108 protein-coding genes, 4 tRNA genes, 1 other RNA gene and 2 pseudogenes (1 of these 115 only partly in view) are annotated in these 111,885 nt (G+C 66.7%); 49 read left to right on the top strand and 66 right to left on the bottom strand.

Translation table 11 applies throughout. The annotated features are described in order from the left end of the window. The 6 genes from fabV to queA form a co-directional block, all read right to left on the bottom strand. A protein-coding gene (gene fabV, locus G370_RS0114625) for an enoyl-ACP reductase FabV (RefSeq protein ID WP_019661262.1) crosses the window boundary here: on the bottom strand, positions 1-86 show its beginning. 1,174 nt of this gene lie to the left of the window's left edge; only the first 86 of its 1,260 coding nucleotides appear in the window; the start codon lies at positions 84-86; its stop codon lies off the left edge, out of view. A 761-nt stretch (positions 87-847) separates the two neighbouring features. Beyond that, the gene (secF, locus tag G370_RS0114620) at positions 848-1,828 is read right to left on the bottom strand and encodes a protein translocase subunit SecF (protein ID WP_019661261.1); all 981 of its coding nucleotides are present in this window, start codon (positions 1,826-1,828) and stop codon (positions 848-850) included. 15 nt (positions 1,829-1,843) lie between these two features. Continuing rightward, positions 1,844-3,700, bottom strand: a complete 1,857-nt coding sequence (secD, locus tag G370_RS0114615; RefSeq protein WP_019661260.1) for a protein translocase subunit SecD — start codon at positions 3,698-3,700, stop codon at positions 1,844-1,846. Between the two features lie 61 nt (positions 3,701-3,761). Continuing rightward, the gene (gene yajC, locus G370_RS0114610) at positions 3,762-4,106 is read right to left on the bottom strand and encodes a preprotein translocase subunit YajC (protein ID WP_005409257.1); all 345 of its coding nucleotides are present in this window, start codon (positions 4,104-4,106) and stop codon (positions 3,762-3,764) included. A 134-nt stretch (positions 4,107-4,240) separates the two neighbouring features. After that, entirely contained in the window at positions 4,241-5,371 is a 1,131-nt protein-coding gene (tgt, locus tag G370_RS0114605; protein WP_019661259.1) for a tRNA guanosine(34) transglycosylase Tgt, read from the bottom strand. A 237-nt stretch (positions 5,372-5,608) separates the two neighbouring features. Beyond that, positions 5,609-6,685 (bottom strand): tRNA preQ1(34) S-adenosylmethionine ribosyltransferase-isomerase QueA, encoded by a 1,077-nt coding sequence (gene queA / locus G370_RS0114600; RefSeq protein WP_019661258.1) that lies wholly within the window; start codon positions 6,683-6,685, stop codon positions 5,609-5,611. 211 nt (positions 6,686-6,896) lie between these two features. On the opposite strand from queA, the gene G370_RS0114595 reads away from it, so the two are divergent. Both G370_RS0114595 and G370_RS0114590 read left to right on the top strand, forming a co-directional pair. After that, complete coding sequence (locus G370_RS0114595) at positions 6,897-8,393, top strand: aminotransferase class III-fold pyridoxal phosphate-dependent enzyme (RefSeq protein WP_019661257.1); 1,497 nt, start codon at positions 6,897-6,899, stop codon at positions 8,391-8,393. A 183-nt stretch (positions 8,394-8,576) separates the two neighbouring features. Continuing rightward, positions 8,577-9,170, top strand: a complete 594-nt coding sequence (locus tag G370_RS0114590) for an LOG family protein (RefSeq protein WP_019661256.1) — start codon at positions 8,577-8,579, stop codon at positions 9,168-9,170. 20 nt (positions 9,171-9,190) lie between these two features. Here the strand turns inward: G370_RS0114590 and G370_RS0114585 are convergent, their stop codons facing one another. Continuing rightward, complete coding sequence (locus G370_RS0114585; protein WP_019661255.1) at positions 9,191-12,034, bottom strand: bifunctional diguanylate cyclase/phosphodiesterase; 2,844 nt, start codon at positions 12,032-12,034, stop codon at positions 9,191-9,193. 247 nt (positions 12,035-12,281) lie between these two features. Between G370_RS0114585 and G370_RS0114580 the strand changes: the two genes are divergently transcribed. From G370_RS0114580 to G370_RS0114560, 5 genes are all read left to right on the top strand, one after another. Next, the gene (locus G370_RS0114580) at positions 12,282-12,800 is read left to right on the top strand and encodes an RNA polymerase sigma factor (RefSeq protein ID WP_229301621.1); all 519 of its coding nucleotides are present in this window, start codon (positions 12,282-12,284) and stop codon (positions 12,798-12,800) included. Next, positions 12,797-13,801, top strand: coding sequence for a hypothetical protein (locus G370_RS0114575; RefSeq protein WP_019661254.1), 1,005 nt, complete (start codon positions 12,797-12,799; stop codon positions 13,799-13,801). The genes G370_RS0114580 and G370_RS0114575 overlap by 4 nt, the downstream gene beginning before the upstream one ends. A 40-nt stretch (positions 13,802-13,841) precedes the next feature. Next, positions 13,842-14,435, top strand: coding sequence for an IMPACT family protein (locus G370_RS0114570; protein ID WP_019661253.1), 594 nt, complete (start codon positions 13,842-13,844; stop codon positions 14,433-14,435). Beyond that, the gene (locus G370_RS0114565) at positions 14,428-16,200 is read left to right on the top strand and encodes an ABC transporter transmembrane domain-containing protein (RefSeq protein WP_019661252.1); all 1,773 of its coding nucleotides are present in this window, start codon (positions 14,428-14,430) and stop codon (positions 16,198-16,200) included. The genes G370_RS0114570 and G370_RS0114565 overlap by 8 nt, the downstream gene beginning before the upstream one ends. Positions 16,201-16,270: 70 nt before the next feature. Next, a complete protein-coding gene (locus G370_RS0114560) occupies positions 16,271-16,465 on the top strand; it encodes a hypothetical protein (protein WP_019661251.1) in 195 nt (64 codons plus the stop codon). Positions 16,466-16,704: 239 nt separating this feature from the next. On the opposite strand, the gene G370_RS0114555 is transcribed toward G370_RS0114560, so the two are convergent. From G370_RS0114555 to G370_RS0114545, 3 genes are all read right to left on the bottom strand, one after another. Then, complete coding sequence (locus tag G370_RS0114555) at positions 16,705-17,829, bottom strand: prephenate dehydrogenase (RefSeq protein ID WP_019661250.1); 1,125 nt, start codon at positions 17,827-17,829, stop codon at positions 16,705-16,707. Continuing rightward, complete coding sequence (gene pdxY, locus G370_RS0114550; protein WP_019661249.1) at positions 17,826-18,734, bottom strand: pyridoxal kinase; 909 nt, start codon at positions 18,732-18,734, stop codon at positions 17,826-17,828. The genes G370_RS0114555 and pdxY overlap by 4 nt, the downstream gene beginning before the upstream one ends. A gap of 688 nt (positions 18,735-19,422) precedes the next feature. Next, complete coding sequence (locus G370_RS0114545; protein ID WP_019661248.1) at positions 19,423-20,622, bottom strand: MFS transporter; 1,200 nt, start codon at positions 20,620-20,622, stop codon at positions 19,423-19,425. Between the two features lie 72 nt (positions 20,623-20,694). On the opposite strand from G370_RS0114545, the gene G370_RS0114540 reads away from it, so the two are divergent. Further along, positions 20,695-21,492 carry an AraC family transcriptional regulator gene (locus tag G370_RS0114540; protein ID WP_019661247.1) on the top strand — a complete coding sequence of 266 codons (798 nt, stop codon included), beginning with the start codon at positions 20,695-20,697 and terminating at the stop codon, positions 21,490-21,492. 59 nt (positions 21,493-21,551) lie between these two features. Here G370_RS0114540 and dnaJ read toward each other — a convergent pair whose 3' ends face one another. From dnaJ to hrcA, 4 genes are all read right to left on the bottom strand, one after another. Then, positions 21,552-22,673: a molecular chaperone DnaJ gene (gene dnaJ / locus G370_RS0114535; protein ID WP_019661246.1), complete on the bottom strand. Its 1,122-nt coding sequence runs from the start codon at positions 22,671-22,673 to the stop codon at positions 21,552-21,554. Positions 22,674-22,827: 154 nt separating this feature from the next. Then, the gene (gene dnaK, locus G370_RS0114530) at positions 22,828-24,750 is read right to left on the bottom strand and encodes a molecular chaperone DnaK (RefSeq protein WP_019661245.1); all 1,923 of its coding nucleotides are present in this window, start codon (positions 24,748-24,750) and stop codon (positions 22,828-22,830) included. Between the two features lie 181 nt (positions 24,751-24,931). Then, positions 24,932-25,447 carry a nucleotide exchange factor GrpE gene (gene grpE, locus G370_RS0114525; protein WP_019661244.1) on the bottom strand — a complete coding sequence of 172 codons (516 nt, stop codon included), beginning with the start codon at positions 25,445-25,447 and terminating at the stop codon, positions 24,932-24,934. Between the two features lie 63 nt (positions 25,448-25,510). Continuing rightward, on the bottom strand, positions 25,511-26,575 hold the full coding sequence (gene hrcA / locus G370_RS0114520) for a heat-inducible transcriptional repressor HrcA (RefSeq protein ID WP_019661243.1): 1,065 nt from the start codon (positions 26,573-26,575) through the stop codon (positions 25,511-25,513). A 115-nt stretch (positions 26,576-26,690) separates the two neighbouring features. Between hrcA and recN the strand changes: the two genes are divergently transcribed. Beyond that, positions 26,691-28,352 (top strand): DNA repair protein RecN, encoded by a 1,662-nt coding sequence (gene recN / locus G370_RS0114515; RefSeq protein ID WP_019661242.1) that lies wholly within the window; start codon positions 26,691-26,693, stop codon positions 28,350-28,352. Positions 28,353-28,462: 110 nt separating this feature from the next. Here recN and G370_RS0114510 read toward each other — a convergent pair whose 3' ends face one another. After that, positions 28,463-29,380: a LysR family transcriptional regulator gene (locus G370_RS0114510; protein WP_019661241.1), complete on the bottom strand. Its 918-nt coding sequence runs from the start codon at positions 29,378-29,380 to the stop codon at positions 28,463-28,465. Positions 29,381-29,478: 98 nt separating this feature from the next. Between G370_RS0114510 and G370_RS01000000120860 the strand changes: the two are divergent. After that, positions 29,479-30,721 (top strand): annotated as a pseudogene (locus G370_RS01000000120860) (SGNH/GDSL hydrolase family protein). 58 nt (positions 30,722-30,779) lie between these two features. Here G370_RS01000000120860 and fur read toward each other — a convergent pair. Further along, the gene (fur, locus tag G370_RS0114500; RefSeq protein ID WP_014646807.1) at positions 30,780-31,196 is read right to left on the bottom strand and encodes a ferric iron uptake transcriptional regulator; all 417 of its coding nucleotides are present in this window, start codon (positions 31,194-31,196) and stop codon (positions 30,780-30,782) included. Between the two features lie 103 nt (positions 31,197-31,299). On the opposite strand from fur, the gene G370_RS0114495 reads away from it, so the two are divergent. Next, positions 31,300-31,692 (top strand): outer membrane protein assembly factor BamE, encoded by a 393-nt coding sequence (locus G370_RS0114495; RefSeq protein WP_005409234.1) that lies wholly within the window; start codon positions 31,300-31,302, stop codon positions 31,690-31,692. Positions 31,693-31,728: 36 nt separating this feature from the next. Here the strand turns inward: G370_RS0114495 and G370_RS0114490 are convergent, their stop codons facing one another. Together G370_RS0114490 and G370_RS0114485 are read right to left on the bottom strand one after the other, a co-directional pair. Continuing rightward, positions 31,729-31,986: an RnfH family protein gene (locus tag G370_RS0114490; RefSeq protein ID WP_019661240.1), complete on the bottom strand. Its 258-nt coding sequence runs from the start codon at positions 31,984-31,986 to the stop codon at positions 31,729-31,731. 3 nt (positions 31,987-31,989) lie between these two features. Further along, on the bottom strand, positions 31,990-32,415 hold the full coding sequence (locus tag G370_RS0114485; RefSeq protein ID WP_019661239.1) for a type II toxin-antitoxin system RatA family toxin: 426 nt from the start codon (positions 32,413-32,415) through the stop codon (positions 31,990-31,992). A 57-nt stretch (positions 32,416-32,472) separates the two neighbouring features. Between G370_RS0114485 and smpB the strand changes: the two genes are divergently transcribed. Beyond that, positions 32,473-32,976 (top strand): SsrA-binding protein SmpB, encoded by a 504-nt coding sequence (gene smpB, locus G370_RS0114480; protein ID WP_019661238.1) that lies wholly within the window; start codon positions 32,473-32,475, stop codon positions 32,974-32,976. A gap of 157 nt (positions 32,977-33,133) precedes the next feature. Here smpB and G370_RS0114475 read toward each other — a convergent pair whose 3' ends face one another. Next, on the bottom strand, positions 33,134-33,706 hold the full coding sequence (locus G370_RS0114475; protein WP_019661237.1) for a hypothetical protein: 573 nt from the start codon (positions 33,704-33,706) through the stop codon (positions 33,134-33,136). Positions 33,707-33,925: 219 nt separating this feature from the next. On the opposite strand from G370_RS0114475, the gene ssrA reads away from it, so the two are divergent. After that, positions 33,926-34,279: a transfer-messenger RNA gene (ssrA, locus tag G370_RS1000000121400) on the top strand. Positions 34,280-34,432: 153 nt separating this feature from the next. After that, positions 34,433-34,915, top strand: a complete 483-nt coding sequence (locus G370_RS0114470) for a hypothetical protein (RefSeq protein WP_026347159.1) — start codon at positions 34,433-34,435, stop codon at positions 34,913-34,915. Between the two features lie 14 nt (positions 34,916-34,929). On the opposite strand, the gene G370_RS0114465 is transcribed toward G370_RS0114470, so the two are convergent. After that, complete coding sequence (locus G370_RS0114465; protein WP_026347158.1) at positions 34,930-35,391, bottom strand: methyltransferase family protein; 462 nt, start codon at positions 35,389-35,391, stop codon at positions 34,930-34,932. A gap of 145 nt (positions 35,392-35,536) precedes the next feature. On the opposite strand from G370_RS0114465, the gene G370_RS0114460 reads away from it, so the two are divergent. The 6 genes from G370_RS0114460 to G370_RS0114435 all read left to right on the top strand — a co-directional run bounded on the left by G370_RS0114460 (position 35,537) and on the right by G370_RS0114435 (position 40,820). Then, positions 35,537-37,549: an esterase/lipase family protein gene (locus G370_RS0114460; protein WP_019661234.1), complete on the top strand. Its 2,013-nt coding sequence runs from the start codon at positions 35,537-35,539 to the stop codon at positions 37,547-37,549. An 84-nt stretch (positions 37,550-37,633) separates the two neighbouring features. Continuing rightward, positions 37,634-38,506, top strand: coding sequence for a glyoxalase III HchA (gene hchA, locus G370_RS0114455; RefSeq protein ID WP_026347157.1), 873 nt, complete (start codon positions 37,634-37,636; stop codon positions 38,504-38,506). Positions 38,507-38,511: 5 nt separating this feature from the next. Continuing rightward, a complete protein-coding gene (locus tag G370_RS0114450) occupies positions 38,512-39,216 on the top strand; it encodes a PA1136 family autoinducer-binding transcriptional regulator (protein WP_019661232.1) in 705 nt (234 codons plus the stop codon). Positions 39,217-39,303: 87 nt separating this feature from the next. After that, positions 39,304-39,540 carry a hypothetical protein gene (locus G370_RS0114445; protein WP_032955425.1) on the top strand — a complete coding sequence of 79 codons (237 nt, stop codon included), beginning with the start codon at positions 39,304-39,306 and terminating at the stop codon, positions 39,538-39,540. Between the two features lie 59 nt (positions 39,541-39,599). Next, positions 39,600-39,827, top strand: a complete 228-nt coding sequence (locus G370_RS0114440; protein WP_227200225.1) for a hypothetical protein — start codon at positions 39,600-39,602, stop codon at positions 39,825-39,827. A 138-nt stretch (positions 39,828-39,965) separates the two neighbouring features. After that, complete coding sequence (locus G370_RS0114435) at positions 39,966-40,820, top strand: endonuclease/exonuclease/phosphatase family protein (protein WP_019661229.1); 855 nt, start codon at positions 39,966-39,968, stop codon at positions 40,818-40,820. A 19-nt stretch (positions 40,821-40,839) separates the two neighbouring features. Here the strand turns inward: G370_RS0114435 and G370_RS0114430 are convergent, their stop codons facing one another. Beyond that, on the bottom strand, positions 40,840-41,103 hold the full coding sequence (locus G370_RS0114430; RefSeq protein ID WP_019661228.1) for a hypothetical protein: 264 nt from the start codon (positions 41,101-41,103) through the stop codon (positions 40,840-40,842). Between the two features lie 140 nt (positions 41,104-41,243). Here G370_RS0114430 and G370_RS0114425 point away from each other — a divergent pair, with 140 nt between their 5' ends. After that, positions 41,244-41,621 carry a VOC family protein gene (locus tag G370_RS0114425; RefSeq protein ID WP_019661227.1) on the top strand — a complete coding sequence of 126 codons (378 nt, stop codon included), beginning with the start codon at positions 41,244-41,246 and terminating at the stop codon, positions 41,619-41,621. A 41-nt stretch (positions 41,622-41,662) separates the two neighbouring features. Here G370_RS0114425 and G370_RS0114420 read toward each other — a convergent pair whose 3' ends face one another. From G370_RS0114420 to G370_RS0114395, 6 genes are all read right to left on the bottom strand, one after another. Beyond that, a complete protein-coding gene (locus tag G370_RS0114420) occupies positions 41,663-43,084 on the bottom strand; it encodes an efflux transporter outer membrane subunit (RefSeq protein ID WP_019661226.1) in 1,422 nt (473 codons plus the stop codon). Further along, complete coding sequence (locus G370_RS0114415) at positions 43,078-43,815, bottom strand: SDR family oxidoreductase (protein ID WP_019661225.1); 738 nt, start codon at positions 43,813-43,815, stop codon at positions 43,078-43,080. Before G370_RS0114415 ends, G370_RS0114420 begins: the two co-directional genes overlap by 7 nt. Before the next feature lie 64 nt (positions 43,816-43,879). After that, entirely contained in the window at positions 43,880-47,050 is a 3,171-nt protein-coding gene (locus tag G370_RS0114410; protein WP_019661224.1) for an efflux RND transporter permease subunit, read from the bottom strand. 127 nt (positions 47,051-47,177) lie between these two features. Next, positions 47,178-48,404, bottom strand: coding sequence for an efflux RND transporter periplasmic adaptor subunit (locus tag G370_RS0114405; protein WP_019661223.1), 1,227 nt, complete (start codon positions 48,402-48,404; stop codon positions 47,178-47,180). 91 nt (positions 48,405-48,495) lie between these two features. Continuing rightward, positions 48,496-49,266, bottom strand: a complete 771-nt coding sequence (locus G370_RS0114400; protein WP_019661222.1) for an SDR family NAD(P)-dependent oxidoreductase — start codon at positions 49,264-49,266, stop codon at positions 48,496-48,498. Further along, the gene (locus G370_RS0114395; protein WP_019661221.1) at positions 49,263-49,490 is read right to left on the bottom strand and encodes a hypothetical protein; all 228 of its coding nucleotides are present in this window, start codon (positions 49,488-49,490) and stop codon (positions 49,263-49,265) included. The genes G370_RS0114400 and G370_RS0114395 overlap by 4 nt, the downstream gene beginning before the upstream one ends. A gap of 146 nt (positions 49,491-49,636) precedes the next feature. Here G370_RS0114395 and G370_RS0114390 point away from each other — a divergent pair, with 146 nt between their 5' ends. Beyond that, the gene (locus G370_RS0114390) at positions 49,637-50,668 is read left to right on the top strand and encodes a LysR family transcriptional regulator (RefSeq protein ID WP_005409107.1); all 1,032 of its coding nucleotides are present in this window, start codon (positions 49,637-49,639) and stop codon (positions 50,666-50,668) included. 221 nt (positions 50,669-50,889) lie between these two features. Here the strand turns inward: G370_RS0114390 and G370_RS0114385 are convergent, their stop codons facing one another. Both G370_RS0114385 and G370_RS0114380 read right to left on the bottom strand, forming a co-directional pair. After that, positions 50,890-51,585: a YiaD family glycine zipper/OmpA-like lipoprotein gene (locus tag G370_RS0114385; protein WP_005416156.1), complete on the bottom strand. Its 696-nt coding sequence runs from the start codon at positions 51,583-51,585 to the stop codon at positions 50,890-50,892. Between the two features lie 140 nt (positions 51,586-51,725). Next, positions 51,726-53,141 (bottom strand): cryptochrome/photolyase family protein, encoded by a 1,416-nt coding sequence (locus G370_RS0114380; protein ID WP_019661220.1) that lies wholly within the window; start codon positions 53,139-53,141, stop codon positions 51,726-51,728. Positions 53,142-53,250: 109 nt separating this feature from the next. On the opposite strand from G370_RS0114380, the gene G370_RS0114375 reads away from it, so the two are divergent. Next, a complete protein-coding gene (locus G370_RS0114375) occupies positions 53,251-53,835 on the top strand; it encodes a hypothetical protein (RefSeq protein ID WP_019661219.1) in 585 nt (194 codons plus the stop codon). A 19-nt stretch (positions 53,836-53,854) separates the two neighbouring features. Here G370_RS0114375 and G370_RS0114370 read toward each other — a convergent pair whose 3' ends face one another. From G370_RS0114370 to G370_RS0114355, 4 genes are read right to left on the bottom strand one after another with little or no spacing between them, the layout of a single operon-like run. Then, on the bottom strand, positions 53,855-54,469 hold the full coding sequence (locus G370_RS0114370; RefSeq protein ID WP_026347155.1) for an inorganic diphosphatase: 615 nt from the start codon (positions 54,467-54,469) through the stop codon (positions 53,855-53,857). A gap of 10 nt (positions 54,470-54,479) precedes the next feature. After that, positions 54,480-55,829 (bottom strand): purple acid phosphatase family protein, encoded by a 1,350-nt coding sequence (locus tag G370_RS0114365; RefSeq protein WP_245541229.1) that lies wholly within the window; start codon positions 55,827-55,829, stop codon positions 54,480-54,482. A 14-nt stretch (positions 55,830-55,843) separates the two neighbouring features. Beyond that, complete coding sequence (locus tag G370_RS0114360) at positions 55,844-56,962, bottom strand: NHL repeat-containing protein (RefSeq protein WP_019661216.1); 1,119 nt, start codon at positions 56,960-56,962, stop codon at positions 55,844-55,846. Continuing rightward, the gene (locus tag G370_RS0114355; RefSeq protein WP_425423336.1) at positions 56,959-59,472 is read right to left on the bottom strand and encodes a TonB-dependent receptor; all 2,514 of its coding nucleotides are present in this window, start codon (positions 59,470-59,472) and stop codon (positions 56,959-56,961) included. The genes G370_RS0114360 and G370_RS0114355 overlap by 4 nt, the downstream gene beginning before the upstream one ends. 218 nt (positions 59,473-59,690) lie before the next feature. Here G370_RS0114355 and upp point away from each other — a divergent pair, with 218 nt between their 5' ends. Together upp and G370_RS0114345 are read left to right on the top strand one after the other, a co-directional pair. Beyond that, positions 59,691-60,323 carry a uracil phosphoribosyltransferase gene (upp, locus tag G370_RS0114350; RefSeq protein ID WP_005409099.1) on the top strand — a complete coding sequence of 211 codons (633 nt, stop codon included), beginning with the start codon at positions 59,691-59,693 and terminating at the stop codon, positions 60,321-60,323. Between the two features lie 186 nt (positions 60,324-60,509). Then, positions 60,510-60,803, top strand: a complete 294-nt coding sequence (locus G370_RS0114345; protein WP_019661214.1) for a PsiF family protein — start codon at positions 60,510-60,512, stop codon at positions 60,801-60,803. Positions 60,804-60,843: 40 nt separating this feature from the next. Here G370_RS0114345 and G370_RS0114340 read toward each other — a convergent pair whose 3' ends face one another. The 6 genes from G370_RS0114340 to rsmD form a co-directional block, all read right to left on the bottom strand. Continuing rightward, the gene (locus G370_RS0114340) at positions 60,844-61,731 is read right to left on the bottom strand and encodes an MBL fold metallo-hydrolase (protein ID WP_019661213.1); all 888 of its coding nucleotides are present in this window, start codon (positions 61,729-61,731) and stop codon (positions 60,844-60,846) included. Positions 61,732-61,850: 119 nt separating this feature from the next. Then, a complete protein-coding gene (ggt, locus tag G370_RS0114335; protein ID WP_019661212.1) occupies positions 61,851-63,581 on the bottom strand; it encodes a gamma-glutamyltransferase in 1,731 nt (576 codons plus the stop codon). Then, entirely contained in the window at positions 63,578-63,859 is a 282-nt protein-coding gene (locus G370_RS0114330) for a YfhL family 4Fe-4S dicluster ferredoxin (protein ID WP_010484376.1), read from the bottom strand. The genes ggt and G370_RS0114330 overlap by 4 nt, the downstream gene beginning before the upstream one ends. A 132-nt stretch (positions 63,860-63,991) precedes the next feature. Next, the gene (locus tag G370_RS0114325; RefSeq protein WP_010484374.1) at positions 63,992-64,483 is read right to left on the bottom strand and encodes a hypothetical protein; all 492 of its coding nucleotides are present in this window, start codon (positions 64,481-64,483) and stop codon (positions 63,992-63,994) included. Between the two features lie 60 nt (positions 64,484-64,543). Next, entirely contained in the window at positions 64,544-65,053 is a 510-nt protein-coding gene (gene coaD, locus G370_RS0114320) for a pantetheine-phosphate adenylyltransferase (RefSeq protein ID WP_005416145.1), read from the bottom strand. A 26-nt stretch (positions 65,054-65,079) separates the two neighbouring features. After that, on the bottom strand, positions 65,080-65,658 hold the full coding sequence (gene rsmD / locus G370_RS0114315; protein ID WP_019661211.1) for a 16S rRNA (guanine(966)-N(2))-methyltransferase RsmD: 579 nt from the start codon (positions 65,656-65,658) through the stop codon (positions 65,080-65,082). A gap of 692 nt (positions 65,659-66,350) precedes the next feature. Between rsmD and htpG the strand changes: the two genes are divergently transcribed. Continuing rightward, on the top strand, positions 66,351-68,243 hold the full coding sequence (htpG, locus tag G370_RS0114310) for a molecular chaperone HtpG (protein ID WP_019661210.1): 1,893 nt from the start codon (positions 66,351-66,353) through the stop codon (positions 68,241-68,243). A 180-nt stretch (positions 68,244-68,423) separates the two neighbouring features. Here the strand turns inward: htpG and G370_RS0114305 are convergent, their stop codons facing one another. Continuing rightward, positions 68,424-68,723 (bottom strand): hypothetical protein, encoded by a 300-nt coding sequence (locus G370_RS0114305; protein ID WP_019661209.1) that lies wholly within the window; start codon positions 68,721-68,723, stop codon positions 68,424-68,426. Positions 68,724-68,852: 129 nt separating this feature from the next. Here G370_RS0114305 and ftsY point away from each other — a divergent pair, with 129 nt between their 5' ends. The 3 genes from ftsY (at position 68,853) to G370_RS0114290 (ending at position 71,627) form a co-directional block, all read left to right on the top strand. Beyond that, on the top strand, positions 68,853-70,133 hold the full coding sequence (gene ftsY / locus G370_RS0114300) for a signal recognition particle-docking protein FtsY (protein ID WP_019661208.1): 1,281 nt from the start codon (positions 68,853-68,855) through the stop codon (positions 70,131-70,133). 94 nt (positions 70,134-70,227) lie between these two features. Next, entirely contained in the window at positions 70,228-71,352 is a 1,125-nt protein-coding gene (gene mutY, locus G370_RS0114295) for an A/G-specific adenine glycosylase (RefSeq protein ID WP_019661207.1), read from the top strand. Between the two features lie 5 nt (positions 71,353-71,357). Further along, positions 71,358-71,627 (top strand): oxidative damage protection protein, encoded by a 270-nt coding sequence (locus tag G370_RS0114290; protein ID WP_019661206.1) that lies wholly within the window; start codon positions 71,358-71,360, stop codon positions 71,625-71,627. Positions 71,628-71,694: 67 nt separating this feature from the next. Here G370_RS0114290 and G370_RS0114285 read toward each other — a convergent pair whose 3' ends face one another. From G370_RS0114285 to G370_RS1000000121395, 10 genes are all read right to left on the bottom strand, one after another. Further along, positions 71,695-72,144: a DUF6491 family protein gene (locus G370_RS0114285; RefSeq protein WP_019661205.1), complete on the bottom strand. Its 450-nt coding sequence runs from the start codon at positions 72,142-72,144 to the stop codon at positions 71,695-71,697. Between the two features lie 188 nt (positions 72,145-72,332). Beyond that, positions 72,333-73,046, bottom strand: a complete 714-nt coding sequence (gene lolD / locus G370_RS0114280; protein ID WP_019661204.1) for a lipoprotein-releasing ABC transporter ATP-binding protein LolD — start codon at positions 73,044-73,046, stop codon at positions 72,333-72,335. Then, the gene (locus tag G370_RS0114275; RefSeq protein ID WP_019661203.1) at positions 73,039-74,280 is read right to left on the bottom strand and encodes a lipoprotein-releasing ABC transporter permease subunit; all 1,242 of its coding nucleotides are present in this window, start codon (positions 74,278-74,280) and stop codon (positions 73,039-73,041) included. The genes lolD and G370_RS0114275 overlap by 8 nt, the downstream gene beginning before the upstream one ends. A 23-nt stretch (positions 74,281-74,303) precedes the next feature. Next, on the bottom strand, positions 74,304-74,753 hold the full coding sequence (locus tag G370_RS0114270; protein ID WP_019661202.1) for a hypothetical protein: 450 nt from the start codon (positions 74,751-74,753) through the stop codon (positions 74,304-74,306). Next, positions 74,704-74,952 (bottom strand): FAD assembly factor SdhE, encoded by a 249-nt coding sequence (locus tag G370_RS0114265; protein ID WP_019661201.1) that lies wholly within the window; start codon positions 74,950-74,952, stop codon positions 74,704-74,706. The genes G370_RS0114270 and G370_RS0114265 overlap by 50 nt, the downstream gene beginning before the upstream one ends. 98 nt (positions 74,953-75,050) lie before the next feature. Then, entirely contained in the window at positions 75,051-75,836 is a 786-nt protein-coding gene (locus tag G370_RS0114260; protein WP_019661200.1) for a succinate dehydrogenase iron-sulfur subunit, read from the bottom strand. Positions 75,837-75,902: 66 nt separating this feature from the next. Next, positions 75,903-77,693 carry a succinate dehydrogenase flavoprotein subunit gene (gene sdhA, locus G370_RS0114255; RefSeq protein WP_014036803.1) on the bottom strand — a complete coding sequence of 597 codons (1,791 nt, stop codon included), beginning with the start codon at positions 77,691-77,693 and terminating at the stop codon, positions 75,903-75,905. 31 nt (positions 77,694-77,724) lie between these two features. Beyond that, positions 77,725-78,111: a succinate dehydrogenase, hydrophobic membrane anchor protein gene (sdhD, locus tag G370_RS0114250; protein ID WP_005409077.1), complete on the bottom strand. Its 387-nt coding sequence runs from the start codon at positions 78,109-78,111 to the stop codon at positions 77,725-77,727. After that, on the bottom strand, positions 78,108-78,500 hold the full coding sequence (gene sdhC / locus G370_RS0114245) for a succinate dehydrogenase, cytochrome b556 subunit (RefSeq protein WP_005416132.1): 393 nt from the start codon (positions 78,498-78,500) through the stop codon (positions 78,108-78,110). The genes sdhD and sdhC overlap by 4 nt, the downstream gene beginning before the upstream one ends. A gap of 56 nt (positions 78,501-78,556) precedes the next feature. Continuing rightward, positions 78,557-78,727, bottom strand: coding sequence for a DUF1674 domain-containing protein (locus tag G370_RS1000000121395; protein WP_005409075.1), 171 nt, complete (start codon positions 78,725-78,727; stop codon positions 78,557-78,559). 39 nt (positions 78,728-78,766) lie between these two features. On the opposite strand from G370_RS1000000121395, the gene ygfZ reads away from it, so the two are divergent. Beyond that, positions 78,767-79,642, top strand: coding sequence for a CAF17-like 4Fe-4S cluster assembly/insertion protein YgfZ (gene ygfZ / locus G370_RS0114240; protein WP_019661199.1), 876 nt, complete (start codon positions 78,767-78,769; stop codon positions 79,640-79,642). Between the two features lie 160 nt (positions 79,643-79,802). On the opposite strand, the gene G370_RS0114235 is transcribed toward ygfZ, so the two are convergent. Next, on the bottom strand, positions 79,803-80,885 hold the full coding sequence (locus tag G370_RS0114235; protein WP_019661198.1) for an ABC transporter ATP-binding protein: 1,083 nt from the start codon (positions 80,883-80,885) through the stop codon (positions 79,803-79,805). A 352-nt stretch (positions 80,886-81,237) separates the two neighbouring features. Here G370_RS0114235 and zwf point away from each other — a divergent pair, with 352 nt between their 5' ends. From zwf to eda, 5 genes are all read left to right on the top strand, one after another. Further along, positions 81,238-82,674 (top strand): glucose-6-phosphate dehydrogenase, encoded by a 1,437-nt coding sequence (gene zwf / locus G370_RS0114230; protein ID WP_019661197.1) that lies wholly within the window; start codon positions 81,238-81,240, stop codon positions 82,672-82,674. Next, positions 82,671-83,678 (top strand): glucokinase, encoded by a 1,008-nt coding sequence (glk, locus tag G370_RS0114225; protein ID WP_019661196.1) that lies wholly within the window; start codon positions 82,671-82,673, stop codon positions 83,676-83,678. Before zwf ends, glk begins: the two co-directional genes overlap by 4 nt. Further along, complete coding sequence (gene pgl, locus G370_RS0114220; RefSeq protein WP_019661195.1) at positions 83,675-84,397, top strand: 6-phosphogluconolactonase; 723 nt, start codon at positions 83,675-83,677, stop codon at positions 84,395-84,397. The genes glk and pgl overlap by 4 nt, the downstream gene beginning before the upstream one ends. Before the next feature lie 58 nt (positions 84,398-84,455). After that, the gene (gene edd, locus G370_RS0114215; protein ID WP_019661194.1) at positions 84,456-86,372 is read left to right on the top strand and encodes a phosphogluconate dehydratase; all 1,917 of its coding nucleotides are present in this window, start codon (positions 84,456-84,458) and stop codon (positions 86,370-86,372) included. A 205-nt stretch (positions 86,373-86,577) separates the two neighbouring features. Continuing rightward, positions 86,578-87,237 carry a bifunctional 4-hydroxy-2-oxoglutarate aldolase/2-dehydro-3-deoxy-phosphogluconate aldolase gene (gene eda, locus G370_RS0114210; RefSeq protein ID WP_019661193.1) on the top strand — a complete coding sequence of 220 codons (660 nt, stop codon included), beginning with the start codon at positions 86,578-86,580 and terminating at the stop codon, positions 87,235-87,237. A 319-nt stretch (positions 87,238-87,556) separates the two neighbouring features. On the opposite strand, the gene G370_RS0114200 is transcribed toward eda, so the two are convergent. The 3 genes from G370_RS0114200 to ispG form a co-directional block, all read right to left on the bottom strand. After that, positions 87,557-88,204 (bottom strand): response regulator, encoded by a 648-nt coding sequence (locus G370_RS0114200; RefSeq protein WP_019661191.1) that lies wholly within the window; start codon positions 88,202-88,204, stop codon positions 87,557-87,559. Between the two features lie 200 nt (positions 88,205-88,404). Continuing rightward, positions 88,405-89,154, bottom strand: coding sequence for a phosphatase PAP2 family protein (locus tag G370_RS0114195; RefSeq protein WP_019661190.1), 750 nt, complete (start codon positions 89,152-89,154; stop codon positions 88,405-88,407). Beyond that, the gene (gene ispG, locus G370_RS0114190; protein WP_019661189.1) at positions 89,135-90,400 is read right to left on the bottom strand and encodes a flavodoxin-dependent (E)-4-hydroxy-3-methylbut-2-enyl-diphosphate synthase; all 1,266 of its coding nucleotides are present in this window, start codon (positions 90,398-90,400) and stop codon (positions 89,135-89,137) included. Before ispG ends, G370_RS0114195 begins: the two co-directional genes overlap by 20 nt. A gap of 114 nt (positions 90,401-90,514) precedes the next feature. Between ispG and G370_RS0114185 the strand changes: the two genes are divergently transcribed. Both G370_RS0114185 and G370_RS0114180 read left to right on the top strand, forming a co-directional pair. Continuing rightward, a complete protein-coding gene (locus tag G370_RS0114185; protein ID WP_019661188.1) occupies positions 90,515-91,741 on the top strand; it encodes an ATP-binding protein in 1,227 nt (408 codons plus the stop codon). Next, positions 91,738-92,301, top strand: a complete 564-nt coding sequence (locus G370_RS0114180) for a response regulator transcription factor (protein WP_005409063.1) — start codon at positions 91,738-91,740, stop codon at positions 92,299-92,301. Before G370_RS0114185 ends, G370_RS0114180 begins: the two co-directional genes overlap by 4 nt. A 21-nt stretch (positions 92,302-92,322) precedes the next feature. On the opposite strand, the gene G370_RS0114175 is transcribed toward G370_RS0114180, so the two are convergent. The 8 genes from G370_RS0114175 to pcnB form a co-directional block, all read right to left on the bottom strand. Then, the gene (locus G370_RS0114175; RefSeq protein WP_019661187.1) at positions 92,323-95,220 is read right to left on the bottom strand and encodes a type 2 lanthipeptide synthetase LanM family protein; all 2,898 of its coding nucleotides are present in this window, start codon (positions 95,218-95,220) and stop codon (positions 92,323-92,325) included. An 80-nt stretch (positions 95,221-95,300) separates the two neighbouring features. Further along, the gene (locus tag G370_RS0114170; RefSeq protein ID WP_010484314.1) at positions 95,301-95,507 is read right to left on the bottom strand and encodes a DUF6229 family protein; all 207 of its coding nucleotides are present in this window, start codon (positions 95,505-95,507) and stop codon (positions 95,301-95,303) included. Between the two features lie 280 nt (positions 95,508-95,787). Then, on the bottom strand, positions 95,788-97,302 hold the full coding sequence (pgi, locus tag G370_RS0114165) for a glucose-6-phosphate isomerase (RefSeq protein ID WP_019661186.1): 1,515 nt from the start codon (positions 97,300-97,302) through the stop codon (positions 95,788-95,790). Beyond that, positions 97,299-97,679: an aspartate 1-decarboxylase gene (gene panD, locus G370_RS0114160; protein ID WP_019661185.1), complete on the bottom strand. Its 381-nt coding sequence runs from the start codon at positions 97,677-97,679 to the stop codon at positions 97,299-97,301. Before panD ends, pgi begins: the two co-directional genes overlap by 4 nt. A gap of 160 nt (positions 97,680-97,839) precedes the next feature. Then, complete coding sequence (gene panC, locus G370_RS0114155; protein WP_019661184.1) at positions 97,840-98,679, bottom strand: pantoate--beta-alanine ligase; 840 nt, start codon at positions 98,677-98,679, stop codon at positions 97,840-97,842. Then, positions 98,676-99,491 carry a 3-methyl-2-oxobutanoate hydroxymethyltransferase gene (gene panB, locus G370_RS0114150; protein WP_019661183.1) on the bottom strand — a complete coding sequence of 272 codons (816 nt, stop codon included), beginning with the start codon at positions 99,489-99,491 and terminating at the stop codon, positions 98,676-98,678. The genes panC and panB overlap by 4 nt, the downstream gene beginning before the upstream one ends. 34 nt (positions 99,492-99,525) lie before the next feature. Further along, entirely contained in the window at positions 99,526-100,011 is a 486-nt protein-coding gene (gene folK, locus G370_RS0114145) for a 2-amino-4-hydroxy-6-hydroxymethyldihydropteridine diphosphokinase (RefSeq protein WP_019661182.1), read from the bottom strand. A 3-nt stretch (positions 100,012-100,014) separates the two neighbouring features. Next, the gene (gene pcnB / locus G370_RS0114140) at positions 100,015-101,394 is read right to left on the bottom strand and encodes a polynucleotide adenylyltransferase PcnB (RefSeq protein WP_026347154.1); all 1,380 of its coding nucleotides are present in this window, start codon (positions 101,392-101,394) and stop codon (positions 100,015-100,017) included. 52 nt (positions 101,395-101,446) lie between these two features. Here pcnB and G370_RS0114135 point away from each other — a divergent pair. Beyond that, a tRNA-Glu gene (locus G370_RS0114135) sits at positions 101,447-101,521 on the top strand. Positions 101,522-101,908: 387 nt separating this feature from the next. Here the strand turns inward: G370_RS0114135 and G370_RS0114130 are convergent. Then, a complete protein-coding gene (locus G370_RS0114130) occupies positions 101,909-103,333 on the bottom strand; it encodes a sugar porter family MFS transporter (protein WP_019661180.1) in 1,425 nt (474 codons plus the stop codon). Between the two features lie 193 nt (positions 103,334-103,526). On the opposite strand from G370_RS0114130, the gene fdxA reads away from it, so the two are divergent. After that, entirely contained in the window at positions 103,527-103,850 is a 324-nt protein-coding gene (gene fdxA, locus G370_RS0114125; protein WP_004153066.1) for a ferredoxin FdxA, read from the top strand. A 169-nt stretch (positions 103,851-104,019) separates the two neighbouring features. Here the strand turns inward: fdxA and G370_RS0114120 are convergent, their stop codons facing one another. Both G370_RS0114120 and dapA read right to left on the bottom strand, forming a co-directional pair. After that, positions 104,020-104,535: a hypothetical protein gene (locus G370_RS0114120; RefSeq protein ID WP_019661179.1), complete on the bottom strand. Its 516-nt coding sequence runs from the start codon at positions 104,533-104,535 to the stop codon at positions 104,020-104,022. Positions 104,536-104,567: 32 nt separating this feature from the next. Beyond that, the gene (gene dapA / locus G370_RS0114115; protein ID WP_019661178.1) at positions 104,568-105,461 is read right to left on the bottom strand and encodes a 4-hydroxy-tetrahydrodipicolinate synthase; all 894 of its coding nucleotides are present in this window, start codon (positions 105,459-105,461) and stop codon (positions 104,568-104,570) included. Positions 105,462-105,625: 164 nt separating this feature from the next. Here dapA and G370_RS0114110 point away from each other — a divergent pair, with 164 nt between their 5' ends. From G370_RS0114110 to G370_RS0114065, 10 genes are all read left to right on the top strand, one after another. Continuing rightward, positions 105,626-106,186, top strand: a complete 561-nt coding sequence (locus tag G370_RS0114110; protein WP_019661177.1) for a glycine cleavage system transcriptional repressor — start codon at positions 105,626-105,628, stop codon at positions 106,184-106,186. A gap of 79 nt (positions 106,187-106,265) precedes the next feature. Next, complete coding sequence (locus tag G370_RS0114105) at positions 106,266-106,745, top strand: peroxiredoxin (protein ID WP_019661176.1); 480 nt, start codon at positions 106,266-106,268, stop codon at positions 106,743-106,745. Between the two features lie 84 nt (positions 106,746-106,829). Further along, positions 106,830-108,230, top strand: a complete 1,401-nt coding sequence (locus tag G370_RS0114100; RefSeq protein WP_019661175.1) for a PhoH family protein — start codon at positions 106,830-106,832, stop codon at positions 108,228-108,230. Then, on the top strand, positions 108,227-108,733 hold the full coding sequence (locus G370_RS0114095) for a hypothetical protein (RefSeq protein ID WP_019661174.1): 507 nt from the start codon (positions 108,227-108,229) through the stop codon (positions 108,731-108,733). Before G370_RS0114100 ends, G370_RS0114095 begins: the two co-directional genes overlap by 4 nt. A gap of 12 nt (positions 108,734-108,745) precedes the next feature. Further along, positions 108,746-109,414 (top strand): YoaK family protein, encoded by a 669-nt coding sequence (locus G370_RS0114090; RefSeq protein ID WP_019661173.1) that lies wholly within the window; start codon positions 108,746-108,748, stop codon positions 109,412-109,414. A gap of 64 nt (positions 109,415-109,478) precedes the next feature. Then, positions 109,479-110,288, top strand: coding sequence for a bifunctional hydroxymethylpyrimidine kinase/phosphomethylpyrimidine kinase (gene thiD / locus G370_RS0114085; protein ID WP_019661172.1), 810 nt, complete (start codon positions 109,479-109,481; stop codon positions 110,286-110,288). Further along, positions 110,285-111,211 (top strand): alpha/beta hydrolase family protein, encoded by a 927-nt coding sequence (locus G370_RS1000000121390; RefSeq protein WP_026347152.1) that lies wholly within the window; start codon positions 110,285-110,287, stop codon positions 111,209-111,211. The genes thiD and G370_RS1000000121390 overlap by 4 nt, the downstream gene beginning before the upstream one ends. Continuing rightward, positions 111,202-111,278 (top strand) — tRNA-Arg (locus G370_RS0114075). The genes G370_RS1000000121390 and G370_RS0114075 overlap by 10 nt, the downstream gene beginning before the upstream one ends. 58 nt (positions 111,279-111,336) lie before the next feature. Then, positions 111,337-111,413 (top strand) — tRNA-Arg (locus G370_RS0114070). A gap of 32 nt (positions 111,414-111,445) precedes the next feature. Beyond that, positions 111,446-111,522, top strand: a tRNA-Arg gene (locus tag G370_RS0114065). A gap of 36 nt (positions 111,523-111,558) precedes the next feature. Here the strand turns inward: G370_RS0114065 and G370_RS1000000121820 are convergent. Then, positions 111,559-111,885: pseudogene (locus G370_RS1000000121820) on the bottom strand (hypothetical protein); the annotation flags it as partial.

The raw sequence follows: 111,885 nt of genomic DNA, 5'->3' as shown, positions 1-111,885 counted from the left end.
TCGATCTGCTGCTTGACCGCGGTTTCGCAGCCAGTCGGGTGGGTAGTGACGCAGATGAAGCCGCGGACACGCGGTTTGATGACCATGGATACCTCGGGTTGGCAGATGCGGCGCACGGGGCGCTCAGCAGGAATACGGGCGCGCGCCTGTGCGCGCGAACCGCAGGATCGTAGTGTGCGGGGGCCGAATGCACAACCGACGCTGCCGTAGGGTGGTGTTTGTTTTGCAGGGTTGCACCCTGCACCCGCAGAGGCAACGTCAACGGCAGAAGCTGGGTTCCTGTGGGTTGGCGGGGTGGGTCCGGTTGCGGGGGACGCCGTTAACCCGTCCATGGGGGCTTGGCCGCGGCATCCATGCCGCGGACACCCCCGCAACCGGACCCACCCCGCCTTTGACTGTCTTCCGCGATCTGTCGGAACAGCTCTTGGGGTCAGATCCGTTTTTCGAAGGAAAACGGATCTGACCCCAGAATTGTTTCGATATCTGACAAATGTGTCGACCAAGGTCGACACCTACCCACAGCCGTGGGGATCTGTCAGAGGCGGGGCGGTGTCGGAGTGCGGGGTGTCAGCCGCATGGGCCCGAGGCATGCCTCGGGCGGGTTGGGCAGGACGCCCAACCCCGGTCTTGCCGTGCGCGCAGGACTGCGCGCACGAGCAAGCGGCTGCCAAGCCTACAGGGACGTACTTGCGGCGCCCCCGCACTCCGACACCGCCCCACCAATCCACGGAATGCCCGCTGTTGCTGTTGCTGTTGCTGTTGCCTCTGCAGGTGCAGGGCTGCAAGCCCTGCCAACAAAAAACCCCGCTTGCGCGGGGTTCTCTGCGTGTTGCGTGCAGCGGGACGCTTACGGACGACGGGCCAGGGCCTCGACGTCCTTCGCCTTCGGCAGCAGGTCCTGCTTGCTGACGCGCAGGAAACCGATCGTCAGCATCGGCACCGCCACCAGGATCGAGGACAGCACCACGATCACTGCACCGATCATGTGCGTCTCGGCCAGGCCTTCCATCGAGCTGCCACCGTACAGGTACAGGGCCAGCGCGGACAGGAAGAACATCACCGCGGTGATCACCGTACGCGACAGCGTCTGGTTGATCGAGCGGTTCAGCACTTCCATCGAGTCCACGCGCAGGCTGCGGAAGTTCTCGCGGACGCGGTCGAAGACCACGATGATGTCGTTGATCGCAAAGCCCATCACCGAGAGCAGGCCGGCCAGCACGGTCAGGTCGAACTCACGGCCCAGCAAGGACACGTAAGCCACCGTCACGATCAGGTCGAACATCGCCACGATGCTGGCGGTGACCGCGAACTTCCATTCGAAGCGCACCGCGATGTAGATCAGGAAGCCGGCCAGCATGAAGATGGTGGCGTACAGGCCATTCATCGCCAGGTCCTTGCCGATCTGCGGGCCGACGAACTCGTTGCGCAGCACGGTGGCCTGGTTGTCAGCCGTGGACAGTGCCTTCACCACGGCAGCGGCAGTGGCCTTGTCCTCGGCAGCGGCATCACCGGTACCCGGCGCATGCTCGCCGTGCGGCGCCAGGCGGATGAGCAGATCGGTGTTGCCACCGACGCTCTGCACCTGGGCACCGTCGAAGCCGTTCTGCTCCAGCTTGGTACGGACCTGCTCGACGTCCACCGCCTTGTCGAAGCGGGCTTCGATCAGGGTGCCGCCGGTGAAGTCCAGTGCGTAGTTGAAGCCCTTGATGCCGATGATGGCGACCGAGGCCAGGAACACCACGATGGTGACTGCCATGGCGACATGGCGCCAGCGCATGAAGTCGATCTTGGTGTCGTTCGGGAGGATGTGCAGCGGAAACAGTTTCATGTGCGTGTCGTCCCGTCAGATGGCCACGTTCTGGAGCTTCTTGCGGCGACCGTAGATCAGCGTCGCCAGCGCACGCGACACGGTGATCGCGGTGAACATGGAGGCGAAAATACCGATGATCATGGTCAGCGCGAAGCCCTTCAGCGGACCGGTACCGAATGCAAACAGCGCCACACCGACGATCAGGCCGGTCAGGTTGGCGTCGAGGATGGTGCCCGAAGCACGCTCGTAACCGGTCACGATCGCGGTCTTGCCCGGCACGCCGGCACGCAGCTCTTCTCGGATACGCTCGTTGATCAGCACGTTGGCGTCCACCGACAGGCCGACCGACAACGCCAGGCCGGCGAAGCCCGGCAGGGTCATGGTCGCGCCGAACAGCGACATCACCGCCACCACGATCAGCAGGTTGAACAGCATCGCCGCCGACGTGATCACACCGAACATGCGGTAGTAGATGCTGAAGAACACCAGGGTGAACAGGAATGCGAACACGACCGCGCGCATGCCGTTCTTGACGTTCTCGGCGCCCAGGCTCGGGCCGACCACGCGCTCCTCGACGAAGTCCATCGGCGCAGCCAGCGAACCCGACTTCAGCAGCTTGGCCAGGTCCTCGGCTTCCTTCTTCTGCAGGCCGGTGGTCTGGAAGTTCTTGCCGAACACACCATTGATGTTGGCCACCGAGATCACTTCCTCGTTGACCTTGAAGCCACGCACTTCCTGGCCGTCGACGACGGTCACGGTCGGCACGCGCTCGGTGTAGACCACCGCCATCGGCTTGTTCACGTTGGCGCTGGTGAAGTCGAACATGCGCTGGCCGCCGACATTGTTCAGCGTCACGCTGACGGCCGGAGAGCCACTGTTCGGATCGGTCACCGCCTGCGCGCCGACCATCTGGTCACCGGTGACGATCACGCGCTTGTTCAGCAGCACCGGGCCCAGGCCGTCACGACGCTGGTACACCTTCGCCTCCGGCGGGATGCGGCCGGAATTGATGGCGTCCTGCGCATTGCCCTCGACCACCGCGCGGTACTCCAGGGTGGCGGTGGCGCCGATCATGCGCTTGGCTTCGGCGGTGTCCTGCACACCCGGCAGCTGCACGACCACGCGGTCTGCACCCTGCCGCTGGATGATCGGTTCGGCCACGCCCAACTGGTTCACACGGTTGCGCAGGGTGTTGATGTTCTGCTCGATGGCGCCATTGGCGATCTGGGTGATCTCGGTCTCCGGCACGGTGACCGTGATGCGGTTGCCACTGACGTCATAGCCCAGCGTCGGCTGCGCCTTCACCAGGGCGGCGCGCGCACGCTGCGCGGCGTCGTCGCCGGCGGACGGGCTCAGGTTGGCCACGATGCTGTTGTCGGCACGTCGTTCCACCGACTGGTACGGAATGCGGGCGTCGCGCAGCGTGCTGCGCACGTCTTCGGTGTAGGCGTCCAGACGCTTGTCGAGGGCAGCCTTCTGGTCAACCTGCAGCACGAAGTGCACGCCGCCCTGCAGGTCCAGGCCGAGCACCATCGGGCGGCCACCGAGTTTGGCCAGCCAGTCCGGCACGGTCGAGGCCAGGTTCAGGGCCACGGTGTAGTTCTCGCCGACGGTGTCACGCAGGGCGTCGCTGGCGGCGGACTGCGCCTTCAGGTCCGGCAGGCGGACGATCAGGCTTTCCCCTTCCTTCTCGGCGCCGACGGGAGTGATACCGGCCTTCTTCAGGTCGGCCAGCACACGGTCGCGCAGCGCATCATCGATCTGCCCGCCACGGTTGGCGGTGATCTGGACGGCCGGGTCCTTCTGGTAGATGTTGGGCAGCGCATACAGCGCACTGAGCGCCAGTACGATCAGGATGACGACGTACTTCCAGCGTGGAAATTCGAGCATTGCTTGGGTCCCGCGCGGCGCCATCCCCGGCGCCGCGGTTGTGCATCGGAAAGGGAGTGGCTTACTGGGCCGACTTCAGGGTACCGGCCGGCAGCACGTTGCCGACAGCGCCCTTCTGCACGCGGATGCGCACGTTGTCAGCCACTTCAATGGTGATGAAGTTGTCGCCGATGTCGGTGACGATGCCGGCGATGCCGCCGTTGGTCAGCACTTCATCGCCACGCTTGATCTTCTCCAGCATGGCCTTGTGCTCCTTCTGCCGCTTCATCTGCGGGCGGATCATCAGGAAGTACATGATGGCGATCAGGATGACCGGGAACAGCAGCGTGGTCAGGCCCATGCCCTGCGGTTGGCCGCCGGCGGCCTGGGCGTGGGCGGCGGGAATCAGGAAGGCAAGCAGGTTCATCGTTGGTCCTTTGGTTGGGCGGCGCTTCGGCCGTTTCACGGGCACGAGGTGTCGACCGCGGATCTGGGTCAGCCTTGAAGTATGCCACGGCCCCGGGCGTTCGTCCTTGGACCGTTTGGCAGGGGGCGTCCGGGTTAGAGGGGCGGGGCCACCGCCCCGCGTGCCGCGTAGAAAGACTCACGGAAGGCCAGGAAGGTTCCCGCCTCGATGGCCGCACGGATGTCGGCCATGAGCTTTTCGTAATAGAACAGGTTGTGCAGGGTGCCCAGCATCGGCGCCAGCATCTCGTTGCAGCGGTCCAGGTGGCGCAGGTAGGAACGGGTATAGCCACCGGTGCAGGCCACGCAGCCGCAGCCCGGCTCGATCGGGTCCATGTCGCGCGCGTAATGGGAATTACGGATGCGGACGGTGCCGAACGAGGTGAAATAATGGCCGTTGCGCGCATTGCGGGTCGGCATCACGCAGTCGAACATGTCCACGCCACGTGCGACACCCTCGACCAGGTCCTCCGGCCGGCCCACACCCATCAGATAGCGCGGACGGTCGCTTGGCAGCTCCGGGTCCAGGTGGTCGAGCATGGCGTTGCGCTCGTGCTCCGGCTCGCCCACGGCCAGGCCGCCGATGGCATAGCCGTCGAAGCCGATCGCCTGCAGGGCATCGGCCGAACGGCTGCGCAGATCGGTGTGCACGCCCCCTTGGACGATGCCGAACAGGGCCGCGTCGTTGCCGAGCTCGTCATGCGCGTTGCGGCTGCGCTGGGCCCAGCGCAGGCTCAGCTCCATCGAGCGGCGCGCCACATCCTCGGTGGCCGGATAAGGGGTGCACTCGTCGAAGATCATCACCACGTCCGAATCGAGCACCTTCTGGATCTTCATGCTCTCTTCCGGGCCCAGGAACACGCGGGCACCATCGGTGGGCGAGGCGAAGGTCACGCCCTGCTCGGTGATCTTGCGGCGGTGGGCCAGCGAGAACACCTGGAAACCACCCGAATCGGTCAGGATCGGGCCATCCCAGCGGCAGAAGCCGTGCAGGCCGCCGTGGTCGGCGATGATGTCCAGGCCCGGGCGCAGGTACAGGTGGAAGGTGTTGCCGAGGATGATCTCGGCGCCCAGCGCCCGCACCTGGTCCGGCAGGATGCCCTTGACCGAGCCATAGGTCCCCACCGGCATGAAGGCCGGCGTTTCCACCGTGCCACGCGGGAAGGTCAGGCGGCCACGGCGGGCACGGCCGTCGCGGGTCTGGAGCTGGAACTGCAATCGGGACATGGAGCGGTCATTCGGGCAAATAGTTGCCCATTGTCTCCCAAAACCGCCCTCCCTGCTCCGGTAGCGCCGGGCCATGCCCGGCGGAGCGGTTTGCCCGGGATGGCCGGGGCTACCGGATTCATCACGCATGGTGTGGATCTACCTGGGCAGTAGAGCCACGCCTTGCGTGGCTTTCCTGGTCTCCAGGCACCTGCAAGTGCGCACCAACGGTGCGCACCCACCACAAGCAGGCAGAGGTCAGCGCCCTACCCCCGCCTGCGGGAACAGCAGCATCGCGTCGCCGTAGCTGAAGAAGCGGTAGCGCTGCTCGATCGCGTGCCGGTAGGCCTCGAACACGCGTTCTTTGCCGGCAAACGCGGAGATCATCATCAGCAGCGTGCTTTCCGGCAGGTGGAAGTTGGTCACCATCGCGTCGACGCTGCGGATGCGGTAGCCCGGGGTGATGAAGATCTGCGTTTCACCGGCAAACGGCAGCAGCTCGCCATCGCGCATCGCGCTTTCCAGCGCGCGTACCACGGTGGTGCCGACGCCGATCACCCGGCCGCCGGCGGCGCGCGTGCGCCGCACCTGCTGCACCAGTTCGGCGCCGACGTTCAGCCACTCGCGGTGCATCACGTGGTCCTTCAGGTCATCGGCGCGCACCGGCTGGAAGGTGCCCGCCCCCACGTGCAGGGTGACATGGCCGAAGTCCACGCCCTTCTCCTTCAGCGCGGCCAGCAGCGGTTCGTCGAAATGCAGGCCGGCGGTCGGTGCCGCCACCGCGCCTACCTCGCGCGCGAACACGGTCTGGTACCGCTCGCGGTCGTCCACGCCCGGCTCGCGCTGGATGTAGGGCGGCAACGGCAGGCGGCCGGCATGCAGCAGCCACTGCTCCAGCGACTCCGGCACATGGAACTGCAGCACGTAGAACTCGCCATCGCGGCCCAGCACCTCGGCTTCGCCACCGGCATCCAGCGCGATGCGACTGCCGGCCTTCGGCGACTTGCTGGCGCCGACCTGCGCACGCGCCTGCTGACCGCCGAGCAGGCGCTCGATCAGGATCTCCACGCGGCCGCCGCTGGCCTTCTGCCCGAACAGGCGCGCCGGAATCACCCGGGTGTCGTTGAACACCAGCAGGTCGCCCGGCTGCAGCAGCGACGGCAGGTCACGCACCTGCAGGTCGGTGAAGACGGCAGGTGCCGGCGGTACCAGCAGCAGGCGGCTGGCGGAGCGTTCGGCCAGGGGAGCCTGCGCGATCAGTTCAGCCGGCAGGTCGTAGTGGAAATCGGACTTCTTCAAGGCAGTGGGCGGCAACAGGTCGACAATGGCGCGCATTGTACGTCCAGCGTCTGCGAGCCGGCGCGCTTCGCGGCGAACGTCGCGCAAAATGCTGCTATGCAGCAGGTTTCTGCGGGGTTATCGCGCAAAAAAACAAGTGCTAGCATCGAGTTGGAAGTCCGCTGCACGAGCCTGCCCCCAAGCGCGCGTGATGACGCGCGTTTTGCATTTGAAGGCCCGTGCGACCCATCGTTTCAGGAGATCTGCAATGAGCTTCATCGAACGCCTCGCCCCCCTGCGCGCCCAGCCCGGCACCCGCCTCACCTCCGGCCTGGACGACGCCACGCTGACCGCCCTGTCCGCCAACCACCCGCAGCTGATCGCCGCGGTGGACGCCGCCGCCGAGGAATTCGCGCGCGTGCAGGCCGACCTGGGGCCGCTGCTGGCGCAGGACGAACAGGCGCAGATCGACGCGATGCAGGATGGTTTCGTCAACTTCTACGCCGATGACGCGGTGACCCCGTACGTGGCACTGGCTGCGCGCGGCCCGTGGGTGGTCACCCTGAAGGGCGCCGTGCTGTACGACGCTGGCGGCTACGGCATGCTCGGCTTCGGGCACACCCCGGACGCCGTGTTGGAGGCAATGGCCCGCCCGCAGGTGATGGCCAACATCATGACCCCCAGCCTGTCGCAGCAGCGCTTCATCACCGCCCTGCGCGCCGAGATCGGCCATCGCCGTGGCGGCTGCCCATTCGCCCGTTTCATGTGCCTGAATTCCGGCTCCGAAGCGGTCGGCCTGGCCGCGCGCATCGCCGACGTCAACGCCAAGCTGCAGACCGACCCGGGTGCGCGCCACGCTGGCGCTGCGATCAAGCGCGTGGTGGTCAAGGGCAGCTTCCATGGCCGTACCGACCGCCCTGCCCTGTATTCCGATTCCAGCCGCAAGAGCTACATGCAGCACTTGGCCAGCTACCGTGGCGAGGATTCGGTGATCACCGTGGCGCCGTACGATGAGGCCGGCCTGCGCAAGGTGTTCGAGGACGCCGCACGCAACCAGTGGTTCATCGAGGCGGTGTTCCTGGAGCCGGTGATGGGCGAAGGCGACCCGGGCCGCTCGGTGCCGCCGTCGTTCTACGCCGTGGCCCGCGAACTGACCCGTGCGCATGGCAGCCTGCTGCTGCTCGACTCGATCCAGGCCGGCCTGCGCGCGCATGGCGTGCTCTCGGTGGTCGATTACCCGGGCTTCGAAGGCTTGGACCCGCCGGACATGGAAACCTATTCGAAGGCGCTGAACGCCGCGCAGTACCCGCTGTCGGTGCTGGCGGTGACCGAGCATGCCGCGCAGCTGTACCGCAAGGGCATCTACGGCAACACCATGACCAGCAACCCGCGTGCGCTGGACGTGGCCTGCGCCACCCTGGCCCAGCTGACCCCACAGGTGCGCGCCAACATTGCCGAACGTGGCGCCGAAGCCGTACGCAAGCTGGAGCAGCTGAAGAACGAGCTGGGCGGCCTGATCACCAAGGTGCAGGGTACCGGCCTGCTGTTCTCCTGCGAGCTGGCGCCGCAGTTCAAGTGCTACGGCGCCAATTCCACCGAAGAATGGCTGCGCCAGCACGGCATCAACGTGATCCACGGTGGCGAGAACTCGCTGCGCTTCACCCCGCACTTCGGCATGGACAGCGAGGAGCTGGACCTGCTGGTGGGGATGGTCGGCCGTGCCCTGCGTGAAGGCCCGCGCCGCGAACAGGCCGCTGCCGCGTAAGCCTGCTTGGCGTTTGTAGAGTCGAGCCATGCTCGACTCGGCCTTTGCCGCGATCTGAACGAAGAGCAGCCGAGCATGGCTCGGCTCTACAGAAGGGCTCATAATCCAAGGACACCCCGTCCCCGACCGCCCTGCGGTTGGCGACGGGGCGTTTTCGTTTCCGGCCAAGAGACAGGAAGATCCATGAAATCGATCTGTGTGTACTGTGGTTCCAACGCTGGCAGCAAGCCGGCCTACACCGAACGCGCCATTGCCCTGGGCGACCGCATTGCCCGCGACGGCCTGCGCCTGGTGTATGGCGGCGGCAACGTCGGCCTGATGGGAACCGTGGCCAATGCCGTGCTCGCCGCTGGCGGCGAGGTGACCGGCGTGATCCCGCGCCAGCTGGCCGACTGGGAAGTGGCCCACCGCGGCCTGACCGAACTGGAGATCGTCGGTTCGATGCATGAGCGCAAGTCGCGCATGTTCGATCTTGCTGACGGCTTCGTCGCCCTGCCCGGCGGCTTCGGCACCATGGAAGAGATCTTTGAAATGCTGACCTGGCGCCAGCTGGGCATCGGCAACAAGCCGTGCGCCTTCCTCGATGTGGAAGGTTTCTACGCCCCGCTGATCGGCATGATCGATCGCATGGTGGAAGAGCGCTTCCTGCACCCGGACCAGCGCCAGGACCTGTGGTACGGCTCGGACATCGAAGCGATGCTGGAGTGGATGCAGAACTACCAGCCGGCCCAGGCCTCGAAGTGGATCGACGAGAAGCGTCGCGCTGCCCTGCGTTGATGCAGCCGCACGCGGTGGGCTCAGGCCGCCGCGTGCGACCACGGGGCGGGCCGCCCCAACAGGTAGCCCTGGCCGTAGTCGCAACCCAGTTCGCGCAGGGTCTGCCGCTGCGCCTCGGTCTCGATTCCTTCGCCGATGGTTTCGATGCCCAGCGTGCGCGCCAGCGACAGCACGCCCTCGACCAGCGCGCGCGTGCTCTGCACTTCCGGCCCATGCAGGCCAGCGATGAAACTCTGGTCGATCTTCAACGTGCTGATCGGGAAACGGTGCAGGTAGGACAGCGCGGAGAAGCCCGTACCGAAATCGTCCAGCTGCACCTGGATGCCGCGCTCGCGCAGCCCCTGCAGGATGCGCAGGGTGTGCGGGGCATCATCCAGCAGCGCCACCTCGGTTATTTCCAGCCGCAGCCGCTGCGGATCGGCCCCGTATGCGTCCAGCAGGCCGAACAGGCGGCCGCTGAACTCTGCAGAGCGGAAATGCCGCGGTGATACGTTGACCGATACATAGCTGTGCCCGCCTTCGGCGAGGCCAATGATCACCTGTTCGTAGATCAGCCAGTCGACCTGCTCGATCAGGCCGCTTTCCTCGCCCAGCTCCAGGAACGCGCCGGGCAGCAGCAGGCCACGGCGCTCATGCTGCCAGCGCAGCAGCGCCTCGTGGCCGACCACTTCACCGTCGGACAAGCGCACGATCGGCTGGTAGAACGGTACGAAATCGCGGTTGTTGATCGCACGGCGCAGGTCGGCTTCCAGGTCCAGGCTGCGCATGGCTTCTTCGCGCATGTCCTCGTCGAAAATCGCACAGCGGTCATGGCCCTGCGCCTTGGCCCGGTACATGGCCGCATCCGCATCGCGCAGCAGCTCTTCTCCGGTGCGGTAGCGCGGATTCCACAGGGCAATGCCCAGGCTGCCGGACGGAAACAGTTCGCGCCCGGCGATCCACATCGATTCCTGCAACGCCAGCAGCAGCCGCTGGCCGAAATCCAGTGCCTGGGCCAGACCTTGCGGGCATTGCAGCAGCACCGCGAATTCATCACCGCCCAGCCGTGCCACCACGTCGTCGGCGCCGGCCATCGATACGATGCGCTTGGCCACTTCCTCCAGCATGCGGTCGCCGGCGGCATGCCCGATGCTGTCGTTGACCAGCTTGAAGCGATCCAGATCGAGGAACAGTACGGCGAACACCGGGCCACCCTCACGCCTGGCCAGCACCAGCGCATCCTGCAGTCGATCCAGCAGGTGCAGGCGATTGGGCAGGCCGGTCAGCGCATCGTGCATGGCCTGATGGGTGAGCCGCTGCTCGGCCCGCAGCCGCTCGCCGATCTGCCCGAGCAGCTTTTCGTTGACCTCGGCCAGCTCGCGGGTACGTTCTTCCACGCGCTTTTCCAGTTCGGCATGCGCCGAACGCAGCCGCTGCTGGTCGCGTTGACGGGCCAGGCCGGTACCGATGTTCTGGGCGACGAAGGTCAGCAGGCGCTGGTCGTGAACGCTGAACGTGCTGTTCTCGCTGTAGCTCTGCACCACGATCGCGCCGACCACTTCGTCGTCGCGCAGCAGCGGCACGCCCAGCCAGCAGTGCGAACGTGCACCGGATTCACGCACCTCGCCACTGGCCAGCAGCGCATCGATCTGCGCGCGCGAGGCCAGCAGCGGGCGCCGGTTGCGCACCACGTATTCGGTCAGGCCCCGGCTGAAGGGCCGTGGCGCGCGGCTGGCATTGTGCTCGTCCACCGAATACACGAAATCCAGGCCGTTGCCGGCCGGGTTGACCAGGGCGATGTAGAAATTGCGCGCGTCGAGCAGGCGCCCGACCACGCCGTGCACCTGCCCGTAGAACTGAGCCAGGCTGTCGGCCGACATCGCCATTTCGGCGATGTTGTACAGGGCGGTCTGCAGCTGTTCGGCACGACGACGCTCGGCTACCTCGTCCTGCAGGCTGTGGTTGGCCCGCTGCAGTTCCTGGGTGCGCCGCGCCACCTGCTGTTCCAACCGGACCTGCGCCTGGCGCCGATCCATCGCGGTCTGCACGTGCTGGGCGACGAAGCCCAGCAGTGCGCGCTCGGCCTCGCCGTAGCGGGCGGCCTGTTCATAGCTCTGAACCACGATGGCCCCGCAGACGCGGCCGTCGCGCAGCATCGGCACGCCCAGCCAGTCCAGGCTTTCGGGACCGCGCTGCGGGTCATGCTCCTGTTCCATCACCTGCGCCAGCAGTTTGCGCGAAGGGCCACTGAGCGGCTTGCCATGGCGCAGCAGCGCCACGGTCAGGCTGCGCGGCATCTCGCTGGCGTCATGGCTCTGCGTGGGATCGGCGACGAAGTCATCGACCTGATCGGCAAAGTACAGGAACCGGATCTGGTCGCGCACATCGTCGTATTCCACGATGTAGCAGTTCTCGGCATACATCAGCGTGCCGAGCACGCCATGCACGTGGCGCAGCATCTCGGGCATTTCCAGATCGGCACCGGCCAGATCGGCAATCTGGAACAGGGCCTGCTGCAGCCGCTCGGCCTCTTCCAGTGCCTTGATCTGGCCGGCTTGGCGGCCGCGCTGCAGCGCCAGTTCCATCGCCTGCCGGGCAACCCCCCACCATGCAGGCGAAGGCGCCGCCCCGGCTACCGACAACAGCAACCGCGCACCGTCGTATTCCCAGCCATGCTGACCCTCGCCGATTCCCGGCTCCGCGGCCACCTGGCCGGCAACTGCTGGCGACGGCCAGCCGCCCTGGCCACGACCGAGCTGCGGGTCGTCCCAGCCAACGCGAACCACGGCCGTTTCCGGCAAAAGCGCATGCAACGCGCGCACCAGCGCCGTGCTCAGCACGGCCTCGTGTGGTGACTCTTCCGCCGGTTCAGCATGCGTGGACAAATGACAATCTCTTGGCGCCGTCTGTGCGTCGCCTCCCCTGAGCCGCCGAGCATAGCGCGCCACCCGGGGGGCAATGGAAGCCCGTAAACCCCGAATCGTGCACCCGTACGTTTTTCGTGCTGTCCGTAGCCCCATCCGAGCCATGACCCTCGCCCTGCCCGCCCCCGCCACCGGCTATGCGCCATCGCCCGCAGGCCTTACCCTGTACGCCGTGGAAGCCAGCGCACTGCCAACCGATGAAGCCTTGATGCTGGCCTGGGCCGGTGGCGACCTGCGCGCCTTCGAAAGCCTGTATGCGCGCCACCGCAAGCGCCTGTTCGGCTTCCTGCTGCGGCAACTGCGCGACAACGCGCTGGCCGAGGAGATCTTCCAGGACGTCTGGCAGCGGGTGATCAGCGCCCGCGCCGGCTGGCAGCCCGAGGCCGCGTTCAGCACCTGGCTGTTCCGCATCGCCCACAACCGCCTGAATGACCATTGGCGTGCCGCCCGTCATCGCCCCGCCGCGCCGGCCGACGCCGATCTGCGCCTGGCCGCGATCGAGGATGGGCAGACCCCGGAAGGCGAGCTATCCGAATTCGAGCAACGTCGCCGCATCCAGCTGGCGATGGAACAACTGCCGCCGGAGCAGCGCGAAGTGCTGCAGCTGCGGCTGGATCAGGAACTGAGCCTGGAGGAGATCGGCCAGATCACCGGCGTAGGCCGGGAAACCGTGAAATCGCGGCTGCGCTATGCGATGGACAAGCTGCGTGCGGGATTGAACGCATGAACCGAGACGAACCACTGACGCCGGAAGAACGCGAGCTGTCCCGGCTGCTCGGCCGTCGCGCCGAACAGGCACCGCCGGCTGCACTGGACACCGCCATTCTGGCCGCGGCCCGTGCCGCCGTGGATGCTCCGCCTGCCGATGCAGTGGCCTCTCCGGAGGCGCCGCGCACGCAGCGCACACGCCCGCGTTGGCCGGCCGTGTTCGGCATCGCCGCCTCGATGGTGTTCGCCATCGGCATCGCCTGGCAGCTGCGTCCGGAACCGCCGCCGATTCCGGCCGGTGAGGCGGCCGTGGCTGCGGCACCGGCTGCGGCAGAAGACAGCGCGGCTGCCGATCAGGCCGCTGGCAACCGCGCAGCCGACAGCGCGGTGGTGGCAGCGGATCCCGCTACTGCGCCCGCAGCACCCGAGGCGGCCCCCGTTGCCGCCGCCCCGGCACCGGCCATCGCGCGGGCGTCCAAGCCCGTTCCGGCCGAACCCGATGAAGCGTCGGCCCAGGCAGCACGATCGATGGCTGCGGATGCGGCCGCCGATGTCTCCTTTGCGGCCCTCCCGCCCGCACCGGCAGCGGCGCCACCTGCGCCACCTGCGCCACCGGCACCCGCCGCCTACTCGGCACCCACACCGGCACCGGCCCTCGCGCCGGCAGCGTCCGGGGCACTGAAAGCACGCGCGGCCAGCGCACCGGCCGCCAATGCAGCCGAGGTCGAGCGGGCGCAGGCGCTGGATCGGGTGGAGATCACCTCGATGAAGCGTGAGGCTCCCAGCCGTTCCGCACCGGGCATCATGCGCCGCGGCAGCGATGCGCGCCTGAGCGCGGATGCCGTGCAGGCCGAAGTGGACGCCGACGCACGACTGCCGCGCCGGCAGTGGCTGCAGAAAATCCGTACACGACGCGACGACGGCCAGCGCGATCTGGCCCGTGCCAGCCTGGAGCGTTACATGCAGCAGTACCCGGAAGCGCGCCTGCCACGCGACCTGCGCCCACTGCTGGACGACTGAAGCGGACGGGAATACCCGGCAACCCCGTAGAATGGCGGGAATGCTCGATACTCTCGCCCAGCCGGTCAGCCACACGCTGGAAGTCAAACACAGCCGTTTCATCGCCCATGCCGCGCCGATCGAAGGCGCCGCAGCGGCCATGGCGTTCCTGCAGCAGGTCGCGGTGACCGATGCCACCCACAACTGCTGGGCCTACCGGCACGGCCAGGACTATCGTTCCAGCGACGATGGCGAGCCGGCCGGCACGGCTGGACGTCCGATCCTTGCGGCGATCGACGGGCAGGGCTTCGACCGGGTGATGGTGGTGGTGACGCGCTGGTTCGGCGGCATCAAACTCGGCGCCGGTGGCCTGGTACGCGCCTACGGTGGCGCCGCCGCCGAGTGCCTGCGCACCGCCCCGCGCCTGCCGCTGGTGGCGCTGGCCCGGTTGCAGCTGCTGGCTGGCTTTGAGGACCTCGGCACCCTGCACGCCACCCTGCCCGCCTTCAGCGCGGAAAAGCGCGATGAACAGTTCGATGCCAACGGTGTGTGCCTGCGGATCGAACTGCCTGCCGATCAGGTCGACGCATTGAAAATCCGCCTGCGCGACGCCACCCGTGACCGTATCCGCATAGAAGACGACCAGGATGACTGACAAGGACGACGCCCCCGCTTCGACCCCGCCGCTGCGGCGCCTCGGCAGCCTGCGCACGCTGTGGCCATTCGTGCGCCGCCACAGCGGGCTGTTCACCGCCTGGCTGCTGGCCCTGGCGGTGTCTTCGGCCGCCACGCTGAGCCTGCCTCCGGCGGTGAAGCAGATGATCGATCATGGTTTCAGCAGCGGCGGCCAGATCAACCGTGCGTTCGCCCTGCTGATGCTGGTGGCGGTAGTGATGGCGTTGGGCACGGCCGCGCGCTTCTACTTCGTGTCGCTGCTTGGCGAGAAAGTCGTGGCCGACCTGCGCAGCCAGCTGTATGCCCACCTGATCCAGCTGGGCGCCGGCTTCCACGACCGCAGCCGCAGCGGAGAGCTGGTTTCGCGCCTGACCGCAGACACCGAACTGCTGCGCAGCGTGGTCGGCTCGACCATGTCGGTGGCTCTGCGCAGCACGGTCACGGTCATCGGCAGCCTGGCGATGCTGTTTGTGACCAGTCCCCGGCTGGCGGCGTGGTCGCTGCTTGGCATCCCACTGGCGGTGCTGCCCATCATCATCGGCGCACGCAAGCTGCGCACCGTCGCACGCAACAGCCAGGACCGCATCGCCGACGCCAACAGCCTGGCCAGTGAGACACTGGGAGCGGTGCGCACGGTACAGGCACATGCGCGCGAACCCTATGAACGCGGACGCTTCGACAAGGCGCTCGGTGACGCCATCGGCGCCGCTCGGCGCCGCATCGGCGCGCAGTCGCTGGTCACCGCCAGCGCCATCCTGCTCGTGTTCGGCGCCATCGTCGGCGTGTTGTGGCTGGGCGCGCACGACGTCATCGACGGCCGCCTCAGCGCCGGCACGCTGGGTCAGTTCGTGCTGTATGCATTGATCGGCGGCGGTTCGGTGGGCGCGCTGGCCGAAGTATGGAATGAGCTGCAGCGCGCCGCCGGCGGCATGGGCCGCATCGGCGAGCTGTTGCAGGAAGACATCGAGATCCGCGCGCCGGCCCAGCCGCACGCGCTGCCGCAACCGCTGCGTGGCGAGATACGATTCGACGACGTGGTGTTCCACTACCCGCAGCGACCAGACCAGGCCGCACTGGACCACTTCAACCTGCATGTGCGCCCCGGCGAGACCGTAGCGTTGGTGGGTCCGTCAGGGGCGGGCAAGAGCACGGTGCTTTCGATGCTGCTGCGCTTCCATGACCCAGCCAGCGGCCGCATCGACGTGGACGGCATCGACGTGCGCCAGGTCGACCCGGCCGAGCTGCGCGCGCAGCTGGCGCTGGTGCCGCAGCAGCCGACGCTGTTCGCGGCCAGTGCACGCGACAACATCCGCTATGGCCGCCTGCAGGCCAGCGACGCGGAAGTCGAGGATGCCGCGCGTGCCGCCGAGGCCGATGCTTTCCTGCGCGCGTTGCCGCAGGGCTATGACAGCGAGCTGGGTGAGCGCGGTGCCCGCCTTTCCGGTGGCCAGCAGCAGCGTGTGGCGATTGCCCGCGCGCTGCTGAAGGATGCGCCGATCCTGCTGCTGGATGAAGCCACCAGCGCGCTGGATGCACAGAGCGAACACAGCGTGCAGCAGGCATTGGAACGGTTGATGGCGGGTCGCACCACGCTGGTCATCGCCCACCGCCTGGCCACCGTGCTCAAGGCCGACCGCATCGTGGTGATGGACCAGGGCCGCATCGTCGCCGAGGGCACGCATGCACAGCTGCTGGCCGAAGACGGACTGTACGCTGAACTGGCACGCCTGCAGTTCATCGATTGATGACGTCCGGCTAACATCGGCGCGGCCAAGCTGGCCGCGCAACAGCAGCATCCGCTGAAGGAGGTGCACGATGTCGTTCCGTCAGTTCCCCGCCGTCGACAGCAACGGCGAAAGCCACATCATCATCGAGTTCAAGCCCGAAGCGAGTGGCAGCGGGCACCACTCCGAAGCTACGCCACGCTATGAGCTGGATGACGGGCGCCAGCTGGTGCGCAATGGCCGCGAATTCACAACAAGCGGCGGTGAGCTGAGGCTGACGATCTGAGGCTCGCCAGGCATGCCCGGCGATACCGGATTTCATTCCGCCCCGCTCTGGTGGCTCTGGTGGGTGTCGACCTTGGTCGACATGCTTTTTGCCAAAGGCGGTCGAGCATGGCTCGACGCTACAAAAAAGCATGGTCAATTTTTCACCAGGCATCTTGACAGCCTTGGCTGCCAAGGGCTGCGCGCGGTTATCCACACCTTTGCTCAGAAACCATCCACACCACCTGTGGATGAATGTGCTCAGCCCAGCACCCGTCCGATGCCGCTGGCGTCCACTTCGGCCGCTGCCCGACGGATCGCCGTCGGATCACTGCCGGCCACGAATCCGATATGGAAATGCACCTCGCCCCCGGGCGTGCGTGAGGAATGGATCGAGGCCAGGCTGATGCGGTGCTGCTCGAACACGTTCAACAGTTCACGCAGCGAGCCCGGCCGGTCCTCCGGCAAATGCACCGACAGCGCGTTGCGCTCGGTCAGGTCCGCCAACAGGTAACCCACGCGTTCGAACGTGTAGTTGCCGTCAGCCAGTTCCTGCTCGCCGAAGGCAGTGCGATTGGCCAACAACAGCTGCTCACGGAATGCACTGCGTGCAGTGTCGTCGCCCTGCCCGACCTGGGCCTGCAGGGCCTGCAGCTGGCCGACCAAGCGCTCCAGCATCGGCGCCACGTACGGATTGCCGAACTGGATGTCCTCGTAGATCGCGGGGTTCAGCGACAGGATGCGCGAGATGATCGCCGTATCCAGTTCGAACGATGCCGACCGGTACGGCATCATCGCGGCCAGGTCGCCCAGCTGCGGCTGGTACTGGCGCAGCACGCCGGCCTGGGCCAGGTGGGTGGCATGCACCATCGCCTGCACCAGCGCCATCATCTGGTCGTGATGCTGCGGCGTGGCGCGCACGCACTCAGCCTGCAACGCCGTGCACAGCGTATCAACCCACGGTTGCCAGTGCCGCAGCCGCGCTTCGCAGACCACCATCACCCGGCCCTTCAGGGTCGGCGCCTTGGGCGGCGCGGTCATCGGGTGCAGGCCGACCACTTCGGCTTGAGAGGCCAACATCGCCTGCACCGGCGCTTCTTTTACCGAGGTCACGTCCAGCCACAGCCGGTCCTGCTCGCGACCGGCCGACTGCTGCACGTACGCGGCAATCAGAGCCGGCGTATGCCGGATCGGTGCCGAGAACACCAGCACGTCAGCCTGCGCCAGCAGCTGTTCCGGCGTATGCGAGTCCGGATCGGCCGGATCGTGGCCGATCACCTGCAGCTGCATGTGCTGCTGGAAGAAGCGGGTCAGCCAGCGCCCGTAGGCGCCGGCACTGCCGATGATGCCGACCGTGCGCGGCGTGCGTGGGTCCAGGCCGCTCATGCCACGCGTTCGGCGCGGAAGCGCGTTCCTTCGGCCAGCGCCGCCGGCGCTGCAGCAATCACGTCGAACTCTTCGAAGCCGTTGTCGAGGGTCGCCTCCAGCGCCGCATGGGTGCCGGCAATCGCGCGCGAGATCGCTTGCTGCATCGATTCGCCGCGCAGCAGGAACGACACCACCAGCGACATCAGCACATCACCGGTGCCTGCCACGTCCACTGGCAGCAACGGCGAGGTCCAGCGCCAGGTTTCCTCGCGGCCAACGGCCAGGGTTACCAGTTCACCCGGGGTGCCGCCCACGCTGTGCGCGATCACCCAATGCGGGCCGCGATCCAGCAGCGTGCGCGCGGCGGCGATGGCATCGGCCTCGGCCAGCGCTGGCATGCCGGTCAGGCGATTGAGTTCAAAGGCGTTCGGGGTCACCAGCCAGGCATGGGGCAGCAGGCGCTCGGCGAAGATCGCTTCCAGGCCCGGTTCCACGTACGGGCCGGTGTGGGTGTCACCGATCACCGGGTCCAGGCAATAACGCAGTTGCGGGCAGCCCGGCAGGATCGCGTCCAGCCAGTCGGCGAAGGCGGCACCGTTGGCGGTGCTGCCGAAGTAGCCGGACACCAGCATCTTCGCGCGTTGCGGCAGGCCGCGCTCGTGGCTGCCGAGCAGCAGGTCGGCGAACCAGTCGGCCGGCAGCACGCGGCCACGCGTGGTGTCGTAGAACGGCGCGTTGCTGAGCAGCACCGTCGGAATGCTTGCCACACGCACGCCCAGCGCGCGCATCGGTGGGATTGCCGCGCTGTTGCCGGCATGACCGTAGACGAGTTGCGACTGGACCGAGATGACATCGATCGGCGACGGACCGTCGGGCCGCTGGCGGCGGCCGTGGACCAGGTGGTTATCAAGGGATTCGCTCATGGCCGCATTCTACGCCCAAGGGGGTTTTCGGCAGGGCTTGCAGCCCTGCACCTGCCGAAGGCGAAGCAAGATCAAGAGCCGCATTCCGTGGGATGGCGGGGCGGTGTGGGTGGTCAGGACACGCCGTAAACCCATCCATGGGGGCTCGATGGCGCCATCCATGGCGCCAACGGTCCTGCCCACCCACACCGCCCCGCCTCTGACAGATTCCCGCGACTGTTGGTGGGTGCCGACCGTCGGCACATCTGTGGGATACCGAAATAAATCGGGGTCAGATCCGTTTTCCTTCGGAAAACGGATCTGACCCCACGAGCTGTTCCGACAGATCGCGGAAAACTGTCGAAGGCGGGGTGGGCCCGGTTGAGGGGGCGAGAGCCGCATGGGCCCGAGGTATGCCTCGGGCGGGTTGGGCAGGACGCCCAACCCCGGTCTTGCCGTGTGCGCAGGACTGCGCACACGAGCAAGCGGCGACCGAGCTTACATGGGTGAGGGCGCTTTGCGTGCGAAGCACCGCTTCGCAAGCGCCCGAACGCACAGCCGCCAGCGGCTGGGCCGGGCCCCGGAGGGGGACTTGCAGCGTCCCCCTCAACCGGACCCACCCCGCCAACCCACGGATAGCCAGCTTCTGCTGTTGACGTTGACGTTGCTTCGGCAGGTGCAGGGCTGCAAGCCCTGCAACCCAACCCCCTCATTGAGCGGCAGGCCGCGACGGCGGCAGCCACGCCGCCACGATGCCCAGCAGCGGCAGGAACGCAGTCAGCTGATAGACGTACTCGATGCTGGTCTTGTCCGCCAGCAGGCCCAGCACGGCGGCACCCAGCCCGCCCATACCGAACGCGAAACCGAAGAACAGGCCGGACACCATGCCGATCCGGTGCGGCATCATTTCCTGCGCATAGACCACGATGGCCGAGAACGCCGAGGACAGCACGAAACCGATCAGCACCGCCAGCACCGTGGTCCAGAACAGATCGGCATGCGGCAGCATCAGTGCGAACGGCGCAACGCCCAGGATCGAGGTCCAGATGATCGGCTTGCGGCCGATGCGATCACCCAGCGGGCCGCCGAGGAAGCCGCCGGCCGCGGACGCCACCAGGAATGCGAACAGGTGCAGCTGCGCCTGTGCCACCGGAATGCCGAAATGGTGGATCAGGTAAAAGGTGAAGTAGCTGCCGATGCTGGCCATGTAGAAGTACTTGCTGAAGATCAGCACCAGCAGGATCGCCAGCACCTTGGCCACGGTGCGCGGCGGATGGCGCGGCGCCGTCGAGGCGGTGCTGGCCGGGCGCGGGATGCCCAGGTGCAGCGCGTACCAGCGGCCGACATAGGTCAGCAGCGCGATGCCGATCAGGGCGGCGCCGGCAAACCACGATGCGGCATGCTGGCCATACGGCACGATCACCGCCGCTGCAATCAGCGGGCCCAGCGCGGTACCGAAGTTGCCACCGACCTGGAACACCGACTGCGCGAAACCATGGCGACCGCCCGAGGCCAGCCGCGCGATGCGCGAGGCTTCCGGATGGAAGATGGCCGAACCAATGCCGACCATCGCCGCCGCCATCAGCACCACCGCGTAGTTCGGTGCGAAGCCCAGCAGCAGCATGCCGCACAGGGTCGAGGCCATGCCGATCGGCAGCGAGTACGGCGCCGGGCGGCGGTCGGTAGCCATGCCGATCAACGGCTGGAAGATCGAGGCGGTGAGCTGGTAGGTCAGCGTGATCAGGCCGATCTGGGTGAAGCTGAGGTTGAAGCCGCCCTTGATCACTGGATAGATGGCCAGGATCAGCGACTGCATCATGTCGTTGACGACATGCGAGGTGGAGATGGCGGCCAGCACGCCGGGGGCCACCGGGCGTGAGGTGGTTGCGGGAGAAGCCAGGGTCGACATGGATACAGTCAGGTTGGGGGCGAGCCACGCATGCTACGGTGACCTCCCCCTCCCTTCTGCCGCGTTCGGGTCATGGCATATCGCAAAAAGGACATCCCCTGCCAGGTCCGCGAGACTGCGCCGTGGAACGAGGTTCCGGTGCACCGCCCAGTGACCTGCCGCGCCCGCCATTACAAGCCCGGGACACACATCGCGCCCCACCGGCACCGGCGTCACCAGCTGGTGTTCGCCATGTCCGGACTGATGGTGGTGCGTGCAGACGGCGGCCGCTGGGTAGTGCCTTCAACCCGCGCGATCTGGGTCCCGGCCGGCATGGCCCATGCGGTGGACTGCATCGCCGAAGTACACATGCGCAGCCTGTACGTGGAGCCGGACTTCGCGCCGCAGCTGCCGGACGAAGCGTTCGCGGTACAGGTGGCGCCGCTGCTGCGCGAGCTGCTGCTGGCCGCCAGCCTGATCGAGACCGCGCATGTGGACGACAGCCGCGACGGCCGCGTGGTGCGCCTGCTGCTGGACGAGCTGCACCGCATGGACGTGCTGCCGCTGCACCTGCCCTCGCCCACCGACCCGCGCCTGCAGCGGATCTGCCAGCACATCCAGAAGCATCCCGGCGACGACGCCACGCTGCAGGATTGGGCGCAGGCCCTGCAGGTGGACGTGAAAACCATCCAGCGCCATTTCGCCAGCGAACTGGGCATGACCTTCGGGCAGTGGCGACAACAGGCGCGGCTGCTGGCCGCACTGGAACGGCTGGCCGTCGGCGACAAGGTCATCGATGTCGCGCTGGCGATGGGTTACGACAGCCCAAGCGCGTTCACCAGCATGTTCAAGCGGCAGCTCGGGCAGACACCTGCGGCGTTTTTCCGCTGACCGCATACGAAAACGCCGGGCATGGCCCGGCGCTACCGTTCAATGCTTGCGTTGAGAACTCAGGACGTCATGCGGTCCCAGAAGCCCTTCACGCCATCGATGAAGGTGGCCGACTTCGGCGAATGCTTGCGCGCTTCCTCACCGACGAAGGTGGCTTCGAACTGCTCCAGCAGCTTGCGCTGCTCGTTGGTGAGGTTGACCGGGGTCTCCACCACCACACGGCAGTACAGGTCACCCTCGCTGCGGCTGCGCACCGAACGTACGCCCTTGCCACGCAGGCGGAACAGCTTGCCGGTCTGGGTCTCGGCCGGGATGCGGATCTCCGCCTCGCCGCCGAGCGTGGCCACGCGCACGGTGTCACCCAGTGCCGCCTGCGAGATGCGGATCGGCACTTCGCAGTGCAGGTCGTCGCCATCGCGCTGGAAGATCGCATGCTCGCGCACGCGCACTTCCACGTACAGGTCACCCGGCGGCGTACCGGCCGGACCGGCTTCGCCCTCGCCCTGCAGGCGGATGCGGTCGCCGGTATCGACGCCGGCCGGCACCTTCACCGACAGCACCTTATCTTCCTCGACGCGGCCGTTGCCATGGCAGGTCTTGCAGGGCTTGGCGATGATCTGGCCACGGCCGCCGCAGTTGTGGCAGGCCTGCTGCATGGCGAAGATGCCGCGCTGGATGCGCACCTGGCCACGGCCGTGGCAGACGTTGCAGGTCTCGACCTTGCCGTCCTCGGAGCCACTGCCATCGCAGTCGCTGCACTCGGCCAGGGTCGGAATCTCGATGCGGCGCTCGACGCCGCGCACGGCTTCTTCCAGGTCCAGCTCCATCACGTAGCCGATGTCGGCGCCGCGACGGGCCTGCCGCGGACCACCGCCGCCACCAAAGATGTTGCCGAAGATATCGCCGAAGATATCGTTCATGTCCGGGCCGCCCGGACCACCGCCGCCCATGCCGTGCTCGAACGCGGCGTGGCCGTGGCTGTCGTACATGCGGCGCTTGTTGCCGTCGGACAGTACTTCGTAGGCTTCCTTGCACTCCTTGAAGGAGGCCTCGGCCGCCGCATCACCCGGGTTGCGGTCCGGGTGGAACTTCATCGCGCAGCGGCGGTAAGCCTTCTTCAGCTCTTCCTCGGTGGCGGTGCGGGCAACGCCCAGCACTTCGTAGTAATCGCGCTTGCTCATATCGTGAATCGGGTTCCGGAACGTCGGGATTCGTCAAAGCGGAAGAGCGGAACCAGGTCCGCTCTTGCGTCGGGCGCCCCGACACGCCGGTGGGCGGTCAGGACCCTGATGCGACAACGGGACGCTGGTGGCCAGCGTCCCGCGTCGGTCCGGATCAGGACTTCTTGTCGTCCTTGACTTCGGTGAACTCAGCGTCGACCACGTCGTCCTGCGCCTTGCCGGCATTGCCGGCGTCGGCACCCGGGGCACCGCCCTGGTCGGCCGAAGCAGCGGCGAACAGCGACTGGCCAGCTTCTTCCAGTGCCTTCGACTTGGCTTCGATCTGTGCCTTGTCGTCGCCCTTCATCGCGGTTTCCAGGTCAGCCAGCGCTGCCTCGACCTTGCCGATGACATCGCCGCCGACCTTGCTGCCGTGCTCGGTGATCGCGCTACGGGTGCCGTGGATCAGGGCGTCGGCCTGGTTGCGGGCCTGCACCAGTTCCTGGAACTTCTTGTCTTCTTCGCGGTTGGCTTCCGCGTCGGCGACCATGCGCGCGATCTCCTCCTCGGACAGGCCCGAACCGGCCTTGATCTCGACCTTCTGTTCCTTGTTGGTCTTCTTGTCCTTGGCCGACACATGCAGGATGCCGTTGGCGTCGATGTCGAAGGACACTTCCACCTGCGGCAGGCCGCGCGGGGCCGGCTCGATGCCGGACAGGTCGAACTTGGCCAGCGACTTGTTGAAGCGGGCCTGTTCGCGCTCACCCTGCAGCACGTGCACGGTCACGGCCGACTGGTTGTCCTCGGCGGTGGAGAACACCTGCGAGGCCTTGGTCGGGATGGTGGTGTTCTTCTCGATGATCTTGGTGAACACGCCACCCATGGTCTCGATGCCCAGCGACAGCGGGGTCACGTCCAGCAGCAGCACGTCCTTGACGTCGCCGCCGAGCACGCCGCCCTGGATCGCCGCACCCAGTGCCACGGCTTCGTCCGGGTTGACGTCCTTGCGCGGTTCCTTGCCGAAGAACTCGGTCACGGCCTGCTGCACCTTCGGCATGCGGGTCTGGCCGCCGACCAGGATCACTTCGCTGATGTCGCTCGAACGCAGGCCGGCATCGTTCAGGGCGACGCGGCACGGCTCGATCGACTTCTTGATCAGGTCGTCCACCAGTGCTTCCAGCTTGGCGCGGGTCAGCTTGATGTTCAGGTGCTTCGGACCCGACGCGTCAGCGGTGACGTACGGCAGGTTCACTTCGGTCTGCTGGGCGCTGGACAGCTCGATCTTGGCGCGCTCGGCAGCGTCCTTCAGGCGCTGCAGGGCCAGCGGATCCTTGCGCAGGTCGATGCCCTGGTCCTTGTTGAACTCTTCAACCAGGTACTCGATGACGCGGTTGTCGAAGTCTTCGCCGCCCAGGAAGGTGTCGCCGTTGGTGGCCAGCACTTCGAACTGCTTCTCGCCGTCGACGTTGGCGATCTCGATCACCGAAACGTCGAAGGTGCCGCCGCCCAGGTCGTACACCACGATCTTGCGATCCTTGTTGTCGCCCTTGTCCAGGCCGTAGGCCAGCGCAGCCGCGGTCGGCTCGTTGATGATGCGCTTGACGTCCAGACCGGCGATGCGACCGGCGTCCTTGGTCGCCTGGCGCTGGCTGTCGTTGAAGTAGGCCGGCACGGTGATGACCGCTTCGGTGACCTTCTCACCGAGGAAGTCCTCGGCGCTCTTCTTCATCTTCTCCAGCACCTTGGCCGAGATTTCCTGCGGGGCCATCTTCTTGCCGTCGCTGGTGGCGACCCAGGCGTCGCCATTGTCATGGGCCAGGATGCTGTACGGGACGTGGGCGATGTCCTTCTGCACCTCACCATCGGTGAACTTGCGGCCGATCAGGCGCTTCACCGCGTAGAAGGTGTTCTTCGGGTTGGTCACGGCCTGGCGCTTGGCCGAGGCACCGACCAGGACTTCGCCGTCCTTGGTGTAGGCGACGATCGACGGGGTGGTGCGATCGCCTTCCGAATTCTCGATGACGCGGGCCTTGCCGCCGTCCATGATCGCCACGCACGAGTTGGTGGTGCCGAGGTCGATACCAATGATCTTGCCCATGGGGGAGACTCCTGAGGATGCTTGTTGGGGTCAGTCCGGCCGTTCGGCCGGTGGATGAATACGATGTGGGGGAGGCTCGTGGAACATTCAAGCCATCCTCCGAACGCTGTGTTTCCGGTCATCCGGCGCGTTCAGCGTCGGGTCGGGTGGCGGGTCTGTCCGCCGCCCCGGCCCTGCGGGATCACTCGGCGGCCACCACCACCAGCGCTGGCCGCAGCAGGCGCTCGTTGAGCAGGTAGCCCTTCTGGAACACGGTCACCACGCTGCCCGGGGCGGCGCCCGGGGTCGGCGCCTGGCTGATCGCCTGGTGGTGTTCCGGGTTGAACGGCTGGCCGATCGGGTCCAGCAGGACCAGGCCGTTGTCGGCAGCGACCTTGAGCAGCTGCTTGTAGGTCAGCTCCAGGCCTTCGCGCAGCGGGTGCGGGTCGTCGCCGGCGGCCTTCAGGCCGGCGTCCAGGCTGTCGAACACGGGGAGCAGATCGCCCAGCAGCTTCTCGTTGGCGAACTTGCGGGCCTGTTCGATGTCACGGGCAACGCGCTTGCGCTGGTTCTCCAGGTCGGCGCGCTCACGCAGGGCATCGGCCTTGACCTGTTCGATTTCGGCGCGCAGGCGCTCGACTTCGTCGTTGACGCCGGCGGTGGCGGCCGCATCGGCGGCACTCTGCTGGGATTCGATATCTGGCTGTTCGTGGTTCATGTCTGGGTCCCTGGCGGTCAAACTCCGCCTCCAACCACCCTAGTGTGGGCGGGATGCTGCGTTTCAAGCGTCGGATGTTCCCGGCGTGCGCGAGGCCGGTGAAAAGGCCGCGCCGAGCACATCGGCCGTGGCCTGGACCAGCGGGATCACGCGGTCGTAGGCCATCCGCTTGGGACCGATCACGCCCAGCACGCCCAGCACCTGGCCGTTGGCGGTGTACGGGGCGGTGACCAGCGAGACGCCCTGCAGCGGCATCATCCCGGTCTCCTCGCCGATGAAGATGCGCACGCCCGGCGCCTGGATGGTCCGCTCCAGCAGCTGCAGGATCTCGCGCTTGCTGGAGAACAGCTCGAACAGTTCGCGCAGGCGCTCCAGGTCAGACAGGTCCTGCACCCCCATCAGCCGGGTCTGGCCGGCCACCAGCATGTCGTCGGCCGGCGGCTGCAGGGCCTGTTCGGCCAGTTCGATGCTGTGCGCCAGCAGCTGTTCCAGTTCGGACCGGGCATCGCGCAGTTCCAGCAGCAGGCGGGTGCGGATCTCGGCCAGCGGCAGGCCGGCGAAATGCGCATTGAGGTAGTTGGCGACCTGCTCCAGCTGCCCCGGCGCAAACTCCTGGCGGGTCTCAATGACCCGGTTCTGTACCTCGTTGTCGGCGAACACCAGGATCGCCAGCACCCGCCGTCCGTCCAGCGCCACGAAATCGATCTGGCGGAAGGCGAACTGCTCCCGCCGCGGGGCGCTGACCACGCCGACGAAGTGGCTCATCGCCGACAACAGTTCCGAAGCGCTGCCGAGCAGGGCCTGGGTGCTGCCACCGCCGGCCAGCTCCTGGCGCAGCCGGGCCAGCTCGCCCTCGCCCGGCGGCTGCATCTGCAGCAGGCTGTCGACGAATACCCGGTAACCGTGCGCGGTCGGTACCCGCCCGGCCGAGGTATGCGGCGAGGCCAGCAGGCCCAGGTCCTCCAGGTCGCCGAGGATGTTGCGGATGGTGGCCGGGCTGACCTCCAGCCCGGCCACGCGTGCCAGCGTCTGCGAGCCCACCGGCTCACCGTCCTGGATATAACGCGCGATCAGCGTGCGCAGCAGATGGCGCGCACGCGGGGCAAGCTGGTCGGGAGAACCGTGCATGGAATCAACCTGTGAGACACGGACACTAGATAATGGCGGCGCATCACCTTGGCAAGTCATTGGACCTCGCGCGCCCGCGTGCTAGCGTTGCGCGGCTGCTGATACCCCCTTACCCATGCTCAGACATCTTTCGATCAAGGATTTCGCCGTCGTCCGCGCTACCGAACTGGAGTTCGGGCCAGGCATGACCGTGGTTTCAGGCGAGACCGGCGCCGGCAAGTCGCTGATGGTCGACGCGCTGGGCTTCCTGTCCGGCCTGCGCGCCGACAGCGGCGTGGTCCGCCATGGCGCCGCCCGCGCCGAGCTTTCCGCAGAGTTCGTGCTGGACCAGCTTCAGGCTGCGCGCCAGTGGCTGGCCGACAACGAGCTGGACGACGAGGACCAATGCCAGCTGCGCCGCGTGATCCGCGCCGACGGCGGTTCCCGGGCCTGGATCAACGGCCGCCCGGTGACCCTGGCCCAGCTGGGCGACCTGGCCTCGTTGCTGGTGGAGATCCACGGCCAGCACGAACAGCAGGCCCTGCTGACGCGCCCGTCGCAGCTGGCGCTGCTGGATGCCTATGCCGGCAACGAGAACGAACGCCGCCAGGTACGGCGCGCCGCCGCGGCCTGGCAGGCACTGGTCGATGAATCGCTGGCGCTGTCGCAACAGGGCGACGTCAGTGACCGGATCGGCTTCCTCGAGCACCAGCTGCGCGAACTGGACCGGGAAGACCTTGAGCCGGAATCGATCGCGGCACTCGGCGCCAGCCACCGTCGCCAGGCCCACGCCAGCGCCCTGCTGAGTGCCTGCCAGGCGGCCAGCAACCAGCTCAACGGTGACGACGGCAGCTCCGCGCTGGACCTGTTGCAGCAGGTGCGCCACGAGCTGTCGCGCCTGATCGAACACGACCCACGGCTGGGCGAGGTGGACGGCCTGATCGAGAATGCCTCGATCCAGCTGCACGAAGCCCTGTCGCTGCTTGACCGCGTGCATGACGATCTGGATGCCGACCCGGAACAGTTCGAGGAGAACGAGCGCCGCCTCGGCCGCCTGCACGACCTGGCCCGCAAGCACCGCGTGCCGATGGACGAGCTGGGCGCGCAACGCGAGCGCATGCATGCCGAAGTGGAGCAACTGCGCGGCGCCGACGAGCGCCTGCAGCGCCTGGCCGGCGAGATCGACAAGGCCGCCGCCGCCTGGCGCGTGCAGGCTGAAGTGCTGACCGCCAGCCGCCGCAGCGCCGCCGCCGAACTGTCGGCCACCACCACCGGCATCATCGCCGAGCTGGGCATGGGCGGCGGCCAGTTCCTGATCGAGCTGGAACCCCAGGACGCCGGCAAGCCCGATCCGCAGGGCGCCGAACGCGTGGAGTTCCTGGTCGCCGCCAACGCCGGCCAGCCGCCGCGCGCCCTGCGCAAGGTGGCCTCGGGCGGTGAACTGTCACGCATCTCGCTGGCCATTGAAGTGGCCGCGCTGGATCTGGACGCGGTGCCGACGATGGTGTTCGACGAAGTGGATTCAGGCATCGGCGGCGCGGTGGCCGACATCGTCGGCCAGAAGCTGCGCGCACTGGGCGAGAAGCGCCAGGTGCTGTGCGTGACCCATCTGCCGCAGGTCGCCTCCAAGGGCCATGCCCATTACCGGGTCAGCAAGGCGCCGGTGGAAGGCATGACCCAGAGCGCCGTGGAAAAGCTGGACAGCAAGGCGCGCGAAGAAGAGCTGGCGCGCATGCTGGGTGGCGTGGAAGTGAGCAAGGAAGCGCGCGCCGCCGCACGCAAGCTGCTGCAGGTGTAACGCCGCCCGAGCCGGGCATAGGCCCGGCTTCCGCGCGGTAGTGCCGGCCGCTGGCCGGCAACCCAACACGGGTGGGCGAAGATCGTGAGGTTGCCGGCCAGCGGCCGGCCCTACCCCCGTGGCTGCGTCAGATCGACCTGTTCCACCAGGAAATCGAGGAACGCGCGCACCCGCAGCGGCAGGTAACCGCCCTGCCCCAGGAACACGGCGTGCACTTCTTCCAGGTCACCCGGATTGGCCTCTTCCAGCACCGGCAGCAGGCGCCCGGCGGCGACGTCGTCCTGCACCTGGAACGCGGCCAGGCGGGCCATGCCCAGACCACCCAGCACCAGCTGGCGCAGTGCATCGCCGTTGCTGGCACGGGCGTTGCCGCTGGGCAGCACCATCCGCTCTCGCCCCTCCTGCAGCAGCGGCCAGCCCTGCATCGCACGCGCGTGGCCGATGTCCAGCCGGTTGTGCGACTGCAGTTCGTCGGCGTTGCGCGGCATCCCGTGCCGCTGCAGGTACGCCGGCGCGGCCACGATCATCATCCGCGTCGCGCCCAGCCGTCGCGCCACCAGGCTGGAGCTCTTCAGCGGACCGGCCCTTACCGCAACGTCGGTGCGCTGCTCCAGAAGGTCAATCACTTCATCATTGAGGGTCAGGTCCACCCCCACCTGCGGGTTGCGCGCCAGGAACGCCGGCAGCAGCGGCAACAGGAAATGCTGGCCGAACGGCACGTTGGAGTTGACCCGCAGGCGTCCACGCGGTTCGGCATGGGCACTGGCGCAGCGCTCTGCTTCTTCCAGATCGGCCAGCACCCGCAGGCCCCGCTCGTAGAACGCGCAGCCTTCCGGGGTCAGCTGCAGCTGGCGGGTGGATCGCTGCAGCAGTCGCGTGCCCAGCCGCTGCTCCAATCGTGCCACGAGCTTGCTCACCGCAGACGGCGTCATGTCGAGCGTGCGCGCGGCGGCGGAGAAGCCGCCGGTCTCGATGACCCGCACGAACACTTCCAGCTCGCCGGATCGGTTGATGTCGGGTCGCGCCATGACGATGAATCCAGTTCACAGATGATTATCCATGCGCAGTCTAGTTCACAGATGGCCGGAGAATCACCATGGCGATTCCTCCTTCCCGGGATTGCCCGATGAACCGCTTGAGCCAGTTCACCGCCGCCGCATTGATTGCCCTGTCCGGCGCTGCCAGCGCGGCCACGGCCCCGCACTGGGTCGCCAGCTGGCAGGCCAGCCCGCAACCGGTCTGGGGCGCGGATTTCCTCTTCCCAACCCTGGTTCCGGCCGCGCTGCATGACAAGACTTTCCGCCAGACCGCGCGCATCAGCCTGGGCGGGGCGCGGCTGCGGGTGCGGCTGAGCAATGCCTACGGTACCCAGCCGTTGCGGATCGGAGCGGCCAGCATCTCCGCACGCATGGGCGGCGCGCCTCACCCGCTCAGCTTCGACGGCCAGCCCAGCGTGGTGATCGGCCGGCCAGGAACGGCTGAGCGATCCGCTGGCGCTTGCCACGGATGACCGGCAGGCGCTGCAGGTCAGTGTCTTCGTGCCGGGGCCGGCGGCGGTCCAGACGTTCCATTGGGACGGTCGCCAGACCAGCTGGATCGCCGCTGGCGACCAGAGCCGGGCCCAGGCGCTGCGCGCTGCCAGCAGCACCACCGCGCGCCTGCTCCTGGCCGGTATCGAGGTCGAGGCCAACGCCAGCGCGCGCAGCGTGGTGGTGATCGGCGACTCGATCACCGATGGCGCCACGGCCAGCCTCGACCAGGACCAGCGCTGGACCGACCATCTGGCCGCGCGCCTCGCCCCGCGCGGGGTGGCGGTGGTCAATGCGGGCATTTCCGGCAATCGGCTGCTGAGCGACGGCATGGGTGAGTCCGCCCTGGCCCGTTTCCAGCGCGATGCACTGGATCAACCCGGCGTGGCGAGCGTCATCGTGCTGATCGGCATCAACGACATCAGCTGGCCCGGCACGGCGTTCGCCCGGGGCCAGGCCAGGCCAACGCTGGCCGAACTGCAGGCGGGCTATCGCACCCTGGCAGAACAGGCCCGCAGGCGTGGTGTGCGGATAATCGGCGCCACCCTGCCACCGTTCGCTGGTGCCCTGCCCGGAACGCCGCTGGACGACTACTACCACCCGGACAAGGACGCCCTGCGGCGGCAACTCAATGCCTGGCTGCGTACGGACAGCCCGTTCGACGCGGTGATCGATCTGGACGCGGCGCTGCGCGACCCGGCCGAGCCGTTACGGATGGCCGCCGCCTACGACTCCGGCGATCACCTGCATCCGGGTGATGCAGGGAACCGGGCGATGGCCGAGGCGGTGGACCTGGACCTCCTGATGGGATCATCCAGGCGTGGCGGGAATCTACCGTAAGCAACGAAAAACCCCGGGCAGGCCCGGGGTTTCGTCGCATCCAGCGGGCCTGAACGGCCTACTTCCGCTTCTTGCGCACGTACAGCACCAGCGAGTGCTCTTCCAGCTCGTAGCCATGGTCGGCCGCGATCTTGCGCTGCAGCTCCTCGATCTCATGGCTCTCGAACTCGATGATCTTGCCGCTGTCCACGTCGACCATGTGGTCGTGGTGGCCACCACGGTCCAGTTCGTAAACGGCCTGGCCGCCCTCGAAATTGTGCTTGAGCACGAGGCCGGCAGCCTCGAACTGGGTCAGCACCCGGTAGACGGTCGCCAGGCCGATCTCGTCGCCATGCTCGAGCAGCTGGCGGTAGATGTCCTCGGCGGTCATGTGATGCTGGTGGTGCTGGGCATTGCGCTGCTCGAGCAGCGCCAGGATCCGCATCCGCGGATGGGTCACCTTCAGGCCGACTTTACGCAGGTCGTGGGTTTCCATAGGTCTCCGTTCATTGGCGATTTAGCGCCAGCTGCCTCGGATTGGGTCGCGGTGGCACGCCGGGAGTGTATCATCGGTTTGATTTCCCCAACCGCCAGTCCCGATGCGCAATCTCCTGTTGGTCGCCGCCGTCGCCCTGTCCACCACCGGGTGCGGCATCATCTACAAGCAACCCATCTATCAGGGCAACCTGATCCGGGAAGATGCCGTGGCCAAGCTGCAGGTCGGGCAGAGCAAGCAGCAGGTCACCGCGCTGCTGGGCACCCCGTCCATTCCCGACCCGTTCCACGCCCAGCGCTGGGACTACACGTCCAGCCAGCGCGTGAACCGCCTGGGCCGTACCGAAGTGAAGAACTTCGTGGTGTTCTTCGAGAATGACACCGTGACCCGCTGGGAGGGCGATTACTTCCCGGGCAACGACAAGGCCCTGGCCCAGCAGACCGTGCGCCAGTTCGGCCGCAACCTGCCCAAGGACAAGAAGAAGAAGGGCCGTTAAGCGCCCAGCCCCGTCCGCAGGGACGGGTTGCCGGGATCAACCGCCGAGCGCGCGACGCCGGCGGTTGTCCTTGGGATCGGCCAGCAGCGGGCGCAACAGCTCGACGCGGTCGCCATCCAGCAGCACCTGCTGCGGACGCGCCAGGACGCCGTGCACGGCAGCGGCCGGACAATCGGCACTGCCTTCCAGCGCCGCAGCGGCAATGGCGTCGGCCACGGTGGCACCCTCCTCCAGTTTCAGTCGGCGCGACAGCACCTGCTGCGGCCAAGCCAGTACCACTTCGACCTCGATCACCGCTCAGTCCTCGTCGGCGACGCGGACGAAATCGTTGACCATCCGATCGGCCAGGCCCTGGAAGCCGATCGCCAGCGCCGGACCGAGCAGGCGCGAGCTGGGCTCGAACTCCAGGGTGAGGGTGACCTTGCAGGCGTCCTCGGCCAGCGCATGGAATTCCCAGCGGCCGTGCAGCCGCTTGAACGGTCCATCGCGCAGCTGCATATCGATGCTGTGTGGGCGCTGCAGGGTGTTTTCGGTCTGGAACCAGGTGCTGAACGAACCCAGGCCCAGGTCCAGGCGTGCCACCAGGCGGTCCTCGCCCTGCTCCAGGATCTGGGCGGCCGAACACCAGCGGAAACGGCGCGGATAGGCCTGGACATCGTTGACCAGGTCGAACATGCGCGCAGCCGAATGTTCGACCAGGGCGCTGCGGCGGATAGTAGGCATGAATACAGGACGTTTCGGCAATCGACCGGGCGGGCCCGAATCGGAGACAATACGGAAATGAGCAAGAACAGCGGCAAGGATAAAGCAAAGAGCGCGACGGCCAACAAAACCATCGCGTTGAACAAGCGTGCCCGCCACGAGTATCACATCGAAGAGCGCTTCGAGGCCGGCCTCGCCCTGCAGGGCTGGGAGGTCAAGTCGATCCGCGCAGGCCGTGGCAACATCATCGACGCCTACGCCTATGTGAAGCGCGGCGAGATCTACCTGATCGGTGCACAGATCACCCCGTTGATCCAGGCCTCCACCCACGTGGTCGCCGAGGACCGCCGCGAGCGCAAGCTGCTGCTGCACCGGAACGAGATCGACAAGCTGATCGGCAAGGTCGAGCGCGACGGCTACACGATCGTGCCTACCGCGATGTACTGGAGCAAGAACAAGATCAAGCTTGAGATCGCACTGGCCAAGGGCAAGCAGAACCACGACAAGCGCGATGCCGCCAAGGACCGCGACTGGGCGATCGAGAAACAACGCGTGATGCGTCGCGGCAACCGCGACGCGTAAGGCGGCTGCGCAGCACCCTGTAGAGCCGAGCCATGCTCGGCTGCTTTGGCTTTCTGTAGAGCCGAGCTGTGCTCGGCTTCCGCGTTCGTAGAGCCGAGCTGTGCTCGACTGCCGTGAAGCAGCCGAGCATAGGCTCGGCTCTACAACACGATGCGGCTCAGCTGGCCAGAACGCCCTGCCTGCGCATCCTCGGCGCCAGCGCCGCATGCATCACCGCCAGGTGCATCACCACCGAAAGTTCCGGAGCGTGGCGATCATCACCGGCGCGCCACTGCTGCGCCAGCCGCGCGGCGTCGACGGGCAGCAGGGCCAGCAACTGGGCGTCGTCCAGCGCATCGGCGGAAGCCTGCAACTGCCGCGCAACTTGCCGCGACTGCCACACATGCACGCCAATGCTGAGGCTGGCCAGCGACATCAAGGTCAGGGCCAGTCCATGTTCGAACCACTGTGACAGTACATCCGGGCCCCACAGCAGCGCGGCGAGCACCGCCAGCGCCGGCAGCCGCCAGCCCAGCCAATGCAAGCGCCCACGCTGCGGCCAGTGCACCACCACCGCACTGGAGACCAGCGCGGCTGCCGCCGTCGCCGGCAGCTCGGTCGGCCAGGTGGCCGCCAGCAGCACCGCCAGCACCGCCCAGACCCAGCCGGGCGGCAACGCGCGCCGCTGGTAGTCGGCCCCGACGGGTCCAACCAGCTGTCGCAGGCTGCGTTGTTGGCTTGCCTCGGTCACCCACAGTCTCCCTGTCTGTCCTGGCTTGGATGGTCGTCGCCAGTGTGTCGCAAATTCGTGCCCATGACGTTACCAATCCGCTATGACGGAGGCTCTACAACTTGTTGTGGATTGCCACGGTGACTGTTCAGCTGTTTTGGCGTAGCATTGGCAGCGTTGGGCAGGCCCCGCTCGTGGCAACACGGCATTGGCCCTGTACCTTGCAGCACTGTAGAAACCGGGGGTGCATTGGTTTCGACGGGGGTTGTGAAGTCGCCTGGCGCATGCCGAGGGGGTAGCTTTCCTCGTAAATCCAGCTGCAAAACTCTAGTTGCCAACGACGACAACTACGCTCTGGCCGCTTAAGGCCTAAGCCTCGAAACCGCTTGTGTCCATGCTCGCGGTGTAGAGTCACTATCATGGAATCGCGCTGGGCGGCTGCCTGTCAGCCCGGCACTAGAACACAACAGGCTGGTTCCCGGATGCGCTTTGCGCACCGTGCTGTTCGGGGACGAGATCCAACGGTGAGCTAAGCATGTAGTGCTGGGGATGGAGTGCCTTCGGACGGCGGTTCAATTCCGCCCACCTCCACCATCTGTATGGCCTGTCGAGGCCGCAAGAAGCCGGATCTCCCGTCAACCGGGGTTCCGGCTTTTTTGTGCCTGCACGTCGCGGAGGATGTGTGGCGCATAATCGGGATGACACCTCCAACAGCCCCTCACCCCGCGATCGCCAGAAGGATCTGCCATGAAAGCCCCCCTCGCGATGTCCCTGCTCCTCACCGCCCTGGCCGCAGCCCCAGCCACGCACGCCTCCACACCCACCATCGCGCCGCCAGGCACCGCAACGTTGGAAGCCCTGCTGTCCTGCAGACCTGGCTCCAACTTCAGCGAGGCCGAAGCCATCGATGCGCTGCAGGCAGCCGGCCTGGCCAAGAAGCCGGGCGGTACATTCGAACCGGAGGACAAGCCGGTCGCGCTGTTTGGCGGCACGGTCACCAATGCCGATGTGAACGTGGCCGAAGGCGAGAGGAGCCTCTTCGTGTACTTGAACGGTGTCGATGCCAAGCGCCTGGCCAAGGCCTGGTCGGTGACCGAAGTCAACGAGCACGCCAATACCGAAGAACCGTCGTACGCGAAGCGCGTCGACAAGCGCCATACCCTGCACGTGATCGCGGGCGACGACTACGAGGGCTATTCGGCCGCAGTGAAATGCCAGATCAGCCGCTGATGGCGTAGCCAACGCTACAGCCAGCGCGGCACGCGACGACGGTACTGCGCGTATGCCTCGGGAAAGCGCGCCATCAGTGCCCGCTCCTCCGGCAGGATCTGCAACCGGGTGATGTACGCCAGGAACAGCGGGACCACCATCAGCGCGGTCGGATGCTGCAGGTACACCATGGCTCCCAGCAGAACCAGCGCCTGGCCCAGATACATCGGATTCCGTGTGCGGCAGTAGATCCCGCTGGTAACCAGCACGCTCGAGGCCGAAGGTCGCAGAGGATTGACGGTGGTGCCTGCTCGCCGTAAGGAGATCTTGGGCAGCAGGTTGAGCACCACACCGAGCGCCATCGTCAGACCCGCCAGTAGCGCCGGCACCGGTGCCCGAAAGGCAGAACCCGGCCACAGCCTGCACGCTGCATAGCCGACAGCTGCACACAGCAGCATCACCACGGGCGGGGGAACACGTGTTTCCAGCCAGGTCATCACGATCACCAAGCACGTTCCACCACAGTGTCACACGGGAATGCCCGGATCGCACGGCGGACGCATCGGCCAGGCCCAATCCGGCCAGTGGATTCCACTTTGACAGACCGACCGCTAGAGTGGCGCCTCCGCGCAGGAGGATCGCATGGCTACCACGGGCTTGGGCTTGATCGGCCGCACGACCCTCATCATCGCCGCGCTGCTCAGCCTGGGAGGTTGCGCGACCCTGCGGCAGTTCGGGCCTTCGGTGCAGGTCGCCTCGGTCACGCCCGGCCAGTACATCGCGCTCAAGCGCGGTGACATCCTCACCTCCGGCAAGCTCAGTGCGGCGACCACGGAGACGCTGCGCGTGGCCGGCCTTGATGAAGGTGTCTGCGCCAAGCCCGGCCTGCCCTGCATCGAAGCAATGGAAGCCAGCATCGTCGTGCGCGAGGAGGACAAGCGCTCCAGCCTGGCCGAGCTGTGGCTGCAGTATGCGATGACCCTGCCGGCGCCGAAGCGCGAGTACTCCGCCTCGGGTCGCGCCAAGACCGCAATCAACGAGTTGGATGCCGACTTCCAGCCGCGCCTGGACGCATGGATGCAGGTCGCGCGCCAGGCCTACGCCTATCTGTTCTTTACCGAGCGCACCGCCAACCAGCGCGGCTTCGAAGACCGCCAGACCCAGGTGCGCGACTATTACAACCTGGCCGTGCAGGAGGCGTCGGTGCAGCTGTACGACGCCTACGCCACCGGGCGCGTGCACAACGATGCCAACCATCTCCAGCTGGGCCGCTGGACGTTCGTGCTGGTCCCTTCAGGGGAAGCATCGGCGTTGGACGAGCGTACACCGACCGAGCTGGTACCCGCCGCCTCGCTGTCGTTCACCGGCACGCTGCGCAGCGTGCACCGCCGCGATGGCTTCGGTGCCGAACTGGTGGCCGTGATGGATGACCCGGCCGCAACCACGCCCAGCACTACGCCGGCAGCGGTGCAGGCAAGCCCTTCCGCCACGCAGAGCTGGAGCGAGATGCCTTCGCCATCGATGACGGTGCTGCTGCGCTTCTCGGGAAAGAACCTGTGGGAAGTGCTGCACGATGACGAGCCGGAGCTGGAGATTCACGATCCCTACCAGGTTTCGGAAGTAACCCTGCACGGCCAGCACGTGCCATTGGCGGCCAACTTCACCGCCGGCTATGCGTTGTGGCTGGCCCGTTCCAATTTCAGCCGGCAGTCGCTGCGCTCGCTGTTCGGGGGCAAGGGCGGCATCGACACGCCGCATCTGTACATGATGCAGCCCTACGATCCCAACCGTCGCGTACTGCTGATGATCCATGGCCTGGCCAGCAGTCCGGAAGCCTGGGTCAACGTGGCCAACGAACTGCTGCGCGACGACGAGATCCGCCAGGACTTCCAGGTCTGGCAGTTCTACTACCCCACCAACATGCCCATCGCGATGAGCCACGATGCGATGCGCCACACGCTGGATGAGGTGTTCAAGCATTTCGACCCCAGCGGCAAGGCGCAGGCTTCGCATGACATGGTCCTGGTCGGGCACAGCATGGGTGGGGTGATCGCGCGGTTGATGGTTTCCTCTTCCGGCGATCATCTGGTCGATACCCTGCTGGCAACCGCGCAGATGACGCCGGCACAGCGTGAACTGCTGCGCACCAAGGGCGCACCGGTGCTGACCTTCCTGCCGGAACCGGCAGTGTCGCGGGTGGTGTTCATCGCCACGCCACACCGCGGCACCGATGTGGCGGGCACCCGCCTGGGCCGCTGGATCGGTCGCCTGGTGCGGTTGCCGCTGACCGTGCTGGAAGACGTTGCCACCATCGCCAACGACGGCCAGATCGACCGCTCCGACGGCAAGCACGGCTACCAGATGAACAGCATCCAGAATCTGGACAAGGACGATCCCTTCGTTCGCGCCGTGGCAGACCTGCCGATGTCGCCGAAGGTGCACTACCACTCGATCATCGCGCGGGCAAAGGCCGATGGTCCGCTGGGAAAGACCAGCGACGGGCTGGTGCCCTACTGGAGCTCGCACCTGCCGCATGCGGACTCGGAGAAGGTGATCGTCTCCGGGCACAGCGTGCAGGAAGCCACGCCGGCCATCGTCGAACTGCGGCGGATCCTGCATGAGGACATGCAGCAACACGGAAACCAGGCCAATTAGCCGTGGGCAGCTGAGGGAAATCCCTCATCGCGCGTGCGCACCCACCCTCCTATGCTGGCCTCACATTTCCCGCAGGAGATCTGCATGAACACGCAAGAGCCCAGCCGCCAGCCCAGTCCCGACCCGGCCGAGCGCGATGCTTTCTTCCCGTCGCCCTACTCGCTGTCACAGTTCACATCGCCCAAGAGCAACCTTTCCGGTGCCGACTACCCGGATGCGCGCCGCGATGGCCGCTGGAAGGTGCTGATGATCGCTGCCGACGAACGCTATCTGCCAACTGCCGATGGCCACCTGTTCTCCACCGGCAACCATCCGGTGGAGACCCTGCTGCCGATGTACCACCTCGACAAGGCCGGCTTCGGCATCGATGTAGCCACGCTGTCGGGCAACCCCGCCAAGTTCGAATGGTGGGCATTTCCGAACGAGGACAAGGAAATCGGCGGGCTGTACGAGCGTTACGCCTCGTGCTTCCGCCAGCCGCTGCCACTGGACGAGGTGGTTGCCGGGCTCGATGCGGATTCGGACTATGCTGCAGTGTTCATCCCCGGTGGCCATGGCGCCCTGATCGGACTGCCGCAGAGCCGCGCGGTGAAGTCCGTCCTGCATTGGGCGATGGCCCAGCAACGCCACATCATCACCCTTTGCCACGGTCCGGCCGCACTGCTGGCTGCGGGCGTGGACGAGGCCGATGGCGGTTCGCTGTTCCGCGGCTACCGCATCTGCGCCTTCCCCGATGCGATGGACCGGCAGACGCCGGAGATCGGCTACATGCCTGGACAGTTGCCGTGGTTCTTCGGTGAGCGCCTGGCACAGCGGGGCGTGCAGATCGTCAATGACGGCATCGATGGCAGCGTGCTGCAGGACCGCCTGCTGCTGACCGGCGACAGCCCGTTGGCTGGCAATGCGCTGGGCAAACTGGCTGCACGCGCCCTGCTCGACGCCTTGGCCGGGCGCTGAGCCGGATGACCGAGCTGGTGCAGGCGCTGCTGGAGCTGGAACGCGCCCGTTCGCTGAGCGCGGTGGGTGCAGTCCTGCGAGGCATCGCGGCACCGCTCGGCTTCGACCGCGTGCTGGTGTTTGCCACCGGCACCGGGCTGGAGCGGGGTACGCAACGCGTGTACTGGATCGAGGGCGACTGGTTCGGCGATGGCAGCGATACCGACCTTGCGCGCTACCTCCACGCCTGCCCCGTCAATCGCCACGTGCTGGACAGCAACGCGCCGTTCTTCTGGAGCAAGCGCCTGGGCGTTCGCGGCGAGCGCTACCAGGTGGTGAAGCAGCCTCGCGGCGAAGGCCTGCATGGGCTGCAGGTGCCGGTGTTCGGCATCACCGGCCTGGAAGGCGCGGTCAGCGTTGCCGGTACGTCAATCGACGCGTCGGCCAACGCGCGCCTGCGGCTGGAAGCTGCTGCAACCGCAGCATTCCGGGCCGCGCGCCGTCTGGCCGAATCACCTGCCGAGCGTTCGGGAAGCGCACTGAGCAACCGCGAGCGCGAAGTGCTGCGCTGGGTCGCCGCCGGGCGCCGGCAAGCTGAGATCGCGGCCACGCTTGGGCTTTCCACGCGCACGGTGGAGAACCACCTGCGCCACGCGCGGCAACGGCTGGGTGTGGCGACCACCGCGCAGGCAGTGCGTGCCGCCAGCCGTCGCGGCGAGATCGAAGACTGATCGCGGCGAGGCACTTCCGGAGCTCTGGTTCGCGTGTTACACACGCCATGCGCATGTGCGCGATTGCAGAAAGCAAGGATGATGCTTATGAAACTGCAACTGGCCTCGATGGCCGCATTGATGTTGGCATTGGGTAGTGGGATACCGGCGACTGGCCACGCGGCCGGGTCCCCCGGATCGACGACCGATTGCGTGCCCGTAAGACTTGGGCCCAACCTCGTGCATCAGCGCTGCACCGTCACCCGCACTCTGGCAGACGGCACCGTTTTCACGTCGGTGTACTGGATAGACGAGAACGGTCAGTGGTACCTCCCGGCAGACTGATCTGCATCGGACACCGACTACGGCTACAAGGAGTGTGATCAATGACGCTGCACAATCGAATGACCGCTTTTTCTTTCGCTGCAGTAGTTGCACTTGCGGCCCTGGTGCCCTCGCCGCCGGCGAATGCAGCCGAAGAGGTCGGCCTGCAGGAGGAGTGCGTGCCCTTCCGCATCAGCGGCAACGTGTTCCACCAGCGTTGCACGCTGTACGTGGTCCATGACGACGGCACCCGCGTGGCCAGCGACCACTACAACCGCGACGAGAACGGGATGATCTACGACCCCTGATCGGGCAAGGGGCATCTGCCGGGCGGAGCGTCCAGCGCCCGCCCGGCGTCTCCAAGTCGCCCGTCCCGGCATACCACTGCCCCCGCCTTCCATGGCATGCTCCATGAAACCGTTTTCATGGGATGGAGGGATTCCACGATGTTGTCGCGTTTCCGTCGCCCGGCGCTGAGTGCGCTGCTGGCGCTTGCTCTGCCTGCCGTTGCCTGGGCCGTCACGCCGGCGCCGTTGAAGGTGATGTCATTCAACGTCCGTACCCCGGCTGACACCGAGCCGGGCAAGCGCTGGCCCGACCGCCGTGATGCGATGGTCAAGGTGATCCTCGACGCGCACCCGGCAGTGATCGGCACCCAGGAACTGGTGAAGGAACAGGCCGACTACCTGTCAGGGCACCTGCCCGGCTACCGCTGGTTCGGTGAAGGCCGCCGCGGTGGCAGCGGCGATGAGCACATGGGCGTGTTCTACGACAGCAAGGTGCTGGCCATCGAGGAATCCGGCAACTTCTGGCTTTCGGATACGCCGGACGTCCCTGGCAGCATCAGCTGGGGCAACCTGTACCCGCGTATGGTCACCTGGGCCCTGTTCCGCCGCCTGGACGATGGCCGTCGCTTCTACTTCCTCAATACCCACCTGCCCTACCGCGACGAGGACGAACCGCGCCGGGTGAAGGGTGCCGAGCTCATCGGCAAGCGCCTGCAGGCCATGCCGGACGACCTGCCGGTGGTGTTGACCGGTGACTTCAACAGCGAGCCCGGCGGTGACACCTACAGGGCGTTCACCCGCCTGCTGCAGGACACCCGTGCCCAGGTGAAAACACCGCAGGGTCCGCGCCCGACCTTCCACGACTTCACCGGCAAGGCCACCGTGCAGCTGGACTGGGTGCTGGTGCGTGGCTTCCGTGCGCGCAGCTTCCTTACCGATGATCGTCGCATCGACGGCGTGCTGCCGTCGGATCATTTCCCGCTGGTGGTCGAGCTGGACTGGCCGAAGCCCTGAATTCCCGCGGCAGCCGTGGCTACGGCGGCGGCTGCCGCGACAACAGCCGGTACAACGCCTGGTGCTGGTTGCGCGCCTGGCAGATGCGGGCGCCGACGGCAAGGAACACGGCGACACCGATCAGCCCGAGCCCCAGCATCGGATCGGGCAGTCGCAGGAAACCGATCGCAGCGGCCATCGTCGCCAGCGCCAGCAGCACAACGACCGCCACCGAAAGGCCCGCACCGGGTGGCCCCGGGTCGCCAAACAGCATGCGCTGGGTATCCCGCCTGTCATCGCTCATCGTGTGTACTCCCTGGAATCTGCCCCACTAGTTACACGGCGGACACGGCTTCCGGCAGAGTCAGAAACGTCACGACTGTGACAACGTCCACAGCAGACGCCGCGCTACCCTGCCCCTGTTCCCGAACTGTGGAGAAAGGCATGGCACACCAGAGTCGCCTGGCCGGTTTCATCATCGATCGCGAGGGCATTCCCGCCGACGAAGGCGCCCGCTTCTGGGCCGCCGCGCTTGGCCTGCAGGCGCAGCCCGCCCGTGCCGAAGACGCCGCCGAGTACGCCGACCTGCTGGGTGCTCCGGCGGGCCTGGACGTTGAAGTCCAGCGCGTCGATCACCCGTCACGGGTGCATCTGGACATCGAGAGCGACGACATCGATGCCGAAGCCGACCGCCTGGAGAAGCTCGGCGCGCGACGGATAGGCTTCGTCAAGCGCTGGTGGGTGATGGAAGCACCAACCGGCCATCGCTTCTGCATCGTGCGCATGCGCGAGCGTGAGGTACCGGCCAACCACTGGCCCTGAAAGAACAAGGGGACGGAAGTCCCTGCTTCCGTCCCCTGCGGTTACTGCGCCTGCGCCACGCTTGGCGGCTGCGGTGATTGACCCCAACCACCCAGCGCCTTGTACACACCCACCACGCTGACGTTGACGTCGGCCTCGGCCGCCGCCAGCGCATCATCGGCTGCCAGCTGGGTCCGCTGCGCGTCCAGCAGGGTCAGGAAGTCCTCCGATCCCTCGCGATAGCGGATCTGCGCCAGCGATTCGGCACGCCGAGCCGCCTGCGCCTGCTCCACCACGATTGCCAACCGTGCCTGCTGCTTGGAATAGCGGGTCAGCGCGTTCTCGGTGTCCTCCAGGGCGAGCAGTACCGCCTGTTCGTACTGCGCGGCCACGCCTTCGGCTTCAGCCTTGCTGGCACGCAGCCGCGCACGCACGGTGCCGAAGTCGAACGCGGCCCAGCTCAGCGAGGGCGTCAGCGACCAGGCCTTGTTGCTGCCATTGACCAGGCCGCTGGCATCGCCGCCGAGGAAGCCGACGAAGCCTGACAACGACAACCGCGGGAACAGGTCCGCTGTGGCCACGCCCACGCGTGCGGTCGCGGCAGCCAGGCGACGCTCGGCCATACGCACGTCTGCACGCTGGCGCAGCAGTTCGCGGGTATCACCCAGCGGCAAGGCCTTGGCGAACGCCGGGACTTCCTGCGGCGCCAGCATCGCCGTCAGCACTTCCGGGCGCTGGCCCAGCAGAACGGCCAGTCGGTTGCGCGACTGCGTCTCGGCTACTTCCAGCAGCGGGATATCGGCCTCGATCGCCTTCAGGCGGGCGCGGCTGCTCTGCACGTCCAGTTCGCTGCCGGCCCCAAGTTCCCAGCGTGCTTCGGTCAGCTTCTGCGTATCGCGCAGGTTCTCCAACGTGTGCTGGGCCACTGCGATGCGCTTCTGGGTGCCACGCAGTTCGAAGTAGTTGCGCGCCACTTCAGCGGCAACCAGCACCTGCGCGTCGGCCAGGTTGGCCTGCTCGGCGTCCAGGTCAGCGCGCGCGGCTTCTGCAGCACGGCGCTTGCGGCCGAACAGATCCAGTTCCCAGCCGGCGTCGAAGCCGAGCTGGTAGCTTTCACTGAACACCCGCTGCCCACCCAGCTGCGGATCGGGTTGCTTGCGGCGGTCGTAACTGCCGCCTGCGGTGATGTGCGGGGCCTGGTCGAAACGGCTTTCGACGAACACAGCACGGGCCTGGCTGACGCGGGCCACGGCCACGCGCAGGTCCAGGTTGTCCGACAGTGCGCCGTGCACCAGCTCTTCCAGCACCGGATCGTCGAACTGCGCCCACCAGCTGGCCACCGGCGAGACGGAACTGAAGACCGGCTGCTGCGCGCTCTTCAGCACCACCGGCTCCTGTACCGGGGCCTTGTAGTTCGGGCCGACGCTGACACAGCCTGCCAGCACCAGGCTGGAGACGGCCATCGCCAACGTGCGGATCACCATGGCAGCACCTCGCCCAGGTAGGTGAAGCTGCCGCTGGCACCGGACTCACCGATCAGCGCCATTTCCACGCTGGAACGCGCGCCTTCGCTGATTTCGATCTCGCCATTGCCGCCGTTCATGTCGGTCTTTACGTAACCCGGATGCACGGTGTTGACCTTGATCGGCGTGTTGCGCAGCTCATAGGCCAGGCTCAGGGTCCAGCTGTTCACTGCGGCCTTGGACGCGTTATAGGCCGGGATCTTGAAATCGTAGATGCCCGAGGTCGGGTCGGCATGCAGGGTCTGCGAACCGAGCATGCTGGACACATTGACGATGCGCCCGGACTTGGCCTGCCTGATCAGCGGCAGGAAGGCCTGGGTGACTGCCACCAGCGCATAGACGTTGGTGTCGAAGGTGCGCTTCCAGGTCTCGAGCGATTGCTCCGACGGCGCCTGCGCGGGATTCTCGATCATGATGCCGGCATTGTTGACCAGGATGTCGAGGCGGCCATGGCGCTGGCGCACCTGCTCGACTGCCTCGGCGATGCTGGCCGTGTCGGTCACGTCCAGCTGCAGGGCTTCCACCGGCAGGCCCTCGGCCTGCAGCTTCAGGGCCAGCTCCACCGCCGTTTCGCGCTTGCGACCGGCCAGCAGCGTGTGCACGCCCGCCTGGGCCAGCTGGCGCACGGTTTCCAGGCCGATGCCACGGGTAGCGCCAGTGACCAGCGCGATCTTGTTCTGATGGGTGTTCATGGATTCATGCCTCGTGAGGGAAAAGCCGCCGCCGGCCGGTAGCCGGCGGCGGCGGGGTTCCATGTCAGTGATGGATGGTCGGTTCGCCATGCTGCACCAGCTGGCCGCCACCGTTGCGGGTAACCAGCTTGCGCAGTGCCACGTAGAACACCGGGGTGAGGAACAGGCCGAACAGGGTCACGCCCAGCATGCCGGCGAACACGGTGATACCGGTCACCGAGCGCACCTCGGCGCCTGCGCCGTGCGACAGCACCAGCGGCACGGTGCCGGCGATGAACGCGATGGAGGTCATCACGATCGGGCGCAGACGCAGGCGGCAGGCTTCCAGCGCGGCTTCAACGATGCCCTTGCCGCCCATCTCCAGCTCTCTGGCGAATTCGACGATCAGGATTGCGTTCTTGCACGCCAGGCCCATCAGCACCACCAGGCCGACCTGCACGAACACGTTGTTGTCACCACCGGTCAGCCACACGCCGAACAGCGCCGACAGCAGGGTCATGGGCACGATCAGGATCACCGCCAGCGGCAGCGACCAGCTCTCGTACAGCGCGGCCAGCACCAGGAAGGCCAGCATGATCGCCACCGGGAACACGATGAAGGCGGCCTTGCCCTGGGTTGCCTGCTGGTAGCTCAGGTCGGTCCATTCGGTGGTCATGCCGACCGGCAGTACCTTGCCGGCGATCTCGGTCAGCTTGGTCATCGCCTCGGCCGAGGACAGCAGGCGCGGGTCGGCCTCGCCGGCCAGGTCCGCTGCCGGGTAGCCATTGAAGCGCAGCACCGGATCCGGGCCGAAGGTCTGCTTGATGGTGACCATCGAACCGATCGGCACCATCTCGCCACGATCGTTGCGGGTGCGCAGCTTGCCGATGTCCTCGACCGTCTCGCGGAACGGACCGTCGGCTTGGGCGATCACCTGCCAGGTACGGCCGAACTGGTTGAAGTCGTTGACGTAGGCCGAACCCAGGTAGGTCTGCAACGTGTCGAACAACTCAGTGAGCTGCACGCCCTGTGCCTTGGCCTTGACGCGGTCCACCTCGGCATCCAGCTGCGGCACATTGGCCTGGTAGCTGGAAATCGGGAAGGCCATGCCCGGGGTCTGCGCAACGGTGCCCTGCATCGCCTGCACGGCATTCTGCAGTGCGCCGTAGCCCAGGTTGCCGCGATCCTCGATGAACATCTGGTAGCCGTTGCCGTTACCCAGGCCGAGGATCGGCGGCGGCATCATCGCGAACGCGAAGCCCTCCTGCAGGCCAGCGATCTTCTGGTTGATCTCAGCGCTGATCTGCGCGGCAGTGCGGCCATGGCGCTCGGCGAACGGCTTGAGCGGAATGAACGCCACACCGGTGTTGGGCGTGTTGGTGAACTGCAGTGCATTCAAACCCGGGAACGAGATGGTGTGGGCCACGCCATCGGTTTCCTGGGCGATCTTGGCCACCTTGCGCAGCATTTCATCGGTGCGTGCGATCGACGAACCTTCCGGCAGCTTCACGCCGGCAATCAGGTACAGCTTGTCCTGGGTCGGGATGAAGCCCGGCGGCACCAGCTTGAAGATCACGCCGGTACCGATCAGCAGGATCGCGTAGACCACGAACACCGCACCACGACGGCCGAGGATGCGGGCCACGCCACGTTCGTACTTCTCCGAGCTGGACTTGAAGAAGCGGTTGAACGGACGGAACACCCAGCCGAACAGGCGGTCGATCAGGCGGCTCGGGCCGTCCTTCGGCGCACCATGGGCCTTCAGCAGGCGCGCGGCCAGGGCCGGCGACAGGGTCAGCGAGTTGATCGCCGAGATCACCGTGGAGATGGCGATGGTGACGGCGAACTGCTTGTAGAACTGGCCGGTGACCCCCGACAGGAACGCCATCGGCACGAACACGGCACACAGCACCAGCGCGATCGCCACGATCGGGCCGGACACTTCGCGCATGGCCTGGTGTGCCGCCGCAGTGGGCGACAGGCCTTCCTCGATGTTGCGCTCGACGTTCTCCACCACCACGATCGCATCGTCGACCACGATGCCGATCGCCAGCACCAGGCCGAACAGGCTCAGCGTGTTGATCGAGAAACCCAGCAGGTACAGCGCGGCAAAGGTACCCACCACCGACACCGGCACCGCGATCAACGGAATGATCGACGCACGCCAGGTCTGCAGGAACAGGATCACCACCAGCACCACCAGGGCGATCGCTTCCAGCAGCGTGGAGACCACGGCCTTGATCGAGTCGCGCACGAAGATGGTGGTGTCATACACCGCTTCGTACTTCACATCGGCCGGCATGGTCTTCTGCATCTCGTCCATCGTCGAGATGACCTGGTCGCGGATTTCCAGCGCGTTGGCACCCGGCGACTGGAAGATGCCGATACCCACCGCGTTCTTGCCGTCCAGCTGCGAGCGCAGGGTGTAGTCGCCCGCGCCCAGTTCCAGGCGGGCCACGTCGGACAGGCGCACGATCTCGCCATCCGTGCCGCTCTTGAGCACGATGTCGCCGAATTCCTTTTCGGTCTTCAGCCGGCCCTGGGCATTGATGAGGGTCAGGAACTTGCTGTCCGGCAGCGGTTCGGCGCCGAGCTGGCCGGCCGACACCTGCACGTTCTGCTCGCGCATGGCGCGCACCACGTCGCTGGCGGTCAGGCCGCGCGACGCCACCTTGTCCGGGTCCAGCCAGGCACGCATGGCGTAGTCGCCGCCACCGAAGATCTGCGCGTCACCCACGCCCGGAATACGCGCCAGCGCATCCTTGACGTGCAGGCGCGCGTAGTTGCGCAGGTACAGAGTGTCGTACTTGCCTTGCGGCGAGGTCAGGTGCACCACCATCAGGAAGGTGGGCGACTGCTTCTGCGTGGTCACGCCCTGCCGGCGCACGTCCTCGGGCAGGCGTGCCTGTGCCTGCGCCACGCGGTTCTGCACCTTCACCGCCGCCGCGTCCGGGTCGGTGCCCGGGCGGAAGGTGACGGTCATCTGCAGCACGCCGTCCGAGCCGGCAACCGACTTCAGGTACATCATGCCTTCGACGCCGTTGATCGCCTCTTCGAGCGGGGTAGCAACGGTCTCGGCAATGACCTTGGGGTTGGCGCCCGGATAGACCGTGCGCACGACCACCGACGGCGGCACCACTTCGGGGTACTCGCTGATCGGCAGGATTGGAATCGTGATCAGGCCTGCGGCGAAGATCACGATCGACAGCACCGCCGCGAAGATCGGCCTGTCGATGAAGAAGCGGGAAAAGTCCATGGAGGAATTCCTGGGAAAGGCATTCGGCGGGCAACAGCCGCCCCGCCCCTCGCCAATATGACGAAGGCAGGGAAGGCTGCCGCTGGCGCCGGCAGCTAAGCGGGGACGCGGATCAGGAGCGGGCGGATCAGTGGTTCAGCGCAGCGGTGGCATCGCGGCCCGGTGCGGGCTTTGCGGCCGGTGGCTGCATGGCCACCGCCTTGGCCTGCACCGGCATGCCCGGCATGAAGACCTTCTGCACACCGTCGATGATGACCTTGTCACCTGCGGCCAGGCCATGCTCGACAATGCGCAGGCCGTCGGCGGTACGGCCGAGCTGGATGTCGCGGCGCTGGGCCTTGCCATCCTTGTCGACCACATAGACGTACTTGCGGTCCTGGTCGGTCAGCACGGCCTTGTCGTCGATCAGCAGGGCCTGGAACTGGCCGCTGCCAAGCAGCTGCACGCGGGCGAACAGGCCCGGTGTGAACTGGCGGTCGGCGTTGTCCAGCAGCGCACGGACGCGGATGGTGCCGGTGCTGCGCGCCACCTGGTTGTCGAGGAAATCGACCTTGCCCGAGTGCGGATAGCCCTCTTCCCCCGACAGGCCGACCTTCACCGGCAGCTCGCTGTCCCGCTCGCTCGGGCGCTCGCCCTTGCGCGCCATCTGGGCGTAGCGCAGGAAAGTGCTCTCGTCGGCATCGAAGTAGACGAACACCGTGTCCAGCGAGACCAGCGTGGTCAGCACGCTGGCGCTGTCGCCAGCAGTGACCAGGTTGCCGGCGGTGACCATCGCGCGGCCGGCACGGCCGTCAATCGGCGCGCGCACCTTGGTGAATTCCAGGTTGAGCCGGGCTGCATCCAGGGCCGCCTGCGCGGCCTGCACGGCAGCCCCCGCCTGGTCGGCAGCCGCGCGACGCTGCTCGGCGGTCTCCGTGGAGATCGCCTGCTGCTCGGACAGCCGCTTGGCACGCTCGGACTCGCTGCGGGCCAGGCTGGCCTGGGTGCGGGCACGGGCCAGCTCGGCTGCTGCGCGGTCGTACTCGGCCTGGTAGCTGCGGGCGTCGATGGTGAAGAGCACATCGCCCTTCTTCACTTCCTGGCCTTCGACGTAGTTGACCTTGTCGATGTAGCCGGACACGCGCGGGCGCAGTTCAACGCTCTGTACCGCTTCGACGCGGCCGCTGAACTCGTCCCACTGGCTGACCTGCTTGACCAGCACCGGCGCGGCGCTGACCTGCGGCGGCGGCGGTGCACCGGCCTCTTCGGCATGGCCGCCGCTGCAGGCCGCCAGCACGGCCGCGGCGAGGATCGACACGCCAACCATCGCAATGCGATGGCCGAAACGATGTGGGGTGGTATTGGGGGAAGTCATGGCATGCATCCGTACGGAGGGGTGGTACAGCAATATGGGAACGTGTTGCAAAAATCGGCGGCGCATACTGCGACCTCAACCTTGGTCGAGGTCAAGCGACGCCTGCGGTATCGCGCCACAAAGGGGGAACTTCCAGGTGCAGCAGGCCGCGTGGCAGTTCGGCATCGCTGCTGTCGCAGCGGACGATGGCGCGGTTGTCCCGGCAACCATCGAGCAGCGAGACCACGCGGCGGCCGACCAGCAGCGAGCTGGGCCACTCGATGCAGGCGTTGGCCGCGTTGGCCGGGGTACACACCGGGCTGCAGACTTCCAGCATCTGCGCGCGCACGCCCAGCGCCTGCGCTTCCTGATGCACCACCTGCGCGTACATGCGCAGCGCGGCGGTAGTGATCGAGGTCTCGCCGTAGCCCGCCCAGGGCTTGGCGCTGGCCGGGCTGCCGATCATCACATAGCGCCGCGCATGCACGTTGTCCTGCAACAACGGCAGCAGGTGGCGCACCGCATGCACATGCGGCATCAGGTCGGCCTGCATGGCCCCGAGCAGCTCCTCGCCGTTGCGGTCGATCACCCGGCCGCGACGGTAGGGCCCGCCCATGGCCGCGATCACCGCGGCCAATGGACGCGGGCGCTGCCCGATGCGTTCGGCCAGGGCGCGTGCCGAGCCGTCATCGCTGAGTGAACCCAGCAGCGTCTCCAGGCCCGGCTCATCGGCGAACTGCTCATGCAGCGCAGCCAGCCGGCCCGGATCGCGACCAACCACCAGCACCGGACTGCCGGCTTCCAGCAAGGCGCCGACCACGCCCTGGCCCACGGCACCGGTACCACCAAGGACCAGAACTTCGGGCGTCAGTATCCCATTCACGGGACATTTCCTCCCAAATCCGGGATAGTCCCGATCCGGCGCAGCCGGTCACCCTTGTGGGGGGCCAAGCGGATGGCGCCGCCACGCTGCTGACGCATGGGCGCGGTAAACTCACGAAAGTCCTTGTGTACCAAGGAACTCGGACGGGCTTCGACGGTCATCGCCAGGTCCAGGGTGCTCTGGCCGGCGTTCCGGAGTCGGGCAAGAATGTTGCGCAGGCTCATGGCGGACGGGCTCCAATTAACGAATGGCGCCACGATAGACCTCAAACCTTTACTTGATTAGTCCTGATTAAGGGGAATAATCATCCCGCTCCCGGTCCAATCGTTCTGTCACGATTGTCCCATCCCCGACGTCCAGGATCCCGACCATGTCCCACGATCTCAACGAGACGCTGATCTTCGTCAAAGTGGTCGAGCAAGGCAGCTTCATTGCCGCTGCCAAATCGCTCGGCCTGCCCAAGACCACGGTCAGCCGCAAAGTGCAGGAGCTGGAAACGCGCCTGGGCGCGCGCCTGCTGCACCGGACCACGCGCCGCCTCGGCCTGACCGAAGCTGGTTCGATCTACCACGAACATTGCCAGCGCATCGCACGCGAGCTTGAAGAGGCCGAAAGCGCGGTGAGCCAGCTGCAGTCCGGCCCGCGCGGCTGGCTGCGCTTCACCGTGCCCTATTCGATCGGCATCACCTGGATCGCCCCGCTGCTGGGCCAGTTCCATGCGCAGTACCCGGAGATCCGCCTGGACATGCACATGGGCAACGAAAAGCTGGACCTGATCGCCGGTGAAGCGGACCTGGCGCTGCGCGTGGGTGCCCTGCCCGATTCCAATCTGGTCGCGCGCAAGCTGGGCAGCCTGCGGACGCAGGTGTTCGCCAGCCCGGCCTACATCGAGCGCTACGGCGAGCCGCTGCATCCGGAAGAACTGCAGTTCCATCGCATCCTTGCGATGCGCAAGCCGTACCACACCGGCAACTCGCCGCGCTTCACCTGGCAGCTGGGCGAGAACGGTGGGGAACTGCGCGACTTCCCGGTTACCCCGCTGATGACCGCCAACGACATGTCTGCGTTGAATGGTGCATTGGTCTGTGGCGAAGGCCTGCTGCTGACCGGCGACGTGATGGCCAAGCCGTTCGTTGAATCGGGCATGGTGCGCCGCGTGCTGGCCGGCTGGACCGGCCCGGAAGTGGACTTCAACGCCGTGTTCGCCGGCGGCCGCCTGGTCTCGCCAAAGGTGCGTGCGTTTGTCGACTTCCTGGTCGAGAAGCTCAACTTCGACGCCAATTACATGCTGGCGCAGTGCCCGGGTGCGAAGCTGGCGCAGCAGCAGAAGGAAAAGGAAGACGCCGCTCTGGAAAGCAGCGGCAAGCGGATCCTGGAGAAGGTGGCCGCTTCGGCGGCGTAGCCGGGGGTATCCACGCATGGCGTGGCTCTACCCGGGCGCGCGATGCCGGTTTCTGTAGAGTCGAGCCACGCTCGACTGCCTCTGGTGAGTCGAGCACGCTAGACTCCGCATACGCCATCGGCGTGCCGAGCAACGCTCGGCACCCACAAAAATGCCGCCTGCAAGGGCGGCATTTTCGCTCCGGCCGATGGCCGGACCGGCTCAAGCAATAACGCTACGCGTTACTGCTTGAGCGGAATCACCCGAATCTCGACGCGGCGGTTCTTGGCACGGCCGGCGTCGGTGCTGTTGTCGGCAATCGGATACGCCTTGCCGGCGCCCAGCGTTTCGATACGTACGCTCTGCACGCCCTGGCCGATCAGGTACTGGGCGACCGAGTCGGCGCGTTCCTTCGACAGTCGGTTGTTCACAGCGTCGCTGCCGATGCTGTCGGTGTGGCCGACCACTTCGATCATGGTCTGGTTGTACTCACGCAGCGTACCGGCGACGCCGTTGAGAGAGCCGTAGAACTGCGGCTTCAGGGTGGCCTTGCCGAAGTCGAAGGTGATGCCGTCCGGCAGGTTCAGCATGATGTTGTCGCCCTGGCGCTGCACATCGATGCCGGTGTTGGCGGTGCGCTCGCGCAGCGCGCGTTCCTGGCGATCCTGGTACTGGCCGACCGCGGCGCCGCTGAGCGCACCGATACCGGCACCGATCAATGCGTGCTGACGGCGCTCGGTGGCGCTGTCGCCGGTCAACAGGCCGGCAGCCACGCCGATGGCGGTACCGATCAGCGCGTTACGACCAGTGCGGTTCTGCTGCTCGGTCGGATTGCCGTACTGGTCACTCTGCACGTAGGAGCCGCCGGTGGCGCAGGCCGACAGGACGGCCGCACTCATTAGGGCCAGTGCGACGTTGCGGGTGGTGTTGCGGATCATGAGGTTCTCCTTGGTTTCCGGACGGGCCGGCGGCTTGCGGGCGCAGAGAGAATAAACAGCTCGATGCGACGTCGGGATGATGATCCGGTGCGCCGACAGGGCCGCGTTCAGCTAACTGACCGGATCGCTCGGGTCACCCTTTACCCCGCCCCCGACTGGCGGTATGCCGCCAATGCGGCGTCGCGGCCCGCGGCCAGGTCCACCAGCGGCGCACGCGGATAGCCCGGGGCATGCGCCGCCAGCAGCAGCGGATGCTGCCACGGCGCAAACCGGGCCTTCACCGGCAGCGCGGCCAGTTCGGGCACCCAGCGGCTGATGTACCGTGCCTGAGGATCGAATTTCTCGGCCTGAGTCACGGGGTTGAACACCCGGAAGTACGGAGCGGCATCGGCGCCAGTCCCGGCCACCCATTGCCAGCCCATGGTGTTATTGGCCAGGTCGGCGTCGACCAGGGTGTCCCAGAACCAGCGCGCGCCATGCAGCCAGTGCGCGCGCAGGTGCTTGCACAGGTAGCTGGCCACGATCATCCGCACCCGGTTGTGCATGTAGCCGGTGTGCCACAGCTCGCGCAGGCCGGCATCGACGATCGGCACGCCGGTATTGCCGCGCTGCCAGTCGTGCAGCTGCGTGGCACTCGGAGTGGCCCACGGGAAACGGTCGAAGCGCGGGTTGAGGTTGTCGGTCGGCGTCTTCGGGAAGTGATGCAGCAGGTGGTAGGCGAAGTCACGCCAGCCCAGCTGGCGCAGGTAGCCGTCGATGTCGGCATCGGTGGCCGCACTGCGCAGCCCTTCCAGGGCTTGCGCGATGCGCCACGGCGCGATCTCGCCGAAGTGCAGATGGGGCGACAACCGCGAGGTCCCGACACGGTCCGGCAGGTCACGCTGCTCGCGATACCCGCGAAGGGCACCGTCTTCAAAGACGGACAGTGCTTCCAGCGCACCGGCTTCACCCGGCTGCCAGTGCTCCCAGAAGCCGGTATCCCAGTCCAGCGTCGGTGCCAGCTGGAGATCATCCAATGCCAGGCTGTCGACCGCGTGCGGCGCCAGTGCTTCCGGTGCAGCCTGCAGTGCCGGCAGGCGCCAATGACTGAGTACATTGCGCCAGTACGGCGTAAATACCTTGTACGGCTGGCCCTGCTGGGTGGCAATGTCCCAGGGTTCGAACAACAGGCTGCCATTGCAGCTCTGCGCGTCGATGCCCTGCTCGCGCAGCGTGCGCTTGATGGCCGCGTCGCGGGGCTGGGTGGCCGGTTCGTACTTGCGGTTCCAGTACACCGCCTCGGCGCCCGCCTGCTCGATCAGCAACTGCAGGGCCGGCAGGCTATCGCCGCTGCGCAGCACCAGCGAGGAACCCCGCGCGCGCAGGTCCGCATCCAGCGCGGCCAGTGAACGGTGGCGCCAGGCATCGGAGGCCGCACCGGGCACCCATTCGCCTTCCTCGTGCGGCGCGTGGATGTAGACCGGCACCACATCGTGACCTGCATCCAGCGCGGCCTGCAGGGCCGGATTGTCCTGCAGCCGCAGATCACGGCGGAACCATACCAACGCTACCGACACAGGCACTGCCTTCGTTGTGGAAGGCGCACATGATAGCCAGCGGTGGTGAAGGCGATGCGCGCAGACGCTGTCTGCTAGGCTGCACGGCCGCTACCCGTTGGACTCTGACATGGAAGATCTGCACGCCTCATTCGCCCGCTTCGGGCTGCTGCATGCCCAGCACGAGCGTGACTGGCAGGGCCCGTTCCCGCTGCCCCCCGTACTGGCACGTTTTTACGCGCAGGTGGGGCCGCTGGGCGAACAGATCAATGCCAGGGTTGGCCGCGCCGGCATCACCGTTCCCGGCCTTGATGTCTGGATACCGCCACTGCAACGCCTGTGGAGCCAGCAGGCCGGCTATCGATGGCACGGCGTCAGCGGCGAACGGATCAACGACTGGCCATCGAACTGGCTGGTGATTGCCGATCGCAGCGCCGATCCGTTCATCCTCGACCTGGACGATGGCCGTGTACTGTTCAGCCATCACGGTGCCGGCCTGCTGGATGCCGGCGAGATCACCGCCGATGTGCCGACCCTGATGGCGGCTCTGGCTGCAGCGGGCACGGTATACCTCGATGCCGGCGATGACCTCTACAACGACGATGACGATGGCGGCATCCGCCCTGAACACCAGGAGGCAGCAGTACAGGCGGTGGCCCGGGTACTGGGCGACCGCCTGCAGGCCGAATCGTTCATCGAGACGTTGCTGGACTGAATCCACGCATGGCGTGGATCTACTTTTCGAAGCGCTTCATCGCTTCGCTGATCAGTGCCCGCGCCTCGGCGCCGTTGCCCCAACCGTTGAGCTGCACCGGGTTGCGCCCGGCCGGCAGGTCCTTGTAGACCCGGAAAAAGGCCTCGATGCGCTGGCGCTCGACCTCCGGCAGATCCTTCAGATCGCGGATCGTGGCGTAGGTCGGGTCGACCTTGTCGGTCGGTACGCCGATGATCTTCTCGTCGTGCTCGCCGCCATCGATCATCTTCAGGTAACCGATCGGCCGGAAGCGCACGATCACGCCCGGATGCAGGGGTTCACGGGTCAGCACCAGCGCGTCCAGCGGATCGTTGTCGCCAGCCAGCGTGCGCGGCATCGAACCGTAGTTGGCCGGATAGGCGACCGGCATCGACTGGAAGCGATCCACATGCACCAGGCCGTCTTCCTTGATCTCGTACTTGGTGAAGCTGCCGGCAGGAATCTCCACCGCCAGGTGAACTTCATCCGGGGCCTGCTTCGGCTGGTCGGCCAGGAACGGGTGCAGCACGGTATCGGCAGCGGTCACTGCACTGGCCAGCAACAGCAGTGCCGCACCGATGGCAGCGAGAGGAACGATACGGCGGTGCGTGGTCATCGGCATCTCCTCATTCCCAGCAGCGGTCGGTACGACCCTTGGCGGTCTGTGCGCGCGGGCAGTCGCGTGGCGTAATGCGGCCTTCGGTCAGCTCCGTGCGCTGCTTGCCCCCCTTGGCATCGCGGCGCAACTCGAAGGCATCGTAGAGACGACCGGTCACGGTACGCGCCTCATAGCGCAGGCGCTGCGGATCGATGTTCAACACCTGGAACAGCTGGGTGTCCTCGGCCACCGGATCCATCGTCTTTCGTGCCTCGTCGGAGAGACGGTACTGTTTGGGCCCGGCCACGGTCACCACGTACTGCGGGGTTGCGGCCTGCCCTTCGCCACGGCGGCCGTAGGTGTGATCGTGGCCCTGCAACACCAGGTCAACATTGTGGCGGCGCACCACCGGCAGCAGCACGTCACGCAATGCGGCGTTCTCGCGGCCTTCGCGCGGCGAATAGAACGGCTGGTGCAGCAGCACGATGGTCCACGGCTGGGGATTTCCGGTCAGCACCTTGTCCAGCCATTGTGCCTGTGCCGTGGCGGTGCCCAGGTCGAGTGCTGACGTGCCATCGACCACGGCCACGCGCACGCCCTGCGCGTCGAACCAATAGCTGGTCTGCTGTGCAGCGGTGGCACCATTTCCCGGCAGTGCGAACGTCAGCGGCCAGTGCCTGCCCAGCACGCGGCGTTCCTGCGGAGTGTCCTCGAACTCCTCGAAATACTCGTGGTTGCCGATCGCCGGCGCCACCAGGGTCTCCTGCGCCAGCCAACCGGTGGCGGCAAACCATTCGCCCCACTCGCTGTCATCGGCACCATCACCTCCACTGACCAGATCGCCAGCGAACAGGCTCATGCGCGCCTCGGGTGCGGCCTTCTGCGCGGCGCGCACCACCCGGCTGACATGGCTGACGTTCTTGTTCTGGGTGTCGCCAAAGTACAGCAGGGTCAGCGGCTGGTCGGCGGCGGCCAGCGTACGCAGCTGGTTCCAGGCGCTCCAGCTGCCGTTGCCCTGCACCCGGTAGACGTACTGGGTATCCGGCCGCAGGCCGCTGATGTCGGCGCGATGATGATGCGACAGACCGTTCTCGGTCTGTAGCGAACGGGTCGTTGCGCGCACCTGGCGGATGCCCTCGATGGCGGGCGAATCCGCGGCGGGGGCAATCTCCAGCAGCGGTGCCTGCACGCTGCCGTCGGTACGCCAGGCCACGGCGAACCCATGGCTGGGGTCGGCCGACGGGGAGGCGACGATGCGGTCCGGTACCGTCGTCGCCGCGTAGTGGCGGCTGCCCGCCGGCACCTGGGTATTGGCTTCGGCTGCTGCGAACGACAGCGACGGGAGGGCCAGCAGCAGGCCCAGTGCCAACGTAGGCATCACGCAGTGCCGGCTCATGCACCACACTCCAGCGGTAGCGCCAGCTGTTTGGCGATGCTCTCCCAGTCGAAGGCCACCACGCCCTGGTCGTCGTGCACGGCGTACAGCGCACCATGCGGGAAGCGCGCGCTGGTCTGCTGCATCATCCAGATGCCATCGGTGTTGGCCACGGTATTGCCCTGGAACGCGCCGACCGGTTTCAGCGTGTGCCGGTCGAACAGGTGGAACACGCTGCGCTGCTTGCCCTGTTCGGTGGTGATCCACCAGCCGTCCTTGCCACAGGTGCGCAGGGTCACGCCTTCGGCCTGTGCCTTGAAAACGTCGCGGCCGAAGGTGGTGCCGGTGAAGCGGCCCGCCAGGGTGTAGACCTTGAACTCGCTGGCGTAGCTCTCGTCCTCTTCGGCGATCAGCAGGCGGTCGTTCTCGGGATCGCCCCAGATCGACTCGACCACGCGCAGCGCACCGGCCTCGGTGGTGTCACCGATGCTGGCGACAAGCTTCGCGTCGACCTTCGCGCCATTGCGGGACACGTGGTACTGGCGCACGCGCTTGTCCAGCTCGGCCAGCGGCGGCAGGATGTCACGCCCCTGCGCATCCTCGCCGTTGTCCCAGGAGTCGGTGACGTAGACGCTGTAGCCATCGGCACGGCGGTCGACCCACAGCCCGTACGGCTTGCGCAGGTCGTCGGCAGCGAACGTCGCCAGCGGCGTGAAGTCCGGCAGGCTCAGCACCTGCACACGGTGATTGTCGCGCTCCACGATCCACAGCAGGTCGTCGATCACCGCGATACCGTTTGGGCGGTCGAACTGCCCCGGTGCGGTGCCGCTGCTGCCGACGTCACGCAGGTGCTGCCCGGTGCTGCCGTCGTAGACCACCAGCTTGTCGGTGGCCTTGGCGGTGGCGATCAGCCACAGCGCGCCGTCCGGCGCGCGCCAGGCTGCAGGCGAGTCGATGTTGTCGGCCGGGGTCATCGGTGACAGGAAGGCCTCGGCGATGGTGGTCACCACGCGCTCGCCCCCGGCGGCCGGCGCGGCTACTCCCGCAACCGGATCGGTGCCGGTGGCCGGCGTGCAGCCGGCGACCAGCGCGGCTGCCAGCGCGGCGGCCAGGACGGTGAAGCCACGCCCGCTCACAGCGCCACCTTCAGGCCCAGCGCATAGGTGCGGCCGTACTCTTCCATCTGCAGGGTGCGCGAACGGGTGCCCTGGTAAAGCTCCAATGGCTTGTCCAGCAGGTTCTGCGCTTCGAAGTACACGCTCACGCGCGGGGTGAATTTGTAGTCAAGCGAGAAATCGAGCTGGGTGTTGGGTGCCACGTAGATGTCGAACGCGCGGCCCTTGCCGATGCTGTCCAGATACTCGCTGCGGTACACGGCCGCCAGGCGCGTGCTTACACCATACTTTTCATAGCCGATGTGTGCGCTGTAGACATGCTTGGAAGCGCGCGGCAGCGTGAAGTCCTCGCCCGCACGGTCCTTGATGCCGGCATCGAACTCGGTATCCAGCCAGGTGCCACTGGCGCCGACCAGCAGGCCATCCAGGCCGTCCGGCAGGAAGGCCAGCTGCTGCTGCCAGTTGAACTCCGCACCACGCACGGTGGCCTTGCGACCATTGATCGGCTGCGTCACGTCGTATCCGCCGTAGGCCGGATCATTGGTGCGCACGGTCTCCACGATGTAACCGTCGATCGATTTATGGAACAGGCCCAGCGAAACGATGCCGCTGCTGCCGATGTACTTCTCCACCGACAGGTCGATGTTCTTCGACTCGTACGGATCCAGGTCCGGGTTGCCCAGGCGCACTTCCTCGTCACCACGGCTGTAACCCACGCGCGGCGAGACGTCGCCGAAGGACGGGCGCGATACGGTCTTGTTGGCCGAGGCGCGCAGCACCCAGTCATCAGCCGCGTCATAGCGCAGGTGCAGGCCCGGCAGCACGTTGGTGTAGCTGCTGTTGGCCACGCGCGGGGTGACGGTGAAGCTGCGGCCGTTGGCGGCCACGTCCACCTGGTTGCCGATCGCCTTGAACTGCGTGTTTTCCACGCGAATACCGCCGATGATGCGCAGTGCGCCCACGTCCCAGGTACCCATGGCATAGCTGGCGAAGATGTCCTCGCTTGCCACGTAATCCTCTTCCAGCGACGTCATCGCATTGCCACCGGCGTCCTGCGGGCGGGCGCTGTACTGGCCGCCGTTGGCCGCCCAATAGGCACGCATCGCGGGCGAATCCATGCCGTCACCGATATCGCCGTGGCGGTGTTCCGGCGAGGTGGTGGTCCAGCTCGACAGCGCCACCTTCGGGCCGACACGCAGTTCGCGCTCGTCCACATTCACGTCGCGGTCGCGCCAGCGGCCCAGCAGGCCGAACTTGATGCTGCTGCTGTCGCCGTCGAAGCGCACGTTGACCTGCGCGCTGTGTTCCTTGTCATTCACCTGCTTCGGCGAGATCACGAAACGATCGAACGCGTAGTTGGCATTGTCCAGCCACTGCGGATTGTCGAAGCTGTAGCTGGGCAGGCGGCTGCGCTGGTCCAGCGTGCCGTTGAAGGCCTTTCCGTTGAGCTTGAAGCGCGCCTCCATCTCGTCGTTCACGCGCTCTTCGGTACGGGTGTAGCCGATCCGGTAATCGACCACGGCATTGGTCAACTTGTTCTCGCCGCCCAGGCTCGCCGCGAAGGTGTTTTCCTTCTTGGTGCGATAGCGCATGCGCTTGTCGATGGAATCCTTCGGCATGCCGTCCAGGCGGTACTGGTCGGTGCCGGTCTTGACCATCTTCCCGTCATCGAAGTTGAAGATCACGCGCTGACGGGTCTCCGCATCATCGAACTGACTGTACAGCGTGCGCAGGTAGTACTTGCTGTTTTCGTTCGGCCGCCAGTCGAGGTTGAGGTTGGCGCCGATGCGCTTGCGCTCGATCTCGTACTTGCGGTGCTGCAGGTTGATCGCGGTGACGTCGCCAGGTGCGGCGTCATCCTCGCCGTCGTACTCCACTTCGGTGTTGTCCGACTCGAACTTCCGCTTCTGGTAGTTCACGCCCAGGGCCACGCCGAAGGTGTCGTTGAACACTTCGCTGTAGTTGAAGGCGGCCTTGGGGCTGGTCTCGCCGGACAACTGCTGGTGGCTGCCTTCGATCTTGCCACGCAGGCTGCGACCGTCGCGGTCGAAGGCCGAGGCTGATTCCACCAGTACGGCGCCGCCGATGGCATCACCGGGCATGTCCGGGGTCGGCGACTTGACCACGCGCAGGCGTTCGGTGGAGTCGGACGGGATAACGTCCAGCGGCGCGGCGCGGCTGGAATCTTCCGGCGTGCCGACGGCGATGCCATCCACGCTGACGCTGTTGAGATTGGCATCCAGGCCGCGGATGACCACGAAGCGGCCCTCGCCCTGGTCGCGGGTCACGCTGATGCCCGGCAGGCGCTGCAGCGACTCGGCCACGTTCTTGTCCGGGTACTGGCCCAGTGCGTCGGAGGACACTGCATCCTCGATGGCGTCGCTGCTGCGCTTGAGATCGACTGCGCGGATCTGCGACTCGAGCTGGGCGCGTACTTCGATGCGGTCCAGGTCGACCGCGTCGGCGGCCACGGCGCCGGTGGCGGCTACCGCCTGCTGCCCGGCCGCCTGCAGCGGTGCTGCGGCCCCCATTGCCAGGGTCAGGGTGATGGCAACGGCCAACGGAGTCTTGATATGCACTGGGAATCCCCATTCCTGTTAAGAATGGGTCTGCACGATATGTCCGCAAGGTTGCATGGCCATGACATGCACCTGCACATTTCCGGTCACGCCGCTCCGGGGCCGGTTTGGGATTCGACACGCCAATCCGGCAAAATGGCCTCCTCTCTCTCCTTTCCCCCTTCCCGACCATGAAGATCGTCGAAGTGCGCCACCCGCTGGTGCAGCACAAGATCGGCCTGATGCGCAATGCCGCGCTCAGCACCAAGGATTTCCGCGAACTGGCCAACGAGCTGGGTACCCTGCTGGCCTACGAGGCCACCGCCGACCTGGACACCGAGCCGCACACCCTGCCCGGCTGGGCCGGCCCGGTGACGGTTCAGCGCATTGCCGGCGCCAAGATCACCGTGGTGCCGATCCTGCGTGCCGGCCTGGGCATGCTCAGCGGCGTGCTGTCGCTGATCCCGGCCGCCCGTGTCAGCGTGGTGGGCCTGCAGCGCGATGAGGAAACCCTGCAGCCGGTGCCCTACTTCGAGCGCCTGACCGGCCGCCTGGAAGAGCGCGACGCACTGATCCTCGACCCGATGCTGGCCACCGGCGGCACGCTGATCGCCACCATCGACATGCTCAAGCGCGCCGGCGCCCGTCGCATCAAGGGCATCTTCCTGGTGGCCGCGCCCGAAGGCATCGAAGCAGTCAAGGCCGTGCATCCGGACGTGGAGATCTACACCGCGGCCATTGATGCCCAGCTCAACGACAAGGGCTACATCCTGCCGGGCCTGGGCGACGCCGGCGACCGCATCTTCGGAACCCGCGTCGGGTAATCCCGGTGAACGGGTCGGGTCCCTCTCCGCAGGAGAGGGCTCTGATCCGCCAACCACTCGCGGGCGCGCTTCGCCGCGGCACGTGAACGCCCGTGGACGCGGGCGTGGCCGACGCGTGATCCTTCACGTGGCCTTACCGGTCGGAAGCGAATGCTCCGCGCACCCGCCACCGCTTGGAGCATTCCGATGAAAGCCGCTTTCCTGCTGGCCGCCGTCCTGCTGGTTGGCCTGCCCCTGGCTGCGAACGCCACCACCCCGCAGCAGCAGCGCATGGCCGAATGTTCGGCCAAGAACAAGGGGCTGAAGGGTGATGCCTACAAGACCGCGCAGAGTTCCTGCCTCAGCGGCCACGCCGCCGAAACCAAGGCGGTCAATCCACAGCAGGAACGCATGCGCAAGTGCAATGCCGACGCGGGTGCGAAGAAGCTGGCGGGCGATGCGCGCAAGACCTTCATGAGCAGCTGCCTGAAGGCGTCGTAACGAGAGTGATGTAGAGCCGAGCCCACGCTCGGCTCTGCCATTAACCCAGGGCGCGCGCCTTCAGCTCGCCCTGTTCGTGCAGGGTCACGAAACGTCCCTTGTCATCACGGCCCAGCTGCGCCAGCGCCACCTGCGGGTCGTGGGTGAAGAACAGCCGCACGTTGCGCGCCAGCTTGTCTTCAAGGAACTGCCGCTTCTCGTCGATCAGCAGCTCGGCGTTGCGGTCGTAGCCCATGGTGATCGGCACGTGTACCCATGAGCGCCCCGGGATCAGGTCGGCACAGAACACCACGCCACCGTGCGCATCTTCACCGGCATGCGCATGACCAACGATCTCGGCCAGCATCAGCCCCGGCGTATGCCCGTCGCTGTAGCTGAAGCGCACGCTGCGGCCAAGTGCCTTCGAGTACTCCCCCTCCACCACTTCCAGGCGGCCACTGGCCTGCAGCAGGCCGGGCAGCTCAGGAATGAAACTGGCCCGATCGCGCGGGTGTGGCTGCACGGCGCGCTGCCAATGCTGCGCACCGACCACGTAGGTCGCGTTGGGGAACAGCAGCTCGGGTTCACGCCCTTCGCTCCATGCCGCCAGCAGGCCGCCAGCATGATCGAAATGCAGGTGGCTGAGCACCACCACGTCGATATCCTCGTGCTCGAAGCCGGCTTCGCGCAACGAATCGATCAGTACGTGCTGACTTTCCTGCACGCCGTAGCGCTCGCGCATGCGCGGATCGAAGAACGCCCCGATACCGGTTTCAAACAGCACGGTCTTGCCTTCCAGCGGACTGGCAAGCAGCGCGCGGCAGGCCAGCTCGATGCGATTGAGCTCGTCCGGTGCCGCCCATTTTTCCCACAACGCGCGCGGCGCGTTGCCGAACATCGCGCCGCCATCAAGGCGTTGCGAGTTTCCACGAATAGACCAGAGTTTCATGTGTCGATTATCGGCGCCGGACCGTTAAATAATCGCTAGAAAGTAAACGGAAAACCCCGCCGGCGAAGACGGGGTTTCGATAACCGCCGAAGTGCCGGCCAGTGGCCGGGACTCCCACGTCAATGGGCCGGCACGACCTGGGCACTGCCCACCGGATTGCGCGGGTCGCTGCCGCCGAACAGTCGGTTCGCCTTGCGGTCCCATTCCACGGTCTGCAGGTTGCCCCACACGTGGCTGGAACCGCGGCCGCCTGCGGCGACATTGCCCGGCAGGTCGATCTTGTGGCCCATCGCCTGCAGCTGCTTCACCGTCGCCGCGTCGAATGCATCGTCCTCAGCTTCGATCAGGTCCGGCAGCCACTGGTGGTGATAGCGCGGCAGCGCAGCAACCTGCTGCGCGTCCAGGCCGGCGTCGTAGCCGAGGATGCCCAGCAGCACCATGGTGATGATGCGGCTGCCACCCGGGGTGCCCAGCACGATCACCTTGTCGCTGTTTTCCATGAAGGTCGGCGTCATCGAGCTGAGCATGCGCTTGCCCGGCTTCGGCGCATTGGCCTCGTAGCCCATCACGCCGAATGCATTGGGCGTGCCTGGTTTCAGCGCGAAGTCGTCCATCTCGTTGTTCAGCAGCACGCCGGTGCCCTTCGGAATCAGGCCCGAGCCGTACAGCAGGTTGACGGTCTGGGTGGCGCCGACGCGGTTGCCGTCACGGTCGATGATCGAGAAGTGCGTGGTCTCGTCATCTTCCAGTGGCGTCGGGTTGCCCGACAGCAGGTCGCTGGGCGTGGCCTTCTCCGGATGGATGGTCGCGCGCAGGCCCTGCGCGTAGTCCTTGCTGGTCAGCACCTTCTGCGGGATCTGCACGAAGTCCGGATCGCCGAGGAAGAAGGTACGGTCGCGGTAGGCACGGCGCATCGATTCCACCACCAGGTGGGTGCGGTGCGCCGGGTCCATCTTCCTGATGTCCCAGCCTTCCAGGATCTGCAGCATGCTGGCCAGCGCGATGCCTCCGGATGACGGCGGCGGCGCGGTGGTGATCTTCCAGCCGTTGTAGTTGAACACGATCGGTTCGCGCTGCTTCACGCGATAACCGGCCAGCTCTTGAGCGGTCCAGTTGCCGCCGGCCTGCTTCACGCCGGCCAGCAACAGCTTTCCGGTCTGGCCCTTGTAGAAGCCATCGAAGCCACCCGCAGCCAGCCGCTCCAGCGTCTGCGCCAGTTCCGGCTGCTTGAACAGGTCTCCGGTAGCGATCGGCGTGCCGTTACGCAGGTAGACCTCGCGCGTGCCGGGATAGCGCTCCATCACTTCACGGCGCGAGGCATAGCCCTTGGCCATGCGCTCGTACACCGGGAAGCCTTCGCGCGCGATGCGGATGGCCGGCTGCAGCGAGGCCGACAACGGCAGCCTGCCGTGCTTGGCCGACAGTTCAACCAGCGCTGCAGGCAGGCCCGGGATGCCGGCCGACCAGGCGCCGTTGACCGAGCGGTCACGGTCCAGGTTGCCCTGCTTGTCGAGGAAGGCCTGCGGGGTCGCGGCGGCCGGCGCGGTCTCGCGCGCGTCCAGCATCACGTCCTTTCCGGTGGCCGCATCGTGCAGCAGGAAGAAGCCGCCACCGCCCAGACCTGAACTGATCGGCTCGACTACCGCCAGCGTGGACGACACCGCCACTGCTGCGTCGAAGGCGTTGCCGCCCTGGGCCAGGATGTCGATACCGGCCTGGGTGGCCAGCGCATGGCCGCTGGCAATGGCGGCGCCATCGGGGCGCTCGGCACGGACCGGGCTGCCGGCCCAGGCAATCGGGCTCAGCAGCAGGCCGAGCAGCAACAGGGGGCGAACGATCAGCGTCTTCATTCGGATGGGGGCTCCGCGTAGAGTTCGGGGTGATCGTGCTGCAGCTGGCGCAGCTTGGCCAGCAGCTGGTCTTCCGTTTCCACGATCTCCGGGTCCGGGTCGATGCACTCGACCGGGCAGACGACCACGCACTGTGGCTCGTCGAAATGACCGACGCATTCGGTACAGCGCGCAGGGTCGATCACGTAGATGGTTTCACCCATCGAAATGGCCTGGTTCGGGCAGGCCGGCTCGCAGACGTCGCAGTTGACGCAGAGCTCGTTGATTTTCAGCGACATGGCGATACTCCTCGCCCGCGCCTTGGGACAAAGGACCGGCCAGCGCGGGCGCGCGGGCCGGTCAGGTCATCAGCGGCACCCTTGCGGGGTGCCGCCCGGGCCATGCCGGAGCATGGCCGCCATGGCTCGGTATTACTTGGCTTCGACGAAAATGTACTCGGCGCCGGTCGGCTGGACCGCCGCCTGCACGCGGGCGTTGTCGGCCGACTGGCCGATGAAGACGACGCGCACGCCCTTCATCGAATCCGGCGCCACGTCCTTGAACACAGCCTGGATCATGTCAGCCATCTTGCCCGAGGCCGACGAACCGAAGGCCAGCATGTTGCCCGGCTGCACGCCACGGGCCACGGCCTGGGTCGCGCTCTCGGTCTGGCGCTCGTACTTGGCCTGGAAGTCCGGGTCCGATTCCGGCGAGAGGTAGTACAGGAACGGGCTGTTGCTGATGTTGCCCATGTTCTGGATGGCCACTTCCTGCAGGTACTTCTTCCAGCCTGCATCGTCATCCTTGGACGGCGCGACCAGGGCCTGCTTGGCCTCGTCGACAGGAGCGGCCTCTTCCTTCTTGCAGGCGGTGAAGGCCAGGGCCAACGAAGCGATCAGCATCGCGCGCATGGTGGTGTTCATGGGTTTCCTCCCGGAATGGTGCGTGGTGGTGTACGTAATGGGGTGGGGGTACAGCGGGGCTTACGACTGTGCCGCCTTCGCTTCGCGGACCTTGCGCAGGGCTTCGAGCACCGCGGCCGGCACGAAGCCGGACACGTCGCCACCCAGGCGGGCGATCTCGCGGACCAGCGAGGACGAAATGAAGCTGTGCTGCTCGGCCGGGGTCAGGAACAGGGTCTCGACCTCGGGGATCAGGTGGCGGTTCATGCTGGCCATCTGGAATTCGTATTCGAAGTCGGACACCGCGCGCAGGCCGCGCAGCAGCACCCCGCCCTGCACCGAACGTACGAAATGCGCCAGCAGGGTATCGAAGCCGATGACCTCGACATTGCCGTGATGGGCCAGGGCGCCGCGTGCCAGCTGCACGCGCTGCTCCAGCGGCAGCGCCGGGCCCTTGGACGGGCTCTGCGCCACGCCGACCACGACTTTTTCGAACAGCGGCGCGGCCCGGCTGACCAGGTCGATATGACCGTTGGTGATCGGATCGAATGTGCCGGGATACACGGCAATGCGGCGGTTGGCCACGGTCATGGGCGGGTGCAGATGTTCAGATGAGGTCAAAGTGTAGCAGTGGCGCGGCGGTACAGGGCAAAGCGCACCTCGCGGGTGCCGCCCTCGCGGTGCAGCAGCCAGTCCGGCGGCAGCACCGGCACGTGGCCGGCCGGCGATTCCAGGTACAGCCAGGCATCGGCGGCCAGGTGCCGCGGCAGCTGGGCCAGCACGTCCTGCCACAGGCCATCGGCGAACGGCGGGTCGATGAAGACCAGATCGGCCTGCTGCGCCTGCGCCCCTTGCAGCCAGCGCAGGGCATCGGCCTGCACCACGGTGATCTGGTCGCTGGCCTGCAGCCTGGTCACGGCGGCAGTCAGGTTGCGCCCCAGCTGAGCATCACGCTCGACCAGGGTGGCGTGAGCAGCGCCGCGCGAGACCGCCTCCAGGCCCAGCGCGCCACTGCCGGCGAACAGGTCCAGCACCCGCGCCCCGCCCAGCTTGGGCATCAGCCAGTTGAACAGGGTTTCGCGCACGCGGTCGCTGCTGGGTCGCAGCCCCGGCAGGGTCGGCACCGGCAGGCGGGTGTTGCGCCAGCGACCACCGATGATGCGGACCTGGCCGTCATTGCCACCTCGGCCGCTCACAGGCGCCCCCGGCGGGGTTCATTCGAGAATTTCAGCATGAGCGGGATTGTAGTTCGGCCGGGCGGCGCCCGGGGACGCGCCAACGCATGCGCGCTGTCGCTCCCACGCTTCGCTGCGCGAAACGCGGGCCCCACTTACCAGCTTCCATACCCCCGCCACTTCGCGGCCGCCCCCTGACTCAGGGGGCTCTACCCCAGACGCGATCCGATGCTCGACATACAGGCGGGGTCAGATCCGTTTTCCGTGGGAAAACGGATCTGACCCTGGATTGGATTTCGATATCTGAGAGATTTCATCCACGCATGGCGTGGATCTACTGGCTGCCAGCCAACTGTCGAAGGCGGGGCACTGTGGGTTTGCGGGGTGTGAGCGGCATGGATGCCGCGCCCAAGCCCCCAAGGGTGAGGGCGCTTTGCTTGCGAAGCACTGCTTCGCAAGCGCCCGAACGCACAGCCGCCAGCGGCTGGGCCGGACCGCGGAGCGGGGTTTACGGCGTCCCCGCAAACCCACAGTGCCCCGCCATCCCACGGAATGCCCGCTCTTGCCGTTGCTGTTGCAGTTGCGGTTGCTTCGGCCTCTGCAGGTGCAGGGCTGCAAGCCCTGCCGACCAACCCCTTGATTTCGGGACAATCAGCCATACCCCTTGGCGAGGCCGCACGCGCTGGCGCGGCATTGCACATGGAGCCCTATCGATGACCGACACCATCCAGACCGAAACCCTTGGCTTCCAGACCGAAGTCAAGCAGCTGCTGCAGCTGATGATCCACTCGCTGTACTCCAACAAGGAAATCTTCCTCCGCGAGCTGGTCTCCAACGCCGCCGACGCCGCCGACAAGCTGCGCTTCGAGGCCCTGACCCAGCCGGCGCTGCTGGAAGGCGACAGCGAACTGCGCGTGCGCGTCAGCTTCGATCCCTCCGCCCACACCATCACCATCGACGACAACGGCATCGGCATGAGCCGCGCCGAGGCCATTACCCACCTGGGCACGATCGCCAAGTCCGGCACCGGCGACTTCCTGCGCCAGCTGTCCGGCGACCAGAAGAAGGATTCGCAGCTGATCGGCCAGTTCGGCGTCGGCTTCTACAGCGCCTTCATCGTTGCCGACGAAGTGGAAGTGACCTCGCGCCGCGCCGGGCTGCCTGCCGGCGAAGGCGTGCGCTGGACCTCGCGCGGCGAAGGCGATTTCGAGGTGGCCACCGTCGACAAGGCCGAGCGCGGTACCCGCATCGTGCTGCACCTCAAGGACGGCGAGCACGGCTTCGCCGATGGCTGGCGCCTGCGCAGCATCCTCAAGAAGTACTCGGACCATATCGGCCTGCCGATCCAGATGCCGAAGGAAGGTGGCGAAGAAGGCGCCGCGGCCGAATGGGAAACCGTCAACCGTGCCAGCGCGCTGTGGACCCGTCCGCGCACCGAGATCAGCGACGCCGAGTACACCGAGTTCTACAAGCACGTTGCACACGATCACAGCGATCCGCTGGCGTGGAGCCACAACAAGGTCGAAGGCAAGCTGGAGTACACCTCGCTGCTGTACGTGCCTGGCCGCGCGCCGTTCGACCTGTATCACCGTGATGCGCCCAAGGGCCTGAAGCTGTATGTGCAGCGCGTGTTCGTGATGGACCAGGCCGAGCAGTTCCTGCCGCTGTACCTGCGCTTCATCAAGGGCGTGGTCGATTCCAACGACCTTTCGCTGAACGTCTCGCGCGAGATCCTGCAGTCCGGCCCGGTCATCGATTCGATGAAGGCCGCGCTGACCAAGCGTTCGCTGGACATGCTGGAAAAGCTAGCCACCGACAAGCCGGAGCAGTACGCCACGTTCTGGAAGGAATTCGGCCAGGTGCTGAAGGAAGGCCCGGCCGAGGACTACAACAACCGTGAGAAGGTGGCCGGGCTGCTGCGCTTCGCCTCCACCCGTGGCGACGGCGATGCACAGACTGTGTCGCTGGCCGATTACCTCGGCCGCATGAGCGAAGGCCAGGACAAGATCTACTACCTCACCGGCGAGAGCTACAGCCAGGTGCGCAACAGCCCGCACCTGGAAGTGTTCCGCAAGAAGGGCGTGGAAGTGCTGCTGCTGACCGACCGCATCGACGAGTGGCTGATGGGCTACCTGACCGATTTCGACGGCAAGGGCTTCGTCGACATCGCCCGCGGCGACCTCGACCTGGGCGCGCTGGAAACCGATGCGGACAAGCAGGCACAGGAAGCGGCAGCAAAGGACAAGCAGGGCCTGGTCGAGCGCCTGAAGACGGTACTGGGCGATGACGTGGCCGACGTGCGCGTCTCGCACCGCCTGACCGATTCGCCGGCGGTGCTGGCCATCGGCGAACAGGACCTGGGCCTGCAGATGCGCCAGATCCTGGAAGCCAGCGGGCAGAAGGTGCCGGACAGCAAGCCGGTGCTGGAGATCAATCCGGGCCATCCGCTGATCGCCAAGCTGGATGCAGAAGCCGACGGCGCACGCTTCGATGATCTCGGCCGGGTGCTGTTCGACCAGGCCGCACTGGCCGCCGGTGACAGCCTGAAGGACCCCGGCGCCTATGTGGCGCGCCTGAACAAGCTGCTGCTGGAGTTGTCGGCCTGATCGAGGCGGTGGTCGCCGGGCATGGCCCGGCGATGCTCTGGTAGGTGCCAACCTTGGTTGGCACTGCAGCCCTGGCAGAGGCCAACCTTGGTTGGCGCCCCAAAAGCGTGCCAACCAAGGTTGGCACCTACCAGGGGGGAGCGTGTCAACCCAGGTTGACACCCACCAAAGCCGGGCGGCTCAGACCTCCCGATCCAGCAGCGAACCCAGCATCTGGTCCTGGCGCCGTATCACCGTGGCATTGGCGGCGAAGGCCACCACCTCGGCTTTCGCCGCCAGCAGGTCCCCCAATGGCACGCCAGCATCGGCGTCGGCAGGGGTCATCGCGGCCTGCACCCCGCCCTGCTCCGCCTCACTGCGCAGCAGTTGCAGGCGTCGGGCATCAGGAGTCGCCAGGTTGGCCACGTTGTGCGCGGCCACCTGCACGCCCTGGTGGGCCGCGCGCATCCCGCCGAGAGCGATTCCCATCACGTCGTTCATGGCGGTCTCCGGGCCGCGCTGCGCAGCCCTTCGGACCGGTTAACGGCCGGCGGGCCGCGACCTTGAGTCCACATCAGCCCGACAGGCCCGAGTGGTAGCATATCCCCCTGATTTCAGCGCCTTTTGCCAATGCTCAGTTTTTTCCGCCGCAAGAAGCCCCAGGATGCCCCCGCCACGGAGGCACCCAAGACCCAGCACTACTCGGCTGAAGAGCTGGCGGCGGCGTTCCCGTCAGCCGCCCCGGCCGAAGACGCCGCCACGATCCCGGTAGTCGAAGCCGCAGCACCGGCACCTGTACCGGAACCGGCGCCCGTCGCCGAATGGCCTGCCGTACCGGCTGCGCAGCCGGTCACCGCGCCGGAGGACGTCCAGGCCGAAGTGCTGGCTGCGGCCGCCGTGCTGGCCCCTCTGGCTCCGGTCATTCCGGTCGAGGAACCAACCGCCCCGGCCGCCGACCTGCCAGCTCTGGTGGATGCCCCGCCAGCCCCGGCCGGCAAGCCCGGCTGGCGCGAGCGCCTGCGCAACAGCGTCATCGCGCGCAGCTTCGGTGGCCTGTTCTCGCGCAATCCCAAGCTCGACGACGACCTGCTGGACGAACTGGAAACCGCACTGATCACTGCCGACGTCGGCGTGGGTGCCACTACCGATCTGGTCGAGGGCCTGCGCAAGCGCATGAAGTCGCGCGAGTTCGCTGATGCCAATGCGCTGCTGGCCGCGCTGCGCGCCGAGCTGATCGCGATCCTGCAACCGGTCGCCAAGCCGCTGGTGATCGACCGCAACGCGAAGCCCTTCGTGGTGCTCACCGTCGGCGTCAATGGTGTCGGCAAGACCACCACCATCGGCAAGCTGGCCAAGCGCTTCAAGGATGATGGCCACAGCCTGATGCTGGCCGCCGGCGATACCTTCCGTGCCGCTGCCGTGGCGCAGCTGCAGGCCTGGGGCGAGCGCAATGGCGTGGCCGTGGTCGCGCAGGGGCAGAACGCCGATGCCGCGTCGGTGGCGTTCGACGCGCTGCAGGCCGGCAAGGCCCGTGGCACCTCGGTGCTGATCGCCGACACCGCCGGCCGCCTGCACACCCAGTCCGGCCTGATGAACGAGCTGGGCAAGATCCGCCGCGTGCTCGGCAAGATCGATCCCACCGCCCCGCACGAAGTGCTGATGGTGATCGATGGCACCACCGGCCAGAACGCGCTGTCGCAGCTGCGCCAGTTCAATGCTGCGGTGAACGTGACCGGCCTGGTGGTGACCAAGCTGGACGGCACTGCCAAGGGCGGCGTGGTGTTCGCACTGGCCCGCGAGTTCGGCATTCCGATCCGCTTTGCGGGCATCGGCGAGCGCCCGGAAGACCTGCGCGTGTTCGACCCGGAAGCCTTCGTCGACGCCCTGCTGCCCGAAGCGCTGGGCGCCTGATACACCGTGCAGCCACGCATGGCGTGGCTCTACTGCACCGCAACCGCAATCCAGTAGAGCCACCCTACGGGTGGCTGCCTTCCCCGGAACACCCATGCCCCGCCAGCCGCACGCCAGCGCCGACAACCCCCAGCAAGACGACTTCATCGCTCGCCTGCTGCACTGGTTCGACGACCACGGCCGCCACGACCTGCCCTGGCAGCACCCGCGCAGCCCTTACAGGGTCTGGTTGTCGGAGATCATGCTGCAGCAGACCCAGGTGACCACGGTCATCCCGTACTTCCTGCGGTTCCTGCAGCACTTCCCGACCCTGCCCGACCTCGCCGCCGCCAGCAATGACGCGGTGATGGCGCAGTGGGCGGGGCTTGGCTACTACGCCCGTGCGCGTAACCTGCATGCCGCTGCAAAGCGCTGCGTGGAACTGCACGGCGGCGACCTGCCGCGCGATTTCGATGCATTGCATGCCCTGCCCGGCATTGGCCGCAGCACCGCTGGCGCGATCCTCAGCCAGGCCTGGAACGACCCGTTCGCGATCCTTGACGGCAACGTCAAGCGCGTGCTCAGCCGCTATCACGGCATCGACGGCTTCCCCGGCCTGCCAGTCATCGAAAAGCAGCTATGGGCGATCGCCGAGGCACACGTGGCGAAGGTGCCGGCCGGTCGCATGGCCGATTACACCCAGGCACAAATGGACCTGGGCGCGTCCGTATGCAGCCGGGCCAAGCCCGCCTGCGTCATCTGCCCGCTGCAGGACACGTGCGTGGCACGCCGCGAAGGCCGCACCGCTGAACTGCCCACGCCCAAGCCCAGCAAGACCCTGCCCGAGCGCGAAGCCGTGGCTCTGCTGCTGCGTGACGCCCAGCAGCGCGTGCTGCTGCAGAAGCGGCCGGACACCGGCATCTGGGCGCAGCTGTGGACGCTGCCGCAGGCGGAGGCCGGCAGCGACCTGCAGGACTGGTTCGACGCACATGTCGACGGCTCGCTGGAAGATGCAGAGGAACTGCCGGTGCTGCAGCACACCTTCAGCCACTACAGGCTGCACCTGCAGATATTGTCACGGAAGGTGCGCGGCCTGCGCGTGGAAGAACCCACGCTGCGCTGGGTCGCCAACGACGAGTTACCCGCATTGGGCCTGCCAGCGCCGATCCGCAAACTGCTCGACGGCGCCACGATCAGGACGCCAAAACGAACTTCCAAGAAATCCCGCAACCACGAGTGAGTGCCATGCCCCGAACCGTCTTCTGCCAGTACGAACAACGCGATGCCGAGGGCCTGGACTTCGTGCCCTACCCCGGCGAGCTGGGCCAGCGCATCTTCAACAACATCGGCAAGCAGGCCTGGGCCGCATGGCTGGCGCACCAGACCATGCTGATCAACGAGAACCGGCTGTCGCCGCGCACCCCGGAGCATCGTGCGTTTCTTGAAGGCGAACTGGTCAAGTTCCTGTTCGAGAAGGACGCAGAGAAGCCGGCTGGCTTCGTTCCGGAAGCCTGACCTGCCGGTAGCGCCGGGCCATGCCCGGCGTCCAGGCATCCGCCGGGCATGGCCCGGCGCTACCCGTTTATTTCCCGGATTCCTCGCGCTCCTGCACCTGCGCCTGTCGCAGCTCCTGCTCGGACGCGCGCAGCGCCTTCACATCCAGCTTGCGGATGCTGTCGATGAAGCACGGCATGCGCGGGCCACCGGTAGGGTCGCGCACCAGCACCTTGTCGAAGCGCGCCGAAACACGATTCATCTGGCTGGTCAGGCCGATGGCGGAGGCATACGGCAGGTCCTGGCAGGGGCCTCTCAGCTCCAGCAGGTAGGCCTCGCTCGGGCGCGTCCAGACCGCCAGTGCGCTGTCGCCCAGTTCGGTCCAGCCATTGAGGGTGCCGAAGAACTGCATGTCGCTCTGCGGCGCACCGGCGTGGGCGCGGTAAAGGTCAAGCTTCTCGGCGCTGCTGAGCCGGCCGGTGGTCGCGCAGGCGACCAGGGCGAGGCAGAGGCCGGCCAGCAGGATCGGGGTCTTCATGGCGATCTCCTCGGGGAACTGTCGCCATCATGCGCCCGGGCTCGCAACGCTGGCGCGCCGACCGGCAGCCCATTCAGCCGTCGGTCGGCGGCTGCTGGCCGGACCACGGTAGACGCCAACCTTGCTTGGCGCTTGCCCTGAAGGAGCAGCCGACCCAGGTCGGCTTCCACCAAAGCGGGCCCAGCGCCTCAGACGTCGGCGTGGGCCAGTGCGTGCAGGCGCCCTTCCCGCAGTTCCAGCACCCGGTCCAGGCGACGCGCCAGGCTGCGGTCATGGGTCACCAGCACCAGGCTGGTATGGCGCGCGCGGTTGAGTTCAAGCATCAGCTCGAACACCGTTGCCGCCGTGCGGTCATCCAGGTTGCCGGTAGGCTCGTCGCCCAGCACGCAGGCTGGGTGATTGACCAGTGCCCGCGCCACCGCAGCACGCTGCCGCTCGCCGCCGGACAGCTCGCCCGGCTTGTGGTCCAGGCGATGACCGAGGCCGACCGCTTCCAGCAGCATGGTGGCGCGGCTGCTCGCTTCGGCCACCGCGGTGCCAGCCAGCAGCACCGGCATCATCACGTTTTCCAGCGCGGTGAACTCCGGCAGCAGGTGATGGAACTGGTAGACGAAGCCCAGCGCCTGGTTGCGCAGCAGGCCGCGCGCGGTGTCCGACAGCGCCGACATGCGCTGGCCGGTCACATAGACCTCACCGGCAGTGGGAATGTCCAGGCCACCCAGCAGGTGCAACAGCGTGCTCTTGCCGGCGCCGGAGGCACCGATGATCGCCACCGTTTCGCCGGCGGTCACGGTCAGGTCCAGCCCATCGAACACCGGGGTCTGCATGCGCCCTTCAGCGTAGGTCTTGCCCAGTGCTTCGGCACGGATCACTTCGTCGCCGCGGTTGAAGACCTTATTCATAACGCAGGGCCTCCGCCGGCTGGGTGCGTGCTGCCCGCCAGGCGGGATACAGGGTGGCCAGGAAGCTCATCAGCAGCGCGACCACGGTGATCGCCACCACGTCGCCCGTCTGCATGTCGGTCGGCAGGCCGGTGATGTAGTACACATCCTCCGGCAGCAGCTTGACGTTGAACACGCTCTCGATGGCGCCGAGGATGCGTTCCAGGTTGAGGGTCAGGGTGATGCCGCCGATCAGGCCAGCCAGCGTACCGAAGATGCCGATCAGCGAACCCTGCACCATGAACACCTGCATCACGCCACCCGGGGTCAGGCCGAGGGTGCGCAGGATGGCGATGTCGGCCTGCTTGTCGGTCACCAGCATCACCTGCGAAGACACCAGGTTGAACGCACCCATGGCGATGATCAGCGACAGCAGGATGCCCATCACCACCTTTTCCATGCGCAGTGAGTGGTAGAGGTTGGCATTCTGCTGGGTCCAGTCGCTTACGCGGTAGGCGCCACCGAGGTTCTGCGCAAGATCCACGCCCACCTCCAGCGAGCGGTCCATGTCGTGCAGTTTCAGGCGCACGCCGGTGGCACCGTCGCTGCGCAGCACGCGCTCCAGGTCCTGCATGTTGGCGAAGCCGACGCCGCGATCGACCTCGTTGTAGCCGGCCTCGAAGAGGCCACTGACGGTGAAGCGTTTCATCCGCGGCACCGCGCCGGCCGGCGTGCCCTGCACTTCGGCAAAGGTCACCAGCACCTGGTCACCAACGTCCACGCCCAGCCAGATCGCCAGCTCCTTGCCCAGCAGCAGGTTGAAGCTGCCCGGCTTGAGGCTGTCATAGCTGCCCTTGGTGATCTTCTTGTCGATCACCGAGACGTTCGGCTCCAGCGCCGGATCGATGCCCTGGATGATCGCGCCCTGCACGCGCGGGCCGCTGATCATCGACTGGATCTCGATGTACGGTGCGGCGCCGGCCACACGCGGGTCCTTCCTGGCCACGTCGACCACCCGCATCCAGTCCGGCATCGGTTCGCCGTCGCGGCTGATGGTGGTGTGCGCGGTCATCTGCAGCAGACGGCTGCGGATTTCCTTCTGGAAACCGCTCATGACGGCCAAGGTGGTGATCAGCACCGTAACGCCGAGCGCGATGCCCAGGATCGATGCCATCGAGATGAAGGAGATGAAGCCGTTGCGGCGCTTGGCACGCAGGTAGCGCAGGCCGATCGCCACGGGAATGGGTTTGAACATGCAGGCACGCCAGTCAATTCAGCTTATGGTGCCATTGACCGGGGCCGACGGGAAACGCCCCGTGCGGCCACGGCCAGTCGCAGTTCACGTCGCTGCCCGGAATCGAGCACATCGGGCCAGAACAGCAGGCGCCGGCGGCGCCGATCCTCACACCACAGCAACAACAGCCATGGGCCACGCACCACCAGCCGTGGCCTATCAACGTCCTGCCCGGCCACCTGCAGTGGTTCGGGAAGCGGCGCAAGAAGCACCTGTACGCGTGGCCTGCGCTGGCGCCAGGCCAGTTCGGCCAAGCCGACGCCCCAGGCCAGCAGCAGCGCGGGCATCAGCAGCCGCGCAGGTAGATCCGAGGCGCGCAACAGCCAGGGTGCGGCCAGCAGCACCGCCAACTGAGCGGCGGCCTGCAGCCTCGAAGGGCGCCACTCAAGGCTTGAGGGTGAGGATCTTCTGCATGAGGGGGATCGCGTGCGCATGCGGACAGGCCTCGTAGCCCATGAACCAGCGCCACAACTTATCGTCCTCGCAGTCGAGCAGGAACAGGAAAACCTCGCGCTCTTCGGTCGGCGCAGTGCGCCATTCGTGGTCGAGATAGCGCTCGAACAGCTGATCCAGCTCACGCATGCCGCGGCGGCAGCGCCAGCGCAGCTTCTTCAGCAGAACGTCTTCTTCCATCGTGCTTCTCCAGATACAGCAAAGCCACGCATGGCGTGGCTCTACTGAGGTGGTGCAGCCACGCATGGCGTGGCTCTACCAGGTACAGCCAGGCCTGATCAGGCGCGGCGTTCCATCATCAGCTTCTTGATCTCGGCGATCGCCAGCGCCGGGTTCAGGCCCTTCGGGCAGGTGCGGGCGCAGTTCATGATGGTGTGGCAGCGGTACAGCTTGAACGGATCTTCCAGATCGTCCAGGCGCGCACCGGTGTCCTCATCGCGCGAGTCGATGATCCAGCGGTAGGCCTGCAGCAGGATTGCCGGACCCAGGTAACGCTCGCCGTTCCACCAGTAGCTCGGGCAGCTGGTCGAGCAGCAGGCGCACAGGATGCACTCGTACAGGCCGTCCAGCTTCTTGCGGTCTTCCGGCGACTGCAGGCGCTCGCGGTCCGGCGGTGCCGGGGTCTGGGTGCGGATCCACGGCTTGATCGAGGCGTACTGCGCGTAGAAGTGGGTCAGGTCCGGAACCAGATCCTTGACCACGTTCATGTGCGGCAACGGGTAGATCGGCACTTCCTTCTTGCCGCAGTCCAAGATGGCTCGGGTGCAGGCCAGGGTGTTGGTGCCGTCGATGTTCATCGCGCACGAACCACAGATGCCTTCGCGGCACGAGCGGCGGAAGGTCAGGGTCGGGTCGATCTCGTTCTTGATCTTGATCAGGGCGTCCAGGACCATCGGGCCACAGGCATCCAGATCGACCTCATAGGTATCGGTGCGCGGGTTGCTGTCGTCGTCCGGACTCCAGCGGTAGATCTTGAAGGTGCGCACATTCTTGCCGCCGTTCTTGACGGGGAAGTGCTTGCCCTTCGTGATCTTGGAATTCTTGGGGAGTGAAAACTCGGCCATGGCTGCTCTCGTTGGCTCAGGCGGCCCGCGCCCGTGGGCGCGGATTGCATGGTAGGCGGGGTCGGATCAGTACACGCGCGGCTTCGGCGGCACCACGGACACGTCGTCGGTCAACGTGTACATGTGCACCGGACGGTAGTCGAAGCTGCACTTGCCCTTCTCGTCGACGCTGACCAGGGTGTGCTTCTGCCAGTTGACGTCGTCGCGGTCCGGATAGTCCTCGTGCGCATGCGCACCACGGCTTTCCTTACGCTGTTCGGCCGAGTTGATCGTCGCCACCGCGTTGAGCAGCAGGTTGTTCAGCTCGTAGGTCTCGATCAGGTCCGAGTTCCAGACCAGCGAGCGGTCGGAGACCTTCACGTCCTGGAACGAGTCGAAGATCTTGTCCATCTTCTCGCAGCCTTCCTTCAGCGTCTGGCTGGTGCGGAAGACCGCCGCGTCGGCCTGCATGGTGCGCTGCATGCGGTCGCGGATGACCGAGGTCGGGGTATCGCCGTTGGCGTGGCGCAGCTTGTCCAGCAGGCCCAGCGCCTTGTCGCAGGCATCGGCCGGCAGCGGCTTGTGCGCGGCGCCCGGCTTGATGGTCTCGGCGCAGCGGTTGGCCACCGCACGGCCGAACACCACCAGGTCGAGCAGCGAGTTCGAGCCCAGGCGGTTGGCGCCGTGCACGGAGACGCAGGCCGCTTCGCCGATGGCGTACAGGCCCGGCACCACGGCGTTGTCGTTGTCGCCGACCTTCTGCACCACTTCACCGTGGTAGTTGGTCGGGATGCCGCCCATGTTGTAGTGCACGGTCGGAATGACCGGGATCGGCTGCTTGTGCACGTCGACGCCGGCGAAGATGCGGGCGCTCTCGGCGATGCCCGGCAGCTTCTCGTCGATCACGCCCGGGCCGAGATGGGTCAGGTCGAGCAGGATGTGGTCCTTGTGCTCGCCGACGCCGCGGCCTTCGCGGATCTCGATGGTCATCGAACGGCTGACCACGTCGCGCGAGGCCAGATCCTTGTAGTGCGGTGCATAGCGCTCCATGAAGCGCTCGCCGCTGCTGTTGCGCAGGATGCCGCCTTCACCGCGGACACCCTCGGTGATCAGGCAGCCGGCGCCGTAGATGCCGGTCGGGTGGAACTGCACGAACTCCATATCCTGCATGGCGATGCCGGCACGCATGGCCAGGCCGCCACCGTCGCCGGTGCAGGTGTGCGCCGAGGTGGCGCTGAAGTAGGCACGGCCGTAGCCGCCGGTGGCCAGCACCACGCCCTGGGCGCGGAACAGGTGCAGCGTGCCATCGGACATGTCCAGGGCCAGCACGCCGCGGCAGGCGCCTTCGTCGTCGAAGATCAGGTCGAGCGCGAAGTACTCGATCATGAAGCGCGCATCGTGCTTCAGCGACTGCTGGTACAGGGTGTGCAGCATCGCGTGGCCGGTACGGTCGGCCGCCGCGCAGGTACGCTGCGCCGCCGGGCCTTCGCCGTACTTGGTGGTCATGCCACCGAACGGACGCTGGTAGATCTTGCCTTCGGCGGTGCGCGAGAACGGCACGCCGTAGTGTTCAAGTTCGATGATGGCCGGGATGGCCTCACGGCACATGTACTCGATGGCGTCCTGGTCACCCAGCCAGTCCGACCCCTTGATGGTATCGAAGAAGTGGTAGCGCCAGTCGTCCTCGCCCATGTTGCCGAGTGCGGCCGAAATACCGCCCTGGGCGGCAACGGTGTGCGAACGGGTCGGGAAGACCTTGGTCAGGCACACGGTCTGCAGGCCCTTGGCGGCCAGGCCGAACGTGGCGCGCAGGCCGGCACCGCCGGCGCCGACCACGACCATGTCGTACTTGTGTTCGGTGATCTTGTAAGCGGACATCTAATCTGGATTCCTGTGTAGGTGCCTGGGCTCAGGCAACGCCGAGGGCGATGCGGCCCACCGCAAACACACTGACGATCATGCCGAGCACGGCGACGAACTTCACCGCGGTCTGCAGCACCAGGGCCAGCAGCGATTCGTGGATGTAGTCTTCCAGCACGACCTGCATGCCGAGCTGCGCGTGCCAGAACATGGCGATCAGCAGGCCGATCAGCGGCACCGCGTTCCACGGCTTGGCCACGGCGGCGGCAGCGGTCGCGTAGTCCGAGCCGAGCAGGCCCAGCACGAAGACCAGGAACCAGATGCCCAGCACCACCAGTGCGGCGGCGGTCAGGCGCTGGTGCACGAAGTGCTCGGTGCCGGTCTTGGCCGAGCCCAGGCCGCGCACGTTCTTCAACGGGGTACGGAACTTGCTCACGCGGCACCTCCGAACATCACATAGGCCCACACCAGCAGGGTGATCACCAGGCTGCCGATGACCGACAGCCAGCTGCTGCGGATGAAGGCCGGGATGCTGAAGCCGATGGCAAAGTCCTGCACCACGTGGCGGATGCCATTGCACAGGTGATAGGCGAACGACCATGTCCACGCGAACAGGAACACGCGGCCATACCAGGCCCCGGCATGGCCGGTGAAGCAGTTCCAGGACTCGGGCCCCATCATCAGGGCCAGCAGGCCGGCAGCGATGATGAGGGCACCAACAGACAGAAAGATGCCGGTGGCTCGATGCAGGATCGAGGTGGCCATCTGAATCTGCCAGCGATACACCTGAAGGTGCGGGGAAAGTGGGCGTTGTCTGGTCGCCATTCGCTGGGCTCGTTGTCTCGGCTGGGCGGCACGCGGCCGCGTTGGCTCAATGCTGATCAGAAATCGATGCAGCGTCCGTTTTTCTCCCAATCGCCATACCGCACCGGATCAAGTCCGCCGCGGCCGCCGAATTCCTCTGCCTTTTCCTGCTCCACGGGCACGGGTGCCGCAGGGACCAGCGGGGCTTCAGATTCGTCGTCGGGAGTGGGGGTTGTTTGGCCTATCATGTTCGGTCTCGCAACGCACAAATTTTAGACCTCGTTCACGTGCCTGACAACCTGCCCCCTGCTTTCGTCGGATATCCGCGCCTGCCCGGCCACCAGCTGCTGAGCCTGCAGGGCCCGGATGCGGCCGCCTTCGCCCACGCCCAGTTCAGCAGCGATGTCACCGCCCTGCCCCTGTTGCACTGGCAGTGGAGTGCCTGGCTGAGTGCCAAGGGCCGCACTCTGGCGGTGTTCCAGCTGCTCCGGCTGGCCGACGATCACGTGATGCTGGTGCTGGCCGACGGCGATGCCGATGCGATTGCGTCGCAACTGCAGCGCTTCGTGTTCCGTCGCAAGGTGAAGGTACAGGTGCGCAGCGATGTGGCAGCTGCCGGCGCCTTCACCGCGCCCGAGGCCGCCAGCGGCGCGGCGATTGCGCAGGCCGCAGATGAGGGTTGGGAGCTGGACCTGGGCAGCGATGCACTGCCGCGCACCCTGCGCATCGGCAGCGCCGAAGCGTTCGCCGCCAGTTCTGAAGCCGATGAGACCGCTTTTGCCCTGGCCTGGCGCCAGGCCGACCTGCGCTACGGCCTGCCACGGCTGGAAGAGAGCCAGCGCGAAGTGTGGACCCCGCAGCAGCTGGGCCTGGACCGCCTGAATGGCTACAGCGTGAAGAAGGGCTGCTACCCCGGCCAGGAAATCGTCGCCCGCACCCATTTCCTCGGCAAGGCCAAGCGCGCGGTGCAACTGCTGCATACCGCGGCACCCGCACGTGCCGGCGATGGCGTGCAGCAGGACGGCGCGACACTCGGCACAATCGCCAGCGTGGCCGGCGAGCTGGCGCTGGCGGTGCTGCCACTGGAGGCTGGCGACGCCGAGCTGCAGGTGGGTGATGCCATTGCGCAGCGCGTGCCGCTGCTGGATGGATTGGCGCGCTGAATCTGACGCGCCCTCATCCACGCATGGCGTGGATCTACTGACCGACCCGGTGGGTGCGGACCGTTGGTCCGCACGCCTTCGGTGAAGGAATGGTAGTGCCGGCCGCTGGCCGGCAACCATGCAGGGTTGAGGTTGCCGGCCAAGCGGCCGGCGCTACCCGCTACAGGCGCTCGCCGCTCTCTGCGTTGAAGAAATGCAGGCCCTGCGGGTGGATCGCCACGCGGATGTCATCGCCCACCGCAGGCAACGCCTGCGGTGCCACGCGCATGGTCAGCGCATGCTGGCCACTGCTGAGGTTGACGAAGATCTCGTTGCCGACCGGTTCGATGCCCTCAATGCGCGCGATGAACGCGTGCGCATCATCGGCAGCAGCCGGTTGCAGGTGCTCCGGGCGCACGCCCACCGCGATCGGTTTCTGCAGCCATGCCGGATCGATCGTGGCCTGGCCCAGCGGTGCACGCCACTGGCCGTCTACCACGGTCACGCCACCGGCATCGCCCTGCAGCGTGCCACGCAGCACGTTCATCGCCGGGCTGCCGAGGAAACCAGCCACGAACAGGTTGGCCGGGCGGTCGTACAGCGCCATCGGCGTATCGATCTGCTGGATGATGCCGTCCTTCAGCACCACGATGCGCTGACCCAGGGTCATCGCTTCAACCTGGTCGTGCGTCACGTAGATCATGGTGGTGCCCAGCTTCCGGTGCAGCTGCGCAATCTCGGTACGCACGCTGTGACGCAGCTTGGCGTCGAGGTTGGACAGCGGCTCGTCGAGCAGGAACACCGCCGGCTCGCGCACCAGCGCCCGGCCCAGTGCCACGCGCTGACGCTGGCCACCGGACATCGCCTTGGGCAGCTTGTCCATCATCTCGGTCAGGCCCAGCGTCTGCGCCGCCTCGGCAATGCGCTTGTCGATGGTCGCCTTGTCATGCCCGCGCAGCTTCAGGCCGAAGGCCAGGTTCTCGGCCACGGTCATGTGCGGGTACAACGCGTAGCTCTGGAACACCATGGCGATGTCGCGATCCTTCGGCGCCACGTCGTTGACCACGCGATCACCAATGGTCAGCGTGCCACCGCTGATCTCTTCAAGGCCGGCCACCATCCGCAACAGGGTCGACTTGCCACAGCCGGATGGTCCGACCAGCACCATCAGCTCGCCATCGGCTACCTCGAAGGTGGCGTCCTTCACCGCGACCTGGCCGTTGTCATAGACCTTGCGCACACCCTGCAACTGCACTTTTGCCATATCACCTATCCGGTCCGCCCGAAGCCGGGCTGTCTTTTGGGACTGCCTCGGCCCTCCCGATGGCAGTGATGATTGCGCGCCTGCCGCATGACGGCGAGCACTGCAATCGAATACAGTTGCCCATTCTGCCATGTAAACGTTTTCACGTGGCACTATCCGATGATCGGTGCGCACCGATCTGCGTCGGCGGTTGAACGAAGGTTCCGCCGAGGTAGTGGTTTCGAATGGAACGATCTTCCGCAACACCGGAGATCGCCCCTGACGAACCTCGGACAGGCAGTTGCGCGGATGTCCCCCGAACCCAGCCATGAAGCGATTGACAACGATGTCACCCGGATCTGAAACTCGAGCGATGCACGACACCCTCTTCCTGTTCGGTGCCACAGGTGATCTGGCCCAGCGCTACCTGTTCCCTTCGCTGCTTCGCCTGCTTGGCGACGGCCTGCTGCCGGAGGACTTCCGCATCCGCGCATTGGCCCTGTCCGGGCATGACACCGAAGCTTTCCATGACATCCTCCGGCCGCGCCTGCAGCAGGCCATGCCGATGGCCACGCAGGACGACATCGCTGCCCTGCTGCGCCGCATCGACTACCGTTCGGTGGACCTGCGCGATGTCGACTCGGTTGCCGCCGCCGTCTCCGACCTGGTGCACCGCAAGTGCGTCAGCTACCTGGCCATTCCGCCGGGCCTGTACATCTCCACCTGCGAAGGCCTGGCCAAGGGCGGCGCCCTCGCCGCGCCGGCACGCCTGATGCTGGAGAAGCCGATCGGCAGCGACAGCGAGAGCGCCGAGGAAATCATCAGCACCATCGGCCAGTGGATCGACGAGGACCGCGTGTTCCGCCTCGACCACTACCTGGGCAAGGCCGCGGTGCAGAACCTGATCGCACTGCGCTTCGGCAACACGCTGCTGGAAGCGGTGTGGAACCGCAACTACATCGAATCGGTGCACATCCTGGTGGCCGAAAGCGAAGGCGTGGATGGCCGCGATGCCTATTACGCCCGCTCCGGCGCGCTGCGGGACATGGTGCAGAGCCACATCCTGCAGCTGCTGTGCATGGTGGCGATGGAACCGCCGGCATCGCTGGAAGCCGATCGCATCCGCGACGAGAAGGTCAAGGTGCTGCGCGCCCTGCGCCCGCTCGATGCCAGGCACGCCGCGCGTGACAGCATCCGTGGCCGCTACACCGCCGGCACCATCAATGGCCAGCCGGCCCAGGCCTACCAGCCGCCGGAAGGCAGCGACGTGGAAACCTTCGCCGGTGTCACCGCGCATATCGACAACTGGCGCTGGAGCGGCGTGCCGTTCCACCTGGTCACCGGCAAGCGCCTGCCCGAGCGCACCACCCGCGTGGTGGTCACGCTGAAGCCGGTCACCCACTGGCTGTTCGAGCGCCCGCAGCGCGCGCAGGCCGCGCCGAACCGCCTGGTGTTCCAGCTGCAGCCGCAGGAAAACATCGAACTGGGCCTGATGAGCAGCCTGGCCGGCCCGGAATGGGGTGCCCTGGAACTGCATCCGCTGGAACTGGAACTGTCGGTGCCGACCGGCCTGCACCGCCGCATCGCCTACGAACGCCTGTTCCTGGATGCCTTCAACGGCAACCACACGCTGTTCGTGCGCGACGACGAAGTGCGCGCAGCGTGGGCCTGGATCGACAGCGTTGCCGACGCCTGGAAGGAGGCCAAGCTGCCGCTGGAACCGTATCCTGCTGGCCAGTGGGGCCCGAGCAATGCAGGCGAGTTCCTGCCGCAGGGCGTGGACGCGCCGGACAGCGGGGCCTCGGCATGAGTGCCATCTCGCAGCCGGTGCTGGTTGCCGACATCGGCGGCACCAATGCCCGCTTCGCCCTGGCCGACACCTCGCAGGACGCGCCGCTGCTCAAGGAGAGCATCCGCGAGTACGCGGTGGCGGAATTCCCGTCGCTGGGTGATGCCGCGCGCCACCACCTGGAGCAGATCGGCGCTGCGGCCAGCCGCGGCGTGTTCGCAGTGGCCGGCCGCGTCGACGGTGACGAGGCGCGCATCACCAATCATCCGTGGGTGATCTCGCGCAGCCGCACCGCCGCGATGCTGGGGTTCGACGAGCTGCACCTGATCAACGACTTCGCCGCACAGGCGATGGCGATTTCGCTGCTGCAGCCCGAGGACGTCGTCCAGGTCGGCGGCGCCGCCTGGGTACCGGGCAAGCCGGGACAGCCGCGCAACTACGCGGTGATCGGGCCCGGTACCGGGCTCGGCGTCGGTGGCCTGATCATGCGCCACGGCCGCTGCTATCCGCTGGAAACCGAAGGCGGTCATGTCAGTTTCCCACCGGGCACACCGGAGGAAATCCGCATCCTGGAAATCCTCTCCGAGCAGTTCGGCCGCGTCTCCAACGAACGCCTGATCTGCGGACCCGGGCTGGTCAACATCCATCGCGCCGTGTGCGAGATGGCCGGCATCGACCCCGGCCAGCTGCAGCCGGTAGACGTGACCGCGCGTGCCCTGCACGGTGATCCGCAGGCAATGCGCACCGTGGACGTGTTCTGCGCGGTGTTCGGCGCCATCGCCGGCGATCTGGTACTGACCCAGGGCGCCTGGGACGGCGTGTTCCTGACGGGCGGCCTGACCCCGAAGATGCTCGATTCACTGCAGCACTCCGGCTTCCGCCAGCGCTTCGAACACAAGGGGCGGTTCTCTTCGATCATGGCGAGGGTGCCATCGCTTGCCGTGATGCATCCCCACGCCGGACTGCTGGGCGCTGCCGCCTATGCTGCCGACGCCGAACGTGACGCACCAGGAGTTGCCGCATGAGCCCCACCTTGCACGACGACCGCATCGAGTTCATTCAGCACGGCGACGCCGATGGCTGGATCGAGGCGGTGGCCGCCGAAATGGCGCAGACCCTCAACCACGACATCAATGAGGTGGGCCGGGCCCGCATCCTGCTCTCCGGTGGCACCACGCCGGCGCCGGTATACCAGGCACTGGCCGAACTGGACGTGCATTGGGACCGGGTGGAAGTGAGCCTGGCCGATGAGCGGTGGCTGTCGCCGCAGGATCGCGACAGCAACGCCTGGCTGGTGCGCGAGCACCTGCTCAAGCGTGCCGAGGGTGCGCACTTCGATCCGCTGGTGCGGATCGGCAAGCCGCTGACGGAGTGCGTCTACACCGCCAACCTGCAGGCCCAGCACAGCCAGCCACCCAGCCTGGTGGCACTGGGCATGGGCAACGATGGCCACACCGCCTCGCTGTTCCCGGGTTCGAAGGACCTGGCCCGTGCACTGGAAAGCACCCTGCCCTATGCGGCACTGGATGCCACCGGCTGCCCGGGCGCGAACCAGTGGCCGCTGCGCATCACCCTGACCCCGCACGGCCTGCGCCAGTGCCGCCAGCGTCTGCTGCTGCTGCGCGGCAAGCAGAAGCTGCAGGTACTGCGCCAGGCACTGGACAGCAATGACCCCCAGCAGTACCCGATCCTCAATGCAATCAACCTGGAAGGCGCGCGCCTGCGCGTCCACTGGGCTGATTGATGTCGGCGGCGGCGCCACGCCGCCGCTTGCCTCTCGCCACCACGAACGCCGGTAGCCAATGAGCCTCCATCCGCAACTGCAAGCCATCACTGAGCGCGTCATCCGCCGCAGCGCGGCCTCGCGCGCCGCCTATCTGGCCGCGATCGACGCCTCCCTGCGCGAAGGCCCGTTCCGCAGCCGCCTGAGCTGCGGCAACCTCGCCCACGGATTCGCCGCCTGTGGCGGCACCGACAAGAGCCGCCTGCGCGGTGGGGTGACACCGAACCTTGGCATCATCACCGCCTACAACGACATGCTGTCGGCGCACCAGCCGTTCGAGACCTATCCCGAGCAGATCCGCCAGATCGCCCGCGAGCTGGGCGCCACCGCGCAGGTGGCCGGCGGTGTGCCGGCGATGTGCGACGGCGTCACCCAGGGCCGTGGTGGCATGGAGCTGTCGCTGTTCTCGCGCGATGTGATCGCGCAGGCGACGGCGATCGGGCTCAGCCACGACATGTTCGATACCACCGTCTACCTTGGTGTCTGCGACAAGATCGTGCCGGGGCTGCTGATCGGCGCACTGGCCTTCGGCCACCTGCCGGCGGTGTTCGTGCCGGCCGGCCCGATGACCCCGGGCATACCCAACAAGCAGAAGGCGGAAGTTCGCGAGCGCTATGCCGCCGGCGAAGCCACCCGTGAAGAACTGCTGGAAGCCGAGTCGGCCTCCTACCACGGCGCCGGCACCTGCACCTTCTACGGCACGGCCAACTCCAACCAGGTGCTGCTGGAAGCGATGGGCGTGCAGCTGCCGGGCGCGTCGTTCGTCAATCCGGGCACCCCGCTGCGCGACGCTCTTACCCGCGAAGCGACCGAACGTGCACTGGACATCACTGCGCTGGGCGATGACTTCCGTCCGCTGGGCCGGATCATCGACGAGCGCGCGATCATCAACGCGGTCATCGCGCTGATGGCCACCGGCGGTTCGACCAACCACACCATCCACTGGATCGCGGTGGCGCGTGCGGCCGGCATCGTGCTGACCTGGGACGACTTCGACGAGCTGTCGCAGCTGATTCCGCTGCTGGCCCGCGTCTACCCGAACGGCGAGGCCGACGTGAACCGCTTCGCCGCCGCCGGTGGCCCGGCGTTCGTGTTCGGCGAGCTGATCAAGGCCGGCCTGATGCATGGCGACCTGGTCAGCGTGGCCCGTGGCGGCATGGCCGACTACGCCCGCGAACCCCAGCTGCGCGACGGCCAACTGGTTTATCTGCCGGGCCTGGAACGCAGCGCCGATGACGAGGTGGTGCGTGGCGTCGACAATCCGTTCGAACACCAGGGTGGCCTGCGCCTGCTGCGCGGCAACCTGGGCAAGTCGCTGATCAAGCTGTCGGCGGTGAAGCCGAAGTACCGCACGATCGAAGCACCGGCCGTGGTGGTCGATGCACCGCAGGTGCTGAACAAGCTGCACGCCGGTGGCCTGCTGCCCGAGCATTTCGTGGCGGTGGTGCGTTACCAGGGCCCGCGTGCGAACGGCATGCCGGAACTGCATTCGCTGGCGCCGCTGCTGGGCCTGTTGCAGAACCAGGGCCGACGCGTGGCGCTGGTCACCGACGGTCGCCTGTCCGGCGCCTCGGGCAAGATTCCGGCGGCGATCCACGTGACGCCGGAAGCGGCGCGCGGCGGCCCGCTGGCGAAGGTCCGCGAAGGCGACATGATCCGGCTGGACGGCGAGGCCGGCACGCTGGAGGTGCTGGTGGACCCGGCCGAATGGGCGGCGCGTCCGCTGGCTCCGAACACTGCGCCGGCCGCGCATGACCTGGGCCGCAATCTGTTCGCGGTCAACCGTCGCGTGGTGGGCCCGGCCGACCAGGGAGCGATGTCGATTTCGTGCGGTCCGGCGGCGGCCGATGGCGGGCCGTGGGAGTACGACGCGGAGTACGAGCTGGGGCATGATGCCGCGGCGGCGGCAGCGCCGCATGAGGCGAAAGACGCCTGAAGCGAAAAGCCGCGGCAGGCTTCCCGGCTTGGGCAGTAGAGCGCCCTGGCCGGGACACGCCGTAAACCCATCCATGGGGGCTCGATCGCGGCATCCATGCCGCTCACGGTCCCGGCCAGGGCACTCCACTGCCCTTGGACAATTCCCGGCGCGTCATTTGCGCTGCGGCCACTGAATCAAGAAGAGCAAAGGCAAGGGCAAAAGCATGGGTATCGAACAACATCAGGTGAAGGCGGCGGAGCTGTTGCATGCGGCGGGCATCCTGCCGGTGGTGACGGTTCATACGCTGGACCAGGCGCGGGCGGTCAGTGCGGCGCTGCTGGACGGTGGTTTGCCGGCGATCGAGCTGACGCTGCGTACGCCGGTGGCGATGGAAGCGTTGGCGATGCTCAAGCGCGAGCTGCCCGATGTGGTGGTGGGTGCAGGCACGGTGCTGACCGTGGAGCAGATGCAGCAGTCGATCGATGCGGGCGCGGACTTCCTGGTGACCCCGGGCACGCCGCCAGCGCTGGCCGATGCACTGGCTGCTGCGCCGCTGCCGGTGGTGCCGGGTGCGGCCACGCCGACCGAGCTGCTGTCGCTCTACGCCCGCGGCTTCCGCGTGTGCAAGCTGTTCCCGGCCACGGCCGTGGGCGGGCTGGCGATGATCAAGGGACTGGCCGGCCCGGTGGCGGACCTGAAGCTGTGCCCGACCGGCGGCATCACCGAAAACACCGCCGCCGAATACCTCGAGCAGAAAAACGTGGTCTGCATCGGCGGTTCGTGGATGGTGCCGGGCAACTGGATTGCCAACGGCGAATGGGACAAGGTGCGCGCCAGCGCCGCCGACGCCGCGAAGATCATCAAGCGCGTTCGCGACCACTGAGCGCAACGCAGCTGTAGAGCCGAGCCCACGCTCGGCTCCACGCCAGCGGAATGGAAAGCAGCCGAGCATGGCTCAGCTCTACAGGACCAGCATCCAGAGCGCGACCCGCTCCCGCTCTTCCTTCTTCATTCCGCGGTGGCGGCGCACGAAAACCGTCCTTGGCCCTGCGGAGGGATTGCGCAGGGGCGTGAGCGCCATGGATGGCGCGACCGAGCCTCCAGGGATGGATTCACGGCGTCCCCTGCGCAATCCCTCCGCAGGGCCAACCCCACGAATCCTGCCGCACACCGCAAGGGGCTCAGCCGTTGGCCGAAACCCGTTACAGCGGCCGCGCCGGATCCACCAACCCGTACTGGCTGGCCATCCGCGCCAGCGCGATGTTGTCGTGGATCCCCATCTTCTCGAACAGCCGCGCCTTGTGCGTGTTCACCGTCTTCGCACTCAGGCTCAGCCACCGCGCGATATCTTCCTGGCGCAGGCCCTGGGTCAGCAGCAACGCCACTTCCAGCTCGCGCGGCGACAGGCTGTCGAACGGCGAACCGTTGCCTTCCACCGTCGACAGTGCCAGATTCTGCGCGATGCTGGTGCCCAGGTAGCGGCGCCCACCTGCCACGTCACGCACCGCGCGCAGCAGTTCCTGCGCATCACAACCCTTGCCGATATATCCGGCCGCGCCGGCTTCGAGCAGCCGCTTCGGCAGCGGGCCATCTTCCAGCACCGACACGATCACTACGCGGGTGTTGCGGTGGCTGCGCACGATGCGCTCGGTCACTTCCATGCCGCTCACACCCGGCAGGTGCAGGTCACACAGCACCACATCCGGCAGCAGCTGGCGGACTTCACGCAGCGCGTCTTCGCCGGTCTCGGCTTCGCCCACCACCTCGATGTCGGTTTCCCCCGACAGAATCATCTTCATCCCGGTGCGGACCAGCGCGTGGTCATCCACCAGGTAGACTCGAATCGTCATTCACGTACCTCTTCGAATGCGGCCATTGCAGGTCAAGCTAGGCAGGGTGCCGATACCCTGCAAGCGCGTTCGGAATGCGGCCCCGGCAATCTGCCTTGCGCATCACAGTACCGCGCGTTGTGCTTGCCCCCTGTCTTGCAGAACCTGCTGCAACGAAACAACTGATCTATCACGTAGACGTCCCGCGCGGGGCATCCACGTCAATCCCCCTGTGATGATGCTTCGCTGGCCTTCGCTGGCCGCGTGCCATGATGCCGCCAAGGGTGCCGGTGACTGAACATGACCAGATAGCACCCTACCACCCAAACCAGCGCGGCACACCATCCGGCCAGGATATCGGAGGGGTAATGCACCCCCAGATAGACCCGGGAGACGCTGACCAGCAGGCTGAATGCCGGTGCCAGCAGCAGCACCGGCCAGCGCCAGCGGGTGTTCCAGGCCAGCAGTACCAGGGTCACCGCCAGGGTCATCGAGCCCATCGCGTGGCCGCTGGGAAAGCTGAACGTCGATTCCGGCGCGATCGATTCCCACAGGCTGGGGCGCTGGCGCTGGAAGAAGTGCTTGCTGCCCATGTTCAGCAGCGCCGAGCCGACGAAGCTGACCGCCACGAAGGTGGCCTCGCGCCAGCGCCGGTAGCCCAGCAGCACGCCGATGATCAGCACGTCGGCCGGGATCAGGAACCACTCATAGCCCAGTTTGGAAATGAGCACGAAGAAGCGGTCCAGCAGTGGCGAGTGCAGGCCATGCATCTGCCACAGCAGCGGCGCGTCGAAATGGAACGATTCAAACTCGTGCACCTCGTCCGCCAGGGCGACGAAGCCAGCCAGCGGCAGCAGCACGCCGCCGAACAGCAGGACCAGACGCCAGGCATTGCGCGCCATCCAGTGGCGGAAACCGGAGGCGGATTCCGGTGCAGCGAGGATCGCAGGCTTATCCGGCGCTTCGGACATACGTGTGTTCGACGTAGTCGTCGATCAGGGCGACGAACTCCTGGGCGATGTTGTCGCCGCGCAGGGTCACCTTCTTCTCGCCATCGACAAACACCGGCGCTGCGGGTGTTTCGCCCGTGCCCGGCAGCGAGATGCCGATGTTGGCATGGCGCGACTCGCCCGGCCCGTTCACGATGCAGCCCATCACCGCCAGGGTCATGTTCTCCGCCCCCGGGTGGTGGATCTTCCACAGCGGCATCTTCTCGCGCACGTGGTTCTGCACGACCTTGGCCAGCTCCTGGAAGAACTCCGAGGTGGTGCGGCCGCAGCCCGGGCAGGCCGTGACCAGCGGCGTGAAGGCGCGTTGGCCGGTGGTCTGCAGCAGTTCCTGGGCGACGATCACTTCCTGCGTGCGCGACTGGCCCGGTTCCGGGGTCAGCGAGATGCGGATGGTGTCACCGATGCCTTCCTGCAGCAGCACCCCCAGCGCCGCCGCCGACGCGACGATGCCCTTGCTGCCGATACCGGCTTCGGTCAGGCCCAGGTGCAGGGCGAAATCCGAGCGCTGGGCCAGGTCGCGGTATACCGCGATCAGCTCCTGCACGCCGCTGACCTTGGCCGACAGCACGATGCGGTCGCGCGGCAGGCCGAGTTCCACCGCCTGCTCGGCCGAATCCAGGGCCGAGCGGATCAGCGCTTCGCGCAGCACGCGGCCGGCATCCCAGGGCTGTTCGCGCAGGCTGTTCTCGTCCATCAGCTTCGCCGCCAGGGCCTGGTCCAGCGAGCCCCAGTTGGCGCCGATGCGCACCGGCTTGTTGTAGCGGATCGCAAACTCGATCAACTGCGCGAACTGCAGGTCCTTCTTCTTGCCGAAGCCGACGTTGCCGGGGTTGATGCGGTACTTTGCCAGCGCTTCGGCACACGCCGGTTCGGCGGTCAGCAGCTGGTGGCCGTTGTAATGGAAGTCACCGATCAGCGGCACGTCGATACCCATCATCGCCAGCTTGTCGACGATGCGCGGGATCGCCGCAGCCGCTTCCACGGTGTTGACGGTCAACCGCACCATTTCCGAACCCGCGCGCCACAACTCGGCCACCTGCTTGACGCTGGAAGCCACGTCGGAGGTGTCGGTGTTGGTCATCGACTGCACCACTACCGGCTTGCCTCCGCCTACGGTGACCCCGCCGATCTGCACGGCATGGGTCTGGCGGCGGGGCCAGGAGGTGGCATCGGAGGGAGGCGTAGGGCGGGTCACGGCGTCGTGCATGGGCGCATTCTACCGCCCGCTCCCGCATTCGGGGTGACTCGCATTCAGCCGGCGGCACGGCTGCGGCCGATTGTCGCAGGCACGCGCGCCCGTGAACGCATACGATGAGCATGAATGACCGGTCCCGACGCCCCGTTCCTCCGTACCCTGTGCAGCCTGCGCTGGCTTGCCGTAGGCGGCCAGGCCGCCACCATCCTGGTCGCCAGCTGGGTACTGGGCCTGCCGTTGCCCCAGCTGCCACTATGGGCCGGCGTGGCCGTGCTCACCTTGTTCAACATCTACACCCAGCTGCGCCCGGAAGCGGCCGACACCGCCCCGCTGACCGCATTCGGCCATATCCTGGTGGACGTGATCATCCTGACCTGGATGGTGGGCTGGAGCGGCGGCATGGCCAACCCGTTCAGTTCACTGTTCCTGATCCTGATCGCGCTGGCCGCCTTCGCCCTGCCCCTGCGCTGGGCACTGGCAGTGGCCCTGGCCTGCCTGCTCGGCTACGCCGCCAGCGGCATCTTCGGCCAGCCGCTGCCGGACGGCTATTTCCGCGCGCAGGACCTCAACCGTTGGGGCGTGGTCGCCAACTTCCTCATTTCCGCAGCGGTCGTGCTGACCTTCTCCACCCGCCTGGCGCTGGCGCTGCGACAGCGCGAACTGGAACTGTCGGCACTCAGGGAACGCTTCGCCCGCAACGAAGGCATCGTCGCCCTGGCCACCCATGCCGCCTCCGTGGCGCATGAACTGAACACGCCGCTGGCGACCATGACCCTGCTTGCCGATGACGTCGCCGAGCGCAGCGAAGAGCCCGAAGTGCGCGAAGACATGGAGACCCTGCGCGAACTGCTGGTGCAGTGCCGGGAACGCGTGCTGGCGCTGGCCGCACCGGCCTCGGCCGACGCACCGGGCCGCAGCCACTCCAGCGCCCAGCAGGTACTGGAACAGTGGCGCCTGGTGCGGCCGACCATCGACCTGCATCGCAATGACGATGCGCCGCTGCGGTTACCACTGGATCCGGGCGTGGGCCATCTGCTGATGGTCCTGCTCAACAATGCCGCAGATGCCGGCGAACAGGCCGGGCGGCCACGGGTAGACCTGGACCTGCGCATCGAAGGCGACGACCTGATCGGCGAAGTCCGCGACTACGGCCACGGCTTCGATGCCCGTGCCGCGGTGCTGCCAGGCAAGCTGTTCGGCAGCAGCAAGAGCGAGGGCATGGGCGTTGGCCTGGCCCTGTCCCATGCCACCATCGAACGCCTCGACGGCGAGATGTGGATGCGCCCGGCCCAAGGCGCCGGCAGCCGCGTCGGCTTCCGCCTGCCGCTGGTCCCACGCGAGGAAACCCCATGAGCGCCTCAACCCTCGGCCTGCTGGTCGACGACGACGAACTGTACCTGCGCACCCTGCAGCGCAGCCTGGCCCGCAAGGGACTGGAAACGCAGACCGCGCAGGATGCCGCCAGCGCGCTGGCATTGGCCCGCCAGCATCCGCCGGCGTTCGCGCTGATCGACCTGAAGCTGGGCAGTGATTCCGGCCTGGCGCTGATCCAGCCGCTGCGCGCGCTGCGCGCGGACATGCGTATCCTGCTGGTGACCGGCTACGCCAGCATCGCCACTGCCGTTGAGGCGATCAAGCTGGGGGCCGACGATTACCTGCCGAAGCCGGCCACGGTACCGATGATCCTGCGCGCGCTTGGCGAGGAAGACGACGGCCCGGCCGACGATGGCGAAATGGAAGTGCCGGACGCGATGACGCCGATCAGCCGCCTGCAGTGGGAACACATCCAGCAGGCGATGCACGAGACCGGCGGCAACGTGTCCGCAGCGGCACGCCTGCTCGGCATGCACCGGCGTTCGCTGCAGCGCAAGCTGGCAAAGCGGCCGAGCCCGGAACGCGATCCGAGCCGTTGATCGCTGACGGACCGGTCCGGCTCAGGCCTCGACCAGCGCCGGCCGGTCCTGCGCGGCGCTGGAGCGCACCGCACACGCATCGGCCCGCGTGGCCATCGTCTCCTGCAGCAGCGGCGATGGCAGTACGCAGGCCGGATGCATGCGCAGGAAGCCGTAGATCGAACCCGCCAGGCCGATCATCAGGCCCGGGGTAAAGGCCGCGCGGGTGAGGCCGCCAACCATCCCCTGGTGCTCCTCGATCGAAGAAATGATCTCGATGGCGGCCTCGTCCTGCGGATAGGGACACCCTGCCGGATCCAGCGCAGCGGCCAGCACCAGCAGTTCCCGGGTGGACACATCGCCATGGCACAGGGTGTGGCTGAACCCCCATTTGCCGCGCGCATCGGCCACGGCGCGACGCATGTCGCGCAATTGCGCGGCATCACCGGTGCGGGCATACAGGTCCGCCGCCGCCAGGCCGATGCCCACGCTGCCGTGGCACCAGGTCGGGAAGTTCTTCTGCCCATCCTGCAGGTGGATGTCCCGCCAGTGCCCGGTATGTGGCTCGAACAGGGCTGCCTGGAATGCAAATGCTCCTTCGGCCAGCCGCCACCATGCGGCCCGCTCGGGCACGCTGCCAGCCTCGGAGCGGGCCAGTCGTGCCAGCGCCCAGCCCATGCCCATCGCACCGTGGCCAAAACCACCGATCGGCTCGCTGAACTGTGGCGTCGGCCAGCGCGCACCGTCTGCGTCGACAATCGCAGCGTCCTGCATGCGGCGTCCCGCTGCGGCCGCCAGTTCCAGCCAGCGTGCGTTGCCGGTGGCTTCAGCCAGCGCCAGCAACGGCAGGATCATGCCGGACACACCATCAATCAGTTCGAACTTTGCCGCCTGCTGGAAACCGCGATGCTCCGCGGCTTCCGCGCAGCGCTCTGCCAGCGCCAGCAGCGCCGGTCGCTGCAACAGGTCGTGCAATGCCAGCAATGCCCACATTTGCGAACCGGTTCCAACGAATCCACCGTCAATTTCGGCGGGGTGCCGCTCGCACAGGGTCTGGAACACCGCAAGGGCGCCCTCGATGGCCGGATCCAGCCCGGCCACCGGATCGGCACGCCCCTGCTCCACTTCGTGGCGATAGGCTGCCAGTGCGAAAGCGATGCCGCCCAGCCCGAAGTACAGGTCTGGCTGCACCGGCTGGACGGTCCATCCGGTACGCGTCACTTCAGGTGTGATCCAGGTCATCGAGCCGTCTTCGCCGTGCACCGCCAGCCGCAGCAGGCTTTCCACCGCGCGCGTGGCCAGCGTGCGACGGCGTGCGTCCAGGTCGTCGGCGCGCGGATGCCGTGCTGCATAGCTGTAGCCGGACCGGGCCTCGGCTCGGGCCAGTGCATGCTGGTTCAGGTCGGTGGCGACCAGCGTGCTGCGGATCGTCACGTCTTCCAGGTCGATCCGCATCGCGCGCCAGTTGGCGACGACGGAGTGGATACGCGCCGCGTCCAGCTGCGATGCGAAGATCGGAATGTCACCGTGGCGCAGGTCATCGACCTCTCCGCGTACGGTTTCCAGGTCCGATGGCGCAGCGGGCGACACCGCCGCATTCCGCACCAGCAGGTCGATCGCGCGCTCAACCGCCCGAGCTTCGTTGTGAAGCGATGCTGGATGCCAGAGCATCCGCCCGAGCTCGGCGTAGGCCATTGTCGGCCGCCGTACATCCCGCACCTGGCAGCCTTCGAAGGCCGTCAGCAGCGGCATCAGTTCGCCGTTCGCGTCCAGCGCGCGCAGACGCCCACTGGCGTCGATGAAGCCCTCGCTGATGTGGTCCCAGTACAACGACACATCGGGCTGTGCGCTGGGATGGTTCTGCGCAATGGAGACCTCGGCCTCGACCATGCCCAACCGGGCCGGTTCGGTCCCGTCGTCGACGATCACCGGCACCTGCACCCGTGGCTGCTCGCCGGGCAGCGCGCCGGCTGCAGACAGGTCCACGCCCTCCATGCCCAGGCCGGCAGTACGGAACGGCACGATTCCGGTACGCAGCACTGAATTGCGCATCAGCTTGACGGCGGTGTCGTACGCATCGCCAAGCCCTGATGGCTCGATTTCGATTACCCGGCAGAACACGCTTTCGGCGTCGACCACCACCGGCACCGGCCCGACCGCGATCAGATTCTCCAGATGGATGTCGGTGCCACCGATCAGGCGCAGGATGGCCAGCCAGTGGCCGAGGCCGCGGTAATAGCACCGCAGTTCAGCCTCGCCGGAACAATAGCGATGCGCGGCGAATGCAGCCCAGCCGTGGCTGCCACGATCGATCACCTTCGGCACGCGCACGCGGTCAGGGGCATCACCGAAGACCGCGGACAACAGGCCATCGAGCGTGGCATCGATGCGCAATGAGCGTGGCTTGTACATCACCGTGCCGCCTTCGAACTGCAGCCGTGCCACGGTGCGGCCGCCACCGTGCAGGTCACCGCGGCCCAATGCAACGGCATGCAGCGTGCCCGCCGGCGCACCCAGCAACTCGGCCAACGCAACACGATCACTGCCGATGCGTGCAGCGAGCTCCACCACGGCCGCGCATTGTCCTTCGAGCATGCGCGTCAGGCGCGGCAGCAGTACCGGATAGCGTTGCTGCAGATGCGCGCGGAAGCCCTCGCTCGTGGCCAGGGCAACGAATTCGTCCAGCGCACCAGCACTGTCAAGCGGGCCGATGTCACCGCTGCGTGCAGCGGCGTGCAGCTCCAGCAGGAGCACGCGGTTGAGCTTGAGCTGGGCATGCTCACGCAGCGCCGCCTCGCCCTGCGAATGCAGCAGCGCACGTTCGCCGGGCTGCAGGGCGATGGCGGGATCATGCAGGCCGGCAGCCAGCGCAGCGCGCGCCTGGGCAAGGAAATGTTCGGTGATGCGCGCAAACGCGGCCGCAGCCGGAGAAGCGGTCATTACGCCCCCTGCGAGATTCAAGAGTCTGTTCCAGTCGCCGGCACGCAGCTGCATGCCTCTGCGTGCCGGCACGGGCTACATCAGCAACACAGGCAGTGGTTGATCACCGATACCGTGGTGGTGCACTCGTTGGTGCCACCGGTGATCATGGTGTCCGAAGCCCCGGTGAGGGCCGCTTCGGTGGCTGCCGCACCGTAGATGAACAGCGAACCCGCAGGGTTGGCGCACCCATCCACATCGTCCGAGCCATTGAGCCAGCCGGACACAACGTCGTCATTCAGATCCATTCGCAATCTCCTGTCATTCACAACATGAGGCGTTGAGGACACGGATCGATTCCACGTCCCTCCGGATACGGCCAGTCCCTGGCATCAACATCATGCTGCGAGCGATACTGGATGACAGGTACAGCCGCCCATGCACACTGCATTGGCACGCCATGCGTAGTCAAGCTGCGCTGCCGCAGGCACGCGAATACGCTGCATGGGCAACGCCGCAGGGCCCCGGAATGGCAGGAACGGAAGGCATGGGATGGCCGGCCTGTCGCCGGCGCATCCACGACCGGGCTCAGCGCTTCAGCTGCGCCAGTATCTCGCGGGTCATCGGATCGGCAATCGCCACATCCTCACCCTGCAGCGCCGGCAACAGGCCACTGGCCAGCTGCTTGCCAAGCTCGACACCGAACTGGTCGAAGGCATTGATGTTCCAGATCACCGACTGCACGTACACAGCGTGTTCGTACATGGCGATCAGTGCGCCCAGCGCCTGCGGGGTCAGTGCGTCGAGCAGGATCAGCGTGCTCGGGCGGCCCCCGGGGTAATCGCGGTGCGGGTCGTCGCTGCTCTGGCCATTGGCCAGTGCTTCGGTCTGCGCCAGCAGGTTGGCCAACAGGGCCTGATGATTGATCGTGTAGGGATCGTCGCTGTGCACGCAGCCGATGAAGTCGGCCGGAACGATGCTGGTGCCCTGGTGCAGCGCCTGGAAGAAGCTGTGCTGCACGTCGGTGCCCGCCCCGCCCCACCACACCGGCACGGTGTCGGTGGTGACCGGCTGTCCGTCACGCTGCACGCGCTTGCCCAGGCTTTCCATCACCAGCTGCTGCAGGTAGGCCGGCAGCAGCGCCAGGCGCTGGTCGTAGGTCATCACCGCGTGCGTGGCATGGCCCAGCAGGTTGCGGTTCCAGATGTCGGTCAGGCCGTGCAGCACCGGCAGGTTGCGCTCCAGCGGTGCATCCAGCGCATGCGCATCCATCTGCGCGGCGCCTTCCAGCAGCTGCTCGAAGCGCTCGAAACCGATGGCCAGCGCGATCGGGAAACCCACGGCCGACCACAGCGAATAACGGCCACCGACCCAGTCCCACATCGGCAGCACGTGATCGGCGGCGATCGCGAAAGCCTTGGCCGCGCGTTCCGGATTGGCGCTGACGGCATACAGGCGCTCGCTGCCCCCCAGCCAGTCGTGCAGGATCTGGCCGTTGAGCAGGGTTTCCTGCGTGCCGAAGGTCTTGGAAATCAGGATGCCCGCGGTCTTCGCCGGATCCAGCGTGGCCAGCGTGCGCTGCATGGCGGCGCCGTCCACGTTCGACACGAAATGCACGCGCAGGCGCGCACCGCTGACCGGACGCAGCGCATCGGCGACCAGGCGCGGACCGAGGTCGGAACCACCGATGCCGACACTGACCACGTCGGTTACGCCGCTGTCTTCCAGCGCGCGCACCAGCACGCCCATGCGCTGGCGGATCTCGCGCGCGGTGGCATAGGCCTCAGCGGCAACCGGTGCATCGACCACGTCGCCGCGCAATGCGGTGTGCAGTGCGGCGCGACCCTCGGTCAGATTGACCTGCTCGCCACGGAACAGGCGCGTGATGGCGCCGCCGACATCACGTTCGGCAGCCAGCGCCAGCAACGCCTGCAGCGCGGCGGCATCGTATTTCTGCCGCGCGAAGTTGACGTACAACGGACCGACCCGCAGCGCCAGATCCTGCACGCGGCCGGGTTCGGCGGCGAGCAGGCTGGGGATGCTTGCGCCCTTCAGGCGCTGGGCGTGGGAATGCAGCGAGTCGAATCCGTTGTTCGTTGTCATGCGGCCTGGGTCGGGATCGTGTCGTTGGTGTGGGTGATCTGGTTCTTGCCATCAACGTACACCAGCTTCGGCTTGAAGCTGTCGGCTTCCTGCTCGGTCATGCTGGCGAACGCGGCGATGATGATGATGTCACCGACCTGCACGTGGCGCGCGGCGCCACCGTTGAGCGAGACAACGCCGCTGCCGGCTTCGGCGCGGATGGCATAGGTCGAGAAGCGCGCACCGTTGGTCACGTCCCAGATGTGCACCTGCTCGAACTCGCGGATGCCGGTGGCATCCAGCAGGTTGTCATCGATGGCGATCGAGCCTTCGTAGTTCAGCTCGGAATGGGTGACGGTGGCGCGATGGATCTTGGTCTTGAGCAGGGACAGGTGCATGGGGGCGCTGCAACGGCAAAGGAAAGAGCGGATTCTAGCACCCGCACAGCGCGGGGCATCACGGCCGGCAACCTGTTCAGGTAGGCGGTGAAACCGGGGTCAGAACCCTTTCCCCTGGAAAAGGCATCTGACCCCATGCATCGCGCGGCGCCGCCGGAGCTCAGAATTCCAGGTTGTCGATCAGCCGGGTCGTACCCAGTCGCGCGGCGATCAGCGCCACGCGGCCACCGCCGTCGAAGGTCGGCTCGGCCAGCTCCGGGGTGCGCAGCACCGCATAGTCGACCTGGAAACCGGCCGCCTGCAGTGCGGCGGTGGCATCGGCCTCGATGCGTTCGCGCGGGTGACCGGCCACGTAGCCCTCGCGCATGCCCAGCAGGGTGCGGTGAATGGCGGTCGCGACCGGGCGCTGTTCCGCGCTCAGGTACTGGTTGCGCGAACTCTTGGCCAGGCCATCCTCGTCACGCACGATCTCGGCACCGACGATCTGGATCGGGAACGACAGTTCGGCCACCATCTGCCTGATGACAGCCAGCTGCTGGTAGTCCTTGCGGCCGAACACAGCCACGTCCGGCTGCACCTGCAGGAACAGGCGCGCTACCACCGTGCACACGCCGTCGAAGTGACCCGGGCGACTGGTACCTTCAAGCACTTCACTGACACCCGGCGCGTGCATGCGCGTGGTCTTGTCCACGCCCAGCGGATACATCGCCTCCACGCTGGGCAGCCACACCGCATCGCAGCCGACCTGTTCCAGCCCGGCCACATCGGCCTCGGGCGTACGCGGATAGCGACTGAAATCCTCGTCCGGCCCGAACTGGGTCGGGTTGACGAAGATGCTTGCCACCACCTTGTCGGCGTACTGGCGGGCCAAGGTCACCAGGGAATGATGGCCACCGTGAAGGTTGCCCATGGTGGGCACCAGCGCCACGCGCAGGCCCTCGCGCTTCCAGTGGGCGATCTGCTCGCGCAATGCGCCAAGCTCGTTGAAGGTCTGGATCATTGGGCGTAGGCGTGCTGTTCGTCGGGGAAACTGCCGTCGCGCACGGCGTCGGCAAAGGCACGGGTGGCACCGGCCACCGAGCCGCCTTCGGCAAGGAAATCCTTGACGAACTTGGGGCGGCGATGACCGCTGTCCAGGCCGAGGAAATCGTGCAGCACCAGCACCTGGCCATCGCAGTGCGGGCCGGCACCGATGCCGATGGTCGGCACCTCCACCGCAGCGGTCACCTCGGCGGCAACCGGGGTCGGCACGCACTCAAGCACCATGATGCTGGCGCCGGCAGCGGCCACGGCCCTGGCATCTTTCACCAGCTGGCGCGCGGCATCGCCGCGGCCCTGGATCTTGAAGCCGCCCAGGCGCAGCACCGATTGCGGGGTCAGGCCCAGGTGCGCGCAGACCGGAATCTCGCGCTCGACCAGGTAGCGGATGATGTCGACCTTGAAGCCGGCACCTTCGATCTTGACCATCTCGGCACCGGCCTGCAGCAGCTGCAGCGAGGCATCCAGCGCGCGCTCCGGGGTGGCATCGGCGCCGAAGGGCAGGTCCGCCACCAGCAGCGCACGCTGCAGCACGCGGGCCACGGCGCGGGTGTGGTAGACCATGTCGGCCACGGTCACCGGCAGGGTCGAATCATGGCCCTGCACCACCATGCCCAGCGAATCGCCGATCAGGATCAGGTCAACGCCATTGGCGTCGAAAGTGCGGGCGAAGCTGGAGTCGTAGGCGGTCAACATGACCAGCTTCTGGCCATTGCGCTTGGCCTCGGCCAGGGCGGGAACGGTCCAGGGCTTGCTGTCTGCGTGGGTGCTCATGTGCTGATAACCGGGGGAGATAACCCGGGCATTATCACCCTATCGGGGTAATCCCGCAGGCGTCCACCCGCACCACTGCGTCCCGCACGCGGCCGTGGCCGGGAATGGCCAGATCCGGCGCGATTTCGGCCAGCGGCACCAACACGAAGGCCCGTTCGTGCATGTACGGGTGTGGCACCTTCAGCCCGGGCTGGTCGAGCTCCTGCACGCCGTACAACAACAGGTCCAGGTCCAGCGCGCGCGGGCCCCAGTGCACTGCCGGATCGCGCACGCGACCGAAGCGCTGCTCCAGCGCCAGCATGGCCTGCAGCAGCTCATCGGCCGGCAAGATGGTTTCGACCGAGGCCACCGCATTGACGAACGGCAGCTGGTCTTCATTGCCCCAGGCCGGCGTTGCGTAAAGCCGCGAGGCCTGGCGCAGCCGGGTCCCGGGCAGGCCGTCCAGCGCGGCAATCGCCGCGCCGACGGTGGCGGCCGCGTCGCCGAGGTTGGCGCCGAGGCCGATCCAGGCAGGGGTCATCGCCTACTCGCCCGCTGCACCGGCCGGGGCACCCGGACGACGGCGGCGACGGCGGCGCTTGCGCGGCGCTCCGCTCTCGTCATCGCCTTCTTCGCTGTGCATCGCATCCAGCGACGACTCCAGCTCACGCCCGGACTGCGCCTGCGCTTCGCGCCAGAACTCGACATCGGCGGCGTGCTCGGACGACGCCACCTGGCGCAGGCTGAGGAAATCGAACGCGGCACGGAAGCGCGGATGGGTCAGGGTGCGGAACACGCGCTTGCGCTGGCGCGAGCTGAAGCGCGACTGCAGCAGCCAGATTTCCTGCATCGGCAGCGAGAAGCGGCGCGGCAGCGCGATGGTGCTCAACTGCTGCACGGTGACGCGGTCGGCGGCGCGGCGCTGCGCCTCTTCCGGTGCCACGCCCTGCTTGAGCAGGGTCGCCTGTGCACGGCAGAACCCCGGCCACAGCAGCAGCGCGAACAGGAACGCCGGCGAGACCGGTTCGTCGTTGGCCACCCGCGCATCGGTATTGGCCAGGCCCTCGACCAGCATGCGGCGCAGCGCGCCGGTGCGGTTGGCTTTCAGCGCCTTGGCGCTTTCCGGGAACAGCACGTCGAGCAGGCCGTAACGCTCAAGGCCTTCGAAGCTGGCCACGCCGTGTCCGGACAGGAACAGCTTGAGCACTTCCTCGAACAGGCGCGCTGGCGCGGCTTCGTTGAGCAGGCCGGCCAGGTGCGGGATCGGCGCGGCAGTACCCTCCTCGATCTGGAAGCCGAGCTTGGCCGCCAGGCGCACCGCTCGCAGCATGCGTACCGGGTCTTCCTGGTAGCGCTGCACCGGGTCGCCGATCAGCTTCATCAGGCGCGCCTGCACGTCCTCGAAGCCACCGGTGTAGTCGCGCACCGAGAAGTCCTCGATGGCGTAGTACAGGGCGTTGCAGGTGAAGTCGCGGCGGATGGCGTCGTCTTCGATGGTCCCGTACACGTTGTCGCGCACGAGCATGCCGTTTTCCATCTCGCGGTCGCCGCTGCCGTCATCGCTGTTGGCGCGGAAGGTGGCGACTTCGATGATTTCGCGGCCGAACACAACGTGGGCGAGGCGGAACCGGCGGCCGATCAGTCGGCAGTTGCGGAACAGCTGCTTGACCTGTTCGGGCGTGGCGTCGGTGGCCACGTCGAAATCCTTGGGTTGGCCATTGACCAGCAGATCGCGCACCGCGCCGCCGACAAGGTAGGCGCCGAAGCCGGCATCGCGCAGGCGATAAAGCACGCGCAGGGCGTTCGGGCTGATGTCCTTGCGGGAGATCGTGTGCTGGTCGCGCGGGATGACGCGCAGGCTGAACGGTGATGTAGCAGGGGAAATGATGTTGGCGCTTCCGGTTGAAGTTTCGGGATTGCCCAATGGCATCGAGGTGCATATACTAGCGCTCCTGCCTCGGCAGCGACACAGTTACGCTCCCTTCGTCTAGTGGTTAGGACGTGGCCCTCTCAAGGCTAAAACAGGGGTTCGAGTCCCCTAGGGAGCGCCAGTCGCCGCAGCAGGAACCGAAAAAGCCCGCCTTGTGCGGGCTTTTCTGTTTTCCGGGGTTTGCATCGGCATCGGTCGGCCTGGTCGCAGTAGCGCCTTCCTGTTCCTGCGTGGGAGGGGGTGGGCCACCCTGACAGTTTCCCGCGACGGCGGCACGAACAGCCTCGCTCCTCCGCAGCCAATTCAATCCCGACGCGCAGACCTGCGTCCGCCAGAACCGCAATGCCTGACGCGAAGGCGGGGCAGCTCAAGCCGGGACCGTTGGCGCCATGGATGGCGCCATCGAGCCCCCATGGATGGGTTCACGGCGTGTCCCGGATTGGGCTGCCCCGCCTTCGCCCTCGATGACACCGAGGCGCCAACGGAATGCAACCGAAGCCGGGCAGCGTCAGCCTTCCATCTGCTCCAGCTCCTTGCCCTTGGTCTCGCGCACGTAGCGGACCACGAAGAAGATCGAGAGGATGGCCGCCACCGTATAGATCCCGTAGGCCCCGGCCAGGCCGATGCCCGCCAGCAGCATCGGGAACGTCACGGTGATCGCGAAATTCGACGTCCACTGCGCCGCACCGGCGACGGCCAATGCCGGGCCGCGGATCTGGTTGGGGAACATTTCACCCAGCATCACCCACATCACCGGGCCCCAGGACATGTTGAAGAACACCACATAGACGTTGGCCGCCACCAGCGCCAGCCGGCCCATGCCGTCGGACAGTTGCAGGCGACCGTCGGCGAGACTGCCACTGGCGAACGCGACCACCATCAGTACCAGCGCTACCGACATGCCGACCGAGCCGATCCACAGCAGCGGCTTGCGTCCGATGCGGTCGATCAGCAGCACTGTCAGCAGGCAGGCACCGATGCTCAGCGCACCGGACAATACATTGATCAGCAGCGCGTCGCTTTCCGAGAACCCCACCGCCTGCCACAGCACCGCGCCGTAGTAGAACACCACGTTGATGCCGACCAGCTGCTGGAACATCGCCAGGCCGATGCCGACCCAGAGGATCGGGCGCAGCCTGCCGGTGACCTTGTCGCGCAGGTCGGCGAAGCGTGGCTTGTGCTGGTCCTGGGCCAGGCTCGCCTCGATCTCGGCCTGCTTGGCCGTGGCTGCGGCCTCGCCGTACAGCCGCGCCAACACCGCCCTCGCCTGCTCCGGGCGCCCCTTCACGACCAGGAAGCGCGGGCTTTCGGGAATCACCAGCAACAGCAGCAGGAACAGCCCCGATGGCAGCGCCTGCATCCAGAACATCCAGCGCCAGGCCTCATGGCCCAGCCATAGCGGCTCGGTCGACGCCCCAGCGGCACGGGCCAGCAGGTAATTGCTGAGGAAGGCGGCGAACAGGCCGCAGATGATCGCCATCTGCTGCACCGTGGCCAAGCGCCCGCGATAGCGCGCCGAGGCCACCTCGGCGATGTAGGCCGGCGACATCACGCTGGCCGCGCCCACCGCGAAACCGCCCAGCACGCGCGCGGCGATGAACAGCCAGGAAGCGTGAGCGGCACCGGCGCCCAGCGCCGAAACCAGGAACATCAGCGCCGACACGATCAGCACGCCTCGGCGGCCCAGGCGATCCCCCAGCCAGCCTGCCAGGAAGGCACCGACCGCACACCCCAGCAGCATCGAAGCGACTTCGAAACCAAGCGCCGCCTCGCTGGAGTTGAAGGCCTGGCGAAGGCCGTCGACCGTGCCATTGATGACACCACTATCGAAGCCGAACAGGAATCCACCGAGGGTGGCCACGCAGCTGATGAGGACGATGAATGCCGTGTTTTCGCCGCCGTGGGAGGCGATGCCGGGTTGGCGCTGGGACATGGATGAACCTGTTGGGAAGGGAGGCCGGCCATCCGACGCAGCCGGCTGACCCGCAGCGTCGCACAGGCCTTGCCCTGCCGCCAATGTCCGCCACGGCCGCGCCTGCCAGGCGCCCGATTTCCGCCCCGCGCCGACACTGGGGGCCAACCTGTTCTAGAATTGGCGGGTTCAGGAATCGATCCGCCCCCAGCCCATGCCCTTTGTCGTCACCGAAAACTGCATCAAGTGCAAACACACCGATTGCGTGGAAGTGTGCCCCGTGGATTGCTTCCACGAAGGCCCGAACTTCCTGGTGATCGATCCGGATGAGTGCATCGACTGCACCCTGTGCGAACCGGAATGCCCGGTCAACGCGATCTTCCCGGAGGACGATGTTCCTGCCGGCCAGGAGAGCTTCGTCGCCCTCAACGCCGAGCTGGCGAAGGAGTGGCCGGTGCTGACCGTGCGCAAGGACCCGCCTGCCGACGCCGGCGAATGGGATGGCAAGCCGGACAAGCTGAAGCTGCTGGAACGCTGAGAAGCGCCTGCTGCGACAACGAAAAAGGGCGCCTTGGGCGCCCTTTTCCATTTCCGGTAGCGCCGGGCCATGCCCGGCGGATCCTGGGCCGCGCTTCAAGCTCGCCGGGCATGGCCCGGCGCTACCCAAGGCAGGTGCGGACCAAGGCCCGCATCCACCCGACCAGCCCTTACTGCGCCAGCTTCGCCTTGAGCGCGGCGATCAGCTTTACCGGCGCTTCGGCCGTGGCCGGCAGGCCGCGCGGGTCCACCGCGGAGATGTAGGCGCCGGCATCGACGGCCACCACGCGGACCAGGAAGTTGCTGCCTTCGTAGGCCACGTCATACGAGCCCAGCAGCTGCGCGCGGCTGGCGATGGTCACGCCTTCCACGCCTTCCAGCGCGGTGCCGACCTTGGCGAAGGCCTCATCCTTGCCACCGGCGATGGTGAAACCCGTGTTGCCCACGGCCGGGGCCGCAGCCACCGGGGCCGCCGGCTTGGTCGCCGAGGAAAGGGTCGGCACCTTGTTGTCGCCGGTGGTGGCCGGCAGGTTCAGGTCCGGCGGCACTTCCAGCGGACGCATTTCCGGGGCCAGGGCGTAGTCGCCCTTGACGCCGCGCTTGAAGCAGCCGGTGGTGCCGGCAGCGACCGCCACAGCAAGCAGGGCATAGGACAGCACGCGGACGGTGGAAACGGATTGACGCATGTGAATCTCCTGGGTCAGACCAAGACGGAAGGTCAGTGGCTGGAAAGGGCTTCGAGGGCGGCGATGTCGCCGGCAAGGTGGTCGGCGGCCGCATGGTGCGGCGCCGACAGCGGCAGCAGCGGCAGGCGCAGGTCATGGCCGACACCGATGCGGCGCAGCAGCGCCTTGACCGGAATCGGGTTCGGTTCAACGCCGCAGAAATCGTGGAACGGCTGCAGGCGCGCGTCCCAGGATTCGGTGGCTGCATGGTCGTGCGCGGCGGCCAGTTCGCACATCCGGCGGTAGGCACCCGGAAGCACGTTGGAGCCCACGGAGATCAGGCCATCGATGCCGGCCCGGATCGAGCGCGCGGCGGTGCCGTCATCGCCACTGAGGACCGCGAACTTCGGGCTGCGCAGCGCCAGCAGCGCCTGCACCCGGCCGGTGTCGCCCACCGCCTCCTTGATGCCGACGATGTTGGGGTGGCTGGCCAGTTCGGCCACGGTCTCCGGCTGCATGTCGCAACCGGTACGGCCGGGCACGTTGTACAGCACGACCGGCAACCCGCCCTGGTCGGCGACCGCACGATAATGGGCAATCAGGCCGGCCTGGGTCGGCCTTACGTAAGGCGGGGTGACCACCAGTGCATGGCTGGCGCCAAGCGCGGCCGCACGACGGGTCTGTTCGATGGTTTTGGCAGTACCGGACAGGCCGGTGCCGGCCATGACCGGGATGCGGCCGCCAATGCGTTCGACCGCGCTGGCCAGCAGCAGGTCGTACTCGGCATCGGTGAGGGTTGCCGCTTCGCCGGTCGAGCCGGCAACGACAACGCCATGGACGCCACCTTCCAGTTGCAGGTGCAGCAGGCGCTGCCAACCGTCGGGATCGAGGGCGCCGTCGGCCCGGAACGGGGTCGCCAGCGCGGTGATGAGGCCGGAAAGGGACAAGGACGTGCTGCTCTTGGCTGGAAAGGGAAAACGCCCGCCACGAAAGGCCGGGGGCGACCTGAATGTTACTTGCGGCGCGAAAGCACGGGCAAGTATGCTGGACACCGGTGGATCCCCGCCTCTGGCGGGCATTCAGACTCACGCATGCATTACCCGGAATCGCCTTGACCGACACCACCCCGCGCCCCGCGCCGAGCGAAAACCACCTCCTGATCAACGCCTACACGACGCATCCGGAGTCCCCCCTGCTGCCCGTCACCCGCCGCATCGCCGACAGCGGCTGCAATCTGGTGGACGCACGCCTGGCCACGGTCGGCCGCGACGTCTCGGTCACCGCCCTGGCCACCGGCTCCTGGGACTCGGTGGCCAAGCTGGAGGCGATGCTAACCCGGCTGGAGCGCGAGGAAGGGCTGAAGCTGGTCTGGTACCGCACCGCCGCCAAGCAGGCGCAGTCCAACCTGCTGCCCTACATCGTCGAGGTGATCGCCGCCGACAAGCCGGGCATCCTGTTCCAGCTGGCCGATTTCTTCGACCGCCAGGGCATCACCATCGAGAACCTGCAGAGCACGCGCTACCGCGCCATGCAGACCGGTGCGGAAATGTTCAGCGCACAGGTCACCATCGGCGTGCCGGCCAACATGCATATTGCCGCGCTGCGCGACGATTTCCTTGAGTTCTGCGACCACCTGAACCTGGACGCGATCATGGATCCCATGAAGTTCTGATTCTTCGCGCGTCTCTCACGCGCGCGTGGCGTTTCATGTAGCTGTAATGGCAAGAACCCAGGCTCGACAGAAGGACCTCATGAACAACGGCGACACCCTGGACAGCACTACCCTCTCCCTGCCGCTGGCCCTGTCCGGCGGCGACCACGCCACCCTCGGCGACTATGCCGGCCAATGGCTGGTGCTGTACTTCTATCCCAAGGACAGCACGCCGGGCTGCACCACCGAAGGCATCGACTTCAACGCCCTGCTGCCGAAGTTCAGGAAGGCAGGCGCGGTGGTACTGGGCGTCTCGCGCGATTCGGTGAAGTCGCACGACAACTTCTGCGCCAAACAGGGCTTCAACTTCCCGCTGGTCAGCGATGGCGACGAAGCGCTGTGCAGCGCCTTCGACGTGATCAAGATGAAGAACATGTACGGCAAGCAGGTACGCGGCATCGAACGCAGCACCTTCCTGATTTCCCCCGACAGCCGCATCGTGCAGTCCTGGCGCAAGGTCAAGGTTGCCGGCCATGCCGATGCCGTTCTCGCCGAACTGAAGGCCTCCCAGTCCAAGTGAGACCCACTGCCTACCGTGTCTGCCATCACCCTGCCCCGCTGCAGGCCGTGGTGGTTTTTCCCTGCCCGTAACCAGGAATCGACGATGACCCGAGGCAAGCGCATCTACGTGCTGGATACCAACGTGCTGATGCACGATCCCACCGCGCTGTTCAAATTCGAGGAGCACGACATCTACCTGCCCATGCAGGTGATCGAGGAGCTGGACAACGGCAAGAAGGGCACCTCCGAAGCCAGCCGCAACGCTCGCCAGGTGAGCCGTTTCCTCAACGAGCTGGTGCAGGAATCCGGCCTGGACAACCTGGCCGACGGCATTCCACTGCAGCGTCCCAATGGCCTGCAGCTGCGCGGCAAGCAGAGCGCCGGCAAGCTGCGCTTCCAGACCAGCCATTTCGACGCGGGCAAGAGCTTTGGCAAGGTCATTCCGGACAATGCCATCCTCGGCGCGATCCTGGCCCTCAAGGAGGAAACGCCGGACCTGCCGGTGGTGTTCGTTTCCAAGGACATCAACCTGCGGATCAAGGCCGCCATCGCCGGCATCGTGTCCGAGGACTACGAGAACGACCGCGCACTGGACGATTTCAGCCTGCTCTACACCGGTGCCACCGAGCTGCCCGAAGACTTCTGGAAGCGCCACGGCGAGGATCTGCGCAGCTGGAGCGACAAGGGCCGCAGCCATTACGAGATCCAGGCGCAGGATGGCGAGGAGTGGTACCCGAACCAGTACGTCTACCTGCCCGGCGAAGACGAAGTCGAACTGCGCGTCAGCCGCGTGGTCGGCGACGGCAAGGTAGTGCTGTCGCTGGTCGATGATTTCCGCCACGGCAGCCATGCCGTGTGGGGCATCAGCGCACGCAACCGCGAGCAGAATTTCGCCCTCAACGCACTGATGGACCCGGAGATCGACTTCGTCACCCTGCTGGGCACCGCCGGTACCGGCAAGACCCTGCTGGCACTCGCCGCCGGCCTGGCGCAGACGATGGACCAGCAGCGCTACCGCGAGATCATCATGACCCGCGCCACGGTCAGCGTTGGCGAGGACATCGGTTTCCTGCCGGGCACCGAGGAAGAGAAGATGACGCCGTGGATGGGCGCGCTGACCGACAACCTGGAAGTGCTCACGCACAACCAGGAAGGCGGCACCTGGGGCCGCCAGGCCACCAACGACCTGCTCGCCAGCCGCATCAAGATCCGCTCGATGAACTTCATGCGCGGCCGCACGTTCCTGTCACGCTACCTGATCCTGGACGAGGCGCAGAACCTCACCCCCAAGCAGATGAAGACGCTGATCACCCGTGCTGGCCCCGGCACCAAGATCGTCTGCCTGGGCAACGTCGAGCAGATCGACACCCCGTACCTGACCGAAACCACCTCGGGCCTGACCTACGCGGTGGATCGCTTCAAGAACTGGCCGCATAGTGCGCACATCACCCTGCGCCGTGGCGAACGCTCGCGCCTGGCCGATTACGCGTCGGAGGTGTTGTGAACCGCTGCACCCGCCTGCTGCTGCCCACGGCTGCGATCGCCCTCGCAGCCGCGCTCGGCGCCTGCACCACCACGCGCGGCCCGGCCAGCGTGCCGACCGCCGAACGTACCGGACAATCCTGGGTGGTCACCCGCCCGATCATCGCCGCGCAGGTGCTCGACACCTGCTCGCGGCCCAGTCCAGGCCGCGAGGCGGGCCGGGTCAGCGGCTATTGGGCACCCAGCCGGCAGCAGATCGACCAGCTGGAAGCACAGCTCTCGTCGCTGCAGGCACAGGTCCCGAAGGTGCTGGACTTCGACCGCCAGTACGTCGGCATCGAAAGCGCCGGCAAGCGGCTGATCTACGTCAACGCCTTCCATCTGCCCGATGGCAGCGGCATCAATCCGGCACGGGAAGCGATCCGCGTCTGCGACGGCGGCACGCAGTTCTGGGGCGCGGTGTTCGACCCCTCCAGCAATACCTTCAGCGAGCTGCAGTTCAACGGCGGCTTCGGCGGGCCCTGAGGGGCCTTGCCGATGGGAATACGCCTGCCCACCTGGGTCTGGATTGGTGCGGTCGCGCTCTCGTGCGTGGCCGGCATGGTCAACGTGGTCGGCTTCCTCGGCTTCGAGCATCAGGCGGTCAGCCACATGACCGGCAGCACCAGCCAGCTGGGCATGGCGCTGGCGCAGGGCGACTGGCGCGCGGTCGGCCATCTGTGGGGGCTGCTGATCGCGTTCTCACTGGGTGCGATGCTCAGCGGCCTGTTGATCCAGGACAGTACCCTGCAACTGGGCCGACGCTACGGCGTGGCGCTGGCCTTGGAGTCCGCGCTGCTGCTGGTGGCCATTCCGCTGTTCGAACGCCACCAGATCTGGGGCGCACTGGCCGCCGCCATGGCCTGCGGCCTGCAGAACGCGATGGCCACCACCTTCAGCGGCGCGGTGGTACGCACCACCCATCTCAGCGGCATGTTCACCGACCTCGGCATCGGCCTGGGCCACCTGCTGCGCGGATTGCCGCTGCAGGTACGACGCCTGACCCTCAGCGGCCTGATCATCAGCGGCTTCCTCGCCGGCGGCATCCTCGGCGCCTGGCTGTTCATGCGTTGGCAATATGACGCTCTGCTCGCCCCTGCCCTGCTGACTGGCCTGACGGGCCTGGGCTATGTGCTGTACCAGCAATGGGCACGTTGGCGGCATTGAATCAAGGACATCGGCGCATGGCGTGGATCTACCTTCCCCTGCGCGACCACGGCACAATCGCGGAATGAGCCCGACCACTCCCGTTTCCGCTCTCACCATCGCCGGCTCCGACTCCGGTGGAGGGGCGGGCATCCAGGCCGACCTGAAAACCTTCGCCGCGCATCGCGTGCACGGCCTCTCCGCAATCACCGCACTGACCGCGCAGAACACGCGTGGCGTCATCGCCGTGCATGTGCCGCCGATCGACTTCCTGCGCGCGCAGCTGGAAGCCTGTTTCGACGATTTCGACATCCACGCGGTAAAGCTGGGCATGCTGGCCAACGCCGGCGTGATCAACGCCGTTGCTGACGCACTGGAGAAGCATCGTCCGCCGCACGTGGTGCTGGACCCGGTGATGGTCGCCACCAGCGGGGCGCGCCTGCTGGAAGACAGCGCATTGCAGGCCATGCGTGAGCGCCTGATCCCGCTGGCCACGCTGATCACCCCCAACACACCGGAAGCAGAACTGCTGGTCGGACGGAAGATCAGCAATGGCGATGACGCTGAGCGCGCGGCGTCAGCCCTGCTCGATCTCGGTGCCGGCGCCGTACTGCTGAAAGGTGGCCACCTGCAGGAAGGCAACCGCGTAATCGACCGCTACTTCGACGGCGTCAGCAGCGAAGAATTCATCCATGCGCGCCTGCCACTGGACGCGCACGGTACCGGCTGCACGTTGGCTTCGGCCATTGCTGCGCAGCTGTGCAATGGCCTGAGCCTGGCCAATGCCTGCGAAGCCGGCATCGACTACGTTGCACGTGGGCTGCAGCAAGGCTATGCGCCGGGCCGCAGCGAAGTGCTGGTGCTCGACCATTTCGGCGCGGCACCGCACGCATGAGCCTGACGCCACGCATCCTCGCCGTGCAGTGCAACGACGGCCATCGCTACGAAGTGATCGCCTGCGTGCCTGCACATCCCGTCGCGCGCCTGCTGTGGCTGCCGGCACTGGGCGTCGCCGCGCGCCACTACCTGCCACTGGCATTGGCGCTGGCGGCGAAGGGCGTGGCGGTCTACCTGCACGAGTGGCGCGGCAACGGCAGCAGTTCACTGCGCCCGTCGCGCACGCAGGACTGGGGCTATCGCGAGGTACTCGAACAGGATCTGCCAACCAGCCAGGCGGTCCTGGCCACAGCGGATGACGACGCCGGCGCCCTGCCCTGGATCATCGGTGGACACAGTCTCGGTGGGCAGCTGGCTTGCGTGCATGCCGGCCGCAACCCGCACTACTTCAACCGGCTATGGCTGGCCGCCAGTGGCTCACCGTTCTGGCGCGGGTTCCCGCCACCCCGTGGCTGGCTGCTGCCACTGGTCTACCGCTTCCTGCCGTGGATCGCGCGGCGCCAGGGCGTCCTGCATGGCCGTCGCCTCGGCTTTGGTGGCACCGAAGCGCGCGGGCTGATTGCCGACTGGGCGCGCGTGGGCCTGAACAACCACTACGCCGCGTCCGGCATGGACGAAGACCTCGATGCGCAGATGGCGCGCGTGCATGGCAGCGCACAGGCGGTGCTGATGGAGCACGACTGGTTGGCCCCCACCGGATCGATGCAGACGCTGCTGGCGAAGCTGCCGAATGTGGACGCGCAGCTGCGCGTGCTGTCCGCGCAGGAACTGGGCACGCGCGCCGATCATTTCGCGTGGCTGAAGGCGCCGGACGCCGTGGCTGACAGCTTTTTCATTCAGTTGGATGAAAATTTTCACAAAACTGTTGACGGTCCGCGCCGACATCCGCATAATTCCGCTCCTGTCGCAGGGCGCCCGTAGCTCAGTTGGATAGAGTACCTGGCTACGAACCAGGCGGTCGGGAGTTCGAATCTCTCCGGGCGCACCACTCGACAGGTTTCCGGCATCCGCCGCTGGAAATGCAGTAAAATTTGATTGTGTACCGCGCGCCCGTAGCTCAGTTGGATAGAGTACCTGGCTACGAACCAGGCGGTCGGGAGTTCGAATCTCTCCGGGCGCACCATACACAGTCAACACAACAAGTTTATGTAATTGGCGCCCGTAGCTCAGTTGGATAGAGTACCTGGCTACGAACCAGGCGGTCGGGAGTTCGAATCTCTCCGGGCGCACCATTACACCGAAACAGCAGGCCTCGGCCTGCTGTTTTTTTATATGTGTTTTTCGACAGGGCTGCGCCCTGCACCCTGGTAGTGCCGGCCGCTGGCCGGCAACGGCAACGGCAACGGCAACGGCAACGGCAACGGCAAAAGCTGGCATTCCGTGGGCTGGCGGGGCGGCATGGACAGGCAGGACACGCCGTAAACCCATCCATGGGGGCTCGATGGCGGCATCCATGCCGCCAACGGTCCTGCCTGCCCATGCCGCCCCACCTCTGACAGATTTCCGCGATCTGATGGATCCACGCCATGCGTGGATGAATCTCCATCGAGTTCGAGTTCGAAAATTTCGACAAGTGATCGAAGAGCATCCACGCA

The organism is Stenotrophomonas hibiscicola ATCC 19867 (assembly GCF_000382065.1).
Classification (GTDB): Bacteria; Pseudomonadota; Gammaproteobacteria; order Xanthomonadales; family Xanthomonadaceae; genus Stenotrophomonas; species Stenotrophomonas hibiscicola.
The sequence above is the reverse complement of the archived record's forward strand: the minus strand, read 5'-3'. Positions and strand labels throughout refer to the sequence as shown.

What these genes read in the sequence shown, in the direction of transcription:
- recN (WP_019661242.1), top strand. Translation starts at nt 26,691, where the DNA reads ATGCTCAGACATCTTTCGATCAAGGATTTCGCCGTCGTCCGCGCTACC.
- G370_RS0114120 (WP_019661179.1), bottom strand. Translation starts at nt 104,535, where the DNA reads ATGCGTCAATCCGTTTCCACCGTCCGCGTGCTGTCCTATGCCCTGCTT.
- dnaJ (WP_019661246.1), bottom strand. Translation starts at nt 22,673, where the DNA reads ATGAGCAAGCGCGATTACTACGAAGTGCTGGGCGTTGCCCGCACCGCC.
- thiD (WP_019661172.1), top strand. Translation starts at nt 109,479, where the DNA reads ATGAGCCCGACCACTCCCGTTTCCGCTCTCACCATCGCCGGCTCCGAC.
- pgi (WP_019661186.1), bottom strand. Translation starts at nt 97,302, where the DNA reads ATGACAACGAACAACGGATTCGACTCGCTGCATTCCCACGCCCAGCGC.
- G370_RS0114375 (WP_019661219.1), top strand. Translation starts at nt 53,251, where the DNA reads ATGGAAGATCTGCACGCCTCATTCGCCCGCTTCGGGCTGCTGCATGCC.
- zwf (WP_019661197.1), top strand. Translation starts at nt 81,238, where the DNA reads ATGCACGACACCCTCTTCCTGTTCGGTGCCACAGGTGATCTGGCCCAG.
- G370_RS1000000121395 (WP_005409075.1), bottom strand. Translation starts at nt 78,727, where the DNA reads ATGATAGGCCAAACAACCCCCACTCCCGACGACGAATCTGAAGCCCCG.
- panD (WP_019661185.1), bottom strand. Translation starts at nt 97,679, where the DNA reads ATGCACCTGTCCCTGCTCAAGACCAAGATCCATCGCGCCACCGTCACC.
- G370_RS0114560 (WP_019661251.1), top strand. Translation starts at nt 16,271, where the DNA reads ATGTCGTTCCGTCAGTTCCCCGCCGTCGACAGCAACGGCGAAAGCCAC.
- G370_RS0114175 (WP_019661187.1), bottom strand. Translation starts at nt 95,220, where the DNA reads ATGACCGCTTCTCCGGCTGCGGCCGCGTTTGCGCGCATCACCGAACAT.
- upp (WP_005409099.1), top strand. Translation starts at nt 59,691, where the DNA reads ATGAAGATCGTCGAAGTGCGCCACCCGCTGGTGCAGCACAAGATCGGC.
- ftsY (WP_019661208.1), top strand. Translation starts at nt 68,853, where the DNA reads ATGCTCAGTTTTTTCCGCCGCAAGAAGCCCCAGGATGCCCCCGCCACG.
- G370_RS0114100 (WP_019661175.1), top strand. Translation starts at nt 106,830, where the DNA reads ATGACCCGAGGCAAGCGCATCTACGTGCTGGATACCAACGTGCTGATG.
- G370_RS0114170 (WP_010484314.1), bottom strand. Translation starts at nt 95,507, where the DNA reads ATGGATCTGAATGACGACGTTGTGTCCGGCTGGCTCAATGGCTCGGAC.
- htpG (WP_019661210.1), top strand. Translation starts at nt 66,351, where the DNA reads ATGACCGACACCATCCAGACCGAAACCCTTGGCTTCCAGACCGAAGTC.
- G370_RS0114105 (WP_019661176.1), top strand. Translation starts at nt 106,266, where the DNA reads ATGAACAACGGCGACACCCTGGACAGCACTACCCTCTCCCTGCCGCTG.
- G370_RS0114485 (WP_019661239.1), bottom strand. Translation starts at nt 32,415, where the DNA reads ATGCCTACTATCCGCCGCAGCGCCCTGGTCGAACATTCGGCTGCGCGC.
- queA (WP_019661258.1), bottom strand. Translation starts at nt 6,685, where the DNA reads ATGCGCGCCATTGTCGACCTGTTGCCGCCCACTGCCTTGAAGAAGTCC.
- smpB (WP_019661238.1), top strand. Translation starts at nt 32,473, where the DNA reads ATGAGCAAGAACAGCGGCAAGGATAAAGCAAAGAGCGCGACGGCCAAC.
- G370_RS0114435 (WP_019661229.1), top strand. Translation starts at nt 39,966, where the DNA reads ATGTTGTCGCGTTTCCGTCGCCCGGCGCTGAGTGCGCTGCTGGCGCTT.
- G370_RS0114565 (WP_019661252.1), top strand. Translation starts at nt 14,428, where the DNA reads ATGACTGACAAGGACGACGCCCCCGCTTCGACCCCGCCGCTGCGGCGC.
- G370_RS0114410 (WP_019661224.1), bottom strand. Translation starts at nt 47,050, where the DNA reads ATGGACTTTTCCCGCTTCTTCATCGACAGGCCGATCTTCGCGGCGGTG.
- G370_RS0114365 (WP_245541229.1), bottom strand. Translation starts at nt 55,829, where the DNA reads ATGCCTACGTTGGCACTGGGCCTGCTGCTGGCCCTCCCGTCGCTGTCG.
- G370_RS0114545 (WP_019661248.1), bottom strand. Translation starts at nt 20,622, where the DNA reads ATGTCGACCCTGGCTTCTCCCGCAACCACCTCACGCCCGGTGGCCCCC.
- G370_RS0114370 (WP_026347155.1), bottom strand. Translation starts at nt 54,469, where the DNA reads ATGACCACGCACCGCCGTATCGTTCCTCTCGCTGCCATCGGTGCGGCA.
- G370_RS0114330 (WP_010484376.1), bottom strand. Translation starts at nt 63,859, where the DNA reads ATGTCGCTGAAAATCAACGAGCTCTGCGTCAACTGCGACGTCTGCGAG.
- G370_RS0114395 (WP_019661221.1), bottom strand. Translation starts at nt 49,490, where the DNA reads ATGAGCCTGCGCAACATTCTTGCCCGACTCCGGAACGCCGGCCAGAGC.
- fur (WP_014646807.1), bottom strand. Translation starts at nt 31,196, where the DNA reads ATGGAAACCCACGACCTGCGTAAAGTCGGCCTGAAGGTGACCCATCCG.
- glk (WP_019661196.1), top strand. Translation starts at nt 82,671, where the DNA reads ATGAGTGCCATCTCGCAGCCGGTGCTGGTTGCCGACATCGGCGGCACC.
- G370_RS0114460 (WP_019661234.1), top strand. Translation starts at nt 35,537, where the DNA reads ATGGCTACCACGGGCTTGGGCTTGATCGGCCGCACGACCCTCATCATC.
- G370_RS0114430 (WP_019661228.1), bottom strand. Translation starts at nt 41,103, where the DNA reads ATGAGCGATGACAGGCGGGATACCCAGCGCATGCTGTTTGGCGACCCG.
- G370_RS0114185 (WP_019661188.1), top strand. Translation starts at nt 90,515, where the DNA reads ATGACCGGTCCCGACGCCCCGTTCCTCCGTACCCTGTGCAGCCTGCGC.
- G370_RS0114580 (WP_229301621.1), top strand. Translation starts at nt 12,282, where the DNA reads ATGCTGGCCTGGGCCGGTGGCGACCTGCGCGCCTTCGAAAGCCTGTAT.
- G370_RS0114415 (WP_019661225.1), bottom strand. Translation starts at nt 43,815, where the DNA reads ATGAACACCCATCAGAACAAGATCGCGCTGGTCACTGGCGCTACCCGT.
- yajC (WP_005409257.1), bottom strand. Translation starts at nt 4,106, where the DNA reads ATGAACCTGCTTGCCTTCCTGATTCCCGCCGCCCACGCCCAGGCCGCC.
- G370_RS0114540 (WP_019661247.1), top strand. Translation starts at nt 20,695, where the DNA reads ATGGCATATCGCAAAAAGGACATCCCCTGCCAGGTCCGCGAGACTGCG.
- G370_RS0114495 (WP_005409234.1), top strand. Translation starts at nt 31,300, where the DNA reads ATGCGCAATCTCCTGTTGGTCGCCGCCGTCGCCCTGTCCACCACCGGG.
- G370_RS0114130 (WP_019661180.1), bottom strand. Translation starts at nt 103,333, where the DNA reads ATGTCCCAGCGCCAACCCGGCATCGCCTCCCACGGCGGCGAAAACACG.
- lolD (WP_019661204.1), bottom strand. Translation starts at nt 73,046, where the DNA reads ATGAATAAGGTCTTCAACCGCGGCGACGAAGTGATCCGTGCCGAAGCA.
- G370_RS0114590 (WP_019661256.1), top strand. Translation starts at nt 8,577, where the DNA reads ATGAAATCGATCTGTGTGTACTGTGGTTCCAACGCTGGCAGCAAGCCG.
- folK (WP_019661182.1), bottom strand. Translation starts at nt 100,011, where the DNA reads ATGACCCCTGCCTGGATCGGCCTCGGCGCCAACCTCGGCGACGCGGCC.
- G370_RS0114260 (WP_019661200.1), bottom strand. Translation starts at nt 75,836, where the DNA reads ATGGCCGAGTTTTCACTCCCCAAGAATTCCAAGATCACGAAGGGCAAG.
- G370_RS0114465 (WP_026347158.1), bottom strand. Translation starts at nt 35,391, where the DNA reads ATGACCTGGCTGGAAACACGTGTTCCCCCGCCCGTGGTGATGCTGCTG.
- G370_RS0114195 (WP_019661190.1), bottom strand. Translation starts at nt 89,154, where the DNA reads ATGTCCGAAGCGCCGGATAAGCCTGCGATCCTCGCTGCACCGGAATCC.
- G370_RS0114470 (WP_026347159.1), top strand. Translation starts at nt 34,433, where the DNA reads ATGAAAGCCCCCCTCGCGATGTCCCTGCTCCTCACCGCCCTGGCCGCA.
- G370_RS0114305 (WP_019661209.1), bottom strand. Translation starts at nt 68,723, where the DNA reads ATGAACGACGTGATGGGAATCGCTCTCGGCGGGATGCGCGCGGCCCAC.
- sdhA (WP_014036803.1), bottom strand. Translation starts at nt 77,693, where the DNA reads ATGTCCGCTTACAAGATCACCGAACACAAGTACGACATGGTCGTGGTC.
- G370_RS0114265 (WP_019661201.1), bottom strand. Translation starts at nt 74,952, where the DNA reads ATGGAAGAAGACGTTCTGCTGAAGAAGCTGCGCTGGCGCTGCCGCCGC.
- G370_RS0114290 (WP_019661206.1), top strand. Translation starts at nt 71,358, where the DNA reads ATGCCCCGAACCGTCTTCTGCCAGTACGAACAACGCGATGCCGAGGGC.
- ispG (WP_019661189.1), bottom strand. Translation starts at nt 90,400, where the DNA reads ATGCACGACGCCGTGACCCGCCCTACGCCTCCCTCCGATGCCACCTCC.
- panC (WP_019661184.1), bottom strand. Translation starts at nt 98,679, where the DNA reads ATGATCCAGACCTTCAACGAGCTTGGCGCATTGCGCGAGCAGATCGCC.
- G370_RS0114180 (WP_005409063.1), top strand. Translation starts at nt 91,738, where the DNA reads ATGAGCGCCTCAACCCTCGGCCTGCTGGTCGACGACGACGAACTGTAC.
- G370_RS0114440 (WP_227200225.1), top strand. Translation starts at nt 39,600, where the DNA reads ATGACCGCTTTTTCTTTCGCTGCAGTAGTTGCACTTGCGGCCCTGGTG.
- panB (WP_019661183.1), bottom strand. Translation starts at nt 99,491, where the DNA reads ATGAGCACCCACGCAGACAGCAAGCCCTGGACCGTTCCCGCCCTGGCC.
- mutY (WP_019661207.1), top strand. Translation starts at nt 70,228, where the DNA reads ATGCCCCGCCAGCCGCACGCCAGCGCCGACAACCCCCAGCAAGACGAC.
- secF (WP_019661261.1), bottom strand. Translation starts at nt 1,828, where the DNA reads ATGAAACTGTTTCCGCTGCACATCCTCCCGAACGACACCAAGATCGAC.
- ggt (WP_019661212.1), bottom strand. Translation starts at nt 63,581, where the DNA reads ATGAAGACGCTGATCGTTCGCCCCCTGTTGCTGCTCGGCCTGCTGCTG.
- G370_RS0114510 (WP_019661241.1), bottom strand. Translation starts at nt 29,380, where the DNA reads ATGGCGCGACCCGACATCAACCGATCCGGCGAGCTGGAAGTGTTCGTG.
- sdhC (WP_005416132.1), bottom strand. Translation starts at nt 78,500, where the DNA reads ATGGCGACCAGACAACGCCCACTTTCCCCGCACCTTCAGGTGTATCGC.
- G370_RS0114200 (WP_019661191.1), bottom strand. Translation starts at nt 88,204, where the DNA reads ATGACGATTCGAGTCTACCTGGTGGATGACCACGCGCTGGTCCGCACC.
- G370_RS0114595 (WP_019661257.1), top strand. Translation starts at nt 6,897, where the DNA reads ATGAGCTTCATCGAACGCCTCGCCCCCCTGCGCGCCCAGCCCGGCACC.
- G370_RS0114425 (WP_019661227.1), top strand. Translation starts at nt 41,244, where the DNA reads ATGGCACACCAGAGTCGCCTGGCCGGTTTCATCATCGATCGCGAGGGC.
- G370_RS0114405 (WP_019661223.1), bottom strand. Translation starts at nt 48,404, where the DNA reads ATGACTTCCCCCAATACCACCCCACATCGTTTCGGCCATCGCATTGCG.
- dnaK (WP_019661245.1), bottom strand. Translation starts at nt 24,750, where the DNA reads ATGGGCAAGATCATTGGTATCGACCTCGGCACCACCAACTCGTGCGTG.
- coaD (WP_005416145.1), bottom strand. Translation starts at nt 65,053, where the DNA reads ATGACCGTGGCCAACCGCCGCATTGCCGTGTATCCCGGCACATTCGAT.
- G370_RS0114355 (WP_425423336.1), bottom strand. Translation starts at nt 59,472, where the DNA reads ATGGGGGCCGCAGCACCGCTGCAGGCGGCCGGGCAGCAGGCGGTAGCC.
- grpE (WP_019661244.1), bottom strand. Translation starts at nt 25,447, where the DNA reads ATGAACCACGAACAGCCAGATATCGAATCCCAGCAGAGTGCCGCCGAT.
- G370_RS1000000121390 (WP_026347152.1), top strand. Translation starts at nt 110,285, where the DNA reads ATGAGCCTGACGCCACGCATCCTCGCCGTGCAGTGCAACGACGGCCAT.
- G370_RS0114420 (WP_019661226.1), bottom strand. Translation starts at nt 43,084, where the DNA reads ATGGTGATCCGCACGTTGGCGATGGCCGTCTCCAGCCTGGTGCTGGCA.
- pgl (WP_019661195.1), top strand. Translation starts at nt 83,675, where the DNA reads ATGAGCCCCACCTTGCACGACGACCGCATCGAGTTCATTCAGCACGGC.
- pdxY (WP_019661249.1), bottom strand. Translation starts at nt 18,734, where the DNA reads ATGAGCGAATCCCTTGATAACCACCTGGTCCACGGCCGCCGCCAGCGG.
- G370_RS0114340 (WP_019661213.1), bottom strand. Translation starts at nt 61,731, where the DNA reads ATGAAACTCTGGTCTATTCGTGGAAACTCGCAACGCCTTGATGGCGGC.
- G370_RS0114275 (WP_019661203.1), bottom strand. Translation starts at nt 74,280, where the DNA reads ATGTTCAAACCCATTCCCGTGGCGATCGGCCTGCGCTACCTGCGTGCC.
- fdxA (WP_004153066.1), top strand. Translation starts at nt 103,527, where the DNA reads ATGCCCTTTGTCGTCACCGAAAACTGCATCAAGTGCAAACACACCGAT.
- G370_RS0114385 (WP_005416156.1), bottom strand. Translation starts at nt 51,585, where the DNA reads ATGATCCGCAACACCACCCGCAACGTCGCACTGGCCCTAATGAGTGCG.
- G370_RS0114570 (WP_019661253.1), top strand. Translation starts at nt 13,842, where the DNA reads ATGCTCGATACTCTCGCCCAGCCGGTCAGCCACACGCTGGAAGTCAAA.
- G370_RS0114575 (WP_019661254.1), top strand. Translation starts at nt 12,797, where the DNA reads ATGAACCGAGACGAACCACTGACGCCGGAAGAACGCGAGCTGTCCCGG.
- hrcA (WP_019661243.1), bottom strand. Translation starts at nt 26,575, where the DNA reads ATGCACGGTTCTCCCGACCAGCTTGCCCCGCGTGCGCGCCATCTGCTG.
- edd (WP_019661194.1), top strand. Translation starts at nt 84,456, where the DNA reads ATGAGCCTCCATCCGCAACTGCAAGCCATCACTGAGCGCGTCATCCGC.
- eda (WP_019661193.1), top strand. Translation starts at nt 86,578, where the DNA reads ATGGGTATCGAACAACATCAGGTGAAGGCGGCGGAGCTGTTGCATGCG.
- G370_RS0114445 (WP_032955425.1), top strand. Translation starts at nt 39,304, where the DNA reads ATGAAACTGCAACTGGCCTCGATGGCCGCATTGATGTTGGCATTGGGT.
- secD (WP_019661260.1), bottom strand. Translation starts at nt 3,700, where the DNA reads ATGCTCGAATTTCCACGCTGGAAGTACGTCGTCATCCTGATCGTACTG.
- tgt (WP_019661259.1), bottom strand. Translation starts at nt 5,371, where the DNA reads ATGTCCCGATTGCAGTTCCAGCTCCAGACCCGCGACGGCCGTGCCCGC.
- hchA (WP_026347157.1), top strand. Translation starts at nt 37,634, where the DNA reads ATGAACACGCAAGAGCCCAGCCGCCAGCCCAGTCCCGACCCGGCCGAG.
- G370_RS0114285 (WP_019661205.1), bottom strand. Translation starts at nt 72,144, where the DNA reads ATGAAGACCCCGATCCTGCTGGCCGGCCTCTGCCTCGCCCTGGTCGCC.
- G370_RS0114390 (WP_005409107.1), top strand. Translation starts at nt 49,637, where the DNA reads ATGTCCCACGATCTCAACGAGACGCTGATCTTCGTCAAAGTGGTCGAG.
- G370_RS0114555 (WP_019661250.1), bottom strand. Translation starts at nt 17,829, where the DNA reads ATGAGCGGCCTGGACCCACGCACGCCGCGCACGGTCGGCATCATCGGC.
- G370_RS0114345 (WP_019661214.1), top strand. Translation starts at nt 60,510, where the DNA reads ATGAAAGCCGCTTTCCTGCTGGCCGCCGTCCTGCTGGTTGGCCTGCCC.
- G370_RS0114450 (WP_019661232.1), top strand. Translation starts at nt 38,512, where the DNA reads ATGACCGAGCTGGTGCAGGCGCTGCTGGAGCTGGAACGCGCCCGTTCG.
- G370_RS0114270 (WP_019661202.1), bottom strand. Translation starts at nt 74,753, where the DNA reads ATGCGCACGCGATCCCCCTCATGCAGAAGATCCTCACCCTCAAGCCTT.
- G370_RS0114090 (WP_019661173.1), top strand. Translation starts at nt 108,746, where the DNA reads ATGGGAATACGCCTGCCCACCTGGGTCTGGATTGGTGCGGTCGCGCTC.
- G370_RS0114235 (WP_019661198.1), bottom strand. Translation starts at nt 80,885, where the DNA reads ATGGCAAAAGTGCAGTTGCAGGGTGTGCGCAAGGTCTATGACAACGGC.
- G370_RS0114325 (WP_010484374.1), bottom strand. Translation starts at nt 64,483, where the DNA reads ATGAACACCACCATGCGCGCGATGCTGATCGCTTCGTTGGCCCTGGCC.